The sequence below is a fragment of the Actinomadura decatromicini genome (genome assembly GCF_008121305.1).
Lineage (GTDB): Bacteria > Actinomycetota > Actinomycetes > Streptosporangiales > Streptosporangiaceae > Spirillospora > Spirillospora syzygii.
The window spans coordinates 1-112721 of record NZ_VSRQ01000007.1 but is presented as its reverse complement, the minus strand read 5'-3'; the positions used below and the strand labels follow the sequence as shown (position 1 = coordinate 112721).

Here is a 112721-nt window from a genome sequence, read left to right as displayed (position 1 = left end):
CGCGGGCGCTGCGGCGCTGCGGACGGTCCTCGGGCATCTGGCGGAGTGGACGCGGTGGCAGGCGGCGGCGGCCCGCGCGGCGGCGACCGGCGAGGACCCGGTGCTGGCGGGGCGGCGCCCGGAGTTCCCGCCGGTGTTCGACCGGGAGCTGCCCTACGACGCGCGGGAGCGGATGATCCAGGACGCGATGGCGCTGCGGTCGCTGGGCGACCTCGTCCGCGACCTGGAGGAGGTCCTGGCGTCGCTGGCGCACTGGGCGGCCGACTGCGACGACGCGCTGTGGGAGGAGGAGCTCCCCGACCCGCGCCCCTACGGGCCGCCGGGCCCGCCGCGCCCGCTGGCGGACCTCCTGGCGGGCTGGCGCGGCCCCCTCGCGCACATCGAATGGCACCTGGAGCGCCTCACCGACGAGCCGCCCGAGCCTTTCACGGACGACGAAGGCGAGGTGTGGCTGATAGACCGCTGCCCCCTCCAGGCATGAGTGGGCGTGGCCGGGCGGGTTGGAGCGGGTTAGGCGGGGTTGTGCGGGGCGGGCGCGAGGAGACGGGTGAACCAGACGGTCTTGCCCGTTTTGCCGGTCTGGTCGGCGGGGTCGGGGCGGGTGCCGTGGGCGGTGGCGAGTGCGGCGACGAGGAGGAGTCCGCGTCCGGCCTCGGACCAGTCGGGGGGCTGCGCGCCGGTCGGCGGGGCGGGCGCCTCGGCGGGGGTGCGGACGCCGTCGTCGTGGACGTCGCCGCTGAGGCGGCGTCGGACGGGCGGACCGTCGAGTGGGCCGTCGGTCGGGCCGTCCAGGCGCAGGGTGAGGCGAACGGGCCCGTCACCGTGGACGACGGCGTTGGTCACGAGCTCGTCGACGATGAGGACGATGTCGTCGGCGTCGGCGGGCCCGGTGACGTGCCATTCGCGCAGGGCGTGGCGGGTGAGGGCGCGGGCCCGTGACGCGGCGTCGGCGCCGGGGCTCAGCTCCCACGTCCGCACGCCCGCCGCCCGCTCACTCGCCCCTCGGCCGTCCCCGCCCGCCTCACTGCCCTCCCCGTAGCCACCGACGGGCCCTCCGAGCAGCTCACCGCGCACCCCGCCACCGGTTCCGGCATCGCCGTAGCCGCTCCCCGCCGCGTGCGGCTCGCCGCGCGTCCCGCCGCCGGTGCGGGGACCGCCGTAGCCGCCGCCCGCCTCGCTGTGCGCGCCGGTGCCGCCGGCGGGGGCCGCGTGCGGCTCGCAGCGCATCCCGGCGATGCCGCCGCCCGCGTCGCGACCGATGGGGCGGGTGGGGCGGCTTCGCTGGGCGCCGCTGAGGTCGCTGTCCAGGTCGTCGCCGAGGTCGCTGTCGAAGGTGTCGTCGTTGGTGTCGTCGAGGGTGTTCTCGCCGTTGGTGTGCGTGTCGGTGGTGGGTGGTCTGGTCCCGGTCCCCGTGGTGTTCACGTGCCCGTCTCCTCGTCCCCGTCTGCCTGGTGCCGTGCCGGGTCGCGGCACGGCAGCAGGCGGGCGGCCCCCGCCGCCCCTTTGCCGCGTTCGGTCGTATTCAGGGTCATATGCAGGGACGCGCCGTCGGCCGGGACGGTGCGCAGGCGTAGGGGAAGCGTCACCCGCGGGTGAGGTGATCGGTGCTCGGGGGGACGCGGTGGAGGAGGCAGTGCCGTGGAGCCGTTACAGTGGGTGGGTCGGTGTGGCATGTGTCCCCCGGGCTCTACCTGACGCCTTCGGGGAATACCGCCGGTCCCATGCGGTCCGGGCTGGAGCTTCGTTGTGCCTTTCGCCGTGAGGCGACCACCACACCGGCTTGAACGCCGATGCCCCGGCGAGGCTGTCCTCGCCGGGGCGTCGGCGTTCGCATGTCCGCTCGGGGCGGGCGCCATGGCCCGCCCCGAGGTCACGGAGGTCGGGGAGCGGGGTCGCTGCGGCGCCCGCGACGGCGGGGCGGCGGTGTCACAGCACGGCCGCGATGACCGGCGCGGCGATCGCGGCGAGGACGACGACGATGACGGCGGCGGCGATGACGACGGTGCGGGCGCGGCGGCGGCGCGTGCCGAGCCGGGCGAGCCGGTGGGCCAGCCGCGGGTCGTCCTCGCTCAGGCGGACCTCGATCTGGGAGAGGATCCGCTGCTCCTCCATCGACAGCGACATGCTCGTACCTCCGGGGGTCAGGTGTCTGGTTCCTCCCCCTCGAACATGATCATTATCCCTGGGGTGCGGTGGCGGTTGCGCCGCGTGCGGGGCCGCTCTGGTGGCCGAGCCGGTCGAGGGCGGTGACGTAGTAGGTGTAGGTGCGGCCCGGTTTCGCGGACGGGTCGACGATCCCGCCGCCGCGGACGTCGGCGATGAGGTCGGCGGGGCGGACGGCCGCGCAGGCGGGGCCCTTGCCGTCGACCCGGTAGACGGCGTAGGACGCGGCGCCCTCTGAGGCCCGCCAGGTGACCTTCAGGCCCTTCACGGCTTTCACGTCCTTCACTCCGTCACCGCCCTGGCCGCCGTCGGCGGGGGCGGCGGAGGTGTTCTGGACGGCGGGCGGCGCGGCGCCGCCGCGGCCTTCGACGACGGGCCGGAGCGCGGGCCGGGCGTAGTGGTCGGCGCGGATCCGGGCGGCGAACCCGCGCCGGTTGGCGGCGATGTCGGACGCGCTGAAGAACACGTCCCCCCTGACCTGCGGGTACTTGGCGTTGAGGGTGAGGTGGCGCGACAGTTCGGCGGGGTTGCGCCAGGTGGCGTTCTCGCCGACGCGGTAGGCGGCCTGCCCGATGGTCAGCTGCACGCGGGTGCCCTTGACCTGCGCGGCCCACCAGGCGACGAGCTTGGCGTAGTCGGCGCGGGGGTCGCCGATCGGCCAGTACAGCTGGGGGGTGACGTAGTCGAGCCAGCCCTTCTTGATCCAGGTGCGGGTGTCGGCGTAGATGTCGTCGTGGCTCTGCAGGGCGCTGGTGGGCGACCCGGCGGGGTCGGTGCTCTTGTTGCGCCACACGCCGAACGGGCTGATCCCGAACCGGACCCAGGGCTTGGCGTCGTGGATCCGCTTCGACAGCGACTGGACGAGGGTGTTGACGTTGGCGCGCCGCCAGTCGCCCTTGCTCATGCCCGCGCCGTAGGTCTTGTGGGTGGCGGCGTCGGGGAACTCGCCGCCCTCGGGGTAGGGATAGAAGTAGTCGTCGAAGTGGACGGCGTCGATGTCGTACTTGCGGACGACGTCCAGGACGGCGTTGGTGACCAGGTCGCGGACCTGCGGCAGGCCCGGGTCGTACCACAGTCCACCGCCGTATTTGCGGGTCCAGTCGGGGTGCTGGCGGGCGGGGCTCTTGGGCGACAGCTTCTTCAGGTCGTCCTGGCGGGACACGCGGTAGGGGTTGAACCAGGCGTGGAACTCCAGGTTGCGGGCGTGGGCCTCCTTGAGCATGAACGCCAGGACGTCGTAGCCGGGGTCCTTGCCCTGCGTCCCGGTGATCCACTGCGACCAGGGCTCGTAGGGGGACGGGTAGAACGCGTCGGAGTTGGGGCGGATCTGCACGAACACGGCGTTCATGTGCATCGCGGCGGCCGTGTCGAGGAGGCGGACGTACTGCTTCTTCTGCTCGTCGGCGGACGCGCGGGGGTTCTTCGGCCAGTCGATGTTGCCGACGGTGGCGATCCACATGGCGCGCAGGTCGCGTCCGCTGGACGCGGGAGGCGGGCCGACGCGGGGGCATTCGGCGGCGGCACCGGACGGGACGGGCGCTCCGGTCCCGGTGTCGGACTCGCCCGAGCCGCCGAACGCGGGGATGCCGCATCCGGCGACCGCGCCCGCCGCGAGCCCGGCCGCGAGCCCCGCGGCGCCCCGCGCGCGGAGCGCGCCGAGGAGCCCCGCCGGGACCTGGACCCGGGCCGCGCCGCCATCGCGTGACCGGCCGCCTGACCGGCCGCCCGCGCCGCGCCCGGCCGAGGGCTCGGCCAGGGACTCGGTTGGGGGCTCGCCTGCCGTCGTCGTGATCGTGGATCGCGATGCCATAGCGGCCCATTGTTACGCACGGGTCGCGATGCTTCGGCCCAAACCGAGATGCCCGTGTTATCCCGCAACGTGCGTGTTTGTGCCGCCCGCGGATTGCGATCATCGAACACGTGTTCCATACTGGTGGCGCGCGGATTCGCTCACACGTTCGAGAGGGGTGGGGTGTGCGCTGGGACCATCTGCGGCTGGACGGCGAGGCGGGCGACGCCGACGTGGGCGCGGGCGTGCCGCTGATCGAGCGGGGCGCGGTGGCCCGGACGTTCGACACGCCGGAGTTCCGCGGCATGACCTTCTACGAGGTCCGCGCGCGGACGGTGGTGAACCGGGTGCCGGACGCGTCCCGGATGCCGTTCCGGTGGACGGTCAACCCCTACCGGGGCTGCTCGCACGCCTGCGTCTACTGCTTCGCCCGCAAGACCCACGAGTACCTCGACCTCGGGTCGGGCGCCGACTTCGACTCGCGGATCGTGGTGAAGGTGAACGCGGCCGAGCGGGTCCGGGCGGAGCTGGCGTCGCCGCGGTGGCGGGGCGAGCACATCGCGCTGGGCGCCAACGTCGACTGCTACCAGCGCGCGGAGGGCCACTACCGGCTGATGCCTGGGATCCTCGCGGCGTTGCGGGACGCCGCCAACCCGTTCTCTGTCCTGACGAAGGGGGCGCTGATCCTGCGGGACCTGCCGCTGCTGCAGGAGGCGGCCGAGCGCACCACGGTCGGCGCGGCGGTGTCGGTGGGTTCGGTCGACCCCGACCTGTGGCGGCTGGCGGAGCCGGGCACCCCGCCGCCGCGCCGCCGCCTGGCGGTGTGCGCGGCGCTGAACGAGGCGGGGATCGGCTGCGGGGTGCTGATGGGCCCGGTGATCCCCTACCTGTCGGACTCCCCCGCCCAGTTGGACGCGGCGGTCCGGGCGATCGCCGAGGCGGGTGCGACGTCGGTGTCGGCGATCACGCTGCATCTGCGCCCGGGGGCGCGGGAGCATTTCCTGGCGTGGCTGCGCGAGCACCATCCGGAGCTGGTCGTCCCGTACGCGCGGCTGTACCGGGGCGGCTCCTACGCGCCGCGCGAGTACCAGGAGCGGGTGTCCCGGCGCGTCCGCGACCTGGCCGACCGCTACGGCATCACCGGCCGCCGCGCACCCCCACCCGTCGCCCGGCCGACCCCGCCCTCCACGCCACCACGGCAGCTGACACTGCTCTGACCGAAGTCACGCACGACAGGCGCGCGGTCAGCGCGACGGCGGGCATGGCGGGAGTGGCGTCAGGCATGGCCGGGAAGGCGAAGTCAGGCGTGATAGACGCTCGGGCGCGAGGCCGGGCGTGACGGCGGGCCCGCGCCCCTGACGCCCGGTGTTCGGCCTGGTCGGGTGTGTTCGGCCTGGTCGGCCAGGTTGATTGAGCCGGTCGACGGGTGGAGCCGGTCGGGCGCTGTTGGGCCGGGGTCGGGGTTGTTCGGTCTGAGGCGGGTGTGTTCGGTCCCGGGTCAGGCGTGTTCGGCGTCGAGTTCGACGGGGGCGGCGATGACGTCGACCATGGCGCCGTTGCGCAGGACGGTGATGGGGAGGGGCCGTCCGATCGCTTCGGCGAACATCAGCCGCTGCAGCGACTGGGCATGTGAGACGGGCGTGCCGCCAGCGGTCAGGACCAGGTCGCCGCGGCGTAGCCCGGCCTGGTCGGCGGGGCTGCCGGGGACGACCTCGGCGACGCGCAGCGCCTCGTCCTGGCCGATGCGGGGCCGCATGGCGGCGGGGACGGGGACGGGCGCGGCGACTAGTCCGAGGAACGCGCGGCGGACCCGTCCGTCGCGGATGAGCGCGCCGATGATGCGGCGGGTGGTGGCGTTGATCGGGACGGCGAGGCCGACGCCGATCCCCGCGACGGCGGTGTTGACCCCGACGACGCGGCCGCGGGAGTCGGCGAGGGCGCCGCCGGAGTTGCCGGGGTTGAGGGCGGCGTCGGTCTGGATGACGTCCTCGATGACGCGGGCGACGGTCCCGGTGCGGGTGGGCTGCCGTGTGGGCAGGGACCGGCCGAGCGCGGACACGACGCCCGCGGTGACCGTCCCGGCGAGGCCGAGGGGGTTGCCGACGGCGACGACGAGCTGCCCGACGACCAGGTCGTCGCTGTCACCGAGGGTGACCGGATCGGGGACGGGGCCGTCCGCGCGGACGACGGCGAGATCGGAGAGGGGGTCGGTGCCGACGACGCTGAACGGGGCAGTGGCGCCGTCGGCGAACGCGACCTGCCCGCCGGTGGCGTCCCCGACGACGTGGGCGTTGGTGAGCAGGAACCCATCGCCGGTGAACGCCACGGCCGACCCGGCACCCTCACCGCGCCGATGCCGGACACGCAACGCCGCGACCCGGGGCGTCAGCTCCCGCGCGACAGCGGACACGACACGCGAGTAGGCGTCCATAGCCTCCTCGCCCGCCGCTCCCTCGCCCGGGGAACGGCCGTCGACCGAGCGGCCATCGCCTGAACGTTGCTGCGGGCGCTCCTGTGAACGGTCCTGCAGGCGGTCCCGGGCACGTTCTTGCGGGTGGTCGGTTGCGTCGTCATGGGGGTCGGAGATCATCACACCTCCCAGATGATTACATCGTTACACGGTAACTCCGGAACGGGAAGAGGTGTTCCCGTCACCACTGATCGGGGTTCGATCGGCCCGAACGACCACTCCGGACTCACCCCCCAGGATCATCGCGCCCACAGGCCAGGGGGCCGCGTGACCCGGAAGCCGGGTCGGCTCGTTGCCCCGCGCCTCCCCAAGCAGCGCGTCCTCCTCGATGGGTCGTCCTCCTCGATCGGTTGGTTGGCCTCGGCGGGTTGGTTGGCCTTGGCCGGGGAGTTCCTCGGTGGTCAGCGCGGGAGCTGGCGAAGGCGTCCCGCCGCACCGGCGCTGGAGGACGGACCCCGGGGCCAGGCTGATCGACCGGTTCCTTCACCCCGCTCGTGCTCGTGCCGGGGAGGTCAACCGGCACCTGGGACTCCGCCGCGACCCGCTGCGACTCGCCGTAGGTCTCCGCAACCCGCCGCAGGTCTTCGTGGACGGTGGGTCCCTGTGGGCAGTGGGTACGGCTCGGTTGATAGCCGATCACGGCTACGGCCGTAGGACCTTGGATGGTGTTGTCACGGTGGGTGACTTGGTCCACGGGCCGTTGGGAGTCGTGGGGTGCGGCATCCCACCGGATCGGAGATCTCCGGCCGTTCTGATCATGGAGTTATGCTTGGCGGTGGCGGGGTGCTGCGTCGGAACGCCCTGTCGGCCGATCCGGGTCTCCGTGGCGCGTAGGGACTACGCGCATTGGAGCCGGTCATGGCACGTTCTGATCTCAAGCCCACCCTGGTCATGGGAGCTCGCGGGAGCGTCGGCAGATTCGTTCTCCAGCGGCTTCTGGCTGAGGGCGTCCCGGTCCGCGCGTCCGCGCGGCGGCCGGAGCCCGGTCGGTTTCCGGACGGCGTCGAGGTCTTCGCCGCGGACCTGACCGACCCGGCGAGTCTTCTCCCCGCGTTCGAGGGCGCCGGGCAGGTGTTCCTTTATGCCAACCATGAGGGCGTCAACGGTGTCGTCGAGGCGGCTCGCGCAGCCGGGGTGGGGCGCATCGTGCTGTTGTCCTCGGGGAGCGTGGTCCATCCCACCTCGGCGGGCAACGCGATCACCGAGAGGCACCGCCAGGTTGAAGCCGCGTTCGCCGCCAACTCGGATGTGAGGGTTGTGCCGATCCGTCCGCTCGTCCTCGCGACCAACGCTCTGGGCTGGGCACACCAGATCCGCGCGGCCGGGAGCGTGGCGCTGTATCGGCCGGATGCGCTGACCGCGCCGATCCACGAGCGGGACGTCGCCGCCGTCGCCTGCGCCGCGCTCACCGGTGCCCCTGAGCCGGTGGTGAGCGGACTGCTCACCGGTCCGGCTCGGATCTCCCAGCGTGGCCAGGTCGCCGCGATCGGCCGTGCCGTGGGCCGACGGATCCGGGTGAAGGAACTGTCTCGCGAGGCGGCGATGCGGCGGTTCTCGCGGTTCTTCCGGGGGTGGGAAGCCGAGGCGGTGCTGCGGTTCCTGGACGACGCGGCCGCCGGGAACTCACCGGCCACGTCCACCGTCGCGGAGATCCTGGGCCGCCCAGCGATCGGCTTCGACGCATGGGCGCTCGACCACGCCGACGACTTCCGGTAGCCGATCCGCAGGCCCGCTGCCGTCTCGGGCCCGTCACAGTCCGTCACAGTCCGTCACGGCGGAACAGTGGCGCGGAGTCAGGATGGGGGGACTTCGGTGCGCAGGATGCTGTAGACGACCTTGTCGTGGTAGCGGCCGCCGAGGAAGGAGCAGGCGCGGACGACGCCCTCGCGGGTGAATCCGATCCTTTCCAGCGCGCGTTGCTCGGCGATGTTGTCGACGTCGGTCTCGGCCTGGATCCGGTGGGCGAGGGTGTGGTGGAACAGGTAGTCCACGAGGAGGCGCTGGGCGCGGCTACCGAGGCCCTGGCCGCGGGCTTCGGGCGCCAGCAGGGCTCCGATGCTCCAGCACCACACCGGTCCGGTCAGTTCGACGCGCCGGTAGGAGACCATGCCGAGGGCGTCGGCGCCGCGCGCGACGATCAGGAGGGCGCTGTCGTCGCCGAGCCATCCGTCGTCCTGCCAGCGGCGGCGGAAGCGGTGCGGGTCGCGCCATCCCTCCCACAGGAACGGTCCACACAGGTCGGGGTCGGTGCGCAGCGCTTCGACGAAGGGGAGGTCCTCCTCGGCCACGGGCCGCAACCGCACATGATCGTCCACGATCCCTCACCGTAGGCCGCCGCGCGTCCCGGACACCACCCCTCGCCCGAGCCCAGGCAGGCGGAGGGGCCTTGCCGGGCGGGCGGGATGGCGTCGGCGGGCGCGGCCGGTGCGAGGGGGACGGGCGGGTCGGCCGTGGCGGTCCGGGTACGGCGTAGGGTGCGGGCATGGGAGTGGTTCCGGGGACGTCCGGCGGGCCGGTCGTGGTCGAGCGCGCCGAGGGGGTCGGCGGGGAGCTCGTGCTGCGCCGCGCAGGCGCCGACTACGAGATCATCAGCAATGGCGTGTTCCTGATGGACACCCGGGACGGGACGTCGGAGCGGCTGCTGGTCCGCGCCGCCGTCGAAGGGCTGGACGGGCCGGTGCGGCTGCTGATCGGCGGGCTCGGCGTCGGGTTCTCCCTCGCCGAGGCCCTCGACCTGCCCGAGGTCGCGCACGTCACCGTCGTCGAGCGCGAACCGGCCGTGGTCGACTGGCACCACGGCGTGCTGCGGCCCTGGTCGCGCGGCGCGGTGGACGACCCGCGCGTCACCGTCCGCTGCGCCGATCTCCTCGACGTCCTCACCGAGCCCGCCGCCACCGAGCCCGCCGTCGCCGAGCTCGTTGCGGCCGAGCCCGGCGCGCCAGGCGGTGGGCGGTTCGACGCGTTGTGCCTGGACATCGACAACGGGCCCGGCTGGACCGTCACCCCCGGCAACGCCCGCCTGTACTCCCCCGCCGGGCTGGCCCTCCTCGCCGCCCGCCTCACCCGGCGCGGGACGCTCGCCGTGTGGAGCGCCGCCGCCGACCCCGCGTTCGAGGCGCTCCTGGGGGACCGGTTCGCCGCCGTGGAGGCCCGGCCGGTGCCGGTGCCGCGCGGCGAGCCCGACGTCGTCTACCTCGCCCGCCGCCCCCGCCACACCGCCTGACCCCACGGCACCCGGCACCGCGAGGGACGACCGGCCCGGCCGGTGTCAAGGGGCGGGCGCGGCAAAGCGCGGGCGTCCGTTTCCGTACCCCGCGTGATCCACCCCCGTGTCCGCGTTCGCTAGGTTCGCCCTGACGAACACACGTTTGGGAGGATCTGTGGCTACTGCCCACGCAGCCGCCGGCGCCGCGGCCCGGCGGCGTCCCGCCGTCCTGGGCGACCTGCTGCCCGGCGCCCTGGCCCGCGACGCCGCGCTCGTCGCCGCCGCGGCCGCGCTCACCGGCCTCGCCGCCCAGGTCGCGGTCCCGCTGCCCGGCACGCCGGTGCCGGTCACCGGGCAGACCTTCGCGGTCCTGCTGGCCGGCGCCGCGCTCGGCTTCGGCCGCGCCGCCCTGGGCATGCTGGTCTACCTGCTCGCCGGGATTGCGGGCGTCCCGTGGTTCACCGACGGCGACTCCGGCACCGGCTCGCCCACGCTCGGCTACGTCATCGGGTTCGTCGTGGCCGCCGCCGTCGTCGGACGGCTCGCCCAGCGCGGCGGGGACCGCACGCCCGCCCGCACCGTCGCGACCATGCTCGCCGGCACCGCGATCATGTACGCGGCGGGCGTCCCGTACCTGATGGCGTCGCTGCACGTCGGGCTCGGCAAGGCGATCGACCTCGGGACGACGCCGTTCCTGGCCGGGGACGCGCTGAAGGTGCTGCTCGCGGCCGGGCTGCTCCCGGCGGCGTGGAAGCTGACCGGCGCCGCCCGCCGCCGCTGACCCCCGGCCCGCCCGCCCCGTAGAGCACCCGTCCGCCCGGTTCGCGTCCCGCGTCTCGCGCGCGGCGCGCATAGGCGCCGGGCGGACGGGAATCCAAGCCCGCACCGGACACCGCCCTCCCGCACGAAGGGACGGGCGGCCGGGCGGGCCGTCCCGTACGACCTGTCGTGCGGCGTCGCGGGGCCGTTCGGCGCCCCGGATGTGGCGCACACCTCACCGCGCGCCCCGCCCCCACCCGTTTGAACAGGTTCAAATCTGTCGTACAGTGGGTCGCGTGAAGCTCGCCGTGACCGCACCGGACCGCCTGTCCGTCCGCACCGTCCCGGTCCCCGACCCGGGCGACCTCGTCGCGCGGCTTCCGCACCCGACCGCGCTCGCCTGGATCCGCAACGGGCAGGGCATCGTCGGCTGGGGCGAGGCCGCCCGCCTCACCCTCCCCGGCGGCGACGGCGACGACCGGTTCACCGACGCCGCACGGCTCCTCACCCGCCTGTTCGGCGCCGCCGACGTCGACGACCCCGTCGCCCTCCCCGGCACCGGCCCCGTCGCGTTCGGATCGTTCGGGTTCGACCCCAAGTCGCCCGACTCCGTCCTCATCGTCCCGCGCCGCGTCCTCGGCCGCCGCAACGGCGTCGCCTGGCTCACCACCATCGGCGACGACGCCGAGCCCCTCACCCACACCACGCCTCCCGCCGCCCCGACCGGCCTCGCCTGGAGCCAGGGCGCCCTCCCCGAGCACGCCTGGAAGGACGCCGTCGCCGCCGCCGTCGCCCGCATCAGGGACGGACGCCTCGGCAAGGTCGTCCTCGCCCGCGACGTCACCGCCCGCGCCGCCGCGCCCATCGACGCCCGCGTCCTCCTGCGCCGCCTCGCCGACCGGTTCCCCGCCTGCTACGCCTTCTCCTGCGCCGGACTCGTCGGCGCCACCCCCGAACTCCTCATCCGCCGCACCGGCGGCGACATCGAATCCCTCGTCCTCGCCGGAACCACCGCCCGCGGCGCCGGACCCGCCGACGACCGCGCCCGCGCCGCCCGCCTGTTCGCCTCCGCCAAGGACCGCGAGGAACACCGCTACGCCGCCGACATGGTCCGCGACGCCCTCGCCCCCCTCTGCGCCGAACTCACCGTCCCCGACGAGCCTGAACTCCTCACGCTCCCCAACCTCACCCATCTCGCCTCGCCCGTCCGGGGACGCCTGGCCGCCGACCGGTCCGTCCTCGACGTCGTCGCCGCGCTCCACCCCACCCCCGCCGTCGCCGGCACGCCCACCGGCACCGCCCTCGACCTCATCCGCGAACTCGAGGGCATGGACCGCGGCCGCTACGCCGGGCCCGTCGGCTGGGTCGACGCCCGCGGCGACGGCGAATGGGGCATCGCCCTGCGCTGCGCCGAGATCGACGGCACCCGCGCCCGCCTGTTCGCCGGCTGCGGCATCGTCGCCGACTCCGACCCCGACGCCGAACTCGCCGAAGCCCGCACCAAACTCCGCCCCATGCAATACGCCCTCAACGGCTGACCACCCGGGAATCCCGCCGCCCGCCGACACCGGACGCCCCGCCTCCCGGCCGCGCAGGAGCGAGGCCCCGCCACCGGCGACGATGACGAGGCCCGCCCACGCCTGCTAGGAGCCGACTCGCGGGGCGCGGTCGGCGACCGACACCTTCAGCTGCGCCGTGGACGTCAGGACGCTCCCCACCGGAGCCCCGGCCAGGGCCGCGTCCGTGACGACCTCACGCTGCCCCAGGTACCGATACGTGCGCCGGTCGAAGATGTACTCCCGCCGCACACCGCCGACGATCTTCGCCGCCGCGATGCCCGCCCGGCCCGCCGCGTCCACCGCCTCATCGACCGTCGTGACGCCCGGGATCGCCGCGGCGGCACGGTACAGCGCGACCCGCTGCGCCGACGGAAGATACGCCTCCGTCAGCAGGCCCCCGACCCGCATCCACGCCTCCACATCCGCCTGGGCACCCGTCCCGAGACGGGTGTAAAGGTGCTCGTACATCTTCCGCGGCTCGGTCGGCAGACGGCTGACATAGGCGAAGTCGTTGCGCAGGAACTCCGCCCTGTCGTCGAAGTCAGCGAGCCTCTCCGGCCCGCCGCCCGGACCGGCCCGGCCCGCGGACGCCGGGATCGGCCACCCCGGATACGGCCTGGGCGCCAGCATCCGCACCTCGACGACACCCCGCGTCGAGTCGCCCTCCACGGGCAGCCACACCTTCCGGACGCTGCGCGCCAGATACCGCGCATGCCCCTGCGCGGAGTTCGACTCCACCGGATCCATCGTCTGCGACTCGAACACCAGGAACTGCCCCGCCTTGGGATCCAGCTCGGGGAACCCCGTGGAGGCGTCGGCGGCGCGCGTGAGCACCCGGGACGCGGCGACCGGCATGACATGCGTGACCGCGTCCCGCTCCGGCCCCCGCGCCGTGACCACCACGACCCCGGCCGCCGCCGCGGCCGCCAGCCCCCCGGCCACACCGATCGTCAACCGCCCCCGACGAGCCGGACGCACCCGCCGGACAGGCGCGGACTCCACCCCCGCGTCCGCCCCGGCGATCGCGGCCATCAGCCGGGCCTCCTCGGCGCGCAGCTCGTCCACGCCCGGACGCGGAACCTCCGCCCGGAACCGCTCCAGCACGGTCATCTCATCCATGAACCGTCTCCTCCTTGACGAACACCGTGGGATCGATCGCACCGAGCTCCCGCCGCAACCGCTTGCGCGCCCTGCTGACACGCGACCGCACCGTCCCGACACGCACCTCCAGCGCGACCGCGGCCTCCGGATACGTCAAACCACCCCACACGACCAGCAGCAGCGCGTCACGATGCCCCTCCGGCAAGGACGCCAGCGCCCCCGCCAGCCGCCGCCCGTGCGCCTGCGCGCTCACCCGCTCATCACTGCGATCCGTGAACGGCTCAGAAACCACATCACGACCGCCGCGCTGCACCGCACGCAGCTGACGCACCTCGTCCCGCACATACCGGCCGACCAGATTCGTCGCGATCCCGTACAACCACGGCCGCGCGTCACGCCGCGCCAGGTCATACCGGTCACGCTGCCGGAACGCCGCCAGGAACGTCTCCGCCACCACGTCCTCGGCCGCGTCCCGCCCCACCTCCGGGTGACATACCGCTTCACATCGGGGGCGTGCCGCCTGAACACCTCGGCGAACGCCTCCGGACACCGCCGCGACCACTCGATCACGGCGGCGTCGTCGGCCTCCGACGGGCTCGATTCACTCATGTGTCTGGGCCTCTCGGGCTTCCGATCAGGTCACCCCCTATTGCCGAACCGCACCCGAACGGTTCCCACCACCCCCACCGGCGGTGAAGGGCGACACGGCGCACCCGGTACGGTCGACCACGACCCACCAGCACCAACGGAGGACCCGAGCACCGTGGACGTCGAACGGACAGCCCTGCCCGGCATCGGCCTGCAGCACGTCATCACCACCGGACGAGGCCGCCAGATCGGCGTCATCTCCCACCGCACCGGACGCCGCGACCTCGTCATCTACGACCGCGAAGACCCCGACAGCTGCATCGCCACCGTCGCCCTCACCGCCGAAGAGGCCAACGCCATCGCCGAACTCCTCGGCACCGGCCGCGTCCTGGAACACCTCGCCGAACTCCACCGGCAGGTCGAAGGACTCGTCACCGAACAGATCCCCATCGCCGCCGGATCCCCCTACGACGGACGACCCCTCGCCGACACCCGCTCCCGCACCCGCACCGGCGCCTCCATCGTCGCCGTCGTCCGCGGCGGACAGGTCGCCGCCAGCCCCCGCCCCGACTTCGTCTTCACCGCGGGCGACATCGTCGTGGTCGTCGGCACCGGCGAAGGCACCACCGCCGTCGCCGACATCCTCGCCCACGGCTGACCCCGCATGGAATCAGCCGTCCAACTCATCGAACTCGGCGCCATCATCCTCGCCCTCGGCCTCCTCGGCGCCGTGTCCGTCCGCTTCTCCATCTCCCCCATCCCCCTCTACCTCATCGCCGGCCTCGCCTTCGGCTCCGGCGGCATCCTCCCCCTCACCACCAGCGAAGACTTCGTCTCCATCGGCGCCGAGGTCGGCGTCATCCTGCTCCTGTTCACCCTCGGCCTCGAATACACCGCCGACGAACTCGTCGGCACCCTCCGCACCTCCGCCCCCGTCGGCCTCGCCGACCTCGCCCTCAACGCCGCACCCGGCGCCATCGCCGCGCTCCTCCTCGGCTGGGGACCCGTCGCCGCCGTCGCCATGGCCGGCGTCACCTACGTCACCTCCTCCGGCATCACCGCCAAAGTCATCGGCGACCTCGGCTGGCTCGGCAACCGCGAAACACCCGCCGTCCTGTCGATCCTCGTGTTCGAAGACCTCACCATGGCCGCCTACCTGCCCATCCTCACCGCACTCCTCGCCGGAGCCGGACTCCTCGGCGGCGCCGCCGCACTCGCCATCGCCGCCGCCACCATCACCGCCATCCTCTACATCGCCCTCCGCCACGGCGCCCTCGTCGAACGCTTCGTCGCCTCACCCAGCGAAGAAGTCCTCCTCCTCAAAGTCCTCGGCCTCACACTCCTCGTCGCCGGCATCGCCCAACAACTCCAGGTGTCCGCCGCGGTCGGCGCGTTCCTCGTCGGCATCGCCCTGTCCGGCAGCCTCGCCCACACCGCCCAGAAACTCCTCACCCCGCTCCGCGACCTGTTCGCCGCCGTCTTCTTCGTCTTCTTCGGACTCCACACCGACCCCGGCGACCTCCCACCCGTCCTCGCCGTCGCCGCGCTCCTCGCCGCCACCGGAATCCTCACCAAACTCGCCACCGGCTGGATCGCCGCCCGCCGCGCCGGAATCGCCCCCACCGGACGCCTCCGCGCCGGGACCGCCCTCGTCCCCCGCGGCGAATTCAACATCGTCATCGCCGGACTCGCCGTCAGCGCGGGCACCAACCCCCGCCTCGGCCCCCTCGCCGCCGCCTACGTCCTCATCCTCGCCGTCGCCGGACCCGTCCTCGCCCGCGGCGCCGAACCCCTCGCCACCCGCCTCCGCACCCGCCGCGCCGCACGACTACGCACCAGACGACCCGCCCCGCAAACCGACGACGACGTCCCACTCCCCGCCGCCCGGCCCGCACCCGACACCACCACCGGGCACCACGACGCCGCCGAACCCGCCTGACCCCCACACCGCCCAGCCGCTAAACCTCCGGGCCGCTAAACCTCCGGGCCGCTAAACCTCCGGGCCGCTAAACCTCCGGGCCGCTAAACCTCCGGGCCGCTAAACCTCCGGAGCCTGGCAGCCCGGACACCAGAACAGGTTCCGGCCCGCCAACTCCACCGTCGCCACCACCGACCCGCACACCAGACACGGCGACCCCGCACGCCGGTACACGTACACCTCACCGCCGTGACCGTCCACCCGAGGCGGACGCCCCATCGCCTCCGGCATGTGCTTAGGACGCACCGTGTCGATCCGCCCCGCCCGCACACCCGCCGCCATCAACACCGCAAGATCGTCCCAGATCCCCTGCCACTGCCCCCGCGACAACCCACGACCCGGCAACCGCGGATCGATCCCCTGCCGGAACAGCACCTCGGCCCGGTAGATGTTCCCCGGACCCGCCACCACCGACTGATCCATCAACAACACCGCGACCGGCGTCCGCGACCGCCCCACCCGCCGCCACGCCACCTCCGGATCACCGTCCGCCCGCAACGGATCAGGACCCAACCGGTCACGCAACACCTTCACATCACCCGGCTCCAGCAGCTCGCACGCGTTCGGACCCCGCAGATCCGCCCACCCCGACCCGCCCACCAAACGCAACCGCACCGCACCCACCGGAACCGGCGCCGCACCCTCACCGAACACCCACTTGCCGTAGATCCCCAGATGGACGTGCAACGTCCGATCATCATCGAACCCCAGCAACAGATGCTTCCCGTGCGCGTCCGCGTCCACCACAACCCGCCCGTCCAGCCGCGCCGCACCCTCCGCGAAACGACCCTGCGGACTCGACGCCTCGACACGACGGCCGCCGAACATTCGCTGATGCTCGGCGGCCAGACGATGAACGGTATGTCCCTCCGGCATGGCCGGAGCATAACCCCCGGCCGCACCCCCGCGGGCCCCTACCGCAACGGCTCACCGACCTCACGCATGTGCCCCAGCGCCAACCGGTACGACGCCACCAACCCCGTCTCCGCATACGGGACGCCCACCGCCGCGCAATGCTCCCGCACCAGCGGACGCAACCGCCGCAGACTGCACCGCGGCACCCCCGGGAACAGATGGTGCTCGATCTGGTAGTTCAACCCGCCCATCAACCAGTCCACCACCACGCCGCCCCGCACGTTCCGCGACGTCAGCACCTGCCGCCGCAGATGATCCCACTTCTCCCCCGGCGCCGGCATCGCCATCCCCTTGTGGTTCGGCGCGAACACCGCACCCAGATGCACACCGAACAGCGCATGCTGCACCACCATCAACGCCACCGCCTGCGCCGCCGGCAGCAACGTGAACGCCAACGCCAGATACCCGGCCGCGTGAGCGAGCAGCAACCCGCCCTCCACCAACTGATCACGCCGCGACCGCCCCCGCAGGAACAGCAGGCTCCCCACCTTCAGGTTCAGCCCCTCCAGCGTCAGCAGCGGGAAGAACAGCGCCGCCTGATGCCGCGCCACCCACCGCAACACCCCGCGCTGCCGCCCGGCCTGCTCCTGCGTCCACGCCAGGATCCCCTCCCCCACGTCCGGGTCCTTCCCGACATGGTTCGGATTGGCGTGATGCCGGTTGTGCTTGTCGCTCCACCAGCCGTGCCCCATCCCCAACAGCAGATTCCCCAGCACCAGACCCAGCACCCGGTTCGCGCGGGCGCTCCGCGCGATCTGCCGGTGCCCCGCGTCATGCCCGAGGAACCCCGTCCGCGCCGCCAGCACCGCCAGCGGAACCCCCAGCAGGACCGTCCACCACCCGTCCCCCGCCCACGCGATCGCCGCCCACACCGCCGCCGTCGCCGCCAGGTTCAGCCCGATCGCCCGCGCGTAGTAGCCGCGCCGCCGATCCAGCAGGCCGCTCTCGCGGACCCGCCGCGCCAGCGGAGCGAAATCGCTCCCCGGCCTCCCCGCCGCTACGGACGGGACGGGCGGGGCGGGCGGAGCGTGCAGGGTCGCGGGCATGAAGCCTCCATCTCACGGAACAGGGAAAGCGACTGCCCGAAAAACTACGGAGCGTAAGACCGGGACGTCTCCACGCTGCGGAGCCATCCCCGGACTGGCTCCCAGGTCCCGGTCGGGCCCACAACCCCTCGCTCCCCCGGACCACCGCCCGTGCCACGCCGTACCACCACGCCACCTCCCACGCCGCCCGGACGCACGCCCCCGGGAACCGGACCCTGAGCGAAAGACCTCGCACGACGGCCATATAGGGTCACAATTCATGGACGACACCCGGTGGATCGACCTGCACGGCGCCGCCAACGCCCGCGACCTGGGCGGCCTCCCCACCACCGACGGACACCTCACACGCCGCGCCCGGGTGCTCCGCGCCGACAACCTCCAAGACCTCACCGTCGCCGACGTCCGCGTCCTCCTCGACGACTACGAGGTCAAGAACGTCATCGACTTGCGGAGCGACGCCGAGGTCCGGCTCGAAGGACCCGGGCCCATGACCCGGGTACCGTCCGTGACCGTCCACCAGTTGTCGCTGTTCCCCGAACGCGGACGCCACACCGACGCCGCCGCCACCGCGCCCGAGACCACAGCGCAGGTCGACGTCGACAAGGCGCTCCCCTGGCAGGACCGGCCCGGCGGCCCGGCAGACGCCGCCGAACAGGACCGCACCATCGACCTCTACCTCGGCTACCTCGCCGACCGCGGCGACTCCATCGTCGCCGCCCTCCGCGTGATGACCCGCACCGACGGCGCCGCGCTCGTCCACTGCGCCGCGGGCAAGGACCGCACCGGCGTCGTCTGCGCCGTCGCCCTCGACGTCGCGGGCGTCACCCGCGAGGCGATCGTCACCGACTACGCCCTGAGCGGCGAGCGCATCGACGCGGTCGTGGAGCGGCTGCGCGCCAGCGCCACCTACGCCGACGACCTGAGCTCCCGTCCCCCGGACGCGCACCGGCTCGACCCGGCCGTCATGGACAAGCTCCTGACCCGCGTGGACGAGGAGTTCGGCGGCACGACCGGCTGGCTGTCCGGCCACGGCTGGACGCCCGACGACACCGACGCCCTCCGCGCCCGGCTGCTGAACTAGTTGGTTGGTTTTTGATTTTTCGGATGTGGGAGGGGCACAACGCCCAGGGCCTTTACATTGTAAGTTGAAGGTTGAAATACCGAGGACGTCCCTCGGTGAGGGCTCAGGACAGGACGGCTCGGACGGCGGCGTGGGCCGCCTTGCGCATCTCGGCGTGCAGGGCCGCGTTCGCTTCCCTGTCGGTGCGGGCCTCCACGATCCGCAGGCCCTCCCCCGCGATCGCCTTCGGCAGGTCGACCGGCGCGTCCAGCCGCCGATACGGGACGCCGTGCGCCGCCGCCACCCCCGCGAGGTCCACCTGGTGCGGCGTGCCGAAGACCCGCTCGAACGGGCCCGCCAGCGCCGCCTGCGGCAGCAGCGAGAAGATCCCGCCGCCCTGGTTGTTCACCACCACGATCGCGAGGTCGGGACGCTCGTCGCGCGGCCCGATGACCAGGCCGTTCTGGTCGTGCAGGAACGCCAGGTCGCCCAGCAGCGCGTACGACCGGCCGCTGTGCGCCAGCGCCGCGCCGATCGCCGTGGACACCAGCCCGTCGATCCCGCTCGCGCCCCGGTTCGCCATGACCCGGATCCCGCGCCGCGGCCGCATCACCTGGTCCAGGTCGCGGATCGGCATGCTCGCCGCCGTGAACAGCAGCGACCCGCCCGGCAGCCCCGCCACCAGGTCGCGGGCCAGCCGCGGCTCGCTCACCCCGGGCGCCGCGTCCAGCACCTCGTCCACGGCCGCCGCGGCGGCCAGGTCGGCGGTCCGCCACGACTTCAGCCACGCGTCGTCCCCGGACACCACCGGGATCTCGACCTCCTGCGCGACCTGCGTCGCCGACCGCACCGGGTCCGGCCAGCGCGCCAGGTCAGGCGACAGGACGATGTGCTCCTCCGCCCGCCGCAGCAGCGACAGCAGCGGACGCGACAGCCCCGGCTTGCCGAGCGTCACCACCACCTCCGGGCGGTGCCGCTCCACGAACTCCCCCACCCCCAGCAGGAAATGGTGCGACGACAGCGCGTGGTCGCCGTAGCGGGCGTTGCCGTTCGGCTCCGCCAGCACCGGCCAGCCCGCCATCGACGCCGCCGCCACGTACCGCTTGACGTTGGACGCCCCGTCCCCCACCACCAGCACACCCCGGCGGGTCGGCGGGACGTGCAGCACCGACCCCGGCGTCGCCGCGCGCACCTTCGTCCACGCGCCGGTCGCGTCGCCGTCGAGGGGCTCGCACCACGACTCGTCGCCGTCCGGGATCAGCGGCTCCCGGAACGCCGCGTTCAGATGCACCGGGCCCGCCGCCGGCGCCTGCGCCAGCCCCCACGCCCGGCTCACCAGCGACCGCCAGTACGCCACCATCCCCGGACGGTTCTCCGGCACGCCCACCTCGGTGGACCACCGCACCGCCGTCCCGTACAGCTTCACCTGGTCGATCGTCTGGTTCGCGCCCGTGTCCCGCAGCTCGGGCGGACGGTCCGCGGTGACCACCACCAGCGGGACGCACGACTCGTGCGCCTCCACCACGGCCGGGTGGAAGTTCGCCGCCGCCGTCCCCGACGTGCACACCAGCGCCACCGGCCGCCCCGACCGCTTCGCCAGCCCGAGACCGAGGAACGACGCCGACCGCTCGTCGATCCGGACGTGCAGCCGCAGCCGCCCCGCCTCCTCGGCCGCGTGCAGCGCCAGCGCCAGCGGCGCCGACCGCGAGCCCGGCGCCAGCACCGCGTCGGTCATCCCGCACCGCAGCAGCTCGTCCACCAGGACGGTGGCCAGCGCGGTCGCCGGGTTCACGACGCCCCGCCTTTCCCGCCCCTGGGAACAGGGCCCGGAGATCCTCGCCTCGCCGCGGTCATCGGGCCGCCTCGATCACGTCCGGGCCGTCCAGACGCTCCTGCGCCGCCAGCGCCCTGGCCCGCCAGCCGGCCGCGTCGGGCGCCTCCCACCGGGCGAGGGACGCCTCGTCCACCTCGGGACGCCGCACCGCGATCTCGCCCGCCACCGGCCACAGCGGATCGGCGACCACGTCGCCCGCCAGCAGCGACAGCGTCCCCAGCCCGCACGCGTACGGCAGCTCCGGCAGGGCGGCGGCCAGCGCCACCCCGGCCGCGAGGCCCACCGACGTCTCCACCGCGCTCGACACCACCACCGGCAGCCCGCACGCCTCGGCCACCCGCAGCGCCGCCGCGACCCCGCCGAGCGGCTGCACCTTCAGCACCGCGATGTCGGCCGCCTCCGCCGCCCGCACCTTCAGCGGGTCCTCGGCGCGGCGGATCGACTCGTCCGCGGCGACCGGCACGTCCACCCGCCGCCGCACCGCCGCGAGCTCCGCGAGCGTCGCGCACGGCTGCTCCACGTACTCTAGGCCCCACCGGTCCAGCGACCGGACCATCCGGGCCGCGTGGTCGACGTCCCACGCCCCGTTCACGTCGACGCGGACCAGGCCCTCCGGGCCGAGCGCGTCGCGGACCGCCTCCACCCGCGCCAGGTCGTCGGCGTCGGACTGGCCCCGCTCGGCCACCTTCACCTTCGCCGTCCGGCACCCCGACTCCTTGGCCAGCTCGAACGCCCGCTCCGGACCGACCGCCGGGATCGTCGCGTTCACCGGCACCCGGTCGCGGACCGGCGCCGGCCACCCCTCGAACGCCGCCTCCCGCGCCGCCGCCAGCCACCGCGCGCACTCCGCCGGGCCGTACTCGGCGAACGGCGAGAACTCCCCCCACCCGGCCGGGCCGCGCACGAGGAGACCGTCCCGCCGCGTCACACCGCGGAACCGCGTCCGCATCGGGATGGAGTACACCCGCACCCGCCAGACCCCCAGACCTCGCCCGCCGAATCAGCGGACCATCACGCCACTATCACGGCATTCCAGATCACACCGTGCGTTAGATGCCTAGTAATACCACGGGTAACGCGACCAATCGGGGGCGCGCTTCTCCAGGAACGAGTCCCGGCCCTCGGCCGCCTCGTCGGTGCCGTAGGCGAGCCGTGTCGCCTCCCCCGCGAACACCTGCTGCCCGACGAGCCCGTCGTCGATCAGGTTGAACGCGTACTTCAGCATCCGCTGCGCCGTCGGGCTCTTCCCGTTGACCTTCCGCGCCCACTCCAGCGCCGTCGCCTCCAGCTCGGCGTGCGGGACGACCGCGTTCACCATCCCCATCCGGTGCGCCGCCTCCGCGTCGTAGGCGTCGCCCAGGAAGAAGATCTCCCGGGCGAACTTCTGGCCGACCTGCCGCGCCAGGTACGCCGACCCGAACCCGCCGTCGAAGCTCGCCACGTCCGCGTCGGTCTGCTTGAACCGCGCGTGCTCCCGGCTCGCCAGGGTCAGGTCGCACACCACGTGCAGGCTGTGCCCGCCGCCCGCCGCCCAGCCCGGCACCACGCAGATCACGACCTTGCCCATGAACCGGATCAGCCGCTGCACCTCCAGGATGTGCAGCCGCCCCGCCCGCGCCGGGTCGATCGTGTCGGAGGTGTCGCCGTCGGCGTACTTGTAGCCGTCCTTGCCGCGGATGCGCTGGTCGCCGCCCGAGCAGAACGCCCAGCCGCCGTCGCGCGGCGACGGGCCGTTGCCCGTCAGCAGGACGCAGCCGACGTCGCTGGACATCCGCGCGTGGTCCAGCGCCCGGTACAGCTCGTCGACGGTGTGCGGGCGGAACGCGTTGCGCACCTCGGGACGGTCGAACGCCACCCGGACCGTCCCGTGGTCCACCGCGCGGTGATAGGTGATGTCGGTGAACCCGAACCCCTCGACCTCTTTCCAGGCGTCCGCGTCGAACAGCTCCGAGACCATGGCTTCCTCTCCGTCGGCGATCCGGCCGGGCGGCCCGCGCCCGCCCCGGGGGCGGCGGCGCTCGCGTCCATTCAACCGCCTCCCCGTTTGAACGCGTTCAGCGGGGTCGTCTACGCTGATGGCGCCATGGATCGTCCACTGCACGCCGTCGTCCTGCCGCCGGGCCCGCGGCTGCTGCGCGCCCTCGCGGCCGCGCTCGACGGCGGTCCCGCGATCTGCCCGATCTCCCCCGCGACGCCCGAGCCCGCCCTCCGCGCCCTGCTGGACGCCCTCGCTCCGGACGCCGTCGAGACCTCCGACGGGCTGCGGCCCCGCGCGTCCTCGGCCGGGCGCGTCCCCGTCGCGCCCGGCACCGCCGTGCTGATCGCCACGTCCGGCTCCACCGGCACCCCCAAGATCGCCGAGCTGTCCGCCGCCGCGCTGCGGCACTCCGCCGCGGGCACCCTCGACCGCATCGGCGCCGCCCCGGGCGACCGGTGGCTGTGCTGCGTCCCGACCAGCCACATCTCCGGCGTCCAGGTCCTCGTCCGCGCCCTCGCCGCCGGAACCGAACCGATCATCACGCCCCGCTTCGACCCCGCCGCCATCGAGGCCGCGCCGCCCGGCACGCACGTGTCCCTCGTCCCCACCCAGCTGCGCCGCCTCCTGGACGCCGGCGCCGACCTCGCCCGGCTCGGCGCCATCGTCCTCGGCGGCGCCGCCGCCCCGCCCGCCCTGCTCGCCGAGGCCCGCGACCGCGGCGCCCGCGTCCACACCACCTACGGCATGAGCGAGACCTGCGGCGGCTGCGTCTACGACGGGACGCCCCTGCCCGGCATGCGCGCCGATCTCACCCCGGACGGCCGCATCCGCCTCGCCGGGCCGTCCCTGTTCACCGGCTACCGGCTGCGCCCCGACCTGACCGCCGCCGCCCGCGACGGCGACTGGTTCGTCACCCAGGACCTCGGCGCCCTGGAGGACGGCCTGCTCCGCGTCCGCGGCCGCGTCGACGACGTGATCAACACCGGCGGCGAGAAGGTCGTCGCGGGCGAGGTCGCCGCCGCGCTCGCCCGGCATCCCGGCGTCCGCGACGTCGTCGTCGTCGGACGCCCCGACCCCGACTGGGGCGAGCGCGTGACCGCCGTCGTCGTGCCCGGCTCGGCCGACCGCCCCGACCTGCCCGAACTGCGCGCCCTCGTCCGCGAGACCATGCCCGCCCACGCCGCGCCCCGCGAGCTGGAACTCGTCGACGCCATCCCGCTGCTCGCCTCCGGCAAGCCCGACCGCGCCCGGCTGCGAGCCCCCCGCTCCTGATCCGAGCGCATGGCGGGCCCGTCTCCCGGGGAGATGCACGAGCATGCCTCCGGACGAGACCGACCACGAAACCGGCGACGAGAGCACCCTCACCGTCGCGCTCGCCCTCGCCGCCAACCTGGGTATCGCCATCGCGAAGATCGTCGCCGCGCTGATCACCGGGTCGGCGTCCCTGGCCGCCGAGGCCGCGCACTCGGTCGCCGACACCTTCAACGAGGTCCTGCTCATGGTCGGGCTGCGGCGCAGCGGGCGCCCCGCCGACCGCCGCCACCCCCTCGGCTACGGCAAGGAGCGCTACATCTGGACGCTCCTCGTCGCCGTCGCCATCTTCGGAATGGGCGCCCTGTTCTCCTACTACCAGGGCGTCCAGACCCTCCTCGGGCACCGGACGGGCGACGAGGGCGGCCCGGTCGTCGGCTTCGCCGTCCTCGGCATCGCGTTCGTCCTGGAGGCGGTGTCGTGGCAGCAGGCGATCCGGCAGGTCCGCGACGCCGCCCGCGCCGCGGACCTGCCGCTCGGCGCCTACATCCGCCGCACCGACGAGCCCGCGTCCGTCAGCGTCCTGCTGGAGGACTCCGCCGCCCTGATCGGCCTCCTCCTCGCCTTCGGCGGCCTCGGCCTGCACCAGCTCACCGGCTCCGCCGTCTGGGACGCCGTCGGGTCGCTCCTCATCGGCGTGCTGCTCACCGCCGTCGCGCTCATCCTCGGCCGGATCAATCTCAGCCTGCTGATCGGCACGCAGGCCGACCCGCGGCTCGTCGCCGACGTCCGCGCCCGCCTCGGCGACGAGCCCGAGATCGACTGGGTCGTCGACATCGTCACCGTGACGTTCGGCGCCGACCGCGTCCTCGTCTGCGCCCGGCTGGACTTCCGCGACTCCCTCACCGCCGGGGACGTCGAGCGCGCCTGCGTCCGGATGGCGCACGAGCTGCGCGGCGCGCACGAGGAGATCGACGAGGTCTTCCTCGAACCCGTCCCCCGCGACGACCCTGAGCTGCGCGAACGTGTCATCGCCCGGTACGGCGGGACGCTGCGTCCCAAGCGCTCGGAATCGTAGGTTCTCTTGGGGGAATCGCCAACGCTCAGGGCCTTTACGCAGTAAGGTAGGTCCTGTCCGGGACGGCGGTGCGAAACGGCGTGTGAAACGCCCCGCCTCGGGCACCACGATCCACTGGATCGCTCCTCCGACGATCCCCATCGGGACGCCGATCCCCCGGCGCCGGGAACAACGGACCGGCTCCGCGACGTTCCGTTAAGTGCGTGCGCCACGAGCGAACACAATCCGCGCCGCACTCACACCACCGAAGGGAGGGGGGTGTCCCCATGCCGCGAAGCGCCGTAGAGACCCCGCTCACGGAGTCGGCGAGCCCCGCGCTCGACGACCTCCTGAAGCGTGGCCGCGCCCAAGGGCGCCTCTCGCTCGACGAGGTGCGGGGGGCCTTCGAATCGGCCGGCCTCAGCCCGGCGCAGGGCCGCTCCATCCTACGCGAGCTGTCCGAGGCCGGGATCAGCCTGGCCGGGGAGGCCGACACCGTCCGCAAGATGGCCGCGGCCGCCGAGCACGACGGCGGCGACACCGCCCAGGCGACGCCCGGCACCGCCCGGCGCCCGGCCAAGAGCGCCAAGACCCGCAAGAGCGCCGGCAGGACGGCGGGCAGGTCCGCCGAGAAGGCCCCGGCGCGGAGCCGCGACGAGGACGCCGCGTCCCCCGACGACGGGTTCGAGGTCACCGAGGTCGAGGCCGCCGACACCGGAGCCGACCTGGACGACCAGTCCACCGCCATGGGCGACTCCGTCCACACCTACCTCAAGGCCATCGGACGCCGCCAGCTCCTCACCGCCGAGCAGGAGGTCGACCTCGCCAAGCGCATCGAGGCCGGCCTGTACGCCGAGCACAAGCTGGAGAACGACGACCTCTCCCCCGCCGTGCGCGCCGACCTGGAATGGGTCGCCGCCGACGGCCGCCGCGCCAAGGCGCACATGCTGGAGGCCAACCTCCGGCTCGTGGTCTCGGTCGCCAAGAAGTACTCCGACCGGGGCCTGTCGCTGCTGGACGTCGTCCAGGAGGGCAACCTCGGCCTGATCCGCGCCGTGGAGAAGTTCGACTACTCCAAGGGCTACAAGTTCTCCACCTACGCCATGTGGTGGATCCGGCAGGCGATCCAGCGCGGGTTCGCCGACTCGGCCAGGACGATCCGGCTGCCCGTCCACGTCCTGGAGATGCTGAGCAAGCTCAGCCGCGTCGAGCGCGACATGCACCAGCGCCTCGGCCGTGAGCCCACCCCCGAGGAGCTGGCCGCCGAGCTCGACAAGAGCCCCGAGCAGGTCCGCGAGCTGCTGCGCACCAGCCGCCAGCCGATCAGCCTGGACTCCACCATCGGCGAGGACGGCGAGACCCGCATCGGCGACCTCATCGAGGACACCGACTGCCCCGAGGCGTCCGAGCTGGTCGACCGGCAGCTCATGGCCGACCAGCTGCGCCGCACCCTCGACATCCTGTCGCCGCGCGAGGCCAAGATCATGGCGATGCGGTTCGGGCTGTACGACGGGACGCCCCGCACCCTCGACGAGATCGGCAAGGCGCTCGGGCTGACCCGCGAGCGGATCCGGCAGCTGGAGAAGGAGTCGCTGTCCAAACTGCGGCACCCGAGCAACGCGAGCCCGCTGCTCGACTTCGCCGTCTGACACGCGCCCGACCCGTGGAAAGGCCCGCTGGACCGGTACCGGTCCAGCGGGCCTTCCCATCCGCGGTTTTGGCCGGTTCAGCGGGGCACGGAGCGGCAGCCGTCCACGGCGAACGCCAGGAACTGCGTGACCTCCCGCGAGTCGAAGTTGTCGTCCGACCCGACCACCAGCGTGCACTCGCCCGAGCGCAGCCGCGGCCCCCAGCTCATCGACTCCAGGTTCTGGGTCGTCCCGCCGAAGCGGCCGAGGTCGGCGACGAGCCGCTTGGAGACCGCCCGGTACCCGGCGCCGCGGGCCAGCGAGTCGTGGCCGAGGACGTCGGACGCGCCGCGCGTGTCGAACTCGTACAGCTTCGCCTTGTACCCGACGCCCTCGATCCACGACCGCTCCAGCGCCAGGAACCGGTGGCGCCCCACCGCGAGGATCTCCGAGACGCCGCTGTCGGCGCCGCCGTCCGCCGGGACGGGCGCCGCCGCGAGCCGGTCGACCGGGTAGGCGTACTGCGCCCGCGCCCGCCCCGACCGGTCCCACAGCGTGAGCCGGGCGAGCGCGCCGTGCCGGGTGGACGGCGGGTCGCCGTCCTCGTAGCGGGGCCCCTCGACCATCGCGGCGACGCCGTCCCGGGTGAGTGTCACGCCCTCGAACCCGAAGTTGCGGCGCGGCCCGCGATGCCCGTCGGTCTGCTTCAGGTTCGGCGGGACGGTCACCTCACCGCCGTAGGCGCCGTCGCGGCGCGCCCACCGCACCGACAGGTCGGACACCGGGATGCCCGCGTGGGCCTCGTCCGGACGGTCGCCCTCGTCGCCCCACAGGACCCGTCCCGACTCCGGGTCGTAGCGGATGCTCTCCGGATCGGCGGACTCGGGCCGCCCGAACGCCGGATAGGGGGTGCCGTCCGCCCGCCGCAGCGTCGAGACCCCGCTGATCCGGACGCCGGAGAACGCGCCGGTGCGCGGGTCGATGTCGACGCTCCCGGTGTAGAAGCGGGCCGGGTCGTAGCGCCAGCGGTCGTCGGAGATCATGTACCACGTCCCCGTGCGGGGGTCGCGGTCGATGCCCGACAGGCCGCCGACGGTCGTGCCCTCGAACCTCATCATGTGCGGGAGGGTCCGCTCCCCCAGGAACCGCGTGATCCGCAGCCCCGGCCCCGCGTCCGCCGCCCGCGCCGCGGGGACGGCGTGGGCCGGCCGCCCGTCCGCCGTCGCGGGGACCGCCGTCGCCGCGACGACCGCCGCCACGGCCGCCGTCCCACGCCACATCGCCCGATACCCGTTCACCTGGATACCATCACCCTTCGAATCCGAGCAGACGCCGAAAGTAGCGAGCCCAGTATTCAGCATCACGAGCGGTGACGGGCGGATCTCGCAGAGTCAGTCGGCGTGGCGGAACTCGACGATGGCGACGCCCATCAGCCCGAAGCCCATGCACAGCACGATGACGATCTCCAGCCACACCGGGACGACCCAGCCGTTCCACGTCACGCCCGGGTTGAACGTCCGCTCAAGCGCGGGCGTCAGGTCCAGGTGGCGGAACACCGCCTGGCGCAGCGGGTCGACCGCGTAGGTGAGCGGATTGAACCGGGTCAGGACGGTCAGCCACGTCGGCAGCCCGTTCAGCGGGTACAGCGCCCCGGACAGGAACATCATCGGCATCATGGCCATCTGCATCAGGCCGAAGAACGACTGCATCTGCTTGATCCGCGCGGCCATCATCACGCCGAACCCGGTCAGCGCGAACGCGCCGATGAACATCAGCCCGAGCAGCTCCGCCAGCAGCGCCGGGTCGTAGGGGACGCCCGCCAGCCCCGCCAGCGCCACGATCACCGCGCCCTGCAGCGTCGCGACGAGCGCGCCGCCGATGCACTTCCCGATGACGATCGCGCTGCGGCTGACCGGCGCGACGAGCATCTCGCGCAGGAACCCGAACTCGCGGTCCCACACGATCGACCCGGCGGAGAACATCGCGGTGAACATCACCGACATCGCGCACACGCCCGGGAAGATGAACGTCTTCAAATCGATGTCGCCGTGCGCTCCGCCGCCGCTCGCCATCAGGTTCGACAGCCCGGTGCCCATGACCAGCAGCCACAGCACCGGCTGGACCAGCCCCGACACCATCCGCAGCTTGTCGCGCCAGAACCGGATCAGCTCCCGGTGCAGGACGATCCGCACCGCGCGCACGTCCTGCCGCAGGCCCGGCTCCGGCACCCGGACGCGGACCACGTCGGCGACCGGAGCGGCGGCCTTGACCGAACTCGCCATCGTCTCTCCTCTCCTCGCCCGTCCCCGCCTAGCGCCGCATCGCGCGCATCGCGCTGCGCATGCGGTCGCCCGCACCGGCCTCGGCGTCGCGGATCGTCGAACCGGTGAAGGACATGAACACGTCGTCCAGGGAGGGCCGGGACACGCTCACCGACCGGATCGGCACGCCGAGCTCGGCGAACAGCCGCGGCACGAACGCCTCCCCCGACGCCACCGAGAAGGCGACCGCGCCCTCGGACAGGACCGCCTCCAGGTCGAACCGCTCCTTGAGCGCGGCGATCGCGGCCTCGTCGTCGGCGGTCTGGATGCGGACCCGGTCCTCGCCGACGCCCGCCTTGAGCGCCTCGGGGGTGTCCAGCGCGACGATCCGCCCCGAATCCATGATCGCGATGCGGTCGCAGAACTCGGCCTCGTCCATGTAGTGGGTCGTCATGAAGATCGTGATCTCTTCGGCGTCCTTGAGCTGGCGGATGTAGTCCCAGATGGACGCGCGGGTCTGCGGGTCGAGGCCGACGGTCGGCTCGTCCAGGAACAGCACCCGCGGGGAGTGCAGCAGGCCGCGCGCGATCTCCAGCCGCCGCTTCATCCCGCCGGAGTAGGTCTGCACCAGGTCGGAACGCCGCTCCCACAGGCCGACCATCTCCAGCACCTGCCGGATCCGGTCGGCGGTGACCGCCCTCGGCACGCCGTACAGCTCGGCGTGGAAGCGCAGGTTCTGCTCGCCGGACAGGTAGCCGTCGAGCGTCGTGTCCTGGAACACCAGGCCGATGTTGCGGCGCACCGCGTCGCGCTCGGACACCACGTCGTACCCGCCGACCAGCGCCCGCCCGCCGGACGGCTTCAGCAGCGTGCACAGCATGTTGATCGTGGTGGACTTGCCGGCGCCGTTCGGCCCGAGGAACCCGAAGATCTCCCCGGGACGGACGGCGAAGCCGATGCCGCGCACGGCCTCCACGTCCCCGAAGCGCTTGATCAGGCCGTCGACCTCGACGGCCGGTCCCCCGTCCGGCATCCGGTCTCCCTCCGGGTCGCACCGGCCCACATTTGTGGACCAACCAACGGTAGGGATAGCCTATCTCTCAGGTCAAGAGAAAAAGGACATGCCAACCGAATCCCGAGGGAGGGGGACGTGGACGACCGGCCCGACCCGATGCGCGACTCGGCCACCTATCTGATGTTCGAGCTGATGCGGCTCGCGCGGCGCACCTCGGTCCGCATGTTCCCCGGTGGGCTGCGGCTGCCGCACATGCTCGTCCTCGCGTGCGTCGCCCGGCTCGGGCCGATGTCGCAGCGCGAGGTCGCCGCCGAGCTGCGGATGGACCCCGGCGACCTGGTCGGCATCGTCGACGCGCTGGAGGAGGCCGGGCACGTCTCGCGCCGCCGCGATCCCGAGGACCGCCGCCGCTACGCCCTGGACGCCACCGAGGACGGCAGGCTCGCCCTCGGCGAGGCCCTCGCCGACCGCGCCCGGCTGAACGAGGTGCTGTTCGAGCCGCTGTCCGCGGACGAGGTCCGCCTGTTCAAAGACCTGATCCTGCGGGTCCTCGCCCACCACGACACGCGGTTCGGCGAGCCCGGACCGTGCCGACAGCCGGGCGAGGACGCCCGCGCCGAGACCGGCGGACGCGGCTCGCACGCCGGGCGGTAGCGCTCACGGCCCGCCACGGCACTCCCGGACCTGGCCTTTCGCGGCCTCTCCGATGAGGCCCGAAGGTAACGCATGTTTTGTTCGGTCCGCATTGACGATCGCGTGTCAAGCGTTGTCGATCTGCGTTAGGGACCTTTCGTCACCATTGCCCGGATCTCCGAACGGATTCGCGGCGCCTTGTCGATCTCTTGGAAGGATGCGGCCCACACCCCCACCCCGCCCGGCTCGCGCGGCCATGATCGCGCCTAACCTCGGTACATGCCCGACCTTGCTTACTACGCCTCACTGCCGCGCTCCCGCGGCGCCGCGGCGGCCCTGCTGCTGGACGACCTCGGGCGGGTCCTGCTGGTCAAGCCCACCTACAGCGAGGGCTGGTACCTGCCCGGCGGGGTCATCGAGACCGACGAGTCCCCGCTGGCGGCGTGCGTGCGCGAGTGCGCGGAGGAGCTCGGCCTCGTCCCCCGCCTGGACGGCCTCGCCTGCGTCGACTGGGGCCCGCCGCGCGACGACGGCGTCGACGCCGTCAACGTCTTCGTGTTCGGCGGGACGATCACCGGCGAGGAGATCGCCGCGATCCGGCTGCCGCCCGACGAGCTGTCCGACCACATTCTCGTCGCGCCGGAGAAGATCCCCGAGCTGGCGCCGCCGCACGTCTCCCGGCGGATGGGGCCGAGCCTGCACGCCATGGCCACCGGCCGCGCCGTCTACCTGGAGGACGGCGCGGCGCAGCCCTTCGGCGCCGGCCTGTCCGCCGCGCTCGCGGGCCGCGACGTCCCCTGACCCGCGCCGACCCTGCGTCGACGGCCGGGCCGACGGCACGGCCGGGTCGCTCGACGACCAGACCCGCTCGCGGGCCCGTCACAGCGCTCAGGCCGTCCAGCGATCAGGCCCGTCTGGAGGGTCAGGCGAGGACGGCGTCCCTGGCCTGCCGCCCCCGCTCGGGATCGACCATCCGGGCGCAGTGCGCGCAGCAGTACCAGTGCCCGTTCACGTCCACGCCGTGCCCCATGATGCGGCAGCCGCAGTTCTCGCACACCGGCGCCATCCGCGTGACCGCGCACTCGAACGAGTCGAACGTGTGCACTTGACCCTGCGCGTGCACCTCGAAGGTCATGTCGTAGTCGTTGCCGCAGACCTCGCAGGTCGCCATCGGTCCGATCTCCGTTCCCCCGCCGCGTCGCGAACACTCCCCTACCCCGTCCGCCGCGTCCCACCACCCTCATCTGACCGGCTTGCCCGCGGAACCGCCCGGAATGGTCGCCGGGCCCCTGACCCCGCCGCGACCGGCGCGCCGTCCCCGCGTCCGGCCCGCGCCCTCGCCCGGGTCGGGCCAGCGCGGCGAGCGGCCCGAGGACCGCAGCACCGCCTCCCACGAGTCCCCCGACTCCAGCGGCAGGTGCGGGACGCCCCAGTGCCACGCCGACACCAGCAGGTCGGGGTCGCGCGGGCGGTACCGCGTCCCGATCGCGCGGGCCATGTCCCAGGCGTGCAGGTGCCACTCCACGCACGCCGCGCCCGCGTGGTCGCCGACCGTGTACTTCGTGCCCTTGTAGATCAGGTGCGTCCGGTCCCACATGTCCGCCATCAGGTCGGCGTACGCGCCCGCCGACACCCCGAACGCCATGATCCGGGCGGGGCCCGGCTCCGCCGGCAGCACCGCGAGCTCCGCCGCGTTCTGCCTGGCCTGCTGCCTGATCAGCACCGCGGACGCGGCGTCCTGCGCGAACAGCTTCGCCAGCCGGCTGTCGGGCGCGTCCTGCAGGTACTCCAGGAAGTTCTCCGCGACGCACCGCAGATGCCCGGCGAGGTCGATGAGCCGCCAGTCCGCGCAGGGCGTCGGCGCGTCCCAGTCGCCGGCCTGCTCCGCCAGCGCCCGGATCGCCCCCACCCCGTCCTGGTAGGACTCGATCACCCGGCCACGATCCGGCGGCGTGCGCTCCACGTGACTTCCCCCCGCGTCCAGAGCACGATGTGCCCCCTCCGCCGGGACGCGGCCGCGCGCGGCGCGCTCCTGCGGCACGCGGCGCGGCGCCCCCCGACGCTCCCCCGAGAGGGCAGACTCTCAAAGTTCCGTGCCCGGTGCCACCCGGCGACACTGTGTCGGCACAGGTCGGCGGGCCGGGCCGGGGTCAGAGGACGACGGTCGGCTGCGTGCGGAAGCTGAGCCGGTGCGCCTCGCGCGCGGTGCGCAGGCGGTCGACCTCGTCCGTCCACGGGCGGACGGCCGGGCGCGCCCTGGCCTTGCGGGCGGCGATCTCCGCGGCGCGGCGGGCCTTCGCGTCCTGCTCGTCCGTCGCGTACGCCTTCGGGCCCATCTCGACCCGCTCGGCCGCCTCGGCGGCGGCGAGCACGGCGGTCAGCGCCTGGTCGAACGCCGCGGTCAGCTCCCGCAGCCGCGGCTCGGGCGTCGGCGCGCCCTGCGCGTCCCGCAGCTCCCGCTCGGCCGCCCCCGCCGCCGCGAGCCGCTCGTCGTACTCGGCGGCGAGCCGCCGGTCGGCCTCGTACGGCTCGGCGACGTCCTTGCTCACCCGGCGGCCCAGCGGCATGGCGGTACTCCTTCGGCGGTCGGCCTCGTGGTCGGTCGATGTGTGGTCGGTCGATGTCGTGGTCGGTCGGCGCCGTGGTCGGCGAAATCGTCCGGACGAGGAAAGGGTACGCGGCGGCGCGGCGTGTCGTGACGGTGGACACCCCGCCCCGGCCCTTTACGTAGTAAGGTCCATGCTCACTATGGTCAGGCAACCGAGCATCAACGCCCAGCACCGCGCGCCGCTGTCCACCGAGCGGATCATCGACGCGGCGCTGCGCATCGTCGACGGCCAGGGCCTCGCCCGGCTCACCATGCGCCGCCTCGGCGACGCCCTGGAGGTCGAGGCGATGGCGATCTACCACCACCTCCCCCGCGGCAAGGAGCAGCTCCTCGACGGGCTCGTCGCGCACGTCGCGTCCGCGCCCGCCGACACCGGCACCGTCGCGCTGCAGGCCGGCTGGCAGGACGTCCTGCGCGGCTGGGCCCGCGGCTACCGGGCGCGCCTGCTCGCGCACGCGGGCGTCCTCCCCCTCGTCGTCACCCGCCGCAACCCCGCCGCGCTCGTCACCACCGTCACGTCGCTGCGCGAGGTGCTGCGCCGCGGCGGCGTCCGCGAGGAGACCGCCGCCGTCGCCGCGCACACCCTCCTCGGCTACGTCATCGGGCACGCCGCGCTGGAGGTCCGCGGCACCGCCGAGGACGGCGCCGACCGGGCCGTGAACTGGGACGACCGCTTCGACGCCGGGCTCGACCTCGTCCTCAGGAGCGTCCAGTAGCCCGCCGGCTCAGTCCTCGACGACGAGGATCTCCAGGTGCAAGGGGCCGTGCGCGCCCTCCACCCGGACCATCTCGATCGCGTGCGTCGCCGACGGGCCGCTGATCCACGTCAGCGGCCGGGACGGGTCGAGCCGCCGCACCGCCTCCGGCACCGTCCCGACGATCTGGTCGGCGTGCACCACGCACAGGTGGTAGCCGGGCACGGCCGTCAGCGCCCGCCTGCCCTGCGCGCGGCCGCCGTCGAGGACCACGGTGCCGGTCCGCGCGACGGCCGCCGCGCAGCCGGTGACCACGCCGTCCACCGCGCCGAGCGCCTCGGCATCCAGAGCCGGGGCATCGGCCAGCGCGCGGACGCCCTCCAGCTCCGCCAGCCACCCGTACGGCAGGTCGGCGGGGACGACGATCTGCTTGGCCTCGCGCCCCCACAGCGCGGCGGCGACGGCGGTGCCGAGCTCGTCCGCGCTGACGTGCCGCACCGCCGCCCGGTTGGCGGCGACCCGCTCGGTGAACAGCGCGACGACGTCCGCCCTGGTCGCGGCCTCGGCCTCGGGCAGCGTCCGGTCGTAGCCGCGCGGGACGGGCGGGCTCGTGCCGCGCGACCCGCCGAGCGCCTCCCGCACCCGGCGCAGCACCTCGGCGCGCGAACCGCCGCCGGTCATGACCGCCCCACCGGCACGCTCGCCGTCACGGCCGCCTCCGGGCCCACCAGGCGCGGAAGCTCTCGGCGGGCGGCGCGGGCAGGTCGCGGGCCTCCGTCCACTTGCCGAGCAGGCCGGGCAGCCGGCGGATCCGGCCGCCGCGCGACAGCAGCCGCGCCCACCGGGTGCTCCGGCGCAGCGCGGTCTCGTAGCGGCGGGCGTCGCCCATCGTCCAGGCGAGCCCGCGCATCAGCGCCAGTTCCGGCGTCGGGACGGGGCGCCGCCGCCGCGACTCCACCACCGCGCCCCGCAGGTGCACCAGCACCCCCGGAATGTCGATCTTCACCGGGCAGACGTCGGCGCACGCGCCGCACAGCGTCGACGCGTACGGCAGCGAGGCGTCGGCCGCGCTCTCCACGCCGCGCAGCTGCGGGGTGAGGATCGCGCCGATCGGCCCCGGGTACACCGGCCCGTACGCGCGGCCGCCCGTCCGCTCGTAGACGGGGCACACGTTCACGCAGGCCGAGCAGCGGACGCAGCGCAGCGCGGCGCGCCCGACCTCGTCGGCGAGGACCCGCGTGCGCCCGTTGTCGACCAGGACGAGATGGAACGCCCGCGGCCCGTCGCCCGGCGTCACGCCCGGCCACGACGCGGCGTAGGGGGTCATCGGGCCCGCGCCCGCCGCGCGCGGCAGCAGCTGAAGGAACACCTCCAGGTCGGCCCACGACGGGACGACCTTGTCGATGCCCGCGACGGTGATCAGCGTGTCGGGCAGGGACAGGCACATCCGCGCGTTGCCCTCGGACTCCAGCACCACCGGCGTCCCGGTCTCGGCGACGAGGAAGTTCGCGCCGGTCACCGCGACGCGGGCGCGCAGCAGCCGGTCGCGCAGGTGGGCGCGGGCGGCGGCGGCCAGCCCGGCCGGGTCGTCGCCGAGGCCGGCGGCGGGCAACGTCCGCCGGAACAGCTCGGCGATCTCCGCGCGGTCGCGGTGCAGCGCGGGCGACAGCAGGTGGGACGGCTCGTCCCCGCCGAGCCCGACGACCAAATCCGCGATCGCCGTCTCGTAGGCGATCACCCCGGCGCGGGCCAGCGCGGCGTCCAGCCCGATCTCCCGGAGCGTCGCCGACGACGCCTTCACGACCTCCTTCGCGCCGGACGCGCGCACCAGGCCGGTGACGACCTCGCGCGCCTCGGCCGCGTCGACCGCCCAGTGGACGACGCCGCCCGTTTCGGTCACCCGCCGCTCCAGCTCCTCCAGGTGGACGTCGAGGTTGAGGAGCGCCGCGTCCCCGATCGCGCGGCCCGCCTCCCGGAGGGCGTCCCAGTCGGCGGCCCCGGCGGTGGCGGCGGACGTCCGCGCCCGCGCCTCGGCGGTCGCGCCGCGCAGGTTGCGGCGCAGACCGGTATCGGCCAGCGCGGACCGCGCGGCGCTCGCGAACTTCGGCGCCGGCAGCGGCACCGGACCGCCGCCGGGCCTCGTCCGGGTGGAGGACGGGGTCGTCCGCCGGGAGGGGGCCGTCACGCCGGCCCCGTCGCGGCGAGGATCTCGGCCAGGTGCATCGTCCGGACGCCGCTGCGCAGCCGCGACAGCGCGCCCCCGATGTGCGCCAGGCACGAGTTGTCGACCGCGCACACCACGTCGGCGCCCGTGTCGCGGACGTGCCGGACCTTGTCGGCCACCATCGCGACCGACACGTCGGAGTTCTTCATCGCGAACGCGCCGCCGAACCCGCAGCACTCCCCCGCCGCGGGCAGCTCGACCAGGTCGAGGCCGCGGACCGCGCGCAGCAGCCGCAGCGGGCGGTCGCCGACGCCGAGCACCCGCGCGGCCTGGCAGGACGGGTGGTAGGTCACCCGGTGCGGGAAGTACGCGCCGACGTCAGTGAGGCCCAGGACGTCCACCAGGAACTCGGTCAGCTCGTAGACGGCGAGGCCCTCGGCGGCGCGGGCGAGGGCCGGGTCGCGGGCGGCGCGGGCCAGCCGCGGGTAGGAGTCGCGGACGGCCGCCGCGCACGACGCGGACGGCGCGACCACCGCCGCCGCGCCCTCGAACAGCGCCGCGTACGCGCGGGCCAGCGCGGCGGCCTCGCGGTGGTAGCCGGTCGTCCAGTGGACCTGCCCGCAGCACGTCTGGCCCGGCGGGTACTCGACCTCGTGCCCGAGCCGCTCCAGTAACGCGGTCACGGCCTTCCCGGTGTCCGGGAACAGCGCGTCGTCGAAGCAGGCGACGGACAGGGCGACCCGCACCGGCCTCACTCCCCCCACGCCTCGCAAAGCCGTTCCCACGGAACATCGTAGGGGTTTCACCCGGCGACGGCGTGTCGTTCTCCGTCCGTTGTCGCGCGGCGGGGACGCTGAGGGTACCGGCACTTCGGGGTGAGGAGGGTCACAGCCTCCGGTACTCCGGTACCAACGGACAACCGTCCCAACGGGCTATAGCCGACGGGTACGAACCGTTCCACACTGGGGTGCGTCAGACAAGGAAGTACGCGACCGACCAGTTGCACGAGACCGGAGGCACACGATGTGCCCGCACCAGCCGCCCTGTCCCTCGCACGACGCGCCCGACCGCGACGCCGCACGGACGCTGGCCTCCCACCCCGAGCAGGGGTGGAGCCTGCTGTGCAACGGCGTCGTGCTCTTCGAGGACACCGGTGAGCTGCTGCCCGACGGGGAAGTCATCGCACCGCACCGGCCGACGGATCCACTGACTCCGTCCGCCGCTTGAACACGTCCACGGGGGACTAGTTCAAACGGGTGATCATCCTCGGGGGCAACGCCCACCTGTCCCGCCCATCCGTCCCAGGACTCCGGGCCCGCACCGGGCCCGGACCGAAGACCCTCAACGGCCGCCCGTCCGCACCGGACGGGCCGCCCGCAACCCCGCCGCGGGCCCCGCCCATCGCCGCAGCCACGGCTCCGCCGCCCGTCCGACGGCGGCGGCGTCGCGGTTCAGGTCGTGCCGCTCCCCCGCCAGCACGACGACCTCGGCGGCGTCCGCCGCGTCCGGCACCCCGAACGGGTCCCGGTCGCCGTTGACGACGAGCACCTCCACGCCCGCGCCGCGCAACTCGTCCACCCGCGTCTTCTCGGGACGGCCCGGCGGGTGCAGCGGGAACGCCAGCGCGACCACGCCGGCGGCGCCGGCGGCCGCCGCCGTCCGGCACGCGACCCGCGCCCCGTTGCTCCGCCCGCCCTGGACGAGCGGGACGTCCCGGAACCTCCGCCGCAGCTTCGCGACGACCTGCAGCCACGCCTCGTCCTGTTTCACCGCCGGGCCCGGCGCGCGCCGCCCGGTGAGCCGGAACGGCTGGGTCACCCGCGCGACCGCGCCGCCGAGGCCGAGCGCCGCCTCCCGGACGGCGAGCAGGTCGGCCGCCTCCACGCCGCCGTTCGAGCCGTGCGTGAGGACCAGCAGGAACGCCGGGTCGTCCACGGCGTCCACGGTCGCCTCGGCCGGGCCGTGCGCCGTCACCAGCTTCGTCCGCCTGCCCATCCGCCCACGGTAGCGGGCCGTCCAGATGATCTTTGCGGCAGACTGGGCGGATGGAGCGAATGACAGACGCCGAATGGCGCGCGTTCGTCATGGCGGGCACCCGCACCGGCAAGGCGGCCGTCACCGCCGCGGACGGGACGCCGCACGTCACGCCGGTCTGGTTCGTCCTCGACGGCGACGACGTGCTGTTCAACACGGCCCGCGCGACCGTCAAGGGCCGCGCGCTGGCCCGCGACCCGCGCGTGTCCATCTGCGTGGACGACCAGACCCCGCCCTACTCGTACGTGATGATGCGGGCCGAGGCGTCCCTCGTCGAAGACCTGGACGAGATGCGCCGCTGGGCCACCGTCATCGGCGGCCGCTACATGGGCGCCGACCGCGCCGAGGAGTTCGGGGCGCGCAACGCCGTCCCGACCGAGTACCTGGTCCGCGCCCGCATCACGAAGGTCGTCGCCGAACGCGGCATCACCGACTAGCCCCTCGACCCCGCGCGGGTCAGGTGTCGGTGCGGTCGGGGGCGTCCATGGCGAGGCGGAGGCGTTCGGCGAAGCTCTCCTGCAGCAGGGGCCCCCAGGCGTAGCCGCCCGGGACGCGCACCGCCCTGCCGAGCGCCTCGTCCGCGTCGCCCCTCGGCCGCTCCCCGGCGTCGGCGCCGCCCGCGTCCCGGACGGCGAGCAGCGCGTACATGTGGTCGAGCGCGCCGAACGCGTCGCCCGCGAGGGCGGGCAGCGTCCCGTCCGCGACGGCCTGCTCGACGACGGGCTCCCACCACAGGTCGGCGGGATCGGCGTCGTCCTCGTCGCCGCCGAAGTCGCGGCGGAGCCGGGCGCGGACCTGCGCGGCCGTCCCCGGGTCGGCGAGGCCGCGCCGCCACACCTCGGACGCCTCGCCGCCGCGCCCGCGCAGCGGCAGCGTCCGGGCGAGCAGCTCGGTGGCGAGCGGCCCGACCTCCGGGTCGGACGGGTCCTGCCCGAGGGCCGCGTCGAACGCGCCGATCGCCTGGTCGAGGCAGGCGATGCCGAGCGCGACCGCGAGCCGCGCGTACGCGTACGGCGCGGCGGCGCGGTCGACCAGCCGGAGCCCGGCGGTCAGGACGCGCTGCGCCCGCGCGGGCTCGCCGCGCTCCAGCAGCCGCTCGGCGAGGTCGTGCGCGGCGGGCGGGCCGTACTCGGCGTCGCCCGTGCCGAGCACGGCCTCCCAGTGGCCGCGCGCCTCGTCGAAGTCGCCGGCGTCGTCGGCGATCCGGGCGAGGGCGAGGTGGGCGGGCGGCAGGTAGGCCGGGTTGCCGAAGTCGACCACGACCCGCCACGCGGGCGCCGCCTGCGCCTGCTCGCCGGCCCGCTCGTGCGTGAGCGCCAGGTGGTAGGCGGCGCGCGGCCCGTACTCGGGGTCGCCGGTGGCGATCGCCGCCCGGTCGGCCTCGCGGGCCCCGGCCACGTCCCCGGCGTCGTCGAGGACGACCGCGAGCCCGAGCGCCGCCCGCGCCCGGCACGGCGTGTCGCCGAGCGCGAGCACCGTCCCGAACAACGCCGCCGCCCGGTCGGCCTCGCCGTTCTCGGCCAGCTTCCGGGCCTCCTCGCACACCTGCGCCGGGTCGAGGTCCGGCTCCGGGGACTCGCTCATCGATCTGCCCTCTGGGGTCGGGGACGCGCTGCCCTCACGGGGGTCGGGTCGCGCCCGAGCCTAGCGGGTGCGCCGCCCCCGAGGGGCGACCCTCAGCGCCCGATCCTCGGTCCTCGGTCTCAGTCCTCGAACGCCTCGGGGGGCGGGCAGGAGCAGATCAGGTTGCGGTCGCCGTGGGCCTGGTCGACGCGGCGGACGGGCGGCCAGTACTTGTCCTCGCGGAGGGCGGGCAGCGGGTAGGCGGCCTCCTCGCGGGTGTAGGCGTGCTTCCAGTCGTCGGAGAGCAGGCAGGCGGCGGTGTGCGGGGCGTTCTTGAGGGGGTTGTCCGCGCGGTCGTAGGCGCCGTCGGCGACCCGCTGGATCTCGCGGCGGATCTCGATCATCGCGTCGCAGAACCGGTCGAGCTCGATGAGGTCCTCGGACTCGGTCGGCTCGATCATCAGCGTCCCGGCGACCGGGAACGACAGGGTCGGGGCGTGGAAGCCGTAGTCGATGAGGCGCTTCGCGACGTCCTCGGCGGTGATCCCGGTCTCCTTGGTGATCTTGCGGAGGTCGGCGATGCACTCGTGCGCGACGAGCCCGTTCCGCCCGGTGTAGAGGATCGGGTAGTGCGGGCCGAGCCGGGCGGCGAGGTAGTTGGCCGCGACGATCGCGCCCTCGGTGGCGGCGCGGAGGCCGTCCGGTCCCATCATGGCGATGTAGGCCCAGGAGATCGGCAGGATGCCCGCCGAGCCCCAGGGCGCGGCGGAGATCGGGCCGACCCCGGTGTCCGGGCCCGCCTCGGCGCGCAGCGGGTGGTTCGGCAGGAACGGGGCGAGGTGCTCGCGGACGCCGATCGGCCCGACGCCCGGCCCGCCGCCGCCGTGCGGGATGCAGAACGTCTTGTGCAGGTTGAGGTGCGACACGTCCGACCCGAACTCGCCGGGACGGGCCAGCCCGACGAGCGCGTTGAGGTTGGCGCCGTCGACGTAGACCTGGCCGCCCGCGTCGTGCACGGCCGCGCACACGTCGGTGATCGTCTCCTCGAACACGCCGTGCGTGGACGGGTAGGTCACCATAATCGCGGCGAGCCGGTCGCCGTGCTGCCCGATCTTGGCGTGCAGGTCGTCGAGGTCGACGTTGCCGCCGTCGTCGCACTTCACGACGACGACGCGCATCCCGGCCATGACGGCGCTGGCGGCGTTGGTGCCGTGCGCGGACGACGGGATCAGGCACACGTCCCGGCGGTCGTCGCCGCGCGAGGCGTGGTAGCCGCGGATGGCGAGCAGCCCGGCCAGCTCGCCCTGCGACCCGGCGTTCGGCTGGACGGACACCTTCGCGTACCCGGTGATCTCGGCGAGCGCGTCCTCCAGCTCGCCGATCAGCTCGACGTACCCGGCGGCCTGGTCGACCGGCGCGAACGGGTGGATGTTCGCGAACTCCGGCCAGGTGATCGGCTCCATCTCGGCGGTGGCGTTCAGCTTCATCGTGCAGGAGCCGAGCGGGATCATCGACCGGTCGAGCGCGACGTCGCGGTCCTGGAGGCGGCGCAGGTAGCGCAGCATCGCGGTCTCGGAGCGGTGCGCGTGGAACACCGGGTGGGTCAGGTAGGGGCTCTCGCGGCGCAGGTCGTCCGGGATCGCCTCGGCGGGGGACTCGGCGGCGGGCGCGGCGCCGAACGCCTCCAGCACGGCGGTGACGTGCACGGGCAGCGTCGTCTCGTCGCAGGCGACGGCGACGTGGTCGGCGTCCACCGGGCGGAGGTTGACGCGGCGCTCGCGGGCGGCCGCGACGACCTCCGCCGCGCGGCCGGGCACGCGGGCGAGGACGGTGTCGAAGAACGCGCCGTGCACGACGTCGACGCCCGCGGCGCGGAGCCCGGCGGCGATCTCGGCGGCGCGGCGGTGCGTGCGCTGCGCGATCGCGGCGAGCCCGTCCGGGCCGTGGTAGACGGCGTACATGCTCGCCATCACCGCGAGCAGGACCTGCGCGGTGCAGATGTTGCTGGTGGCCTTCTCCCGCCGGATGTGCTGCTCGCGGGTCTGCAGCGCGAGCCGGTGCGCGGGCGCGCCGTCCGCGTCGACGGACACGCCGACGAGCCGGCCGGGGAGCTGCCGCTGGATGCCGTCGCGGACCGCCATGTATCCGGCGTGCGGGCCGCCGAACCCGTACGGGACGCCGAACCGCTGCGCCGAGCCCACCGCGATGTCGGCGCCCGACTCCCCCGGCGGGCGCAGCAGCGTCAGCGCGAGCAGGTCGGCGGCGACGACCGCCTGCGCGCCGCGCTCGTGCGCCTGCGCGATCACCGGCTCCAGGTCGCGGACGGCCCCGGACGCGCCCGGGTACTGCAGCAGCACGCCGAAGAAGTCGCCGTCCGGCAGCCCGCCGGACAGGTCGGCGATGACGACCTCGATGCCGAGCGGGACGGCCCGCGTCCGCACGACCTCGATCGTCTGCGGCAGCGCGTCGGCGTCCACCAGGAACGTGCCAGGCTCCTTGCGCTTGGAAGCCCGGTGCGCGAGGGCCATGCCCTCGGCGGCGGCGGTGGCCTCGTCCAGCATGGACGCGTTCGCCACCGGCAGGCCGGTCAGGTCGCTGACGACGGTCTGGAAGTTCAGCAGCGCCTCAAGCCGCCCCTGCGAGATCTCCGGCTGGTAGGGGGTGTAGGCGGTGTACCAGCCCGGGTTCTCCAGGACGTTCCGCATGATCACGCCCGGCGTGGTCGTGCCGTGGTAGCCGAGCCCGATCATCGAGGTGAGGACGGTGTTGCGGGCGGCGAGCTCGCGGAGCCGGTCCAGCGCGGCGCTCTCGCTCAGCGCGGGCGGCAGGTCCAGCGGCCGGGCGGTGCGGATCGCGGCGGGCACGGCGTCGGCGATCAGGGCGTCGACGCCCGAGTAGCCGACGGCCGCCAGCATCCTCGCCTGGTCGTCCGGGGACGGGCCGATGTGCCGGTCGGCGAACGCGGCGCGCGGGTGCTGCGGCGCGGCGACGGGCGCGAAGAACTGGGCCGTCATGGAGAGCCTCCTGGCTGCTGCGGGTCGCTCAGGTGAACCGCCGGGACTGACCGGCGGCCGGTTCTCCCCCTCTGTCATCGGCACCTGAGAGCTTCACCCGCGCGGCGGGGTTTCCCCTTCGGTGAGCCGCCCGTCCCCTCCCGCGGGGACCGGCGCCTGCTTTCCAGAGGTGCCTCGCCCGAGCGGTCCTTTTGCCTGAGAGGTTCCGGGGAGGTTGCCCCTTCGGCGCCCCACGCTGGCGGCGTGGGGTCTCTCCCGCACAGGGTCGACGGCATGTCCTGGACAAACCCTACCCAAAGATCGGTCGCGACGATCGTCCCGCCCCTCCGACGTGCGCCGCAGCGCTTCTACCCGTGAGTACGATGTGCACGTCCACCAGGGGGACCGGGCCTGGGACACTGATCACGCGATGGACGATCAGGGCGGCGGTACGGCGTGACGCACACGGGCGACGGCGCGGCGCGCGCACGGGCGCACGGGCGGGCGCGCGGGCGGGCGCGGCCGTGACCCCGGCAGCCGTGCCCGTCGACGAGCCCGCCCAGCCGGACCGGATCCGCCGCTCGTCCGACGCCATCCGGTTCGCCGCGTCCGTGGTCGGGCTGGCCGCGGTGATGCTGCTCGTGTCGATCGCGCAGCAGACGACGCACGGCCTGCAGACCGACATCGCGCAGGGCACCGCGCACGCACCGCGGCTGCTGCTGTCCCTCGCGACGCTCGTGTCCAGCTTCGGCGTGCTGGCCGTGCCGGTCGCGTTCGCGATCGAGCGGCTGCTCCGCAAGGACGGGACGCGCGTCGCGATCGCCCTGCTCGCCGCCGTGATCGCGTTCGGGATCACGGTGGGCCTCGACGACCTCGTCGTGCGGGCCGCGCCGGGCGGCGTCCTCGACTCGCTGATCTGGGGCGGCAGCGCCACCGCGCCCGTGCACACCGACATCGCGCCCGTGATCGCGTTCGTCAGCGCGGTCGGGATGGCGGGCCGCGTCCGCTGGCAGGCCGCGACCTGGACGCTGATCGGGCTCGCCGCGCTGACCGGGCTCACCGCGTCCTACGCCTCGGTCGCCGCGCTCGCCGCCACCTACTTCCTCGGCACCGCCATCGGCCACGGGACGCTCTACGCCGTCGGCACCCCGAACCCGCGCCCGTCCGGCGCCGCCGTCATGGCGGCGCTCGACCGGCTCGGGCTCCGCGCGGCGAAGGCGGCCCGGCTGGACGAGCCCGCCGAGGGCGCCGAGGAGGCCCGCCGGTACGGCGTCGTCCTCGGCGCCGGCCCCGCGGCCGGGCACGGCGTCCGCCCCCCGGCGCGGCACGGCGGCTGGGACGTGGAGGTCCACGTCCTGGACCGCGACCAGCAGACCGCCGGGCTGCTCTACCGGGTGTGGCGGCTGCTGCGGCTGCGCTCGGCGACGACCGGCCGGGCGCTGCGGTCGCTGCGCCGCTCCCTGGAGCAGGAGTCGCTGATGGCGTACGCGGTGGACGCGGCGGGCGTCCGCACCCCGCGCCTGCTCGGCACCTCGGAGGTCGGCACCGAGGCGGCCCTGCTCGCCTACGAGCACGTGCCGGGACGGCGGCTCGCGGACGTCCCCGACAAGGAGGTCACCGACGCCCTCCTCGCCGACGTGTGGCGGCAGTTCCGCGCCCTCCAGGCGGCGCGGCTCGCGCACCGGCGGCTGCAGGACGGCGCCGTCCTCGTCGGCGACGACGGCCGCGCCTACGTCACCGGCCTGCGCGCCGGGGAGATCGCGGCGGGCGACCTCGCGCTGCGCCTCGACCTGGCCCAGTTCCTCACCACCCTCGCGCTCCGGACGGGCGCCGAGCGCGCCGTCCGCACCGCCGCCGAGGTGCTCGGCGAGGAGGCCCTCGCCGCCGCCGTGCCGCTGCTGCAGCGGGTCGCGCTGTCGCGGGAGACCCGGGCGGCGCTGCGGCACGACCGGGAGCTGCTGACCCGGATCAGGGAGCAGATCGTCCGGCTGAAGCCGGAGACGGAGGTCGCGCCGGTCCGGCTGGAGCGGTTCCGGCCCCGGACGGTCTTCAGCATCGTCGCGCTGTCGATCGCGGCGTACATCGTCATCCCGCAGGTCGCGAGCCTCGACCTGCGCACCATGGCGGCCACGGCGAGCTGGCACTGGGTGGTCGCCGCGCTGGGCGGGGCCGCGCTCACCTACCTGGCGGCGGCGCTCATGCTGATGGGGTTCGTGCCCGAGCGGCTGCCGCTGGGCCGGACCGTCCTCGCCCAGCTCGCCGCGTCGTTCGTGAAGCTCGTCGCCCCGGCGGCGGTCGGCGGCGTCGCGGTCAACACCCGCTACCTGCAGCGGTCCGGGGTGCGGCCGGGGCCCGCGGTGGCGAGCGTCGGCGCGTCCCAGCTCGTCGGGCTGGTCACGCACCTGCTGCTGCTCGTCCTGTTCGGGTTCCTCACCGGGTCGAGCGGCAAGGCCACGCAGGACCTCGCGCCGTCCCGGGCGATCGTCATCGCCGTCCTGGCGACGGGACTGCTCGCCGGGCTCGCGCTGACCGTGCCGCGGGTCAGGCGGGAGGCGACGTCGCGGCTGCGGAGCATGTTCTCCGGCGTGGTGCCGCGGCTCGTGGACGTCCTGCAGTCGCCGAAGAAGCTCACCACCGGGATGGGCGGGACGCTGCTTCTGACGGTCGGGTTCGTCCTGTGCCTGGACGCCTCGATCCGCGCGTTCGGCGGTTCGCTGCCGGTCACGTCAGTGGTCGTGGTGTTCCTCACCGCGAACGCGCTGGGCTCGGCCGCGCCGACGCCGGGCGGGCTCGGGGCCGTGGAGGGCGCGCTGACGCTGGCGCTGACGATCTCCGGCCTGTCCGCGGAGACCGCGACGTCGGCGGTGCTGCTGTACCGGCTGCTGACCCTGTGGCTGCCGGTGCTCCCCGGCTGGGCGGCCTTCGCCTACCTCCAACGCAAGGAGGCCCTCTGAGCGGCACCTCAGCCGCGGATCGGCGAGGCCGGAACCCGACGCGAGAGCCATGAGGCGGGCGTGGACCAGCCTGTGGCGGAGGGTTGAGCGGGTGCTGGAGGGGCGAACGGGGTGCGGCGGGCCGTACGGCGGGGTTCGACCGGTGCGCGGGTTTCGGCGGAGTGCGTGTCAGCCGGTGCGGCGGGGCTTCGGTCGGTGCCCGGGGGGCTCAGCCGGTGCGGGGGGGGAGCCGGGAGGTGAGACAGGCGGTGGAGGGTCAGCCGGTGCGGCGGGCGCGGCGGCGGTTCGCGAGCTCGTCGTGGGGGTGCTCGGAGGGGTCGTCCCCGACGGCCTCGGCGCGTTCGCCGGGCAGTTCGGCGAGGCTGCCCTCGACCTCCTGCCAGACGCGGCCGAGCGCTATGCCGAACACGCCCTGCCCGCCCTGCAGCAGATCGACGACCTCGTCGGCCGAGGTGCACTCGTAGACGCTGACGCCGTCGCTCATCAGGGTGATCTGCGCCAGGTCGCGGACGCCGCGGTCGCGCAGGTGCGACACCGCCGTCCGGATCTGCTGCAGCGACACCCCGGTGTCGAGGAGCCGCTTCACGACCTTCAGGACGAGGATGTCGCGGAAGCTGTAGAGCCGCTGGCTGCCCGATCCGTGCGCCGACCGGACGCTGGGCTCGACCAGTTTCGTCCGGGCCCAGTAGTCGAGCTGCCGGTAGGTGATCCCCGCCGCGGCGCACGCCGTCGGGCCGCGGTAGCCGACATCCTCCGGTGGCACGGACACCTGCGTGTCGAAGAGCAGCCCCTGCTCCCCGGCGCGCTGGGACGCCATCCGCCTCTCGGGGGTCGCCTTGCCCTCGCCGCTGCTCACCGCCACGCGGACCTCCGGCTTCTATCATCCCGTGCCGCTTCGTCAAGGGGGTTTGACGACTTACACCACGGGTGTTCCACCAGCACGGTAGGTGCCGGTCAGGGTGTGGTCAACGTTCATCGTCGGCGCGTCGCATGCCCGGATGAACCGGCTTCACGTGGGCAAACCTCGCACCTTCCGAGCCAACCCCACTCCTACCCGTGTTTATCGCCCCGCACTCGTGTTCGTCGCGGCGCACTCCTCTTTCGGGCCTCGGCGGCCCTCCATCGTCGTGCACCGCTGTGCGGTCGCCGCATCGCTCCGGCTCGCCTCGCGGCTCGCCTCGCGATCAGGTCCCCGCTTCGCTCGAACCTGGCTTCGCCCGCGATCGCGACGGTCCGGGTGCGTGCGTGGCCGGGGTGGTGGCTGAGGTTGCTGAAACGAGAGTACCTCTTGGTGATCCCCTCGCGCCCGCGGCTCGCCAAGGGCGCTCACCGCGCTCCGGCGGTCAGCCCGCGCGGCCGAAGTCCTCCGGGGAGATGGTGTCGAGGAACTCGCGGAACTTCTCGACCTCGTCCTCCTGCTCGTCCGGGATGGCGACCCCGGCCTCTTCGAGGACGTCCTCGCTGGCGAAGATCGTGGCGCCGGTGCGCAGGGCGAGGGCGATGGAGTCGGACGGGCGGGCGCTCACCTCGACGCCGTTGGAGAACACGAGGTCGGCGAAGAAGATGCCCTCGCGCAGCGCCGTGATGTTGACGGTGCGGAGCTGGACGCTGAGGGCGTCCAGGACGTCGCGGAACAGGTCGTGGGTGAGCGGGCGGGCGGGCAGCACACCCTGCTGGGCGAAGGCGATCGCGGTCGCTTCGACCGCCCCGATCCAGATGGGCAGGTAGCGGTCGCCCTCCGTCTCCTTCAACAGGACGATGGGCTGATTGGAGGGCATCTCGACCCGGACGCCGACGACCTCCATCTGCTTCACTGCGGCTCCCTGCTGGTTCTCGCCGTCTCGATCACCACGTGCAGCGGATCAGTTCGTGACCGAACCCTGTAGCCAACGTACACCCCGCTCCGGACAGCTCGTGTTGCCGCGGGTCCGGCAAAAACCTCCGCGGCGCACATGATCAGCGGTCGAGGCTTTCGCGGAGTCCGGCGTCGACCAGCGCGGCGTGCAGCCGCACCGACAGCGCGGCGATCTCCCGCGCCGTCTCGGCCGCCTGCTCGTGGGCGCCCTGGCCGCGGCGGCGCAGCTGCGGCGCGACCATCTGCTCGATCAGCCCGACCTGCCGGTCGGCGGCGGCCTTCACGGCGCGCAGGTGGCGGACCTCGAAGCCGAACTCGCCGAGCGCCGCGGCGGCGCGGGCGACGCTCAGCGCGTCGCCCTCGTAGTGGGTCCCGGCGCGGCGGACGAGGCCGTACTCCTCCAGCCGGGCGAGCAGCCCCTCGTCGATCCCGGCGCCGTCGAGGAGCTGGCGCCGGGTCAGCCGGACGGGCGGGTCGGCGGCGGTGGTGTCGGCCGCGACGAGCGTGCGGGGGCGGCGCGGCTCCGGCGCGCCGGGACGGCGGGGCCCGAGCGGCGGCGGGTTCTCGCCGCGGTCGCGCGCCTCCAGGTGCTGGCGGATGACGCGGAGCGGGAGGTAGTGGTCGCGCTGCGCGGCGAGGACGAACCGCAGCCGCTCCACGTCGGCCGCGCCGAACTTGCGGTACCCGGACGGGCTGCGCTGCGGCTCGACGAGGCCCTCGGACTCCAGGAACCGGATCTTGGAGATGGTGATGTCGGGGAAGTCGGGCCTGAGCAGTCCGAGGACGTCCCCGATCGTCATCAGGGACCGGGCGGATTGCGCGTTCATGGCCCCTCCCATCGTCGCCGCGGCCTCGTGCTCCGCCGGTGCAGGCCGCGCGTCAGCCGTGCGCCGGATTGGTCAGGAACACCAGCCGGAACTTGCCGATCTGCACCTCGTCGCCGCCGGACAGCCCGGCCTGGTCGATCCGCTGCCGGTTGACGTAGGTGCCGTTGAGGCTGCCCACGTCGCGGACGGAGAACACCGCCCCCTGCCGGGCGAACTCGGCGTGGCGGCGGGACACGGTGACGTCGTCCAGGAAGATGTCGCTCTCGGGGTGCCGTCCGGCGGAGGTGCGGTCCTTGTCGAGCAGGAACCGGCTCCCCGCGTTCGGGCCCCGCTTGACCACGAGCAGCGCCGTCCCCGGCGGGAGCGCCTCCATGGCCATCTGGTCGGGACCGAGCGAGGGCTCCTCGGTTCCGGCGTCGGTGTCGAGGGCCTCGAACCCGCCGATGGAGATGGTGGACGTGGACTCGCCGGGCGACTCCCGGGGAGGGAGCGGACTCCGGGTGAGCGGAGTACCGCAGTTCGAGCAGAAGCGGGCATCATCCGGGTTGGCGTGACCGCACTGCGTGCAGTAGACGCTCGGCATCGATCGGCTCGGCCTCCTACCATCGGCGCGGCACGGGGACCCCGCCGCAACGGGAGCCGCCTGCGCCATGCGCATCCATCAACCAACCCACGCCGGGGGCCCGCCCCCGGCCACGGTCGACCCACCGCCCGCTCAGACGACGGTCGCCGCAACTTACGCGGGTATTACCCGAGGGGTCAACTGGAACGGTGAGCCGGCCGGACCAAACTACATTCGTCGATGATCGCAGGTCTACGCCGCCGCGCGGACCGCCCCGATGACGACGTTCGAGCGGGCCGTCCGGTTTACCGCTCCCCCCGTCTCCCTCTACGGAGACCGTACCGCGTCGACGACGACTTTCGCGCGCGGGGTGATCGAGACCTCGGCGCCGGCCGCCTGGAGCGTCCGCACCAGCCCGCCGGGGATGTTCAGCGCGGTCGTCATCGTGTGGGGGTCGCCGATGGCGCGGAACCGGTACGGCGGGGCGAGCGCGCGGCCGTCGGCCCGGACGCCGCCGCGGTCGTCCAGGAAGTAGGTGTCGACCCCGGCGCGCACGTCGTTGACCTGCACGACCTCGGCGCCCGCGTCGCGCAGCTCCTCCAGCGCGTCGAGCAGGTTGACGGCCCGCACGCCGCGCCGGGGGTCGCCGACCGTCAGCTCGATGCCGGGGCCCTCGGCCGGGACGGTGCCCGCGAGGAGGCCGTAGGTGGCCGCCCGCTTGCGGGCCTCCTCCAGGGCGGTTCCACCCTGCGCGTCCCGTTCGAGCCGGGCCTTGGTGTCCTCCAGGTCGCGCAGGTCGCCGCGCAGCCGCTCGGAGCGCTGGCCCAGATCGGACAGGACGCCGACGAGCTCGTCCTGCCGCGCGGTCGCGAACGTGGTGTCCCGCTCGTTCGAGCGGATCTGCGCGACCACCGCGAACCCGAGCACGAGGCAGAGGAGGCCGCCGATCAGCTGGCCCATGCTGACTCGCGGTCTCAACAGGTCGGCGACCGCGCGGAGGCCCTCCGGGCGCGGCCCGGCGTCGCGCGGCCCGGCGTCGCGTTCGCGGCCCGTCATGCGCCGAACAGCCTGCGCCGGATGCCCGCCGCGTTGGAGAAGATCCGGATGCCGAGGACGACCACCACGCCGGTCGAGAGCTGCGACCCCACGCCGAGCTTGTCGCCGAGGAACACGATCAGCGCGGCGATGACGGTGTTGCTGAGGAAGGAGACGACGAACACCTTCTCGTCGAAGATGCCCTCCAGCCGCGCCCGGATCCCGCCGAACATGGCGTCGAGCGCCGCGACGACCGCGATGGGCAGGTACGGCTCCGCCCAGAGCGGCACGTCCGGCTGGAGGACGAGCCCGAGCGTCACGCCGATCACGAGCCCGATCAGCGCGATCACGTCCGGGTCACCCCTCCCCCGCTCACCGGTCCCCCGCTCACAGGTCCCCCGCTCACCGGCCGTCCCCCTCGTGCGGGACGGCGTACCGCAGCCGGACGGCTCCGGCGGCGGGCAGCCGGACGTCCGAGGCGCGGCGCGTCCCGTACCCGATCCGGTAGCGCTCGCTCAGCGCCCGCAGCCGCCGGTCGGCGGCCGAGCCGGCGAAGGCGGCGCGGAGCCGGTCCGGGTCGCCGACCGCCGTCACCGCGTAGGGCGCGCCGAGCGGGCGGTAGTCGACGAGGATCGCCTCGCCCGCGGCGCGGATCGCGGTGGTCGGGGTGAGCCGCTGCCCGTTGATCCCGATCGCCTCGGCCCCGGCCGCCCAGAGCCCGTTGACCAGGACCTGGAGGTCCTGATCATAGACCCGGCCGTCGGTCGCGGCGGGCCCGCGGCCGGGCCGGGCGCCCGGGTCGTCGGCGGGCGCGTCGTCGAGCGTGACGACGAGCCCGCCGCCGGACGCGGGCGTCGCGGCCGCGGCGGCGCTCGCGCGGGCGAGCGCCTGCCGGGCGCGGCGGCCCTCCGCGCTGCGGGCGAGGGCGGCGGCGCGGCGGCGCTCGGTCTCGTCCCGGAGGCGGCCGAGGCGGCGCTGGAGGTCGTCGGTCTCTGCGGTGCGGGCGTGGATCTCGTCGACCAGCCGGGAGCGGCGCTCGGCGGCGACGGGCTCGCCGCGCCGCACCTCGGCCCCGGCGACCGCGATCAGCGTCCCGGCGAGCGCGAGGACGAGCAGGACGCCGCCGCCGCGCAGCCGCCCCCGCCGGGGGCCGGGCGCCTCGACGCCGCCGCCCGCCGCGGCGCGCCGGGCCGCCGCCTCGGCGTAGCCGTGGTCGAGGAGCTTCCCGGCGAACAGGTCGGCGAGCAGCGACATGGAGGCGTCGGGCCGCCGCCGCCAGCCGTCCGGGCCGTCGTCCCGTCGTGTGATCACGGCCCCATCATGGCAAGGACGTCCAAATTAACGGGGGAACCCCGTCCGTAACGCGGCCGGCGGCCGCGCCCCGCGACGCCACGGTGGCCTGACCTTCCTGGACGGGCGAGGTCCGATCGTCCATCGTTTTCACACGGGCGTTTCCACCTGGGCGTTTCCACACGGGGCGCGGTGCCGGGCGCCCGGACGGGAGGCGATGCCGATGATCGAGGTCCGGGACGTGGGCCAGTGCGTGGACGGGGGCCGCCGCACGCTGCGCGACGTGTCGCTGACGATCGGGACCGGGGAGCTGGTCGCGATCGTCGGCGGCAGCGGCGCGGGCAAGACCACGCTGCTGGACGCGCTCGCGGGCGTCCGCCCGCCCGCCGAGGGCCACGTCCGCCGCGCGGGCGGCGACGGGTCGCTCGGGTATGTCCCGCAGGACGACATCGTCCACCGGGACCTGCCGCTGCGCCGCACCCTCCGCTACGCCGCGGGCCTGCGGCTGCCCGCCGGGACGCCGCCGCAGGACGCGGAGCGCGCGGTCGACGGCGCGCTCGCCGCGCTCGGGCTCGCCGGCCGCGCCGGGCAGCGGGTCGGGTCGCTGAGCGGCGGCGAGCGCAAGCGCGCCAGCATCGCGGTCGAGCTGCTGACCCGGCCGTGCGTGTTCTTCCTGGACGAGCCGACGTCCGGCCTCGACCCGGCGACGGCGGCCGACCTGATGCGGACCCTGCGCGGCCTCGCCGCCACCGGGACGACGGTCGTCCTCACGACGCACCACCCGCCGGACGCGGCCGTGTGCGACAAGGTCGCCGTCCTCGCCATGGACGGGACGCTCGCGTTCTACGGCCCGCCCCGCGAGGCGCTCGCGCACTTCCAGGCCGACGGGTTCGACGACGTCTACCTCCGCCTGTCCGGCGATCGAGCGGAGGCCGGGCGGGCTCCCGCGCCGGAGCCCGTGCCGGGTCCCGCCGACCGGCCCCCGCCGGGCGGGCGGCCGGTCGGGGCGTGGCGGCAGTGGGCCCTGCTCAGCCGCCGCAACGCCGACCTGCTGACCCGGAACCGCCTGACGCTCGCCGTCCTCGCGGGCTCGCCGGTGATGGTGCTGGCGATGTTCGCCGTCCTGTTCCGTCCGGGGGCGTTCTCCCCCGCCGCGCCCAGCCCGAGCGCGACGGTGATGATCCTGTTCTGGATCGCGTTCGGCGGGTTCTTCTTCGGCCTTACCTACGGCCTGCTTCAGGTGTGCACGGAACTGCCGGTGGTGCGGCGGGAGCGGCTCACCGGGCTGCGCGCCGGGCCGTACGTGCTGGCGAAGGTCGCCGTGCTGCTGCCGCTGCTGGCCGTCGTGGACGCGCTGACGCTCGGCGTCCTGCGCGCCCTGGACCGGCTGCCCGCGGCGGGCTGGGGCACCTACGGGGAGCTGTTCACGACGCTGCTGCTGTGCTCGCTCGCGGCGCTGGCGCTGGGCCTCCTCGTGTCCGCGGCCGTGACCGATCCGGCGCAGGCGACGATGGCGCTGCCGATGCTGTGCTTCCCGCAGGTGCTGTTCGTGGGGGCGATCCTGCCCGTCCCTGTGATGGCGGCGCCGGGACGGTGGCTGAGCTACGCCATGTCCAACCGGTGGGCGTTCGAGGCGCTCGGCCACAGCCTCGGCGTCGAGCGGCTCTGGGCCGGCGGGCGCTCCCCGCTCGGCCCGCCGCTGCTCGATTCCTACGGGGACACGTTCTCCCGCGCCGCCGCCGCCGACTGGGCCGTGCTCGGCGGGTTCGCGGCGCTGTTCCTCGCCGGGACGTGGCTGGTGATCGTCCGGCGCACCTGACATCCGGCCTACCTGACAAACGTTCCCGGCCGGACCAAAAAAGGTCAGGACACCCCCTTGCGTGTCACACCCGAATTTCGGACCGTTTTCATAAGGGTGTGGCTTACATGCACGCGGGGGTGCACCATGGGCCCTTCATCCGGCTCCGACGACCCGTCCGGCTGCGGCGGGGGCTTCGCGGGAACGCGGCGGCTCGACGAGCTGCGCGCCACCGAGTACCGCTACCTGGACGAGCGCGGCCAGACCTACCTCGACTACACCGGCTCCGGCGTCGCCGCGGACGCGCAGATCCGCGCCCACTGCGAGCGGCTCGCGGGCCACTGCTACGGCAACCCGCACTCGGAGAACCCGACGTCCAGCGCGTCCACCGCGCTGGTCGAGCGGACGCGGGAGGCGATCCTGGGGTTCTTCAACGCCTCCCCGGACGAGTACGCGGTCGTGTTCACGCCGAACGCGAGCGGCGCGTGCCGCCTCGTCGGCGAGGCGTACCCGTTCGAGCCGGGCGACCGGCTCGTCCTCACCGGCGACAACCACAACTCGGTGAACGGGCTGCGCGAGTTCGCGCGGGCGCGCGGCGCGGCGACGGTGCACGTCCCCGTCCGCGGGCCCGAGCTGCGCGTCCCGGACGAGGAGGTCGCCGCCGCGCTTACCGGCCGCCGCGGCCTGTTCGTCTTCCCGGCGCAGAGCAACTTCAGCGGCGTGCAGCACCCGCTGAGCTGGATCGAGCTGGCACGGGCGCACGGCTACGACGTCCTGCTGGACGCGGCGGCGTTCGTCCCCGCCAACCGCCTGGACCTCTCCCTCGTGCGGCCCGACTTCATCCCGGTGAGCTGGTACAAGGTGTTCGGGTACCCGACCGGCGTGGGCGCGCTGGTCGCGCGGCGCGAGGCCCTGTCGCGGCTACGCCGCCCGTGGTTCGCGGGCGGGACGATCCAGGCCGTCAGCGCGCTCGGCGGCTGGCACGTCCTCGCCCCGGACGAGACGGCCTTCGAGGACGGCACCCTCAACTTCCTGTCCATCCCGGACGTGGAGTTCGGCATCCGCTGGGTCGAGGACATCGGCATGGACCTCATCCACCGCCGGGTCATGGCCCTGACGGCCCGCCTGCTGCGCCGCCTCGCCGCCCTCCGCCACCCGGACGGCTCCCCGCTGGTGAGGATCTACGGCCCGGAAGGCATCGACCGGCGCGGCGGCACCGTCGCGTTCAACGTCCTCGACGCGCACGGCGGGGTCGTCGACGAGCGGATCGTGGCCCGCGACACCGCCGCCGCGGGGATCTCCGTCCGCACCGGCTGCTTCTGCAACCCCGGCGCCGGGGAGGGCGCGTTCGAGATCCCGGAGCGGGCGCTGCGGCTCACCGCGCACCGGCGGATGCGGACGCTCGACGACTACCTCGGCGTCCTCGGCCTGCCGAGCGGCGGAGCGGTGCGCGCGTCGCTCGGCCTCGTGTCGAACGCGGCCGACGTCGACCGCCTCACCGGGTTCCTCGACGCCGCCTACGGGAGCCGCGAGCCGGACGCGACCGGCCTGAAGCCCCGCGAGCGCTGCTGAGCGCGGCTCAGGACCCGGCGCGCTCGACCACGGCGGCCCAGTCCTCCAGCAGCGCCTGCGCGGCGTCGGCGTCCGGGCCCTCGGCCCACAGGTGCGTCACCGCCTCCGCCGGGTCGGGCAGGACGAGGACCCAGCGGCCGTCGTCCTCGACCACCCGGACGCCGTCGGTCGTGTCGACCGTCCGGCTCCCGGCGGCCTCCACGACGCGCCGCATCACGCCGCCCTTCGCCGCCCACGGCGTCGGGACGGACCGGCGCAGCAGGTGCGCGGCGGGGATCCGGCGGTCGATCTGCGACAGCGTGAGGCGCGTCCGCGCGACGAGCCCGACCAGCCGGGCGAACGCCGCGATCCCGTCGACGGTGCCGCCGAACTCGGGCATCAGGAACCCGCCCCGGCCGTCCCCGGCGAAGATCACGCCGGGCTGCGCGGCGGCCTTGGTCAGCACGTCCTGCGACGTCGACGTCCACTCGACCCGGACGCCGTGGAACCGGCACACCTGCTCGGCGACCCGGGTCGTCGTCACCGGCAGCGCCACCCGCCCGTCGCGGCGCTCCGCGGCGACGAGGTCGAGCATGACGAGCAGGGCGCGGTCGTCCCCGACCAGCTCGCCGTTCTCGTCGACCAGGGAGATCCGCTCCCCCACCGGGTCGAACCGGACGCCGAACGCGGCCCGCGACGACGACACCAGCTCGCCGAGCCGCTCCAGGTCGCGCATCCGCTCGGCGAGCGTCTCGGTCGGGTTCGCCTCGTCCAGCCCGGCGTTGCGGGTGAGGACCTCCACCCCGATCTTGCCGAGCAGGCTCGGCAGGACGAGCGCGGCGACCCCGCCCGCGCAGTCCAGGACGATCTTGAGCCCGGCCTCCCGGACCCCGCCGATGTCGACCCGGCGCAGCAGGTCGCGGGTGTAGGTCTCGACGACGCGCGGCGGGTAGGTCAGCTCCGCGATCTCGCCGGGGAACGCGCGCCGGTACTCCTGCCGCCCGAACACCCGCTCCAGCTTGCGCTGGGCCGCCTGGGACAGGTCGGCGCCGTCCGGGTCGAAGAACAGGATGTCGACGCCCTGCGGGTCGCCGAGCGTGGTGCGCAGGTAGATGCCGCCGACGGCGTCCTGCCGGCCGGTCTCGAACCGGGCGACGGTCAGCGGAGTCGCCTCCAGGTCGCGGACGTCGATCGCGCTCGCGGTCAGCGCGCTGTTCACCGCGCGCTTCAGCGTCCGGGCGGCGCGGGAGACGTCCCGTCCGGTGACGACCGTCGAGCCCTTCTTCAGCGTGGTCGCGTAGGCGCTCGCGAGCCGCACCGCCAGCTCCGGCGTGATCTCGACGTTGACCAGCCCGGACACGCCGCGCGGCCCGAACAGGTTGCGCTGCCCCCGCGACTCCCAGATGACGCTCGTGTTGACGACCGCGCCCGCCTCGATCGTCTTGAACGGGTAGACCTTCACGCCGGACGAGACGTACGCCTCCGCCTCGATGACGCACTCGTCCCCGATGACGGCGCCCTCCTCGACGCGGGCGCCCGTCATGATGTCGGTGTTCTTGCCGACGACGCAGCCGCGCAGGTTCGTGGACGGCGCGACGAACACGTTGTCGTGGACGATCGCCCGGTGCAGGAACGCGCCCTCCTTCACGACGACGTTGCTGCCGAGGACGGTGTACTCCCGCAGTTCCACGCCCGCCTCGACCTTGGCGTAGTCGCCGATGTAGAGCGGGCCCTTGAGGACGGCCTCGGCGTCCACCTCCGCGCCCTCGGCGACCCACACGCCCGGCGACACCTCGAAGCCGTCCAGGTCGACGCCGACCTGGCCGGACAGCATGTCGGCCTGCGCCTTGAGGTAGCTCTCGTGGGTGCCGACGTCCTCCCAGTAGCAGTCGGCGACGTACCCGTAGAGCGGGGCGCCCGCCGCCAGCAGCGCGGGGAACACGTCCCCGGACCAGTCGACCGGCTCCCCCGCCGCGACGTGCTCCAGGACCTCCGGCTCCATGACGTAGATGCCGGTGTTGACGGTGTCGGAGAACACCTGGCCCCAGGTCGGCTTCTCCAGGAAGCGACGCACGCGGCCCTCGTCGTCGACGATGATGATCCCGAACTCCAGCGGGTTCGGGACGCGCTTCAACCCGATCGTGACGAGCGCGCCCTTCTCCTGGTGGAACCGCACCATGTCGGTCAGGTCGATGTCGGTGAGGGCGTCCCCGGAGATCACCAGGAAGCGGTCGTCGCGCAGCGCCTCCTCGGCGTTCTTCACGCTGCCCGCGGTGCCGAGCGGGACCTCCTCGGTCGCGTAGCTCAGCGCCATGCCGAGCTCCTCGCCGTCCCCGAAGTAGTTGCGGACCAGCGCCGCGAGGAACTGGACGGTGACGACGGTCTCCCCGAACCCGTGCCGCTTCAGCAGCCGCAGCACGTGCTCCATGATCGGCCGGTTGACGAGCGGGAGCAGCGGCTTCGGCTGGTTGGCGGTCATCGGACGCAGCCGCGTCCCCTCGCCTCCCGCCATCACGACGGCCTTCATCGGGGGGTCTCCGCTCCCTCCTGCTCACCCTCGGGGTCCGGGTCGGGCACGGGCGGCGGCGGCGCGCCGCGGGCGGCCACCACGAGCTGCCGCGTCTGCTCCCAGTACAGGACGGCGGCCCACCAGTACAGGCCCGCGCCCCAGATCGCGAACGACCAGCCGATCACCTTCGCGACGGTCGCGGCCGTCCCGTCGTGGTCGCCGAGCAGCAGCAGCGGGAAGGCGTACAGCAGGCAGAGCGTGCCCGCCTTCCCGATGAAGTGGACGGGCAGCGTGCCGCTGTACCCGAGCCGCCGGACGATCGGCGCGATCGGCACGATCGCCAGCTCGCGGGCGACGAGCAGCACCACCAGCCACAGCGGGATGATGTCGCGGATCGTCAGCCCGACCAGCGTCGCGAGGATGTAGAGCCGGTCGGCGGCCGGGTCGAGCATCGCGCCGAGCTTGCTGGTCTGGTTCAGCACCCGCGCGAGCTTGCCGTCCAGCCAGTCGGACAGGCCCGCGAACACCAGCAGGCCGAGCGCCCACCAGTCCGCCTCGACCAGGACCAGCCACAGGAACAGCGGGACGCCGACGAGCCTGGCGAGGCTCAGGCTGTTCGGCACCGTGAAGATCCGGTCCTGCTGGGCTTCCCGCTGCGTGCTCTGCGTGCTCACCGACGCGTTCGCCTCCCCTGGTCCCCCTTGATCCTGACCCTACCGGTAAGGGTTTGAAAGCCCCCGCGCGCAGATCGCCGCCGCGCCGCGCCGCGGACCGCCCGGCGCGCGGTCACCGGGGCGCCGCGACGTCCGGGGCGGGGAACGCGGCGGGGAACACGGCGGTGACGGCGAACCCGCCGCCGTCGCGCGGACCCGCGTCGAGGGTCCCGCCGACGCTGCGCGCCCGCTCGATCATGCCGAGGACGCCGAAGCCGCCGGGCGTCCCGCCGGACGCCCCGCGACCGTCGTCCGCCACGCGCACGACGAGCCCGCCGTCCGCGCGTGTGAGGCTCACCACGACACGTGTCGCCGCCGCGTGCTTGACAACGTTGGTCAGGGCCTCCTGGACGATCCGGTACGCCGCGACGCCGACCTCCGGCGGCGGCGTCCCGGCGTCCGCGTCGTCGAGGTCGACCTCGATCCCGGCGGACCGCGCCGCCTGGACGAGGTCGGCGATGCCGCCCGCGCCGGGCAGCGTCCCGGACGGCGCCGCGTCCGTGCCGCGCAGCACCTGCAGCGTGCCGCGCAACTCGGTGCGGGCGTCCCGGCAGGTCTCGGCGATCACGGCGAGCGCGTCGGCCAGCTCGTCCCGGTCGAGGGGCCGGTCGCCGCGGACGAGGTGCGCCGCCGCGCCCGCCTGGACGCCGATCAGCGTGATGCTGTGGGCCAGCAGGTCGTGCAGGTCGCGGGCGATCCGCAGACGCTCCTCGGCGACCCGCCGCCGCGCCTCCTCCTCCCGCGTGCGCTCCGCGCGCTCGGCCCGCTCGGTGATCGTCGCGACCCGGGCCCGGTGCGTCCGCCACACCTGGACGGCGATCACGACCGACACCACGGCCTCGATCACCGCGATCTGCTCGAGGACGGAGCCGCCGCCCGCCCGCATCGCCATCCCGACCACGCACACGGCCAGCAGGAACCCGGCGACGGTGAGGACGACCCTGACCCGCCGTCCGAGCACCGCGTACGCGAACAGCGCGATCACCTCGGCGGGCACCAGCGCGTGGTGCTGGTACTGCGCCAGGTGGTACGGCAGCACCAGGACGACCAGCGCGACGAGCCCCGGCGTCGGCCACCGCCTGATCAGCGCGAGCGGGGAGTGCGCCGCGACGATCAGCAGCGCTCCGGCGGCGTCCAGCTCGCGGACGCCGGGCCACGCCGCCGCCACCGCCACCGCGACGGCCGCCAGCACCGCCGCGAGCAGGGCGTCCTTCACCGTCACACCGGCCCGACGCACGATCACCACCCGTCCATTCTCACCGACGCCCCCGGCCGCGCCGCACCGCCCCGTCCCCAACCCCGCTCCCGACCCGGCCCCGCGGCGGTCGTTCCCTTCGGCGGGCCGGACGGGCAGGATGATCGCTGTCGTGCGCTTTCCGGTGGAACGGGGGTTCCGCCCCTATAGTTCTGCGGACTCGATCACGAAGGGCTGACAGTGTCCGTGCCCCCGCCGTCCGTCCCCCCGCAGGAGCTCCGGGTCGCGCCGGGCCGGAGAGCCTACCGGTGGCCGCTCAGGATCGGCCTCGCGGCGCTCGCCCTCGCGGCGCTCGCCGCGCTGGCAGCGCAGATCGGCCTCTGGGACGCGGACGACGCGCTTCAGGTCGTGATCCTCCTCGGGATCGGCGCGTCGGCCGCCGCCGCGTGGGCCGCCGTGATCTTCCGGACCCGGCTGGTCGTGACGATCGACGCGAAGGGGCTCGTCCTGCGCCGGGGCGGGGCGCGGGCGTCCGTGCCGGTGAGCGCGCTGGACGCGGTCGGCATCGCCTGGCCCGTCGCCGACCCCGTCTGGACGGTCTGGTTCGACCCGGCGGCGGCCCCCGGCGTCGCCGCCGTCACGAAAACCGAGGGCGGCTCCGCGCCCCTGCTGCGCGGCCGCCTGCTGCCACCGGGCCGACTCGACGCCGTCCGGGACGCCGCGACCGGGACGCTCGGGGTGCCGTGGCGCGTCGTCGACGACGCGGGCGAGGAGGTCGAGCCGCCGCCCCCGAACGCGCTGACCAGGGCCGACCGCGTCACCGTGGACGACCGGGGCCGCTACCGGAGCGAGCGCGGCGGCGCCCTGCTCGCCGTCGCCTGCGGACGCCGCCGGACGGTCGTCCTCCGCGACCCATACGCGGCGCCGCTGCTCGTGTTCAAGCGGCCGCCGCTCGGCGGCGACCGGATGCGCGTCCTCGACGCGGACGGCCGCCTCATCGGCCGGGTCAGGGGCTCGCGGGAGCCGTCCTTCCACGCGGCCGACGGGATGCTCCTCGGCACCACCCGCGGCGACGGCGGGCGCTACGTCGTCACCGGCGTGGACGGCCGCGAGTCCGCCTCCCTCCGCCGGGCGCGGGCCGAGGGCGGCGACGATGGCCGGTGGCGGCTGCACCGGTCGCCGTCCGCGCCCGCCGCGCTCCGCGCGCTCACCCTGGCGCTGCCCATGCTGGTCGGGGCCGCCTCCCGGCCTTCCTGACGCGCGCGTCTATCCCATGACCGGCGGTTGCGGCAAGCGGGGTGGGCCGGGTTAGCGTCGGTGGCGACAGATCGCGGGGGTCCGGCGAACCGGGCTGAGATAGCGGCTGATACGGCCGCTGACCGCATGAACCTGACCGGGTAATGCCGGCGTAGGGAGAGATCGAGTCGTCATGACCGAACCTGTGGTTCCAGTTCCAGCCGCGCGCAAGACCTACCTCCAGGGCTCGCGCCCGGACCTGCGCGTCCCGATGCGCGAGGTGCCGCTGACCGGCGGCGGGGCCGTCGTCCTGTACGACACGTCCGGGCCGTACACCGACCCCGAGCACCGCACGGACGTCCGCGCCGGGCTGCCGCCGGTGCGCGAGGCGTGGATCGCCGAGCGCGGCGACACCGAGCTGTACGAGGGGCGGGCCGTCCGTCCCGAGGACGACGGCCGCAAGCCGGACGGGCGCCCCGGACCCGTCCGGGAGGGCCTGCCGCGCAGGCCGCGCCGCGCCGCCGGCGGCGCGGTGACGCAGCGGGCGTACGCGCGGCGCGGGGAGATCACCCCGGAGATGGAGTTCGCGGCGCTGCGCGAGGGCGTCGCGCCGGAGTTCGTCCGGGACGAGTTGGCCGCGGGCCGCGCCGTGCTGCCCGCGAACGTCAACCACCCCGAGATCGAGCCGATGGTCATCGGCCGGAACTTCCTCGTGAAGGTGAACGCCAACATCGGCAACTCGGCGGTCGCGTCGTCCGTCGAGGACGAGGTCGAGAAGATGACCTGGGCGACCCGCTGGGGCGCCGACACGATCATGGACCTGTCGACCGGGCGGGACATCCACACGACGCGGGAGTGGATCCTGCGGAACTCGCCGGTGCCGGTGGGGACCGTCCCGCTGTACCAGGCGGTGGAGAAGGTCGGCGGCGACCCGGCCGAGCTGACCTACGAGGTCTTCCGCGACACGGTGATCGAGCAGGCCGAGCAGGGCGTGGACTACATGACCGTCCACGCCGGGGTGCTGCTCAGGTACGTGCCGCTGACGGCCGGGCGCAAGACGGGGATCGTGTCCCGGGGCGGCTCGATCATGGCGGCGTGGTGCCTGGCGCACCACGAGGAGAACTTCCTCTACACGAACTTCCGCGACCTGTGCGAGATCTTCGCCGCGTACGACGTCACCTGGTCGCTCGGGGACGGGCTGCGCCCCGGCTCCATCGCGGACGCCAACGACGAGGCGCAGTTCGCCGAGCTGCGCACCCAGGGCGAGCTGACGAGGATCGCCGCGGAGTTCGGCAACCAGGTGATGAACGAGGGGCCCGGCCACGTCCCGATGCACAAGATCAAGGAGAACGTCGACCTGCAGCAGGAGTGGTGCGACGGCGCCCCGTTCTACACGCTCGGCCCGCTGACCACCGACATCGCGCCCGGCTACGACCACATCACCTCGGCGATCGGCGCGGCGATGATCGGCTGGTACGGCACCGCCATGCTCTGCTACGTCACCCCGAAGGAGCACCTCGGGCTGCCGGACCGGGACGACGTCAAGGCGGGCGTGATCGCCTACAAGATCGCGGCGCACGCGGCGGACCTCGCGAAGGGGCATCCGGGCGCGCAGGCGTGGGACGACGCCCTGTCCGACGCACGGTTCGACTTCCGCTGGGAGGACCAGTTCAACCTGTCCCTCGACCCGGACACGGCGCGCGCGTTCCATGACGCGACGCTGCCCGCCGCCCCGGCGAAGACGGCGCACTTCTGCTCGATGTGCGGGCCGCACTTCTGCTCGATGAAGATCACCCGGGACGTCCGCCGGTACGCGGACGAGCACGGTCTCGCGGCGGACGAGGCGCTCGCGGCCGGGATGCGGGCGAAGGCCGGTGAGTTCCGGGACGGCGGAGGCCGCGTCTACCTGCCGGTCTCCCCCGGTGGGCCGCCGCCCCGATAGCTCGGGCTACTATCGAGGGACCGTTCCAAACGCCGCGGAGCCCTCCGGATCGCCGCCGGCCCGTCCACTCGCCGGAAGGACCGACGACCACGTGACCAGCGACGACATGCCACCGGCGGTGGCGGTGAGGGCGGTGCGCGCGGACGTGCGCCGCAACCGGGCCCGGCTCCTCGCCGCGGCGCGGGAGACCTTCGGCCGGGACGGGGCGGACGCCTCGCTGGAGGGCATCGCGCGGCTCGCGGGCGTCGGCATCGGAACGCTCTACCGCCACTTCCCGACCCGGCAGGACCTCCTGGAGGCCGTGCTCGCCGACGCCTACGACGGGCTGGCGGCGACCGCGCGCGAGCTGCTCGCCGCCCCCGATCCGGGGGCGGCGCTGGCGGCGTGGCTGCGCGCGTACGTGTCCGCGGTGACGGCGTTCCCCGGGCTGGCGGCGTCGGCGGCGGTGGCGCTGCGCGACGATCCGCCGGAGCCGTCCGCGGCGTGCCGCGCGATGCGCGAGGCGGGCGCGGCCCTGTTCGCCCGCGCGCGGGACGCCGGGGACGTCCCCCCGGACGCCGCGTTCACCGACGCGCTCCGCCTCGCGGCCGGGATCGCGACCGTCACCGAGCGGGAGCCGGACGCCGCCGGGCGGCTCCTCGCCCTCGCCTCACGCGGCGTGCTCTCCGGCAAGGCGAACTGACGCGGTGGGTCAGGCCGTCTCCGGGGCGGGCGGCAGGACGCGGCGCGGCCCGCGGGGCGCGTCGCCGCGCTTGCGCCATTCGCGCGGGTAGCCGACCGACACCTCGACGTGCGGGACGCCGTCCGTCCGGATCGTCCGGGGGATGTGCAGGTGGCCGTACACGACCGAGACCGCCCCGAACCGGCGGTGCCAGTCGGCGGTGCGCTCCGTCCCGCACCACTGCGCGAACTCCGGGTACCAGAGGACGCGGGTCGGTTCGCGGACGAGCGGCCAGTGGTTGACCAGCACGGTGCGCGTCCCCGGCTCCAGGGCGGCGAGGCGCTTCTCGCTGTAGGCGACGCGGGCGTCGCACCAGGCGTCGCGCGTCGGGTACGGGTCGGGGTGAAGGTAGACCTCGTCGGTGCACACGACGCCCGCCTCGTGCGCGACGGCGAGCGCCTCCTCCTTCGTGGACGTCCCCTCCGGCCGGAACGTGTAGTCGTACAGGAGGAACAGGGGCGCGATGGTGACGGGACCGCCCTCGCCGTCCCACACGGGGTACGGGTCCTCGGGGGTCAGGACGCCGAGGGACCGGCACATCTCGACGAGCGCCTGGTAGCGCGCCTCGCCGCGTAGCCGGACCGGGTCGTCCTTGATGGTCCACAGCTCGTGGTTGCCGGGCGTCCAGATGACGGTCGCGAACCGTTCGCGCAGGGTGCGGAGGGTCCACTCGACGTCGGAGAACCGCTCGGCGACGTCGCCGGCCACGATCAGCCAGTCGCCGGCGGACCCGGGGCGCAGCCCCTCGACGAAGGCCCGGTTCTCGGGGAATCCCACGTGCAGGTCGCTGATCGCGTGCACACCGCTCATCCCATAGATCGTAAGGCCCGAAAGCCGCTTTCAGTCCTCGTCGGCCGGGAGGGTGAAGAGCCGGACGTGCACGGGGCGCGCGCCGGGCGGCGCGTCCTCGCGGCGGTGCGAGTGCTCGTGCAGCAGGCGGATGTACGCCTCGAAGAACTCCGCGAGGCCCTCCTCGGTCATGTGGGCGAAGCCGCGCGACAGCAGCGCCCAGGCCCGGTCGCGCGCGTACTCGGCGGGCAGCCTGCGGAAGAGCTCCAGGTCCTCGGCGTGCGCGACGCGCACCAGCTCGTCGAGGACGGCCCGGTCCTCGGGGGCGACGCCGTCCGGGGCGGGGAGCCTCAGGTCGCGCGGGGTGTCGGCGGGCCGCCACCAGCGCTCCCGCCCGGCGGACCGCTCGGGGATCTCCTCGATGAACCCGTACTTCTCCAGTTGCCGCAGGTGGTAGCTCGTCGTGCCGGTGTTGGCGCCGAGCACCTCCCCGATCGTCGTGGACGTCGCGGGGCCGTGCGCGCGCAGCCGGTGCAGGATCCGGCGGCGGAGCGGATGGCTCAGCGCCTTGATCCGTCCCGGGTCGTCCAGGATCACGGGCTCCAGGTCGTCCTTCATGAGGAGCAGTCTAATACTACAGAGGTATCTTTGCAGAGAATCCTTTGCAGAGGTTTCTCTGTGGTCTAGCGTCGCCGCCATGAAGACAGTGCTCATCGCCGTGGCGGCGCTCCTCGCCGCCGCGTTGCTCGGTGTCGCGGGCTCTCCCCCGGCGCGGGCCGCGCGCACCCCTGCCCCCGCACGGGTTCCCGTGCCGTCCGAGCTGACCTCCGACGACGTGAGCTTCACCGGGTACGGCGGGCTCACCCTGCACGGCTCCGTCGTGGCGCCGCGGAAGGCGTCCGGGCCGCTGCCGGGCGTCGTGCTCGTCACCGGCTCGGGCGCCGGCGTGCCCCGCGACCACCTCCGCACCGAGGCCGTCGAGTTCGCGCGGCGGGGGCTCGCCGTGCTGATCTACGACAAGCGGACCGCCGGGTACACCGACTTCCGCCGCTCCTACTCCGAACTGGCCGACGACGCGCTCGGCGGCGTGCGGGCCCTGCGCGCCCGGCCCGGCGTCGACCCGGCGAAGGTGGGGCTGTGGGGGCTGAGCGAGGGCGGCTGGGTCGCGCCGCTCGCCGCGTCCCGGTCGGCGGACGTCGCGTTCGTGATCGTGGTCGGCGGCAACGCCATGCCCCCGATCCGGCAGCAGCTCTGGAACGAGACGTCCGCGCTGGGCCGGGCGGGCGCGTCCGGCTCGCTGCTCGACCACGGCAAGCGGAACTTCGCCCGGCTCGGCGCGGACGCGGGCCTGTTCGCCGAGGCGTTCTTCCCCGCGGAGGACGTCCTCGGCCGGGTCCGGCAGCCGCTGCTCGGGGTGTGGGGCGAGCACGACCTGCAGACGCCGCCCGGAGACAACCCGCCCCTGTTCGCGCGGGCGCTGCGGCGCGGCGGCAACGTCCACTACACGTTCCGCTTCTTCGCGGGCGCGGACCACGGCGCGCACACGACCCCGGACGGCGGCGTCACCCGGGGCGAGGCGCTGGCCCCCGGCTACGCCGACCTGGTGGGCTCCTGGGTCCGCGACGCGACGAGCGGGAAGGCGCCCGTCGCCGACGCCCCGAAGCCGCCCCGCCAGGAGTACCGCAGCGTCGAGGTCTCGCCGTCGCCGTGGTGGACGTCGGCGTGGGCGCAGCTCGCCGCCTTCGTGCTGTTCGTCGTCGCGTTCGCCGCGTATCCGCTGGTCGCGCTGGTCCGGCGGGTGCGCGGGCGGACGGTCCGGCCGGTGAGCCGGTGGGCCCCCCGGCTGCTCTCCGGCGCCGGGCTCGCCGCCGCGCCCGGCCTGCTCTTCTACCTCTTCTACCTGATGGCCGCCGGACGGACGCCGGACCCTGGGCCCGTCCTCGCGGGCCGGCCGCTGCCCTGGCTGGCGCTCCAGGGGCTCGCGGTGGCGGCCGTCGCGGCGGTCGCGGGCACGGCGGTGGCGTGGCGGCGGGCCGCCGGGGCGGTGCCGGCCGGCGAGCGCGTCCGGCTCGGGCTGCTGGTGACGGCGGGCGCGGTGTTCGTCCCGTGGGCGGTCTACTGGGGGCTGCTCCTCCCGTGACCCGGCGCCAAGCGGACGCGGCCCGCGCTCCCCGAGGGAGGGCGGGCCGCGTCCGCGCGTCCGGTCAGTCGTTCTTGCCCCGGACGTATCAGTTGTTCTTGCCCCAGACGTAGAGGCCGAGGGACATCGCGAGGACGCTCGCCCAGCTGGACACGGCGCGGACGTTGTTCCAGGCCGTCCAGCGGCCGGAGTAGTCCGACCAGATCTTCGCCGCCTCGGACGCGCCGTCCGGGATCTTCACGGCGTCCAGGTCGTTGTTCATCGGGATGTTCACCGCGAAGCTCGGGAAGAGCGCGCCCAGCAGGTACACGCCCGCCGCGACGAAGAACAGGACGGCCGCCGCCTTCTGGTCCAGCGTCAGCAGCAGGACGCCCGCGGCGGCCGCCACCACCGGGACCAGCATGAACATCGCGACGAACAGCGGGTTCTGGATCTTCTGGTTGATGCCCTGCATGGCGTCGATCGCCGAGCCGGGCCGCGCCGCGTTCAGCCCCGGCATGACGCCGGTGGAGAAGCCGAAGAACGTCCCGGCCATGCCGGCCGCCATGATGATCGACAGCGTCGCCGAGACGCCCGCGAGCGAGAACTTCATCGTCGTTCCTATCCGTGGTCGGTGGTGGAGGGTCTCAGGCGTTCCAGATGCCGCTGGCGGCGGTGGCCCGCGCGTAGTCGGCGAAGTCCCGCGGCGCGCGGCCGAGGGCGCGCCGGACGCCGTCGGCGGGCCTGGCGTTGCGGCCGTCCAGGACGGTGCCGAACAGGTACGTCAGCAGACCGGTGACCTCGTCGGGGAGGCCGTGGTGCGCGAGGGCGGCGGCGTAGTCGGCCACGGCGACCGGGACGAACGCGATCTCCCGTCCGGTCGCGCGGCCGATCTCGGCGACGGCCTCGGCGAAGGTCAGCGCGCGGGGCCCGGTCACCTCGTACACCTCGCCCGCGTGCGCGGGGTCGGTGAGCGCGGCGACGGCCACGTCGGCGATGTCGTCGGCGTCCACGAACGGCTCGGGCACGTCGCCCGCCGGGAGGACGACCTCGCCGTCGCGGACCGGGTCGAGCAGGTAGTCCTCGCTGAAGTTCTGCGCGAACCAGCTCGCCCGGACGACCGTCCAGGCGAGGCCCGAGTCCCGGACGATCCGCTCGCACTCGCGCGCCTCCTCCTCGCCGCGCCCGGACAGGAGGACCACGTGCCGGACGCCCGCGTCCCGCGCCATCGCCGTGAACGCCTGGATCGCCTCGGGCGCGCCGGGCACGCACAGGTCGGGGTAGTAGGAGAGGTAGACCTTCGCCACGTCCCGCAGGACGGGCGCCCAGGTGGCCTCGTCCTGCCAGTCGAAGGCCGGGGACGCCGACCGCGAGCCCATCCGGACCGGGACGTCCAGGGCCTCCAGCCGCTCGACCACGCGGCGGCCGGTCTTGCCCGTCCCGCCGAGGACGAGGGTGAGGGTGTTGCCGTCTTCGCTGTTCAGCGCCTTGTTCGTCATGCCCTCAAGTCAACCGGCGGCCCGTCCCGGCCACCATCGTCGAGAAGCTCGCCCGCATACGCGAGCGTCTACGCTGGCCGCATGGACGCCCTCACCGATCTCCTGGACGGGCCGCGCGCGCGGGGCGCGTTCCTGCTCCGCGCGTCCCTCTCCCCGCCGTGGTCGATGCGGATCCAGGACGAGGCGCCCCTCACGCTGCTGTCGATGGTGCGCGACGACGCCTGGCTCGTCCCGGACGGCGCCGAGCCGGTCCGCGTCTCCCCCGGCGACATGGTGATCTTCCGGGGGCCCGAGCCGTACACCGTCGCCGACGACCCGGCGTCCGCGCCGCAGATCGTCATCCACCCCGGCCAGGTCTGCACCACCCCGGACGGGACGAGCCTGTCCGAGGCGATGGACCTCGGCGTCCGCGCCTGGGGCAACGATCCCGACGGCACCACCGTCATGCTGGTCGGCACCTACCAGATGCGCGGGGCGGTGACGCAGCGGCTGCTGTCCGCGCTGCCGCCGATCGCGGTCGTCCGCGGCGACACGTGGCGGTCACCGCTGGTCGACGTGCTCGCCGACGAGATCGGCAAGGACGAGCCGGGGCAGGACGTCGTCCTCGACCGGCTGCTGGACCTGCTGCTCATCGCCACGCTGCGGGCCTGGTTCTCCCGGCCGGAGGCGGCCGCGCCCGGCTGGTACCGCGCGCACGGCGACCCGGTCGTCGGCCCGGCGCTGCGCCTGCTGCACGCCGACCTGTCCCACCCCTGGACGATCGCCGCCCTCGCCGCCGAGGTCGGCGCGTCCCGCGCGGCCCTCGCGCAGCGGTTCACGAAGCTGATCGGCGAGCCGCCCATGTCGTACCTGACGGGCGCCCGGCTGGCGCAGGCCGCCGACCTGCTCCGGGAGAGCGACGCCACGCTGGACGCGGTGGCCCGCCAGGTCGGCTACGGCAACGCGTTCGCGCTGAGCACCGCCTTCAAACGCGAACACGGCGTGAGCCCCCAGGAGTACCGCACCACCGCCTAGCCGCTCACCCGCGCAGGGTCGGCTCGGCCCGGACGACCTCGTCGTCGGCGGCGTCGGGGATGAAGGGGATCACGAACGCGTAGTCGGCGAGGACCCGCTCGGGCACCTCGCCGGACTCGCCGAACGCGGCGATCTCGCCCCAGCAGGGCGAGCCGAGCGAGCCGCTGCGGTGCCGGACGGACAGCCCGGCGCACAGGTTGGCGAACCGCAGCCGCTCGGTGAGCGGCAGCCCGGCGAGGGTGGCGAACACGAACCCGGCGGCGAACACGTCGCCCGCGCCTGTCGGGTCGAGCGCCTCCACCGGCAGCGCGCTGACCTCGGCCCGCTCCCCGGTCGCGGAGTCGATCGCGATCGCGCCGTCGCCGCCGCGCTTGACGACGACGACCGGGACGCGCCCGGCCAGCGTCTCGGCGGCCTCCTCGGGCGTGCGGGTGCGGGTGTAGGCCATCGCCTCGGCGGCGTTCGGGAGGAACGCGTCCACGTGCTCCAGCCGGTCGAGGACCTCGGCGGACCAGGCGCCGGTCTGGTCCCAGCCGAGGTCGCCGAAGACCAGCGCGCCGCGCCGCCGCGCCGCCGCCGCCCACGCCGGGACCGGACGGTCGACGTCGACGAAGCAGGCCCGCGCGGGCGGCGGCTCCGCGCCCCCGAGGTCGTCGACCGGGTCCGGCGCGGGACGCGCGTAGGTGACCATGCTGCGGTCGGAGTCGTAGGCCATCGACACCGTCACCGGCGTCGGCCAGCCGGGGACCCGGCGGGACGCCCCGAGGTCGACGCCCTCCTGCTCGGCGAGCGTCCGCCACAGGTAGGCGCCGAACATGTCGTCGCCGAACGCCGCCGCCAGCCCGACCCGCAGGCCGAGCCGGCTCATCGCGACGGCGATGTTGGCGACGCCGCCGGGCGCGGAGCCGAGCCCGTCGGTGACGATCTCGGTGCCGGGCGGCGGCAGCCCGGGCAGCCCGGTGAAGATCATGTCCATGAAGACGCGGCCGGACAGGAACACGTCGAGGGCGGGGGACGGGCCCGTCCAGTCGCCGCGCAGCCGCTCCCCCGCCGGCCGCCGCTCGGCGCAGGGGTCGGCGAGGGACGGCTCCGGCGGCCGGCCCGGGACGGTCTGCTCGGTCACGAGGCGGCCCTGCCTTTCTGGGGCCCCCGGACCCCGGGTGGAGGCTCGGGAACGTTCGTTGGCACGTTCTAACGGACACTAGACCGCGCCAGCGACATCTACTCCGGAACGTACATGCGGATGTCGTCCACCCGCGCGCTCCCTTCATAGAAGTTCATGTGCGGGTCACCGATCATGAACCTGTCGGGGTAGGCGGACCCGGCGGGCCACGTGTCGCGGTCGACGACCGTGCCGCCCGGGCCCGTCCAGGTCCAGTCGGCGTTGAAGCGGCCGTCGTACTCGTCCGGGCGCTGGTTGTAGTGCCAGATGGGCTCGCCGTCCTGGACGAACGACCGCGTGTACCGGAACGTGGCGCGTCCCGCGTGCGCGAACACGCCGGACATCTCCATCGTGTAGGCGCCGCCGCGCCGCTCCACCGCGAACGTGTAGGGCTCGTCCGGCAGGAGCTCGGGCTTGAGGTCGACGGTCGAGACGATCGCGCCGCCCTTGCGGTACCCGCACTCGCTCTGCATCAGGTACTCGGTGCCTGGCATCGCCGCGTACCTTCGGTCGTCGGTCATGAAGATCGCGTTGACGCCGTTGCCCGTCCCGGCGGAGTACGGCTCGTACTGCTTGGTGACCGGGTTGCAGTAGAGCAGGCCCGAACCGGCGTACTTGTACCGGTTGTAACCGTCCATGGCCACCTTCCTGTGACCGTGGACGAAGACGTTGTTGTGGGGCGCGACCTGCCGGTAGTCCATGATCGACATGTAGTAGAAGCCGTTGGAGTCGGTGCGGACGTCCGCCCACTCGCACTCCGGGCGCGCGAAGTCGCCGCCGGACGCCCACGGGAAGTTCGTCTTGCAGCCCTTCGGCGAGTAGCCGTTGATCCGGCCGTCCGGGTAGTCCCAGGAGCCGTCGCGCTGCCCGCCGAAGTCGAGGCCCCGCAGCGTCATCTCGACCCGGTACTCGGCGGGCAGGTCGCGGGTCGAGCGGATCACGACGCCCGCCTGGTGGGCGGGCTCGTCCAGGCGCGCGACGCCGTTCCGGGACGTCAGCGCGGGCGGCGCGTCCGGTTCGCCGTCGCCGTCCGCGTCGCGGGCGGCCAGCTCGGCGGTCAGCCAGCCGTGTTCGCCGAAAGCGAACGACTTGCGGTAGGTCCGCATCGTGGCGAGCTGCGCGCGGAACGCCGGGCCGCCGACGGTGTCGAAGTAGGCGCCGTCGTTGTCGTACATGTCCACGTCGTAGGGACTGGACGGGCCGTCGCCGTCCGGCCGCCACGGGTGCTTCGCGTCGTCGATCCGGCGGTCGAAGGGCTCGGCGGCGACCAGCCGCCAGCCTTCCCGCGCGCCCGGTGGGGCGGCGCGCGCGGGGACCGCGCACAGGGCCGCGGGAAGTACCAAGGGGAGCGTCAGCGCGATGGCGCGCCGTGCGAGATGCCTCATTCGGCGACGGTAGGTCGGCCCTCCGCGCCACGACCACGGCAAACATCGCCAAAGTGGTATTGACCAGTCGCCATAATGGGACATACGGTGTGCAACAGCAGGAAGAGCATCGAAGGGGGTGAGCGGCATGACATCCACCGGTGAGACCCGGTCCGGGAGCACGAAACGGCAGGCGGTCCGCCGCGAGCTCCTCACGATGCTGGACGGGCTCGACGTCGGGGACGCCCTGCCGTCCGAGCGGAAGCTGGCCGAAGAGCTCGGCGTGTCCCGGCCCACCCTGCGCCAGGCCATCGACGGCCTCGTCGCCGAGGGCCTGCTCGACCGGCGGCACGGGAGCGGCACCTACGTGGCCGAACCCCGGATCGCCGTGTCGCTGACCATGACCTCGTTCACCGAGGACATGATCAAGCGCGGGATGAGGCCGGGCGGCCGGGTCCTGTCGTTCCGCACCGAGACCGCGGGGGCGCGGATCGGCAGGCGGCTGGCCCTCTCGCCCGTCGAAGAGGTATTTACCATTCGCCGGCTCCGGCTCGCGGACGGCGCCTCCATGGCCATCGAGACGCTGTACCTGCCGCGCTCGCTGATGCCCGGGCTCCGCCGGCACGACCTGGAGGGGCGCTCCTTCTACGACCTGCTGCGCGGCAGCGGCGTCGAGATCGCCTCGGGCACCGAGACGATCGAGCCGACCGTGACCACCGCCGAGGAGGCGGCCGAGCTGGGCGTCCCGGTGCACACGCCGGCGTTCCTGTTCGAGCGGGTCACGCGGGACGAGGGCGGCCGTCCCCTGGAATACGTCCGCTCCCTGTACCGGGGCGACCGGTACCGGCTGGAACTGGACCTGCGACCACCCACCCACTGAACGACCGGCCACCCACTGAACGACCGGCCACCGAAGAGGAACCGGCCACTCACCACCCGACGGACCGGCGGCCCGGCAGGCTCCGGACGCGCCGCCCGGACGCACGACCGTCCATCCGCGCTGACGGGGGCGACAGCGCACGACCCACCCCCGAGAAGTGAGGCTTTTCACCCATGGACGTCATCAAGGACATCCTCACCTTCCTGGCGGACAACGTGTTCGGCCAGGTGCCCATCCTCATCGGGCTCATCACCCTCATCGGCCTGGTGCTGCAGCGCAAACGGTTCGAGGACGTCTTCGCCGGCGCGCTGCGCGCCACGATCGGCGTCGTCATCCTGTTCATCGGCGTCGAGGTGTTCACGGGCGGGCTGACGAGCTTCCAGACCGTCCTCGCGAGCGCGATGGGCACGACGCCGCCGAAGGCGGACCGGAGCCTCGCCGGCTTCCTCACCGACCAGGGCGGGACGATCGCGCTCGTCATCACCGTCGCGTTCCTCGTCCACGTGCTGGTCGTGCGGCTGTTCCCGGCCGCCCGGTACCTGTACCTGACCGGGCACCTGATGTTCTGGGTCAGCACGGTAACGGTCGCGTCGCTGGTGACGATCGCGCCGGGCGCCGACCAGTTCACGCTGGTGCTGTGCGGCGCCGGGTTCGTCGCCGCGTACTGGACGCTCCAGCCGCTGTGGATGCGCCCGCTGATGCGCCGCGTCATGCCGGACGACCGGTTCGGCTACGCGCACACCAGCTCGCTCGCCTGCCTGATCACCGGCTACGCGGCCCGGCCGCTCGGCAGCCGGGAGAAGCACGACACCGAGAAGCTGAAGCTGCCCCGCCAGCTGTCGTTCTTCAAGGACGTCAACGTCAGCACCGCGCTGATCGTCTCGGTGATCATGCTGATCGGGGTGGCGCTCGCCGACCACGCGGTGGTGACCAAGTCCGCAGCCGAGATGGACGCCAAGCTTTCCCCCTGGGTGTGGGCGCTGCTGGTCGGCCTGCGGTTCGCGGGCGGCATCGCGATCCTGCTGTTCGGCGTGCGGATGTTCCTCGGCGAGATCGTCCCCGCGTTCAAGGGGTTCAGCGACCGGGTGATCCCCGGGACCCGTCCCGCGCTGGACGCGCCGACCGTGTTCCCCGTCGCGCCCACCGCCGTCATGGTCGGGTTCGTGGCGTCCACCGGCGTGTTCCTGGTCTGCCTCGGGGTGTTCGCCGCGGCGGGCTGGTTCACCCTCGCCCCGCCCATGATCATGCTGTTCTTCGTCGGCGGCGCCGCCGCGCTGTTCGGCAACGTGGTGGCGGGCTGGCGCGGCGCCGTCCTCGGCGGCGTGATCACCGGCCTCGTCCTCGCCGTCGGACAGGCCGTCACCTGGGACCTGTTCGACAGGACCGCGCCCGAGCTGGCGACCCTCGCCGACCCGGACTGGTACGCGATCGCGTGGCTGCTGAAGGCGGCCGACCCGGTCGTCGGCGGCAACTCGATCTGGCTCGTGCCCGCCGTCGCGCTCGCCGCCATGGTGGCGACGCTGGTGCTGCTCGGCCGCGCCGACAAGCGCCGGGCGGACGAGCCCGGCGACACGGCGGCGCCCGAGAGCGCGCCCGCCGAGGCATGACGCATCCATCACGAGAGAGGGGCGAAATGGCACTGGACCGGCGACTGGAGGTCCTCGCCGTCTGCGGCGTCGGGATGGGCTCCAGCCTGATGCTGAAGATGACCGCCGAGGACGCGCTCCGCTCGCTCGGCGTGGACGCCCGGGTGGAGAACACCGACGTGTCCACGGCGCGCGGGATGACGCCCGACGTGGTGATCGGCCAGGGCATGCACACCAGCGAGATCTCCGAGCTGGCGCCCGTCGTGATCACGGTCAGCGACTTCCTGGACAAGGACGGCCTGGAGGCGCAGCTCCGCGACCGCCTCACCGACCAGGGCTGGCTGTCATGACGGACCGTTCCGAGGGGACGACCCCCCGGGTCCCCCGGCGAGCGCCGGTGGTCGCGGCGACGGACGCGGTGGCGGCGGACGACTGGCGGGAGGCCGTCCGGGCGGCGGCGGACGCGCTGGTCGCCGCCGGCGCGGCGGGCGAGGGCTACCCGGAGGCGTGCGTCCGGGTGGTGGAGGAGAACGGCCCCTACATCGTGCTGACGAAGGGGCTCGCGCTCGTCCACGCCCGTCCGGAGGAGGGCGGGCTCGCGGTCGGCGTCGGCGTGACCCGGCTGGCGTCGCCCGTCGAGTTCGGGCACCCTGACAACGACCCCGTCGACCTGCTGCTCGCGTTCTGCACGCCCGACCCGGACGTCCACGTCGGGACGCTGTCCGCGCTGGCCCGCGCGCTGTCCGGCGGGCTGGCCGACCGGCTCCGCGGCGCCTCGGACGAGCAGGACCTGGCCCGCGTCCTGAAGGAGGCCGTCCCCGATGCTTGAGGGCACCCGGTCCGAGTTCTCCAGCCGGGTGCGGACGCTGCTGGACGATCTCGACGCCGCCTCCGGCGAGGCGATCGGCGCCGCCGCCGCGCTCTTGCTCGCGTCGGTCGAGGCGGACGGGATCGTCCACGTCGCCGGGGCGGGGCACTCCCTGGCCATGGTGTTCGAGACGTTCTACCGGGCGGGCGGGCTCGCCGCCGTCCGTCCGATCTGGGACCCCGGCGTGTTCCCGCTGGACCACGCCGTCCGCAGCACCCGCGTCGAGCGCCGCGCCGGGGTCGGGCGCGCCGTGGTGGAGGCCGCTGCGCCCGCCCCGCCGGACGTGGCGGTCGTGTTCTCCACCAGCGGGCGCAACCCGTACCCGGTCGAGGTCGCCGCCGAGTGCGCGGCGCGCGGGGTGCCGGTCATCGCGGTGACGTCGGCGCGGGCGGCGGAGGGCGCGGCCGCGCGGACCGCGACGACGCTCGCCGACCACGCCGCGATCGTGCTGGACACGCGCGTCCCGCCGGGCGACGTCGTCCACCCGGCGGCGGCGCCGCGCACGGCGGCGGCGTCCACGATCCTCGCCGCATACGCCTGGTCGCGGGTGCTGGCCGCGCTCGACGACCTCGCCGCGGCGGGCGGCGTGGAGCTGCCCAGGTGGACGAGCGCGAACGTCCCCGGCGGCGACGAGGTGAACATCGCGCTGCTGGAGCGCTACCGGCACCGCATCCCCGAGCTGACCGGCGACGCTTAGCGCGGAACGGCCCCCGCTGTGGCAGGATGCGGCTCATCGGACCAGAACGGGGAGCGAGATGACGACAAGACCGACCGGGGACGACCTTCCCACCGTGTTCAGGCGCGCGGACCTCGGCGGAGACGAGAAGCTCGACCTGATGGAGTTCACGCTCGCCCTGGAGGAGCTCGGCCTCTCCTGGACGCGCTCCGAGACCCAGGACAGGTTCGAGAAGGCCGACAGCAACCTCGACGGGTTCATCTCGTACGAGGAGTTCCGCGCCATCATGGAGACCCGGGGCTGGGCCGGCGGCCCCGTCGCCGACGGTCCCGTGGCACACGCCTGACCGATCCGCACGCGAAGGGCCCGCCGGTTCCGACCGGCGGGCCCGTTGTCTTCGCGGGGTCGTCTTCGCGGGGTCGTCGTCTTCGCGGGGGTGGGCGCGGGTCAGACGCGGCGGCCGCGCAGCTCGCGGTACCGGCGGACGAGCGCGGCGGTCGACGGGTCCGGCGCCTGCGACGGCGGCTCCGCCGAGGTCAGCGCGGGCGCGAGGTCCATCGCCATGACCTTTCCCAGCTCGACGCCCCACTGGTCGAAGGAGTCGATGCCCCAGATCGTCCCCTCGACGAACACGATGTGCTCGTAGAGGGCGACGAGCGAGCCGAGCGTCTTCGGCGTGAGCTTCGGCACGAGGATCGTGCTGGTCGGACGGTTGCCCGGCATCACCTTGTGCGGGACGACCGCCGCCGGCGTCCCCTCCGCCGCGATCTCCTCGGCGGTCTTGCCGAACGCGAGCGCGGACGTCTGCGCGAGCAGGTTCGCGGTGAGCAGGTCGTGCATCCCGGCGCCACCGTCGGCCGCGCCGTCGAGGGCGGGCTCGGCGAACGGCTCGGCGAAGCCGATGAAGTCGGCCGGGACGAGCCGCGTCCCCTGGTGCAGCAACTGGTAGAAGGCGTGCTGCCCGTTGGTGCCGGGCTCGCCCCAGAAGATCTCGCCGGTCTGCGCGACGACGGGCGCGCCGTCCGCCCGCACCGACTTGCCGTTCGACTCCATCGTGAGCTGCTGGAGGTAGGCGGGGAAGCGCGCGAGGCGCTGGCTGTAGGGCAGCACGGCCCGGGTCTGCGCGCCGAAGAAGTCGGTGTACCAGACGCCGAGCAGGCCCATCAGCACCGGCATGTTCGCCTCGAACGGCGCGCTCCGGAAGTGCTCGTCGATCTCGCGGAACCCGGCGAGCATCTCGCGGAACGCCTCGCCGCCGATCGCGATCATCAGGGACAGGCCGATGGCGCCGTCGAAGGAGTAGCGTCCGCCGACCCAGTCCCAGAAGCCGAACATGTTGGCGGTGTCGATGCCGAAGTCGGCGACCCGCTCCGCGTTGGTCGACACCGCGACGAAGTGCCGGGACACGGCCTCGTCGGCGCCGAGCCTGTCGACCAGCCACCGCCGGGCGGCCTTGGCGTTGGTGAGGGTCTCCAGCGTCCCGAACGTCTTGGAGGCGACGACGAACAGGGTCCGCTCGGGGTCGAGGTCGGCGAGCTTCCCGACGATGTCGGCCGGGTCGATGTTCGACACGAACCGGCACGAGATGCCCGCGTCGGCGTAGTCGCGCAGCGCCTCGTAGGCCATGGCCGGGCCGAGGTCGGAGCCGCCGATGCCGATGTTCACGACGGTCGTGATCGTCTTGCCGGTGTAGCCCGTCCACTCCCCCGCGCGGACGCGCCCGGCGAAGTCGGCCATCTTGTCGAGGACGGCGTGCACGTCGCCCGCCACGTCCTGGCCGTCGACGGCGAGCGCCTCGCTGGGCGGCAGCCGCAGCGCCGTGTGCAGGACGGCCCGGTCCTCGCTGACGTTGATGTGCTCCCCGGCGAACATCGCGTCGATCCGGCCGCGCAGCCCGGCCCGCTCGGCGAGCGCGACGAGCAGCCGCACCGTGTCGGCGGTGGCGCGGTGCTTGGAGTAGTCCAGGTACAGGTCCCCCGCGGTCACCGTCATGCGGTCGGCGCGGCCCGGGTCGTCCGCGAACAGCTCGCGCAGGTGCCGCCCGGCGAGCGCCGCCTGGTGGTCGGCCAGCGCGGACCACTCCGGCGACTCGGTGATATCAGCCATTGCCTTCTCTCATCTCCTCGCGCGGCGGGGCCCGTCCCCTCACGGAGCGAGGACGGGCGCCGCGTCCCCCGGGCGCCCGCCGTCCCCTGCCGGCGATCATAGGTCGACCGCGCGTGACCGTATCAGGGCGCCGCCCGGACGCGCAGGCGTCCCACCCGATGCGGGGCCCGCCGCGGGCGCGCCGGTAGGGTCGCGCCACGGGCGGGCACGACCGGGCACGAGCGGGCACGAGCGGGCACGGCGGCAGGCGCAGGAGGTTCCCGATGAGCGACGTCCCTTCCGAGGCCCCCTCCGGGCTCGCGCGGCTGTTCGACCTCGCGCCGCTCGGCGAGGACGTGTTCCTCACCACGTCCCGGTCGGTGGGGCGGCCCCGGCTGTTCGGCGGGCAGGTCGCCGGGCAGAGCCTGCGCGCCGCGTGCCTGACGGCGGACGGGCGGCCCCCGCACTCGCTGCACGCCTACTTCATCCGCCCCGGCGCGCCGGACGAGCCGCTGACGTTCGAGGTCGCCCGCACGAGGGACGGCCGGTCCTTCTCCACCCGGCACGTCACGGCGAGCCAGGGCGGCAAGCCGATCCTGGAGCTGATCGCCTCGTTCCACGACCCGGAGGACGGGTTCGACTGGCAGGAGGAGCCGCCGTCCGGCGCGCCCGGCCCGGAGGGCCTGACCGCCCTGGACCCGCCGGAGTTCTTCGGACGCCCGTTCGGGTTCGACGTCCGCCTGGTGAATCCGCCGAACGAGGGCGAGTTCCCGCTCAGCCACCCGTTCTGGATCCGCGCGGCGGACCCGGTCGGCGACGACCCCGGCCTGCACGCCTGCCTGATCGCCTACCTGTCGGACATGGCGGTGGTCAGCGGCGCCCGCGCGCCGGGCTCGCCGCGCGAGCTGGCCACGGCGGTGTCGTTGGACCACGCGGTGTGGTTCCACCGTCCGCCGCGCGTCGACCGGTGGCTGCTCTACACGGTGGACCCGGTGACGAACCACGGCGCCCGCGGCCTCGCCCGCGGCGCCCTCCACACCGAGGACGGGACGCTTCTCGCGTCCGTCCAGCAGGAGGCGCTCCTCCGTCCCGCGACGCCGAGCCGTCAAGCCGGGTCAACGGAGTAAGCCTCCGCTCGCGCTAGGCTCGCCCTCTGTCTCGGCGTGATGGGAGTTCTGGTGGGCGAACGGGCTTTCTGGGTGGGCACCTACACCGGTGCGGCCGGTCGCGGCGCCGGGATCTACCGGGTGACGCGGCGGGACGACGGCGTCCTGACCCCTCCCCTGCCGGCCGCCGAGGCGGTGAATCCGTCGTATCTGGCGGTGCATCCCGGCGGGGACGTCCTCTACGCGGTGCGGGAGGAGGACGAGGGTGGCGTCGTCGCATTCGATGCGTCCGGCGGGCGGCTGCGCGAGATCGGTAGCCGCACTGCGGGCGCACTGCCGTGCCACCTGCACCTGCCGCCCGGCGCGCGGCGCCTGGTCGTGGCGGACTACGGGTCGGGGACGGTCCGGGCCGTCCCGCTGGGCCCGGACGGCGCGTTCGCGGGCGAGCCCGCCGTCGCGGATGGGCACGGGAGCGGGCCCCGCGCGGACCGGCAGGAGGGGCCGCACGCCCACGCGACCGCGTCCGCGCCGGACGGGACCGTCCTCACCACCGACCTCGGCGCCGACCTCGTCCGGTCATTCCGGATCGAGGACGGCGCGCTGCGCCTTACCGGGGAGACGCCGGTCCCGCCGGGATCCGGGCCGCGGCACCTGGTCGTCCATCCGGGCGGGTACGTGCACGTCGTGACCGAGCTGGCCGCGACCGTCCTCGTGCTGCGGCCGGTCGATGGGTACGCGCGGCTGGAGGTCGTCGCGGAGACGCCCGTGACGGCCGGTCCGGTGAGCGGCACGCCGCTGCCCGCGGCGATCAAGCTCGGCGGCGGCGGGCGGTTCGTGTACACGTCGACGCGCGGCGCGGACGTGGTGACCGCCCACCAGGTGCTGGACGGCGGCGCCGCGCTCGCGGCGGTCGCGGACGTCCCGTCCGGCGGGCGCGGCCCCCGCGACCTGCACGTCGACCCGCACGCCGACCCGCATGTCAATGACGCCTGGATGCACGTGGCCAACGAGCACGACGACACGGTCGCGACGTTCCGGATCGGCGCGGACGGCGTGCCCGTCCCCGCCGGTCCGCCGCTGGCGGTGCCATCGCCCGTCTGCGTCATCCCCGCCTGACCGCGTTTCCCGCCCGGCGTTTCCGCGCGGCGTTTCCTGCCCGGTGCCACGGGCACCTCCCCGTCATGACGACGATCGCGACGACCAACCCCGCGACGGGCGAGGTGGAGAAGACCTTCGACGCGCTGACCGGTGAGGAGGTCGACCGGCGCATCGCCCGGGCCGCGCAGACGTTCGCCTCCTACCGGACGACCCCGCTCGACCGGCGCGCAGGGTGGATGAACGCGGCGGCGGACATCCTCGACCGGGAGGCCGAGCAGATCGCCGCGACCATGACCACCGAGATGGGCAAGACGCTGAAGGCCGCCGAGGCGGAGGCGCGCAAGTGCGCGAAGGCGTGCCGGTACTACGCGGAGCACGCGGCGGAGCTCCTCGCCGACCGGCGGCCCGCCGACCCCCGCGACGTGGACGCGCGGGACGCCTACGTCCGCTACGAGCCGCTCGGGCCGGTCCTCGCGGTCATGCCGTGGAACTTCCCGCTCTGGCAGGTGATCAGGTTCGCCGCGCCGGGGCTGATGGCGGGGAACGTCGGGCTGCTGAAGCACGCCTCGAACGTCCCGCAGACGGCGCTCTTCCTGGAGGACCTGTTCCGCCGCGCCGGGTTCCCCGAGGGCGCGTTCCAGACGCTGCTGATCGGGTCGTCGCAGGTCGAGCGGGTGCTGCGGGACCCGCGGGTGAAGGCGGCGACGCTCACCGGCAGCGAGCCCGCCGGGCGGTCCGTCGCGTCGATCGCCGGGAGCGAGGTCAAGACGACGGTGCTGGAGCTCGGCGGCAGCGACCCGTTCGTGGTGATGCCGTCCGCCGACATCGAGGCCGCGGCGTGGACGGCGGCGGAGTCCCGGTGCCTCAACAACGGGCAGAGCTGCATCTCCGCGAAGCGGTTCATCGTCGACATCGGCTGCGCGGACGAGTTCGAGCGGCGGTTCGTCGCGAACATGCGGGCGAAGAAGGTCGGCGACCCGCTGGACGAGGCCACCGACATCGGCCCGCTCGTCAGCGAGCGGGCCCGCGCCGAGACCGAGGAGCTGGTCGCGGACGCGGTCTCGAAAGGCGCGGAGGTCCTGTGCGGCGGCGAGCGGCCGGACGGCCCCGGCTGGTTCTACCCGCCGACCGTCGTGTCCGGGGTGACGCCGGAGATGCGGATGTACCAGGAGGAGGTGTTCGCGCCGGTCGCGTCGCTGTTCCGCGTGCGCGGGGTGTCGGAGGCGGTCGAGGTCGCGAACGCGACGGGCTTCGGGCTCGGCTCCAACGCCTGGACGCGCGACGACGACGAGCGGGAGCGGTTCGTCCGGGAACTGGACGCCGGGCAGGTGTTCGTCAACGGGATGACGACGTCCTACCCGGAACTGCCGTTCGGCGGGACGAAGCGCTCCGGCTACGGGCGCGAGCTGTCCGCGGAGGGCATGCACTCCTTCTGCAACGCCAAGACGGTCTGGGTCGGCTGACCCCTTCCCCTATCGGACGTCCTGCGGGACGTTCCACGGGTTGTCGTCGCGGAGCGGCGGCGGCAGGAGTTCCCGCGGCCAGCCCTGGAACGCGACGGGACGCAGGAACCGGTCGATCGCGGCCGTCCCGACCGAGGTGGTGGACGGCGCGGTCGTCGCCGGGTACGGGCCGCCGTGCTGCATCGCGTGGGTGACGGACACGCCGGTCGGCCACTGGTTCCACAGGACACGTCCGGCGCGTCCCGCGAGCACGGCCGCCAGCGGGGCCAGGCCGGCGGCCTCGTCGGGTTCGGCGTGCAGCGACGCGGTGAGCTGGCCCGGCAGCGCGGCGAGCACGCCGGGCAGGTCGGACGGCCGCTCGTAGGCGACGACCAGCCCGAGCGGGCCGAAGCACTCCTCGGCGGCGGCGGCGTCGAAGGCGTCCAGGTCGGTGGCGAGGAGGCGCGGGGCGGTGGACGACGGGTCGTCCGGCCAGACCAGCCGCCGGACGCCGGGACGGGCCGCCAGCGCGTCCGCCCCGGCCAGGAACGCGGAGCCGATGCGGTCGTTCAGCATCGGCGCGTCCGGGACGTCCCGGACGCGCAGCGCGAGCCGGTCCACCAGCCCGGCGGGCGCGAACAGCAGGCCGGGGTTGGTGCAGAACTGTCCCGCGCCCAGGGTGAGCGACGCCGCGTACCCCTGGGCGATCTCGTCGCCGCGCGTCCGCGCGGCGCGGGGCGTCACCACGGACGGGTTGACGCTGCCCATCTCCGCGTAGAACGGGATCGGCACGGGACGTTCGGCGGCGATCCTCGCGAGCGCCAGCCCGCCGCGCTGCGAGCCGGTGAACGCGGCGGCCGCGACGCCGGGGTGCCGCAGGGCGGCGACGCCCGCGTCCTCGCCCTCGACGAGGACGAACACGCCGTCCGGGAGCCCGGCGGCGCGGATCGCCTCGGCCGTCCGGCGGGACAGCCGCGGATGCCCGGGATGGGCCTTGACCACGACCGGGCAGCCCGCCGCCCACGCCGACGCGGTGTCGCCGCCCGCGACGCTGAACGCGAACGGGAAGTTGCTCGCCGCGAACACCAGCACCGGCCCGACCGCCGTCCGGCAGCGGCGCAGGTCGGGGCGCGGGCCGGTGGGCCAGTCCGGGTCGGGGCGGTCGATGCGCGCGTCGTGGAAGGCGCCCGCGCGCACCACGTCGGCGAACATCGCGAGCTGGAACGTCGTGCGCGTCAGCTCGCCGTTCAGCCGGGCCTCGCCGAGGCGCGTCTCTTCGTCGGCCAAGGCGACGAGGTCGGCCCTGGCGTCCTCCAGGGCGGCGGCGACCGAGGTCAGGGCGGCGGCGCGCGTCTCGGGCGGTGCGGCGGCCCAGCCGGGCGCGGCCGACACGGCCGAGTCGACGGCTGTCATGGGAGTAGGAGTCATCAGAAGGTGAAGCCCTCGGGGAACGGGTCGGCGGGGTCGAGGAGGTAGTTCGCGGTGCCGGTGATCCAGGCGCGGCCGGAGATCTCCGGGACGACGGCGGGGAGCCCGCCGACCTCGGTCGTCCCGACGAGCCTGCCGTGGAAGCGGGTGCCGATGAACGACTCGTTCACGAACTCGGTGTCCAGGGGCAGGTCGCCGCGGGCGTGCAGCTGCGCCATGCGGGCGCAGGTCCCGGTGCCGCACGGCGACCGGTCGAACCAGCCGGGGTGGATCGCCATCGCGTTGCGGGAGTGCTCGGCGTCCGAGCCCGGCGCGAGGAACTGGACGTGCTTGGTCCCGCCGACGCCCGGGTCCTCGGGGTGCCCCGGCGGGTTCCGCTCGTTGATCGCGGCCATGATCGCGAGCCCGGCCCGGACGATGTCGTCCTTGCGGGACCGGTCGAACGGCAGGCCGAGGGCGTCCAGCTCGGTGATCGCGTAGAAGTTGCCGCCGTAGGCCATGTCGTAGCGGACCTCGCCGAGCCCGGGGACGTCCACGACGGCGTCGCGTTCGAGCAGGAAGGACGGCACCATGCGCACCGTGGCGCTCTCCGCCCGCCCGCCGCGGACCGCGACCCGCGCCTCGACGAGCCCGGCGGGCGCGTCCAGCCGGACGACCGTCTCCGGCTCGGTGACCTCGACCATCCCCGTCTCGACCAGGACGGTCGCCAGCGCGATCGTGCCGTGCCCGCACATCGGCAGGAAGCCGGACGCCTCGATGTAGACGACGCCCCAGTCGGCGTCGGGGCGGGTGGGCTCCTGGAGGATCGCGCCGCTCATCGCGGCGTGGCCGCGCGGCTCGTCCATGAGGAAGCGGCGCAGGCCGTCCAGGTGCTCGATCGCGTGCAGCCGCTTCGCGGCCATCGTGCCGCCGGGGATCGGCGCGACGCCGCCGGTGACGATCCGGGCCGGGTTGCCCTCGGTGTGGGAGTCGACGGCGCTGATCGTGCGGACCGAGCGCATCAGGCGGCCCGCCGCCGGTCGAGGGCCGCGACGGCGCGGGCCATGTCGTCGGCGACGGCGGCGCGGTGCTCGGCGGTGAGCGGCCCGCGCGGCGGGCGGCACGGCCCGCCGTACCGGCCGACGAGGTCCATCGCGAGCTTGATCGCCTGGACGAACTCGGTGCGCGAGTCCCAGCGGAACGCGGCGACGAGCGGCTCGTACAGGGCGCGGGCCTCCTCCAGCCGGCCGCCGGTCGCGAGGTCGTAGAGCAGCGCCGACTCGGCGGGGAACACGTTGGGGAAGCCCGCGAACCATCCGGTCGCGCCCATCAGCAGCGATTCCAGGACGACGTCGTCCGCGCCCGCGACCACCTCCAGCCCCGGGGCCTTCTCCCCTATCTCCAGGACGCGGCGGACGTCCCCGGAGAACTCCTTGACCGCCACGACCCCGTCGATCTGCGCGATCTCCGCGAGCAGGCCGGGGGTGAGGTCGACCTTGGTGTCGATCGGGTTGTTGTAGACCATGACCGGCAGCCCCACGGACGCGACGGCCTCGAAGTGCGCGACGATCTCGCCCCGGTTGGCCCGGTACATGGTCGGGGGGAGGCAGAGGACGCCGTCCGCGCCGTCCTCGGCGGCGGTCTCGGCCCAGTGCCGGGCCTGGTGGGAACCGGGGGCGTGCACCCCGGCGACGACCACGCCGTCCCCGCCGACCGCCTCCATGGCGGTGCGGGCGACGCGGCGGCGCTCGGCGTCGGTCAGCGACGAGTACTCGCCGAGGGACCCGTTCGGGCCGACGCCGCGGCAGCCGTTGCCGACCACCCAGCGGCAGTGCTCGGCGTAGGCGTCGTAGTCGACGGCGAGCCCGGCGGGCGCGGCGGCGTCCGCGCGGTAGGGCAGGGCCGTGGCCACGATGACGCCGCCGAGGCCGGTGGGCTGCGTGTCGCTCATCGGGCGCTCTCTTTCCTGTCGGTGTTCCCGGTCGGGTTCTCGACCGGCGGCCGGATCGGCGGCTGGATCGGCGGCTGGATCGGCGGCCGGGCCAGCTCGCCGAGCCGGATCGGCTGGGCGACCGGGCGGTGGTGCGGGTTCCCGCCCGCGTCCGGCAGCAGCTCGGCGACCGTGGGGCCGCAGATACGCCCCTGGCAGGGGCCGAGTCCCGCGCGGGTGCCGAGCCTGACCGCGTGCGCCGAGTTGCGGGACGGGTCGCCGCCCGCGCTCAGCAGCGCGCCGTACGTCGTCTCCTCGCAGCGGCACACGACGGTCTCCGGGCGCAGCCAGCCGGGCCACGCCGCGCCGATCGGGTGCGCGGCGGCGAGCCGCGCGGCGAACGCGCGGGCCCGGTCGCGGCGGCGGCGCGTCCGGACCGCCTCGGGGGCGTCCGGGGCCCCTCCCCCGGCAATCCACCCGGCGAGGAGGCCCTCGGTGCGGGCGGCCTGCGCCCCGGCGACGCCGGTGATCTCCCCGGCGGCGTGGACGCCGGGGACGGTGGTCCGCTGGTCGGCGTCCACCTCGGTGAACGCGCCGTCGCGGAGCGCGCACCCGGCGGCGACGGGGAGTTCGAGGCGCGGGCTGAAGCCGTGGGTGACGCAGAGGGCGTCGACGGCGACGGTCCGCTCGGTGCCGGGCACGACGGACCAGTCGGGACGCAGCCGCGCCGTGACCGCCTCCTCGACGCGCCCGTCGCCGCGCGCCTCGACGACGCCGCGGCCCGTCCGGTACGGGACGCGGCGGCGGGCGAGCATCCTCAGGTATCCGGCCAGTTCAGCGGCCTTGCCGGACTCGGCGGCGAGTTCCCACGGGCGGCGTCCCCAGCCGCGCGCCACGGTCGCGGCCGTGTTGGCCTCCAGCACGCCGTGGACGGCGGCGCCCGCGTCCAGCAGCGACGCGGCGACCGGGAGCAGGAACGGCCCGGACCCGGCGACCAGCACGCTGTCGCCGATGACGAGCCGCTCGCCCTTGACGAGGGCCTGCGCCGCCCCGGCGGTGTGGACGCCGGGCAGCACCCAGCCGGGGAACGGCAGCACGCGGTCGTGCGCGCCGGGCGCGAGGACGAGCGCGTCGGGCACGAGCACGTGCCGCGCCCGCCCGGCTCCGTCGGCCCGGCCGCGCAGCACGTGGACCTGCGGGACGCCCCGGTCGGGACGCTCGACCGCCCACACCGCGCTCTCCGGCCACCAGTCGCACCGCGCGTGCCCGAGCACGTGGTCGCGGAGGCGCTCGAAGCCGCGCCACCCGTGGTGGAGGCGTCCGGGGTCGGCGGCGGCGAAGGCGCCGGGAAGCATCCGGTGGTACTGGCCGCCCGGGTTCTCGGCGGCGTCGAGCAGCGTCACGGCCGCCCCGGCCCGCAGCGCCCCCGCCGCCGCCCCGAGCCCCGCGGGCCCGGCGCCGACCACCACGACATGCCTCGTCATCGAGGGTTTCCTTGAGCGCGGGACTGGGTGGTCACGGTGTCGCCGTCGTGGGCGCGGCGGGCGCAGGCGCGGACGTCACGGACGCCGTTCACGGTCACCAGGCAGTCGAAGCACACGCCGATGCCGCAGAACACCCCGCGCGGGGCGCCGGACGGGCCCGTCCGCCAGGCGCGGCGGCCGGACGCGAGCAGCACGCCCGCGATGGTCTGGCCCGCGATCCCGGCGACCGGCTCGCCGTCCACGGTGATCCGCAGCGGGACGTCGCGCCGCCCCACCGGGTCGTCGTCCACGAGCCTCATGCGGCGCGTCCCTCCGGGCGGACGGCGGGCCGGTCGACGCGGAACGGCGCGGCGTCGATCTCCGGTTCGCGGCCGAGCATCAGGTCGCGCAGGACGGCGGCGGTCCCGGCGGAGAGCCCGATCCCGGCGCCCTCGTGGCCGGTGGCGTGCCAGAGGCCGTCCAGCTCCGGGTCGGGGCCGATCACGGGAAGGTGGTCGGCGACGTACGGGCGGAACCCGCCGTAGGCGCGCATCACCGGGACGTCTGCCATGGACGGGAACAGCCGCAGCGCCCTCGCCGCGAGCACCGACAGCACGCCGGGGCGGATCCGGTCGTCGAACCCCGCGCGGCGGCGCGTCGAGCCGATCAGGACCGTCCCGGCGCGGGTCGACTCGACCACGGCGGACGCCTGGAGGCCCGCCTCGCCGCTGCCGACCGCGCCCACGTAGTCGGCGTCGTAGACCTTGTGGAAGACGGTCGGCGGCAGCGGCGCCGTGACGAGCACCTCGCCGCGCCGGGGCCGGACGTCCAGGCGGACGCCGAGCCGCGCCGCGACCTCGCCCGACCACGGACCGGCGGCGTTGACGACGGCGTCGGCGCCGACCGTCCCGCCGGTGGTGCGGACGCCGGTGATCCGACCGTTGGCGGCGACGGCGCCGGTCACCTCGCATCCGGTGCGCAGCACGGCTCCGGCCCGGACGGCGGCGCCGAGCAGCGCGGTGGCCGCGGCGGCGGGCTGGACCTGCGCGTCCTCGGGATAGTGGACGGCGGCGGCGACGTCCTTCACCGCGTGCGGCTCGGCCTCGGCGAAGGCGGCGGCGTCCAGCTCGGCGGCGGTGATCCCGGCGGCGCGCTGGCCCGCGGCGAAGTCGCGCAGGGCCGCGGCGCCCTCCGCCGTGGTCGCGACGACGATCCCGCCCTTGGCCTCCCATTCGACCGCTCCGGGATCGGGAAGCGCTTCCAGGAGGCGCGGCCAGAGCCGCAGCGACAGCCGGGCCAGCTCCAGTTCGGGACCGGGGCCCTTGTCGGAGACAAGGATGTTGCCCTCGCCGTGCGCCGTGGTCGCGGCGGCGGGACGCGCCCGCTCGACGACGGTCACCGCGCATCCGGCGGCGGCCAGCTCGCGGGCGCAGGCGGCGCCGACGATCCCGGCGCCCAGCACCACGACCCGCGTCATCACCCCTCCGATCGTTCGTTAAACCGAACGCCTTGAGACTAGGATCGCCGCCCGCTCCCTGTCAACGCCCCTCGTCCTCCGGTTGGAGCAGATGCGGCGGCGTCTCGGAGGCGGCGTGAAGGCGCTGGTCGGAGCGGTATTCCAGGAGCAGCACCGACCGGACGGGGCCCTCCGGCGCGGTGTAGGCGTGCGGGAGGCGGGCGTCGAAGCCCACGTAGTCGCCGGGCCCGAGTTCGACGTCCGTGCCGTCCACCCGCACGCCGAGGCGCCCGGCCTGGACGATCGTGTGCTCCGTTCCGACGTGGCCGAGCGAGTCCTGCCGGCATCCGGCCCTGACCTGCTGGTCGTACACCTCGAAGATCGCGCCGCCGGACTCGATGCCGCGCAGCGGGCGCAGGTCGACGCCCGCGCCGCGCAGCACCTCGACGTCCGCCGCGCGGACCACGGTGGGCCCGGTCGGCTCCCGGTGGTCGAGCAGGTCGGAGATCGGCACTTCGAGGGCCCGCGACAGGCTGAACACCGTCTCGATCGTGGGGTTCCCGGCCCCGGCCTCCAACTGCGACAGCGTCGCCTTGCCGATCTTCGACCGGCGGGACAACTCGGACAGCGACAGGCCGCGCGCCAGCCGGGCCCGCCGCAGGTTTCCGGCCAGCACGTCCCGCACCGATTCCCCTGACGCGCCCACGGTCCCGCCCTCTCGTCCAGCGTTCGGTATACCGAACCATCCTAGCGGGCGGCGGGACGGGTGGCGGACCGGTCAGAGGTCCGCGTGCCGCCCCGCGCCGAGATCGCGGGCGCGCTCGACGATGACGGACGCCGCCGCCGTGTCCTGCACGCCGACGCCGACGCTGTTGTAGAACACGACGTCCTCGTCCGAGTCGCGCCCGTCGGCGAGGCCCGCGACGATGGGGCCGAGGGGCCGCACCCGCTCGGGGCTGAGCCGTCCCGCGCGGATCGCCGCCACGACCGGACCGGCGTGGTCCAGCGCGGACGGCACGTCGTCCACCACGATCGACGCGGCCCGGGTGAGGACGTCGTCCTCCACCTCCGCCCGGTCCGGGGCGAACGAGCCGACGCTCAGGACCGTGCAGCCGGGGTCGAGCCACGCCCCGCTGACGACCGGCTCCGCGCTCGTCGTCGCCGTGACGACGATCTGCGCGCCCTCCACGGCGTCCCGGACGGACGACGCCGTCTCGACCGGCAGGCCCAGCTCGTCCGCGAGCCCGGCGGCGATGTCGCAGGTCTCCGGGTGGCGGCAGGCCAGCGCGACCCGCTCGACCGGTCTGACCTCCGCCATCGCCCGGACGTGCGCGCGCCCCTGGGGGCCGCAGCCGATCACGGCGAGGCGGGACGCGTCCGGCACCGCGAGGTGGTCGGCGGCGACGGCGCTCGCCGCCGACGTGCGCAGCGTCGTCACCGACTCCCCCTCGATGATCGCGATGGGCCGCCCGTCCGCCGGGTCCTGGACGATCACGAGCGCCGACACGGTCGGCAGGCCGCGCGCCGCGTTGCCCGGGTGCACGCTGCCGAACTTGGACACCGCGCCCGTGCCGGGCATGCGGGAGACGTAGCAGAACGCGACGTCGCCGTCCGGGCCGTCCAGCAGGAGCCGCGGCGCGAGCCGCGCCTCCCGGCGGCCGAGCGCGCGGAACGCGGCGCGCTGCGAGGCGATCGCCGAAGGCAGGTCGAACACCGCGCGCACGTCGGCGGCGGAGAGCAGCAGCACCTCGGGCATCCGACGATCCTCCCGAGAGCGCTCCCGCGCCGTCCAGCGCGGAAGGGCAAGCGGTTCTTATCGATCACTACATGAGATCGCATGCTTGGTCGTCTCGACGCAGGTGCGCCGACGTTTCACGCTTTCACCATCCCGCCCGCGAGCGACGGAGGCCCGATGACCGCAGCGAAGCGAGGATCTTCGGGCCTCCGGCCCCGGGGGTCTGGGGGTGGCCCCCCAGAAAGGCAGGGCCCGATGACCGCAGCGAAGCGAGGATCTTCGGGCCCCCGGCCCCGGGGTCCCAGGGGTGGCTCCAGCACCCCCGAGGCGGAGGCGCGATCGGTTCCTCGACGCCCTCCCCGGCGACTTGGACGCCGGTTTCGCGTTGTTGCCATGGTCGGGGTCGGTCTGCTGGTGGTGCCGCTCGGCGCGGGGTGTGGGGACTCTGGCGGGTCGGACGGGTCGGGGCCGATCAAGATCGGTGTTCCGGCGCCGCTGAGCGGCGACTCGGCCTCGGCGGGGCAGGACATCCTCGCCGCCGCGAAGGTCGCCGCCGCCGAGATCAACAAGGCCGGCGGGGTGAAGGGGCGCAAGGTCGACATCGTCGAGGCCGACGACCAGTGCAGCGCCCAGCAGGGCGCGCAGGCCGCGCAGAAGCTGCTGAACAGCAAGGTCGTGGCGGTCGCGGGCGGCTACTGCTCGGGCGCGGCGGTGCCCGCGATCCCGATCTACGGGCGGCGGAGCGTCCCGTTCGTGATGGACGCCTCCACCAACCCGTCGCTCACCGACACCGGCAAGGGCAAGGTGTTCCGCACCTGCGGGCGCGACGACAACCAGGGCCTCGTCGCCGCGAAGTTCATGACCGGCCCGCTCGGCGCGAAGCGCGTCGCGCTCCTGCACGACAACACCACCTACGCCAAGGGCCTCGCGGACGCGGCGGCGAACTCGGTCAAGCAGGCGGGCGGGCAGGTCGTCTACGAGGACGCGCTACAGCCCGGCCAGTCCGACTACAGCCCCGTCCTTACGAAGGTGGCGTCGACGAAGCCGGACGTCCTGTACTTCACCGGGTACTTCGCCGAGGCGGGCCTGCTGATGAAGCAGCGCAAGCAGCTCGGGCTGAAGTTCACGCTGATGGGCGGGGACGCGACGACCGACTCGACCGTCCTGAAGACGGCGGGCCCGGCGGCGGACGGCTACATCGCGACCACCGCCCCGCTGGCCAAGGACCTGCCCGCCGCGGCCGGGTTCGTGTCGGCGTACAAGGCGGCGAACAACGCCGATCCGGGGCCGTTCTCGGTGTACGAGTACGACGCGGTGAAGGTCATCGCGAAGGCGATCGGCGACGCCGGGTCGACGGACGGCAAGGACCTCATCGCCGCCCTCCACAAGATCAAGGACTTCCCGGGCATCACCGGGCCGATCACCTTCGACCAGAAGGGCGACCGGACCGACCCGCTGTACATCACCGTCCAGGTCCAGTCCGGCGCGTTCACCGCCTACAAGAAGCTGGACAAGACCGGCGGCACCTGGGTGGACGCCAAGACCTCATGAGCGGGGACCCATGAGCGAGTTCGTCCAGTACCTGGTGAACGGCCTGACGATCGGGGCGTTCCTCGCGCTGATCGCGCTCGGCTACTCGATGATCTACGGCGTGGTCCGGCTGATCAACTTCGCGCACGGGGACGTGTTCATGATCGGCGCGTTCGCCGGGTTCGGGACGCTGACCACGCTCGGCGTCACCGGCGGGACGGCGCTGCCCGCGATCATCGCGGCGGTCGTCGTCGGCGCCCTGACCACCGGCGTCGTCGGCACCGGGATCGCGAAGGTCGCCTACGTGCCGCTGCTGTCGTCGCCGCGCCTCGCGATCCTGATCGCGGCGATCGGGGTGTCGCTGGCGCTGGAGGAGGGCGTCAAGGTGCTGACCGACGCGCGGTTCAAGTCGTACCCGCACGCGCTGGACGGCGGCCGGATCTTCAGCGGCGCCGTCCACGTCACGTGGGGGCAGCTCACGCTCGTCCTCCTCTCGGTCGCGCTGATGGCGGGCCTGTGGCTGTTCGTGACGCGGACCGTGACGGGCACCGCGATGCGCGCCCTCGCCATGGACCGCGACGCCGCCCGCCTCCAGGGGATCAACGTCGAGCGGCTCATCCTCACGACGTTCTTCGTCGGCTCGATGCTGGCGGGCGCGGCGGGCGTCATGTACGGGCTGTACTACGTGCAGATCAGCTTCGGGATGGGGTTCCTCATCGGGCTGCGCGCGTTCACCGCCGCCGTGCTCGGCGGCATCGGGAACCTGCCGGGGACGATGGTCGCGGGCGTCGCGATCGGGCTCGTCCAGTCGTTCTCGGCCGGGTACGTCTCGTCCCGCTGGACGGACGTGATCATTTTCGGGCTGCTGATCGCGGTGCTGGCGCTGAGACCCACCGGCCTGTTCGGCGAGCGCGTCGTGGAGCGGGCATGAGGGGCCCGGCGATCCCCGCGCGGGCGGAGGCGGCGGCCCGGTTCGGCGGCTGGCCGCTGCTCGTCGTGGTCGCGCTGATCGCGGGCGCGACGATGGACGACTACGCGCTGACCGTCGCCGGGACGATCCTCATCTACGCGATCCTCGGCCTCGGGATCAACATCGTCGTCGGCTACGCCGGGCTGCTCGACCTCGGCTTCGCCGCGTTCTTCGCGATCGGCGCGTACACGTCCGGGCTGCTGATGGTGAAGCAGGAGTGGAACTTCTGGCTGACGCTGCCGGTCGCGGTGGCCGCCGCGGCGGCGGCCGGGGTGGTGATCGGGTATCCGACGCTGCGGCTGCGCAGCGACTACCTCGCCATCGTCACGCTCGGCTTCGGGGAGATCATCCGGATCACGGTGATCAACCTGGAGACGACCGGCGGGCCGAACGGGCTGACCGGCATCCCGCCGGTGACGGTCGGCGGCCGGGAGATCGTCACGCCCCGGGACTTCTTCTACCTGGCGCTCGCGTTCTTCGTCGTCGTGCTGGCCGCGACGGCGCTGCTCGCCCGGTCCCGGCTCGCCTACGCCTGGCGCGCCATCCGGTCGGACGACACGGCCGCCGAGGCGGTCGGGGTGCCCGCCCGGCGGGTGAAGCTGCTCGCCTACGTGCTCGGCGCGACGGCGGGCGCGACCGCCGGTCCGCTGAACGCGGCGCAGCTCGGCACCGTGGACCCGTCCAGCTTCACGTTCCTGACCTCGCTGATGATCCTCCTCGTCGTGATCATCGGCGGGATGGGCAGCCGGCCCGGGGTGATGGTCGGCGCGATCCTGATCGTCGCGCTGCCGGAGGTGCTGCGGACCGTCCAGGAGTACCGGGGACTGTTCTTCGCGCTGCTGCTGATCCTGATCGTGCTGCTGCGCCCGCAGGGCGTGTGGCCCTACCGGCCGCGAAGGCTGCGGCTGCCCGCGGCCGCCGGGCCCGCACCCGAGCTCCCGGCGGCGGCGGGCACGCAGCTGGAGGTGACGGGCCTGTCCCGGTCGTTCGGCGGCGTCACCGCCGTGGACGGCCTCGACCTGCGCGCCGCCGCCGGCCAGGTGGTCAGCGTGATCGGCCCGAACGGCGCGGGCAAGACGACGGCGTTCAACTGCGTCACCGGGATGATCGCGCCGTCCGCCGGGACGGTCGTGCTCGCGGGCCGGGACGTGGGCGGCCGGGCTCCGCACCGGGTCGCCGCCGCCGGGCTCGCCCGCACGTTCCAAAGCATCCGGCTGTTCGACGACATGACCGTCTCCGAGAACGTGCTGATCGGCCGGTTCGCGCGGGACCGGGGGCTGCTGCGCCCGCTGTCGCGCGCCGACCTCGACACCGTCCGCCGCTGCCTGGAGTTCACCGGGCTGCTGGACGCCGCCGACCGCCCGGCGGGCGGGCTGTCCTACGGCGACCGCCGCCGCCTGGAGATCGCACGGGCGCTCGCCGGGGACCCGCGCGTCCTGCTGCTGGACGAGCCCGCCGCGGGCGCGAACCCGACCGAGAAGCGCGCCCTGATGGAGCTGATCGCCCGGATCAGCGCGCTCGGCGCCGCCGTCGTGCTGATCGAGCACGACGTCGCGCTGGTGATGTCGATCTCCGACCGGGTCACCGTGCTGGAGTACGGCCGGACGATCGCCGAGGGCCCGCCCGCCGAGATCCAGGAGGACCAGCGGGTCATCGCCGCCTACCTCGGCGTCCCGGACGACCCGGAGACCGACCTCGTCACGGAGGTGCTGCGGTGACGCTGCTGCGGGTGAGCGGGCTGCACAGCCGGTACGGGCAGGTGGAGGCGCTGTCCGGGATCTCGTTCGAGGTGGCGGAGGGCGAGATCGTCGCGCTGCTCGGCAGCAACGGCGCGGGCAAGACGACCACGCTGCGGACGGTCACCGGCCTGCACCGGGCCCGGTCGGGCCGCGTCGAGTTCGACGGCCGCGACATCACCCGTCTTCCCGCGCACAAGATCGTCGCGGCGGGGCTGGGGCACGTCCCGGAGGGGCGGCGCGTGTTCCCGGCGCTGAACGTCGCGGAGAACCTGCTGCTCGGCGGGTACCTCGACCGCCGCGACCGGGCCGGGGTCGCGGCCCGCCGCGAGGAGGTGTACGAGATGTTCCCGCGGCTCGGCGAGCGGCGCGGGCAGCTCGCGGGTCTGCTGTCGGGCGGCGAGCAGCAGATGCTCGCGATCGGGCGGGCGCTGATGCTGCGGCCCCGCCTGCTGGCGCTGGACGAGCCGACGATGGGCCTCGCCCCGCGCGCGGCGCAGCAGGTGCTCCGGGTCGTCCGGGAGATCCGGGACGGCGGCGCGACCGTCCTGATCGTCGAGCAGAACGCGCACCAGACGCTGCGCCTCGCCGACCGCGCGTACGTGCTGGAGACGGGCCGGATCGTGCTGGACGGCCCCGCGTCCGACCTCGCGAGCGACGACCGGGTGCGGGCCGCCTACCTCGGCGGCGACCCCGCGATCGACCCGTCATCTCCCGCGTAGCAGCCCGTTCTGGACGAGCCACGCCTTGGCCACGTCCTCGACCTCGTCCTTCTCGACCGCGACCCGCGCGTTCATGTAGCGGAGGTCCTCGGTGGTCAGCTCGGCCGAGACGGCGTCGAGCGCGGCGCGGGCCGCCGCGTCCACCCGGCGGTCCGCGACGAGGGGCGTCACGTTCTGGGCGCCGAACAGGTGCTCCGGGTCGCTCAGCACGGTGAAGCCGTGCGAGCGGAGCAGCGGGTCAGTGGTGAACATCTGCGCGGCCTGGAGGGACCCCCGGTCGAGGAGGTCGGCCATCGTGCCGAAGTCCTCCTGCCGGAACGGCTGGAAGCCCTTGAACCCGGCCCCGTAGACGGCCCGGAGGCCGATCACTCCCTGGCGGCGGGTCTGGGCCTCGGGGGTGCCGCCGAGGACGAACTCGTCCGCCGCGCCCGCGAGGTCGGCGAGGGAGGTCAGCCCGTACCGGCGCGCCGTCCGGCGGGTCACGACGACGGCGTCCTTGTCCTCGGCCTTGGACGAGCCGAGCATCCGCAGGCCCGCGGGCAGTTTGCGGCGCAGCGCCGCGTTCACCGACCTCGTCGTCGCGGGCGTGCGCGCGCCGAGGTCGACCGCGCCCAGGTAGGAGGCGAGCGCCCCGTTGTACTCGGGGACGACGTCGACCTCGCCGCTCCGCACCAGCGGGAAGTACGCCTCGCGGGAGCCGATGGCGCGCCTGCGGACGACCTTCCGGCCCCGGGCCTCCAGCGCCTGCGCGTAGATCTCGCCGAGCAGGACGCTCTCCGGGAAGTTCGCGGACCCGACGATCAGCGGCCGCGCGGGGGCCGTGGCGGGCGCGGTCGGGCGCTTCCGCTCGGGCCACGCCGCGGCGGCGACGGCGGCGACCGCCAGCGCGCCCGACAGCGCCAGCGCCGTCCCGACGATCAGCACGCGGCGGCGGCGCCAGGCCGAGATCACGGTGCGTCCCGAGGCCGGGCCGGGGTGCCGCTCCGCGCGGTCGGAGGGCTCCGCGTCCCCGCGTCCGATGGTCGGCGAGCGCGGGTGCGCGCCCTCCGGCGCGGGGCCCCGGTCCCGGCGGGTCGTCCCGCCCTCCGGGGGTTCGGCGGCCCGTTCGCCGTAGCCGAGCAGCCTGACCAGCACGTCGCGGGCCGCCGGACGGCTCGCGGGGTCCTCGGCGAGGCACGGCGCGACGATCTCCGCCAGCCATCGCGGCAGGTCGGCGAGGCACCGCTCGAGCCGCAGCAGGCGGCCGAACGCGCTGTCCGGACCGTCCTCGCCCAACACGGCCGGGCCGAGCGCGGCGTAGGTCATCGTGACCGCCCAGGCGAACACGTCCGCCGCCGCGCCGACCTCGCCGCCCGCCGCCTGCTCCGGCGCCATGAACGCGGGCGTCCCGGACGGGCCGGGCGCGCCCCGGCCGGACGGTCCGAGCGCCCGCGCGACGCCGAAGTCCACGACGCGGGGGCCGTCCGGGGCGAGGAGCACGTTGCCGGGGGTGAAGTCGCGGTGGACGACGTCCGCCGCGTGCGTCGCGGCGAGCGCGACCATCGTCCCGACCGCGAGGCGCTCCAGCTCGACGCCGGACAGCGGGCCGCCGTCCTCGACGGCGGCCTTCAGCGACGGCCCGTCGACGTACTCGCTGACGATGTAGGGGCGGTCGCCGTCCGTCCCGGCGTCGAGGACGCGGGCCGTGCAGAACCGCGCGACCTGCCGGACGAGGGTGATCTCCGACAGGTCGGCCCGCCCGCCGTGCGGCGTCTTGAGGGCGACGGGCCCGCCGGACGCGCCCGGCCAGCGCGCCAAGTAGACGACGCCCTGGCCGCCCTGGCCCAGCCGTCCCAGGAGTTCGTATCCGCCGATCGCGGCCGGGTCGTCCGGCCGGAGGGGGTCGATGGCCACCGCGGGCCGCCTTTCGCTCGGACGTGTCCACGATTCGACACGAAACAGGACGAAGCGGTTCCGCGGAAGGTCGCGCGACGCCGCGGAGTTCAGTCCCCGCCAGCCTCCCCGCGGACGAGCCGCAGCGCTGCGTCCTCGATCGTGGACTCCGAGAGCAGGACGTGGTAGGCGGCGTCGCCCAGCGGCACGAAGCTGTCCGCGCTCGCGACGCGGGCGGCCCGCCCGCGAAACCCAGCGTCGGCGAGGGCGGTCAGGACGGCCTCGGACACGCCGCCCGTCCGGCGCGTCTCGTCCGCGACCAGGACGGCGCCGGTCGCGCGCGCCTCGCGCAGCAGGTCGTCGACGGGCAGCGGCGCGAGCCAGCGCAGATCGAGGACGCGGCAGCGGACGCCCGCCCGCGCCAGCCGCCGCGCGGCGCGCAGGCTCATCCGCAGCCCGTTCGCGAACGTGGCGATGGTGAGGTCCCGGCCGTCCCCGTGGGTGCGCGCCCGGCCGATCGGGACCGTGCCCCCGGCGGGCGCCAGCCAGCCGCCGTCGCCCTCTTCATGCAGGTCCCGGACGTGGTACAGCGCGATCGGCTCCAAGAACACGCACACCCGCCCGGCGTCGGCGGCGGCGTCGAGGCAGGCGCGCAGCATCCCGGCCGCGTCGTCCGGACGGGCCGGGGAGGCGATCACGAGGCCCGGGATGTCGCGCAGCGCGGCCACGGCGTTGTCGTTGTGGAAGTGCCCGCCAAACCCCTTCTGGTAGGCGTAGCCGGGGACGCGGACGACCATCGGGTTGCGGTACAGCCCGCGCGAGAAGAACGGCAGCGTGGCCGCCTCCCCGCGGATCTGGTCGGCGGCGTTGTGCAGGTAGGCGAGGTACTGGATCTCCGGGACGGGCAGCATCCCGGCGAGCCCGAACCCGAGCGCCAGGCCGAGCACGGACTGCTCGTCCAGGATCGTGTCGAACACCCGCGCCGCGCCCGCCCGCCTCAGCAGCCCGCGCGTGACGCCGTAGACGCCGCCCTTGCGGGCGACGTCCTCGCCGAAGACGAGCAGGCCGGGGCGCTCGTCCAGGAGGTCGCCGAGCGTCCGGTTGACCGCCTGCGCGACCGTGACCGGCTCCCCGCTCCCCCGCGTCTCGTCCGGAGCCGCCGACGAGACGGCGAGCGGCGCCATCACCTCGGCGGCGGACGCGAGGCGCGGCGCGTCCGCGACCTTCGCGGCGAGCGCCGTCACCTCGGCGCGCTTCGCCTCGTACCGGTCGACGACCTCGCCGGGCGTCGCGGCGCCGCGCGCGACGAGCAGCCGCGCCGTCCGGACGAGCGGGTCGCGCTCCAGGTCGGCCGCCAGCTCGGCGGGCGTCCGGTAGGACGACTCGACGTCCGACCCCGCGTGCCCCATCAGCCGGACGGTCCGCAGGTGCAGGAACGCGGGACGCCGCCGCTCCCGGACCCACGCGACCGCCGCCGCCGACACGGCGCAGGCGTCGGCGAGATCGCAGCCGTCCGCGTGGAAGTAGGCGAGCCCCGGACGCGACCCGTACGCGGCCTGGATCCAGCCGGGCGGCGTCCGGACGCTGATCCCGATCCCGTTGTCCTCGCAGACCAGCAGCAGCGGCAGCGGAAGTCCCTGGTAGCCGCAGTTCACGGCCGCGTTGATCGCGCCCGCGGCGGTGGAGTGGTTGGCGGACGCGTCCCCGAACCCGCACACGGCGACCGCGTCGCTCGGCCACGGCGTGCCGAGACCGAGCCGGGCGGCACGCTCGATCGCGAACGCCACGCCCAGCGCGCGCGGCAGGTGCGAGGCGATCGTGGACGTCTGCGGGATCACGTGCAGCCGGCGGCTCCCGAACACCTTGTGGCGTCCGCCCGCGATGGGCTCCTCGGCGGCGGCGACCAGGCCCAGCAGCACATCGCGCAGCGGGTCGCCGCCGGGCGCCTGGCGGGCCCGCTCCAGGAAGAACGCGCCGGACCGGTAGTGCAGCAGCGCCGGGTCGTCCGGCCGCAGCGCGGCGGCGACGGCCGCGTTCCCCTCGTGCCCCGCCGACCCGATCGTGTAGTAGCCGCGCCCCCGCGCCCTCAGCCGGCGGGCGGCGAGGTCGAGGTGGCGGCTGCCGATCTGGGCGTCGAACAGCTCCAGCAGGCGCGCGTCGTCCACCGGGCCGGGCGGCGCGGGCTCGGCCGGCGGCGTCAGGGACGCGACCGTCTCAAGGAAGTGGACGTCGGCGGGCTCGGACATGCGGTCTCCTGCGTGGACGGGGACGCCGTTCGAGCATCGGACGCCGCCGTGCCCCGGGTCGACATAGCCGAGCCCGCGAACCGGTTGGCGCTTCACCAAGAAACGCTTAACCACCTCCCGGAACGGCCTGCGGGAGGGAGCGTCAGGTGGGCTTGGGCTCGCGGTAAGGAAGCCGCGCTCTGCCCGATCTTGGCGCGGGCGGCCGGGCCTGTTCACCCTGAGACCGTGCTCTCCTCCGTCATCGGCGGCGCCCGCGTCCCGGCGGGGCCGCGCCCGTACCGCTCCACCGACCCGTCCCGGACGTCCGAGGTCGTCGCCGAGGTGTCCCTCGCGGAAGCGGACGACCTCGTCCGCGCCTGCGAGGCCGCCCGAGCGGCGCAGGACGCGTGGCGGGACGTCCCGCCGCCCGTCCGCGGCCAGGCCGTCGCCGCGCTCGGCCGCCTCGTCGAGGCCAACAAGGAGGCCCTCGCCAGCGTCGTGACCCGCGAGGTCGGCAAGCCGTACGCGGAGGCGCTCGGCGAGGTGCAGGAGATCGCGGACACCTGCGCGTTCTTCCTCGGCGAGGGACGTCGCCTCTACGGCCAGACCGTCCCGTCGGAGATGCCGGACAAGCAGCTCTTCACCTTCCGCGACCCGGTCGGCGTCGTCGCCGTGATCACGGCGGGGAACTTCCCGGTGGCGGTGCCGTCCTGGTACATCGTCCCGGCCCTGCTGTGCGGGAACGCGGTCGTGTGGAAGCCCGCCGAGTACGCGGCGGCCTGCGCCGACGCGTTCTACGAGCTGTGCGCGCACGCGGGGCTGCCGGGCGGCGTCCTCAACATCGTCTACGCGGACGGCCCCGAGACGTTCCGCGGCTTGGAGCAGGCGCTCGGGCGGGGCCTGGTCGACAAGGTCGGGTTCACCGGCTCCACCGAGGTCGGGTCGCGGATCGGGGAGCTGTGCGGGCGGCACCTCCAGTCGCCGTGCCTGGAGCTCGGCGGCAAGAACCCGATGGTCGTCACCGAGGACGCCGACCTCCCGCTCGCCGTCGAGGGCGCCCTGTTCTCCGGGTTCGGGACGGCCGGGCAGCGCTGCACGTCGCTCGGGACGGCGATCGTCCACGAGTCGGTCCACGGCGAGTTCGTCCGGCTCCTGGACGAGGCCGTCGGCGCCGCCGTGGTCGGCGACCCGTCCGGCCACGTCCTGTACGGCCCGATGATCGACGAGCGGTTCGCGGACGGGTTCGAGAAGGTCCTCGGCTGGATCGGGCCCCACCACTCCGTCCACGGCTCGACCGGCCGGATCACGGCCGCCGCGCCGCGCGCCGGGTTCACCGGCGACGCCGGCGCCGGGCTGTACTACCACCCGGTGGTCGTGGACGGCGTCGGCCCCGCCGACGAGCTGTTCATGAACGAGACGTTCGGCCCGATCATCGGCGTCGCCCCCTACCGTACGCTGGACGAGGCGATCGAGCTGGCGAACGCGCCGGGCTACGGCCTGTCCGCGTCGATCTACACGACGGACCCGGCGAAGGTCTTCGCGTTCCGCCGCCGGATCTCGGCGGGGATGGTGAGCGTCAACAACTCCACGTCCGGCGCGGAGGCGCACCTGCCGTTCGGCGGCAACGGGCGCTCCGGCAACGGCAGCCGCCAGTCGGGAATGTGGGTGCTGGACCAGTTCACCCGCTGGCAGTCGATGAACTGGGACTACTCCGGACGGCTGCAGAAGGCGCAGATGGACGTCCTGGAGATCGTCCCCGATCCCGGCTTCCGGCTCTAGGCGGCCACGGTGGAGACGGCCGGAGTGGAGGCGGAGGTCGTCGTCGTCGGCGGCGGGGTGATGGGCACGAGCATCGCGTTCCACCTCGCGGAGGCCGGGGTGCGCGGCGTCGTCCTCGTGGAGCGCGACGAGCTGGGCTCCGGTTCGACGTGCAAGGCCGCGGGCGGGGTGCGGGCGCAGTTCTCCGACGAGGTCAACATCCGGCTCGGCGCCCGCAGCCTGGAGGCGTTCGGACGGTTCGGGGAACGTCCCGGGCAGGAGATCGACCTGCGCCGGGTCGGGTACCTGTTCCTGCTGTCGCGCCCCGAGGACGTCGCGTCGTTCGAGGCGGGCGTCGCGCTGCAGAACGAGCTGGGCGTGCCGAGCCGGATGGTCTCCGCGGCGGAGGCGCGGCGGCTGTCCCCGCTGGTCGACGCGGGCGGGCTGCTCGGCGCCGCGTTCTCCCCCGACGACGGGCACTGCACGCCCGAGTCGGTCGTCCTCGGGTACGCGACGGGCGCGCGGCGGCACGGCGCGACGATCCGCACGCACTGCGAGGTGCTCGGCATCGAGACGGACGGCGGCGAGGTCACGGCCGTCGAGACGTCGCGCGGCCGCATCGCGACGTCCGCCGTGGTGTGCGCGGCGGGGCCGTGGTCGGCGGCGGTCGGCCGGATGGCCGGGGTCGACCTGCCGGTCGAGCCGCTGCGCCGCCAGATCGTGTTCACCGAGCCGATCCCGGGGCTGCCGCGTCCCGTCCCGATGACGATCGACTTCACGACGACGTTCTACTTCCACGGCGAGGGCGAGGGGCTGATGCTCGGCATGTCCGACCCGGACGAGGAGCCCGGCTTCGCGCTGGACCGCTCGGACGCCTGGCTCCCCCGCCTCACCGCGGCGATCGCGTCCCGCGCGCCGTCCCTCCTCGACGTCGGGCTCACCGGCGGATGGGCGGGCCTGTACGAGGTGACGCCCGACCACAACGCGCTCATCGGAGAGGACGCCTCGGTGTCCCGGTTCCTGTACGCGACGGGCTTCTCCGGGCACGGGTTCCTGCAGGGCCCGGCGGTGGGCGAGGTCGTCCGCGACCTGTACCTGGGCCGCGAGCCGTTCGCCGACGTCGGCCCGCTGCACGCCGCGCGGTTCACCGGCGACGGGCTCCGTCCGGAGCTGAACCGTGTCTGACGTGCTGGCCTTGATGGACGAGTGGGGCCCCGAGCGGGTCGTCTGCGTGTCCGACGCGCGGACGGGCATGCGCGGCGTCCTCGTCATCGACAACACCGCGCGCGGCATGGGCAAGGGCGGCATGCGGATGAGCCCGTCCGTGACGGTCGCGGAGGTGGCGCGGCTCGCGCGGGTCATGACCTACAAGTGGGCGGGCGTCGACCTGTTCTTCGGCGGGGCGAAGGCCGGGATCGTGGCCGACCCGGCCGCGCCGGACCGGGAGGCGGTGCTGCGGTCGTTCGTCCGGGCGCTGTCGCGGGAGATCCCGAGCCAGTACGTCGCCGGGCTCGACATGGGGCTGACGGAGCGGGACGCGGCGATCGTCCAGGACGAGCTGGCCGACCGGGGCGCGGCCGTCGGCACCCCGCACGCGCTCGGCGGGATGCCGTACGACGAGCTGGGCGTCACCGGTTTCGGCGTCGCGGAGGCCGCCGACGCCGCCGCGCGGCACGCCGGGACGTCCCTGCGCGGGGCGCGGGTCGCGGTGCAGGGGTTCGGCGCGGTCGGGCACGCGGCGGCGCGGCGGCTCGCCGAGCTGGGCGCGGCCGTCGTCGCGGTGTCCACCGCGCGCGGCGCGCTGCACGACCCGGACGGCCTGGACGTCGCCCGCCTGCTCGACCTGCGCGCCGAGGTCGGGGACGCCGCGGTCGAGGAGTACGGCGGGCGGCTGCTGGACGTGGGCGCCGAGCTGCTCGTCCCTGCGGACGTGCTCGTCCCGGCCGCGACGCAGGACGTCATCGACGAGCGCGTCGCCGCAGGGATCCGCGCGCGCATCGTCGTCGAGGGCGCGAACCTGCCCACCGGCCCGGCCGCGCAGGACGTGCTCGCCGCGCGCGGGATCATGGTCGTGCCCGACTTCGTCGCCAACGCGGGCGGGGTCGTCGCGGCCGGGTTCGCGATGGACGCCCGCTACTCGCCGTTCCGTCCCGACCCGGACGCGGTGTTCGCCGCCGTCTCGGCGAAGATGCGGGAGAACACCCGGACGGTCCTCGCCGCCGCCCGCTCCCAGGGCACGACCACGCACCGGGCGGCCGTCGCGCTGGCGCAGCGGCGGGTGCGGGCGGCGATGGAGCTCAAGGGCCGCCTTCCGCGCGCGGACCGGTCGCCCCGCTGATCTCCGCCTCGACCGTCCGCGCGACCTCGGTGAGCCCGCGCATCGCGTCCTTGACCAGCGGGTTCGTGTTCGTCGTCCGGCGCAGGACGGTGACGTGCCGCTGCGGGCTGCGGCGGCTCAGCTTCAGCATCCGCAGCCCCGGCGCGGGCACGCAGCCGAGCGCGGGGACGAGCGCGATCCCGAGCCCGCACCCTACGAGCCCGCACACCACCGCGTAGTCGTTGCTGCGGAACGCGATGTTCGGCGTGAACCCGGCCGTGCTGCACAGCCGTAACAGGGCCTGCGCGCCAGAGCTCTCCGGACGGCTCGCGATCCACGTCTCCGAGGTGAGGTCGCGCAGCCGCACGGTGCGTCCACCGGCTAAGGGATGCTCCTCCGGCACGCACAGGACGAGGTTCTCGTCCATCACCGGCGTCTCCACGATCTGGGCGGGCCAGGTGCGCGGGAACAGGTCGTACCGGTAGACGAGCTGGAGGTCGAGGTCGCCGTCGAGAAGTTCGGGGAGAAGCTCGTCAGGCTCCCCCTCCGACAACTTGATCTCGATGCCGGGCCGGACGCGGGACAGCTCCGCCAGCACGCGCGGCAGGATGCGGGCGCTGGCGGTCGGGAAGCTGCCGAGTTGCAGCGCGCCGCGCTCGCCGACGGCGACCGTCCGCAGCTCCCGTTCGAGGGTGTCGAGGGCGGACAGCACGTCGTTGCCCTTGCTGACCACGAGGAACGCCGCGCTGGTCGGCCGGACGCTGCGGGCCCGGCGCTCGAACAGCACCAGGCCGCAGGCCCGCTCCAGCGCGGCGATCTGCTGGGAGACCGCGGACGCCGTGTACCCGAGGTTGCGGGCGGCGTCCGCGAAGGAGCCGGTGCGGACGACCTCGCGCACCGTCTGGATGTGCAGGGGACTGATCATTGGGCGCACCCCGTTCTGGCAGACGTCTCCCCCGCTAGACGTCCCTTCTAGTTTCAGTCGTGCTTGGGCCTCTTCGCCACCAGGGTGAGGACGTCGTATTTGGCGACCGAGGCGCCCTCCTGGTTGGTGACGTCGGTGTCCCAGCGGACCTCGCCGTAGTCGGCGCCGTCCCGCGGCGTGATCTGCTTGGCGGTCAGCGTGACGGTCAGCTCGTCGCCCGGCTTGACCGGGGTGAGGAACCGCAGGTTCTCCAGGCCGTAGTTGGCGAGGACGGGCCCCGGCGACGGCTCGACGAACAGCCCCGCCGCGAACGACACGACCAGGTAGCCGTGCGCGACCCGGCCGCCGAAGAACGGGTTGGCGCGGGCGGCCTCCTCGTCCGTGTGGGCGTAGAAGGTGTCGCCGGTGAACTCGGCGAAGTGCTCGACGTCGTCGAGCGTGACGACGCGCGGGCCGCCGACGGCGGTGTCGCCGACGCGCAGGTCCTCCAGGTGCTTGCGGAACGGGTGCTCGTCGGTGACCGTCCGGTCGGTGCCGGGCACCCAGCGGCCGGTGATCGAGGTGAGCATCGCGGGCCCCGCCTGGACGGCGGTGCGCCGCATGTGGTGCACGACCCCGCGGATCCCGCCCATCTCCTCCCCGCCGCCCGCGCGCCCCGGCCCGCCGTGGACGAGCTGGGGCAGCGGCGACCCGTGCCCGGTGGACTCCTTCGCGTCCTCGGCGTTCAGCACGAGCAGCCGCCCGTGCCAGGGCGCGGCGCCGAGCACCACCCGCCGCGCGAAGTCGTGGTCGCCGGTCACGATCGACCCGGCGAGGCTGCCGCGCCCCCGGGCGGCGAGCTCCACCGCCTGCTCGGCGCCCTCGTACGGGAGCAGCGTGCTGACCGGCCCGAACGCCTCCACCTCGTGCGGCTCGGCGCGGCCGGGGTCGTCCGCGCGGAGCAGGACGGGCGACATGAACGCGCCGCGCTCGGCGTCCGCGCCGACGACCTCGACGCGGTCGGGGTCGCCCGCGACGACGCGGCCCGCGTCCAGCAGCGCCTTCAGCGAGCGGCGGACCTCCTCGCGCTGGTCGAGGGTGGCGAGCGCGCCCATCCGGACGTCGGGGTCGGCCGGGTCGCCGATGGTGATCCGCGCCAGCCGCTCGCGGGCCGCCTCGGCGACCTCGCCGACCAGCCCGGCCGGGACGAGCGCGCGGCGGATCGCCGTGCACTTCTGCCCCGCCTTCACCGTCATCTCGCTGACGAGCTGCTTGACGAAGAGGTCGAACTCGAGGCTGCCGGGCGTCGCGTCCGGGCCGAGGATGGAGCAGTTCAGCGAGTCGGCCTCCGCGTTGAACCGGACCGCGTTCGCCACGATCACCGGGTGCGTGCGGAGCAGCCGCGCGGTGGACGCCGACCCGGTGAACGCCACGATGTCCTGCTCGGTGAGGTGGTCGAGCAGGTCGCGCGGCTCGCCGCAGACCATCTGGACCGTCCCCTCCGGCAGGATCCCGGACTCGACGATCAGCTCGACCAGCCGGGCCGTCAGGTACGCGGTCTGGCTCGCCGGCTTGATCAGGCTCGGCACGCCCGCGAGGAACGCCGGGGCGAGCTTCTCCAGCGGCCCCCACACCGGGAAGTTGAACGCGTTGATCTGCACCGCCACGCCGCGCGACGGGGTGCACAGGTGCTGGCCGACGAACGTCCCGCCCTTGCCGAGCGGCTCCACGTTCCCCTCCACGAGGACCGTGTCGTTCGGCAGCTCCCGCTTGCCCTTGCTCGCGAAGCCGAACAGGACGCCGATGCCGCCGTCGACGTCGAACTTCGAGTCGCCCAGGGTCGCGCCCGTCCTGGCCGACAGCGCGTACAACTCCTCGCGGTGCTCCCGCAGGTGGGAGGCCAGTGCCTTGAGCAGCGACGCGCGCTGGTGGAAGGTCAGCTCGCGCAGCACCGGGCCGCCCGCCCGGCGGCCGTGTTCAAGCGCGGCGCCGAGGTCGATCCCCGCCGAGGAGATCCTGGCCACCTCCTCGCCCGTGACGGCGTCGTGCAGCGGCGCCCCCTCGTCCTCCGGAGCATGCCAGGAACCCGACACGTAACTGCGCAGCGCGACCACAGGGACCTCCTCGTCCATATCTCTGAGTAACCTTGCCACTTCCGCGCCCCGTTCACGCATGGCAGAGATGACAGCCGCCGACCGGATCCTTTGTGTACTCGCGCCGCCCCGCCGCCCGCGCGGCGCCGTGCCCGGCCCGCCCTGGAATACTCCCGGCCATGACCTACGCGGCGGACGGCGGACGATACGAGCGGACGACCTACCGGCGGTGCGGGCGCAGCGGGCTGCGGCTCCCGGCGATCTCGCTCGGCCTGTGGCACAACTTCGGCGACGACCGGCCGCTGGAGGTCCAGCGGGCGATCCTGCGGCGCGCGTTCGACCTCGGCGTCACGCATTTCGACCTGGCCAACAACTACGGCCCGCCGTACGGCTCCGCCGAGACCAACTTCGGCCGGATCTTCCGGGAGGATTTCACGCCCTACCGGGACGAGATCGTTCTCTCGACGAAGGCCGGGTACGACATGTGGCCGGGCCCGTACGGCGAGTGGGGGTCGCGCAAGTACCTGCTCGCCAGCCTCGACCAGTCGCTGCGGCGGATGGGCGTCGACTACGTCGACATCTTCTACAGCCACCGGTTCGACCCGGACACGCCGCTTGAGGAGACGATGGGGGCGCTCGACCGGGCCGTCCGGTCAGGGAAGGCGCTGTACGCGGGGATCTCGTCGTACTCGCCGGAGCGCACCGCCGAGGCCGCCGCCATCCTGCGGGACATGGGGACGCCGCTGCTGATCCACCAGCCGTCCTACTCGATGCTGAACCGCTGGATCGAGGGCGGCCTGCTCGACACGCTCGAACGGGAGGGCGTGGGCTGCATCGCGTTCTCGCCGCTGGCGCAGGGGATGCTGACCGACAAGTACCTCCACGGCGTCCCGGCCGGGTCGCGGGCCAGCAAGGGGACGTCGTTCTCCGCCGACCTGCTCAGCGAGGAGAACGTCCGGCACGTCCGCACGCTGAACGAGATCGCCAAGGGGCGGGGCCAGTCTCTCGCGCAGCTCGCGCTCGCGTGGGCGCTGCGGGACGGCCGGGTCACCTCGGCGCTGATCGGCGCGAGCAGCGTCGCGCAACTGGAGGAGAACCTCGGCGCGCTCGACGCGCCCGAGCTCGGCGCGGACGAGCTCGCCGCGATCGACCGGGACGCGGTCGAGGCGGGGATCAACATCTGGGCGGCGTCCAGCGCGGGGTGACCTGCGGTTTCGGACGCGGCTCCGGACGCATCGTCCGGGCCTGACCGGGCACGAGCAGCCCATGGACGAGCCCGAGCGCGAGGAGCCCGAGCGGCCGCGGCCCGGCCGGGACGAGCCGGGTCGCGGCGAACCCGGGCCCGAGTACTCCGAGTGGCGCGACCCGGACTGGCACGGACCCGGCTCGCACGGCCCCTACCGGCACGCGCAGCCGAGCGGCCGCGAGCCGCTGACCGCCCGGAGCCCGCTGCGGCTGCGCGCGATCCTGTCCGGGATCGCGCTGGTCGGGGCGGCCGCGGCCGCCGTCCTGTTCGCCGTGCGGGCGCAGTCCGGCGGCGGCGACGGCGCCTGGGCGGCGGCGGCGATCTGCGCGGCCGTCGCCCTGATCGCCGCGCTCGACCTGGTCGTGATCGCGCGCCGGTCCCGCACCTGACCGCGCGGCGGGGGCGGCGGGCTCAGTGGGAGTGGTCGACGGCGGCGGCGTCCGGGTTTTCGATCAGCCACGCGATCCGCTCGCGGCTCTCCTCGTCGGTCGGCGTGTACACGACGAGCCGCGCGTCCGGGGACGCCGTGATCTCCATGTTCGTGGTGCGGGTCCGGATGACGCCGACGGCGTGGTGCCGGAACACCTTGTCGCTCTGCCCCGGCAGCGCCACGTCGTGCGACGCCCACAGGCGGGCGAACTGGGGGCTGACCGCCTGGAGCCGCCGGACCAGCTCCTTCCAGCCCGGCTCGCCGAGGTGCCGGCTGTAGCGGTGCCGGAACACCGCGACGTGGCCGGGCGCCGCCTCGTCCAGGTTCACGACCGGGTTGCAGCACGGCGGCAGGGTGAACACCATCCACAGCGAGTTCCGCTCGCACGGCCGCGCCGAAACGATGTGCGGGAAGATCGCCGCGTAGGCCGCGTTCCAGGCGAGGATGTCGGACCGGCCGTTCGCCACCGCGGCGGGCATCGGGACGAGCGCGTCCAGGATGCCCTGCACCTCGGCGGGCAGGGTCTCGGCCTCCTCGTCCACGGTCGCCTCGGGGACGTCGGCGAGCCGGTACAGGTGCTCGCGCTCGGCGCCGTCGAGCCGGAGGGTGCGGGCCACCGCGTCCAGCACCTGGGTGCTCGCGTTGATCGGACGGCCCTGCTCCAGCCACGTGTACCAGGTGACGCCGACCCCGGCGAGCTGCGCGACCTCCTCGCGGCGCAGACCGGGGGTGCGGCGCCGCGGGCCCGGCGGCATCCCGACGTCCTCGGGCGTGATCCGCTCGCGCCTGCTCCGCAGGAACGCCGCCAGCTCCGTCCTGCGACGCGGCGCGGTGGTGGTCTGCGCGGTCGTCATCGTCACGCCCCCAGGATGCATCCGGTCCGCCGCCGTTGCCAGGTGCTGTCAGTACCAGTATCACCAGGCTCTCGTTACCGGTACCCGTCGCCCGCCAAGATCGTACCCATGACACAAGCAACCGATCTGCGCGGGATTGTTCCCGAACGGGAGTCGCGGAACGGACCCGGCCGCCTCGCGCTGGCCGTCATCCTGCTCGGCCAGTTCATGGCCATCCTGGACGTGAGCATCGTCAACGTCGCGCTCCCGACCATGCGCGCCGACCTGCACGCGTCCGGTTCCGGGCTGCAGCTCGTCGTCGCGGGCTACATCATCTCCTACGCCGTCCTGCTGATCACCGGCGCCCGGCTCGGCGACATCGCCGGGCACCGCCGGATGTACCGCGTCGGGCTCGCCGGGTTCACGGTCGCGTCCCTGGCCTGCGGCCTGGCGCCGTCCACGGGCGCCCTGGTGGTGTTCCGGTTCCTCCAGGGCGTCGGCGCGGCGCTGCTGACGCCCCAGGTCATGTCGATGATCCAGCGGAACTTCACCGGCGCGGCACGGGCGCGCGCGCTCGGCGTGTACTCCGCCGTCATCGCGGGCGGCGTCGTCGTCGGCCAGGCGGCGGGCGGCCTGCTGGTCAGCGCCGACCTGTTCGGCACCGGCTGGCGGACGGTGTTCCTCGTGAACGTCCCGATCGGCGTCGCGCTGCTGCTCGCGTCGCCGCGCACGCTGCCCGCCGACGACGTCCCGCCCCGGACCACGGGCCTGCGGGCCGAGCTGGACCTGCCCGGCCTGCTCACCCTCGCGCCTGCGGTGCTGCTGTTCGTCGTCCCGCTGATCATGGGGCACGAGCTCGGCTGGCCGCTGTGGGGGTGGATCTCGCTCGCCGCGAGCGCCGTGTTCCTCGCCGCCTTCGTCGCCGTCGAGCGCCGCGTCGCCGCGACCGGCGGACGACCGCTGATCTCCCCGCGCGTGCTCCGCGCTCCGCTGCTCGTGCCCGCGTGCGTCGCCATGCTGTTCGGGCCGGGGAGCTGGGGCTCGTTCCTGTTCACCACCACGCTGCACCTCCAGGGCGACCTGCGGCTGTCGCCGGTCGAGTCGGGCCTCGCGTTCGTACCGTGCGTCGCAGCGTTCGCGCTGGTCGGGCTGAACTGGCAGCGGCTGCCCGCGCGCTGGCACCGGCCCGCCGTCCCGGCCGGGTTCGCCGTCGCGGCCGTGGGCTACCTGTGCATCGGCCCGCTCGCAGGCGGCGGGCTCCCCTACGAGCTGCTCACCATGGTGATCGGGTTCGGCCTCGGCGTGATGCCGATCATCATGACGGTCGCGCTGCGGCACGTCGCCCCCGAGGACGCGGCGGACGCCAGCGGCCTGCTGCTCACGCTCATGCAGATCGCCCAGGTCGTCGGCATCGCCACCATCGGGACGCTGTTCCTCACGCTGGCGGAGTCGGGCGCCTCGACCCGGCACGCCGAGTACGGCACGGGCTGGGCCCTCGCCGGGGCGGCGTTCCTCGGCGCGGTGTGCGCGCTGCGGCTGGCGCGCGGCCGGACGGCCGCCCCCGCCGCTTGACGCCGACGCGCACGCCGCCTGACACGCCGTCCACCTGCGGGCTTTCGGAAATCCGGCGTTTAGGACGATCGACACGGGCAATGTCGAATCCGCTTCATCCCCCCGGCTTCCTGTGCGAATGGCGGTGAGATCTCCAGGAGGTAGTGCGATGAGGATCGCGATGGTCTCCGAACACGCCAGCCCGCTCGCCGCCGGGGGCGGCCCGGCGGGGAGGGGGCGCCCCGGAGCCGAGGGCGCGCAGAGCGTGTTCGTCGCCGAGCTGGCCGCCGAGCTCGGACGGCAGGGCCACTACGTCACCGTGTACACGCGGCGCGACGCGCCGGCGCGGCCCGAGCGGGTACGGCTCGCGCCCGGCGTGACCGTGGAGCACGTCCCCGCGGGCCCGGCGGAGCGCATCGCGAAGGACGCGCTGCTCCCCTGGATGCACGACTTCGGGCGGCACCTGGAGCGCCGGTGGGCCGCCGACCCGCCGGACGTCGTGCACGCCCACCACTGGATGAGCGGACTCGCCGCGATCCAGGCCGCGCAGGCGGCCGGGTCGCGGCGCGTGCCGGTCGTGCAGTCCTACCACGCGCTCGGCACCGTGATGCGCCGCCACCGGGGCGCGGCCGACACCAGCCCGGCGTCCCGGGTGCGGCTGGAGCGGGCGATCGGCCGCGCCGCCGACAGGGTGATCGCCACCTGCTCGGACGAGGTCTCCGAGCTGGCCGCGATCGGCGTGCCGCCGCGCCGCGTCCGCGTGGTGCCGTGCGGCGTCGACGTCGGCCTCTTCACCCCGGGCGGCGACGAGCGCCGCGAGCCCGGCGGCGGGCGGCATCGGCTGGTCATGCTGTCGCGGCTGGTCGAGCGGAAGGGCGTCGACACCGCCGTCCGGGCGCTGGCCCACGTGCCGGACGCCGAGCTGGTCGTCGCGGGCGGCCCGTCCCCGACCCGTCTCGACGGCGACCCCGGAGTCCACCGGCTGCGGCGGATCGCGCGGGACGCGGGGGTCGCGGGCCGGGTCCGCCTCCTCGGCCGGGTCGGGCACACCGAGGTGCCGCCGCTGCTCCGCTCGGCGAGCCTCGTCGTCGCCCTGCCCTGGTACGAGCCGTTCGGCATGGTGCCGCTGGAGGCCATGGCCTGCGGCGCGCCCGTCGTCGCGAGCGCCGTCGGCGGCCACCTCGACACGGTCGTGGACGGCGTCACCGGCGTCCTCGTCCCGCCGCGCGAGCCGGAGGCCGCCGCCGTCGCGATCCGCGCGCTGCTCACCGACCCGGCGCGGCGCGCCCGGATGGGGCTCGCCGGGGCGGAGCGGGCGCGCGTCCACTACGCCTGGTCCCGCGTCGCCGCCGACACCGTCGCCGTCTACCGGGACGCCGCCGCGCTCAACGACGTCGCGGCCTGACCCACCCGCCGGACGGCTGCGAGGCGCGGGAGACGGTGGCCTGCCCGTCCCGGGAACCGTCCTGGCCGTGAGCCTTGAGCGCCGGGGGGTGTCAGCCGGTGTGGCCGGCCGTCACCAGGCTCCTGATGTCGGCGGGGAGGCTGTCGCGGACCTTCCGCGTGATGCCTCCCTGCGTGGCCTCGTCGGTCACCTCCAGCACGACCCGCGCCAGGTACGCCGAGCGCGGCTCGTCCGCCCCGGAGCGGGCGGCGACCCGCTCGATGAAGTCGTGCCGGTCGAACCGCTCGCCCGACCCGGCCCCGCCGTAGACCTCGGTGCGGCGCAGATGCTCGCCGATCTCGTGCGGCAGCTGCGCCGCGAGGTTGTCGGCGAGCCCCTCCGGGATCCGCTCGCCGAGCGTCTCCAGCACCGCGCGGGTGGCCCGTTCCGCCTCGCCGTGCCCGGAGAGGCGGGCACGGTCCTGCACCTGGCCGATGAACGCTTCGTGCCGCATGGTGGACACTCCTTCCTATCCCGCCTGTCCAGCCTGAACTGCTGGAGCTTCCCGAAATGCCCGGTTATTAACGTATTGCCGGGAACGTCCGGATCCCCGGAGCGCCCTGGCCCGTCCGGTCAGGTCGCCTTGCCGGGGCGCGACACTTCAGACACCTATCGGTTTACCGAGAGTGCGGGGTGGGCAGAGTCATCTCGCGGCCCACTCGTCGGCTCGGTGCCATGTGCTCCCAGCTGCGAGCCTGGGCCGCGCCACGTTTCCCCACCTCTTCCCGCCCCGCCGCGCCCTGCCCCGGCGGGGCGTCCGTGTGACGGGCCGATCGGAGGGTAGAGGGACGGGACCGAGCGATCGCCCCCCGGCTCGCCCGGTCCCGTCCGAAGGGAGACGACCCCGAATGACGTCGGCGCAGTCCACCGGACGGTTCGACGACGGCCAGACCGAGACGCTCCTCGCTGAGATGAACGCGCTGCACGACGGCGACCCCGCACGCGAGCGCCTCCGAGCCCGGATCGTCGACATCCACGCCCCGCTCGTCAGGGGCGTCGCGCGCCGGTACGCCGACCGAGGGGAGCCTCTCGACGACCTCCAGCAGGTCGCCTACCTGGGGCTCGTCAAGGCCATCAACCGGTTCGACCCCGGCATCGGCGACCGCTTCGTGACCTACGCCTACCCGGTGGTGACCGGCGAGGTGAAGCGGCACTTCCGCGACAAGACCTGGGGCGTCCGGGTGACGCGCCGCATCCAGGAGCTGCGGCCGGTGCTGCAGCACACCGTCCAGGAGTTCACCCGCGAGCACAGCCGCTCCCCCACGACCTCGGAGATCTCCGCGCGGATGGGCCTCACCGAGGAGGAGACCGCCGAGGTCATCGCCGCGTGCGACGCCTACCGCCCGCTGTCGCTCGAGGCCCCGGCGGACGGGTCGCCGAGCGGCGACTCCGGCACGGTCGGCGAGCACCTCGGCAGGGACGACCCGGCGCTCGACGCCCTCATCGACGGCCACGCCCTCACCCCCCTCATCGACGAGCTGCCCGAGCGCGAGCGGACGATCCTGCTGCTGCGGTTCTTCGGCAACAAGACCCAGACGCAGATCGCCGAGCAGATCGGACTGTCCCAGATGCACGTGTCGCGCCTGCTCCGCGCCACGCTGGAGCGGCTCCGCGCCGGGCTCCTCGCGGAGCGCTGACCCCGTCCCGGGGCCCCGTTCTACGGGGTGGGGAGCGCGCAGTCCCTGCTCAGGACGACGTCGCTGTCCGCCCCGAGGCAGCGGGCGAGCAGGTACGTCTGCTGGCCGTAGTGGGCGCCGCGCCGGACGGTCACCCTGCCGCTCCGGTCCACCTCGCACGGGTTGTTGAGGGTGCAGCGCTCGCCGTCGTCGTTGCCGGTGTTGTTGATCCCGGCGACCCGCCCGGTCCGGACGTCGACGATCGGCGAGCCGGACGTGCCGTGGGTCGTCTCGCACTCGGGCCGGTAGCGGATGGAGTCCTTCCAGGTCCAGCCGGCCTCGCGCAGGCGGTGGACGGTCGCGTCGGTGCGGCAGCCGTAGATCGTCCGCCAGTAGCCGGAGACCACCCGGATCTCCATGCCGTCCTGCGGCCGGGCCGTCGACAGCCGCAGCGCCGGGACGCCGTACCTGCGCTGGATGGCGGCGTAGGTGGCGTCCAGCCGGTAGACGGTGACGTCGGTGTCGGTCATGGTGGCGTACTCGACCCTCGTGGCGCGGAGGGTGCCGAGGTCGTTCCGGCCCGTCCGGTCGAGGAGCGTGAACGTCCTGGACGAGTCCTGGTCGACGATGACCTGCCCGCCCTTCGGCATGCCCGTCTCCAGGCAGTGGCCGTTCGTCAGGACGAGCGCCGCGTCGGTGTCGCGCGACCGCGGCCCCCGGACGAGCGCCCCCGAGCAGTTGCTGAGCGCGACGATCCCGGTGAAGTCGACCCCGGCGGAGTCGGCCCCGGCGAACTCGGCCCCGGTGAAGTCGACCTCCGCCGGTGCGGGCGCCTTCCGCGCGGGCGCCGTCCGGGAGGGCGCGGCCCGCGCCGGTCCGACGACGGCGAGCGTCCCGGCCCCGATGGCGGCGAGGGCGACGGCTGCGGCGAAGCGCCTGGTCATGGGAATCCTCTCGGCGGGCCGGTCGGGAGCGGCCGGGGCGACGCTGTCCAGGCGGATTCTAGACGACCGCCTACGCTCAGTGAAGGATCGCCACGCTCAGTCGACCTCCACCCAGCCGTAGGTACGCTCCACGGCCTTCTTCCATCCGGCGTAGCCGTTGTGGCGCTGCTCCTCGTCCCAAGTGGGTTCCCAGCGTTTGTCTTCGTTCCAGTTTTGGCGGAGTTCGTCGGTGGTGGTCCAGAAGCCGGTGGCGAGTCCGGCGGCGTAGGCGGCGCCGAGGGCGGTGGTTTCGGCGACGAGGGGGCGGGAGACGGGG

Annotated in this window: 102 protein-coding genes, 1 pseudogene and 3 riboswitches (1 of these 106 running past the window's edge); of the genes and pseudogenes, 46 read left to right on the top strand and 57 right to left on the bottom strand. The window is 74.3% G+C overall.

What is annotated here, in order from left to right; all coding sequences use genetic code 11:
- On the top strand, window positions 1–481 hold the final stretch of the coding sequence (locus tag FXF68_RS42625; protein ID WP_187438170.1) for a helix-turn-helix transcriptional regulator. 641 nt of this gene lie to the left of the window's left edge; only the last 481 of its 1122 coding nucleotides appear in the window; the start codon falls outside the window, past its left edge; the stop codon is at window positions 479–481.
- A gap of 29 nt (window positions 482–510) precedes the next feature.
- Here the strand turns inward: FXF68_RS42625 and FXF68_RS30110 are convergent, their stop codons facing one another.
- From FXF68_RS30110 to FXF68_RS30100, 3 genes are all read right to left on the bottom strand, one after another.
- The gene (locus tag FXF68_RS30110; RefSeq protein WP_148765136.1) at window positions 511–1422 is read right to left on the bottom strand and encodes an ATP-binding protein; all 912 of its coding nucleotides are present in this window, start codon (window positions 1420–1422) and stop codon (window positions 511–513) included.
- Between the two features lie 504 nt (window positions 1423–1926).
- Window positions 1927–2124 (bottom strand): DUF3040 domain-containing protein, encoded by a 198-nt coding sequence (locus FXF68_RS30105; RefSeq protein ID WP_067886258.1) that lies wholly within the window; start codon window positions 2122–2124, stop codon window positions 1927–1929.
- Between the two features lie 52 nt (window positions 2125–2176).
- The gene (locus tag FXF68_RS30100; protein ID WP_148765134.1) at window positions 2177–3973 is read right to left on the bottom strand and encodes a glycoside hydrolase family 10-like protein; all 1797 of its coding nucleotides are present in this window, start codon (window positions 3971–3973) and stop codon (window positions 2177–2179) included.
- 164 nt (window positions 3974–4137) lie between these two features.
- On the opposite strand from FXF68_RS30100, the gene FXF68_RS30095 reads away from it, so the two are divergent.
- Window positions 4138–5169, top strand: a complete 1032-nt coding sequence (locus tag FXF68_RS30095; protein WP_187438169.1) for an Rv2578c family radical SAM protein — start codon at window positions 4138–4140, stop codon at window positions 5167–5169.
- Between the two features lie 281 nt (window positions 5170–5450).
- Here the strand turns inward: FXF68_RS30095 and FXF68_RS30090 are convergent, their stop codons facing one another.
- Window positions 5451–6383 carry a S1C family serine protease gene (locus FXF68_RS30090; RefSeq protein WP_148765132.1) on the bottom strand — a complete coding sequence of 311 codons (933 nt, stop codon included), beginning with the start codon at window positions 6381–6383 and terminating at the stop codon, window positions 5451–5453.
- 897 nt (window positions 6384–7280) lie between these two features.
- Here FXF68_RS30090 and FXF68_RS30085 point away from each other — a divergent pair.
- The gene (locus tag FXF68_RS30085; RefSeq protein WP_148765130.1) at window positions 7281–8138 is read left to right on the top strand and encodes an SDR family oxidoreductase; all 858 of its coding nucleotides are present in this window, start codon (window positions 7281–7283) and stop codon (window positions 8136–8138) included.
- A 77-nt stretch (window positions 8139–8215) separates the two neighbouring features.
- Here the strand turns inward: FXF68_RS30085 and FXF68_RS30080 are convergent, their stop codons facing one another.
- On the bottom strand, window positions 8216–8737 hold the full coding sequence (locus FXF68_RS30080) for a GNAT family N-acetyltransferase (RefSeq protein ID WP_222870149.1): 522 nt from the start codon (window positions 8735–8737) through the stop codon (window positions 8216–8218).
- 167 nt (window positions 8738–8904) lie between these two features.
- On the opposite strand from FXF68_RS30080, the gene FXF68_RS30075 reads away from it, so the two are divergent.
- The 3 genes from FXF68_RS30075 to FXF68_RS30065 all read left to right on the top strand — a co-directional run bounded on the left by FXF68_RS30075 (window position 8905) and on the right by FXF68_RS30065 (window position 11924).
- Entirely contained in the window at window positions 8905–9645 is a 741-nt protein-coding gene (locus tag FXF68_RS30075; RefSeq protein WP_148765126.1) for a spermidine synthase family protein, read from the top strand.
- Window positions 9646–9802: 157 nt separating this feature from the next.
- Window positions 9803–10408: a biotin transporter BioY gene (locus tag FXF68_RS30070; RefSeq protein ID WP_148765124.1), complete on the top strand. Its 606-nt coding sequence runs from the start codon at window positions 9803–9805 to the stop codon at window positions 10406–10408.
- A 274-nt stretch (window positions 10409–10682) separates the two neighbouring features.
- Entirely contained in the window at window positions 10683–11924 is a 1242-nt protein-coding gene (locus FXF68_RS30065) for an isochorismate synthase (protein WP_148765122.1), read from the top strand.
- A 105-nt stretch (window positions 11925–12029) separates the two neighbouring features.
- Here FXF68_RS30065 and FXF68_RS30060 read toward each other — a convergent pair whose 3' ends face one another.
- Together FXF68_RS30060 and FXF68_RS30055 are read right to left on the bottom strand one after the other, a co-directional pair.
- Entirely contained in the window at window positions 12030–13064 is a 1035-nt protein-coding gene (locus FXF68_RS30060; protein WP_246179024.1) for a CU044_5270 family protein, read from the bottom strand.
- Window positions 13057–13500 carry an RNA polymerase sigma factor gene (locus tag FXF68_RS30055; RefSeq protein WP_342787194.1) on the bottom strand — a complete coding sequence of 148 codons (444 nt, stop codon included), beginning with the start codon at window positions 13498–13500 and terminating at the stop codon, window positions 13057–13059. Before FXF68_RS30055 ends, FXF68_RS30060 begins: the two co-directional genes overlap by 8 nt.
- Before the next feature lie 309 nt (window positions 13501–13809).
- On the opposite strand from FXF68_RS30055, the gene FXF68_RS30050 reads away from it, so the two are divergent.
- Both FXF68_RS30050 and FXF68_RS30045 read left to right on the top strand, forming a co-directional pair.
- Window positions 13810–14292, top strand: coding sequence for a cation:proton antiporter regulatory subunit (locus tag FXF68_RS30050; protein WP_187438168.1), 483 nt, complete (start codon window positions 13810–13812; stop codon window positions 14290–14292).
- A gap of 6 nt (window positions 14293–14298) precedes the next feature.
- Entirely contained in the window at window positions 14299–15573 is a 1275-nt protein-coding gene (locus tag FXF68_RS30045; protein WP_148765118.1) for a cation:proton antiporter, read from the top strand.
- A 99-nt stretch (window positions 15574–15672) separates the two neighbouring features.
- Here the strand turns inward: FXF68_RS30045 and FXF68_RS30040 are convergent, their stop codons facing one another.
- Entirely contained in the window at window positions 15673–16488 is an 816-nt protein-coding gene (locus FXF68_RS30040; RefSeq protein ID WP_148765116.1) for an Fpg/Nei family DNA glycosylase, read from the bottom strand.
- Between the two features lie 38 nt (window positions 16489–16526).
- Window positions 16527–17573 carry a fatty acid desaturase family protein gene (locus tag FXF68_RS30035; RefSeq protein ID WP_148765114.1) on the bottom strand — a complete coding sequence of 349 codons (1047 nt, stop codon included), beginning with the start codon at window positions 17571–17573 and terminating at the stop codon, window positions 16527–16529.
- 259 nt (window positions 17574–17832) lie between these two features.
- On the opposite strand from FXF68_RS30035, the gene FXF68_RS30030 reads away from it, so the two are divergent.
- Window positions 17833–18654 (top strand): tyrosine-protein phosphatase, encoded by an 822-nt coding sequence (locus tag FXF68_RS30030; protein ID WP_148765112.1) that lies wholly within the window; start codon window positions 17833–17835, stop codon window positions 18652–18654.
- Between the two features lie 103 nt (window positions 18655–18757).
- Here FXF68_RS30030 and menD read toward each other — a convergent pair whose 3' ends face one another.
- The 3 genes from menD to FXF68_RS30015 form a co-directional block, all read right to left on the bottom strand.
- Window positions 18758–20425: a 2-succinyl-5-enolpyruvyl-6-hydroxy-3-cyclohexene-1-carboxylic-acid synthase gene (gene menD, locus FXF68_RS30025; RefSeq protein ID WP_148765110.1), complete on the bottom strand. Its 1668-nt coding sequence runs from the start codon at window positions 20423–20425 to the stop codon at window positions 18758–18760.
- 58 nt (window positions 20426–20483) lie between these two features.
- On the bottom strand, window positions 20484–21437 hold the full coding sequence (locus FXF68_RS30020) for an o-succinylbenzoate synthase (protein ID WP_148765108.1): 954 nt from the start codon (window positions 21435–21437) through the stop codon (window positions 20484–20486).
- A gap of 87 nt (window positions 21438–21524) precedes the next feature.
- Window positions 21525–22424, bottom strand: a complete 900-nt coding sequence (locus FXF68_RS30015; protein ID WP_148765106.1) for a 1,4-dihydroxy-2-naphthoyl-CoA synthase — start codon at window positions 22422–22424, stop codon at window positions 21525–21527.
- Between the two features lie 126 nt (window positions 22425–22550).
- Between FXF68_RS30015 and FXF68_RS30010 the strand changes: the two genes are divergently transcribed.
- The 3 genes from FXF68_RS30010 (at window position 22551) to FXF68_RS30000 (ending at window position 26402) form a co-directional block, all read left to right on the top strand.
- Window positions 22551–23717, top strand: coding sequence for an AMP-binding protein (locus FXF68_RS30010; RefSeq protein ID WP_148765104.1), 1167 nt, complete (start codon window positions 22551–22553; stop codon window positions 23715–23717).
- A gap of 43 nt (window positions 23718–23760) precedes the next feature.
- Window positions 23761–24774 (top strand): cation diffusion facilitator family transporter, encoded by a 1014-nt coding sequence (locus FXF68_RS30005; protein WP_148765102.1) that lies wholly within the window; start codon window positions 23761–23763, stop codon window positions 24772–24774.
- Between the two features lie 266 nt (window positions 24775–25040).
- On the top strand, window positions 25041–26402 hold the full coding sequence (locus tag FXF68_RS30000; RefSeq protein ID WP_148765100.1) for an RNA polymerase sigma factor: 1362 nt from the start codon (window positions 25041–25043) through the stop codon (window positions 26400–26402).
- A gap of 77 nt (window positions 26403–26479) precedes the next feature.
- Here FXF68_RS30000 and FXF68_RS29995 read toward each other — a convergent pair whose 3' ends face one another.
- The 3 genes from FXF68_RS29995 to FXF68_RS29985 all read right to left on the bottom strand — a co-directional run bounded on the left by FXF68_RS29995 (window position 26480) and on the right by FXF68_RS29985 (window position 29675).
- Entirely contained in the window at window positions 26480–27679 is a 1200-nt protein-coding gene (locus tag FXF68_RS29995) for an esterase-like activity of phytase family protein (RefSeq protein ID WP_246179022.1), read from the bottom strand.
- Between the two features lie 93 nt (window positions 27680–27772).
- Entirely contained in the window at window positions 27773–28663 is an 891-nt protein-coding gene (locus FXF68_RS29990; RefSeq protein WP_148765098.1) for an ABC transporter permease, read from the bottom strand.
- 28 nt (window positions 28664–28691) lie between these two features.
- Window positions 28692–29675: an ATP-binding cassette domain-containing protein gene (locus tag FXF68_RS29985; protein WP_148765096.1), complete on the bottom strand. Its 984-nt coding sequence runs from the start codon at window positions 29673–29675 to the stop codon at window positions 28692–28694.
- Window positions 29676–29792: 117 nt separating this feature from the next.
- Between FXF68_RS29985 and FXF68_RS29980 the strand changes: the two genes are divergently transcribed.
- A complete protein-coding gene (locus FXF68_RS29980; protein WP_148765094.1) occupies window positions 29793–30311 on the top strand; it encodes a MarR family winged helix-turn-helix transcriptional regulator in 519 nt (172 codons plus the stop codon).
- 258 nt (window positions 30312–30569) lie between these two features.
- On the top strand, window positions 30570–31091 hold the full coding sequence (locus tag FXF68_RS29975; protein ID WP_148765092.1) for an NUDIX domain-containing protein: 522 nt from the start codon (window positions 30570–30572) through the stop codon (window positions 31089–31091).
- A gap of 121 nt (window positions 31092–31212) precedes the next feature.
- Here the strand turns inward: FXF68_RS29975 and FXF68_RS29970 are convergent, their stop codons facing one another.
- From FXF68_RS29970 to FXF68_RS29960, 3 genes are all read right to left on the bottom strand, one after another.
- On the bottom strand, window positions 31213–31461 hold the full coding sequence (locus tag FXF68_RS29970; RefSeq protein WP_148765090.1) for a hypothetical protein: 249 nt from the start codon (window positions 31459–31461) through the stop codon (window positions 31213–31215).
- A gap of 69 nt (window positions 31462–31530) precedes the next feature.
- Complete coding sequence (locus FXF68_RS29965; protein WP_148765088.1) at window positions 31531–32253, bottom strand: maleylpyruvate isomerase N-terminal domain-containing protein; 723 nt, start codon at window positions 32251–32253, stop codon at window positions 31531–31533.
- 187 nt (window positions 32254–32440) lie between these two features.
- Window positions 32441–32857: a plectin gene (locus FXF68_RS29960; protein WP_148765086.1), complete on the bottom strand. Its 417-nt coding sequence runs from the start codon at window positions 32855–32857 to the stop codon at window positions 32441–32443.
- Window positions 32858–33038: 181 nt separating this feature from the next.
- Here FXF68_RS29960 and FXF68_RS29955 point away from each other — a divergent pair, with 181 nt between their 5' ends.
- On the top strand, window positions 33039–33614 hold the full coding sequence (locus FXF68_RS29955; protein WP_148765084.1) for a TetR/AcrR family transcriptional regulator C-terminal domain-containing protein: 576 nt from the start codon (window positions 33039–33041) through the stop codon (window positions 33612–33614).
- 9 nt (window positions 33615–33623) lie between these two features.
- Here FXF68_RS29955 and FXF68_RS29950 read toward each other — a convergent pair whose 3' ends face one another.
- From FXF68_RS29950 to FXF68_RS29940, 3 genes are read right to left on the bottom strand one after another with little or no spacing between them, the layout of a single operon-like run.
- Window positions 33624–34274, bottom strand: a complete 651-nt coding sequence (locus FXF68_RS29950; RefSeq protein ID WP_148765082.1) for a LutC/YkgG family protein — start codon at window positions 34272–34274, stop codon at window positions 33624–33626.
- Between the two features lie 25 nt (window positions 34275–34299).
- On the bottom strand, window positions 34300–35778 hold the full coding sequence (locus FXF68_RS29945; protein WP_246179021.1) for a lactate utilization protein B: 1479 nt from the start codon (window positions 35776–35778) through the stop codon (window positions 34300–34302).
- Window positions 35775–36503: a (Fe-S)-binding protein gene (locus FXF68_RS29940; protein ID WP_148765080.1), complete on the bottom strand. Its 729-nt coding sequence runs from the start codon at window positions 36501–36503 to the stop codon at window positions 35775–35777. Before FXF68_RS29940 ends, FXF68_RS29945 begins: the two co-directional genes overlap by 4 nt.
- Window positions 36504–36780: 277 nt before the next feature.
- On the opposite strand from FXF68_RS29940, the gene FXF68_RS29935 reads away from it, so the two are divergent.
- Entirely contained in the window at window positions 36781–36984 is a 204-nt protein-coding gene (locus tag FXF68_RS29935) for a DUF5999 family protein (RefSeq protein ID WP_067886204.1), read from the top strand.
- A gap of 114 nt (window positions 36985–37098) precedes the next feature.
- Here the strand turns inward: FXF68_RS29935 and FXF68_RS29930 are convergent, their stop codons facing one another.
- Complete coding sequence (locus tag FXF68_RS29930) at window positions 37099–37752, bottom strand: alpha/beta hydrolase family protein (protein WP_148765078.1); 654 nt, start codon at window positions 37750–37752, stop codon at window positions 37099–37101.
- 50 nt (window positions 37753–37802) lie between these two features.
- Between FXF68_RS29930 and FXF68_RS29925 the strand changes: the two genes are divergently transcribed.
- Window positions 37803–38228 (top strand): PPOX class F420-dependent oxidoreductase, encoded by a 426-nt coding sequence (locus FXF68_RS29925; RefSeq protein ID WP_148765076.1) that lies wholly within the window; start codon window positions 37803–37805, stop codon window positions 38226–38228.
- A 19-nt stretch (window positions 38229–38247) separates the two neighbouring features.
- Here FXF68_RS29925 and FXF68_RS29920 read toward each other — a convergent pair whose 3' ends face one another.
- Together FXF68_RS29920 and gcvP are read right to left on the bottom strand one after the other, a co-directional pair.
- The gene (locus tag FXF68_RS29920) at window positions 38248–39375 is read right to left on the bottom strand and encodes a tetratricopeptide repeat protein (protein ID WP_148765074.1); all 1128 of its coding nucleotides are present in this window, start codon (window positions 39373–39375) and stop codon (window positions 38248–38250) included.
- Window positions 39376–39494: 119 nt separating this feature from the next.
- Window positions 39495–42368 (bottom strand): aminomethyl-transferring glycine dehydrogenase, encoded by a 2874-nt coding sequence (gene gcvP, locus FXF68_RS29915; protein WP_148765072.1) that lies wholly within the window; start codon window positions 42366–42368, stop codon window positions 39495–39497.
- A gap of 61 nt (window positions 42369–42429) precedes the next feature.
- Window positions 42430–42541, bottom strand: a riboswitch (glycine riboswitch).
- Window positions 42542–42636: riboswitch (glycine riboswitch) on the bottom strand. It lies immediately after the preceding riboswitch.
- 235 nt (window positions 42637–42871) lie between these two features.
- On the opposite strand from gcvP, the gene FXF68_RS29910 reads away from it, so the two are divergent.
- Complete coding sequence (locus FXF68_RS29910; RefSeq protein ID WP_246179020.1) at window positions 42872–45301, top strand: lysylphosphatidylglycerol synthase transmembrane domain-containing protein; 2430 nt, start codon at window positions 42872–42874, stop codon at window positions 45299–45301.
- A gap of 256 nt (window positions 45302–45557) precedes the next feature.
- Here the strand turns inward: FXF68_RS29910 and FXF68_RS29905 are convergent, their stop codons facing one another.
- The 7 genes from FXF68_RS29905 to FXF68_RS29875 form a co-directional block, all read right to left on the bottom strand.
- Complete coding sequence (locus tag FXF68_RS29905; RefSeq protein WP_148765068.1) at window positions 45558–46163, bottom strand: MerR family transcriptional regulator; 606 nt, start codon at window positions 46161–46163, stop codon at window positions 45558–45560.
- 481 nt (window positions 46164–46644) lie between these two features.
- Window positions 46645–47115: a bifunctional nuclease family protein gene (locus FXF68_RS29900; protein WP_067886188.1), complete on the bottom strand. Its 471-nt coding sequence runs from the start codon at window positions 47113–47115 to the stop codon at window positions 46645–46647.
- A gap of 142 nt (window positions 47116–47257) precedes the next feature.
- Complete coding sequence (ftsR, locus tag FXF68_RS29895) at window positions 47258–47983, bottom strand: transcriptional regulator FtsR (protein ID WP_148765066.1); 726 nt, start codon at window positions 47981–47983, stop codon at window positions 47258–47260.
- A 52-nt stretch (window positions 47984–48035) separates the two neighbouring features.
- Window positions 48036–48566 (bottom strand): FHA domain-containing protein, encoded by a 531-nt coding sequence (locus tag FXF68_RS29890; RefSeq protein WP_148349080.1) that lies wholly within the window; start codon window positions 48564–48566, stop codon window positions 48036–48038.
- Between the two features lie 306 nt (window positions 48567–48872).
- Entirely contained in the window at window positions 48873–49601 is a 729-nt protein-coding gene (locus tag FXF68_RS29885) for a DUF881 domain-containing protein (protein ID WP_148765064.1), read from the bottom strand.
- On the bottom strand, window positions 49598–49930 hold the full coding sequence (locus FXF68_RS29880) for a small basic family protein (RefSeq protein WP_148349078.1): 333 nt from the start codon (window positions 49928–49930) through the stop codon (window positions 49598–49600). Before FXF68_RS29880 ends, FXF68_RS29885 begins: the two co-directional genes overlap by 4 nt.
- A 52-nt stretch (window positions 49931–49982) precedes the next feature.
- Window positions 49983–50891, bottom strand: a complete 909-nt coding sequence (locus tag FXF68_RS29875; protein ID WP_148765062.1) for a DUF881 domain-containing protein — start codon at window positions 50889–50891, stop codon at window positions 49983–49985.
- A 196-nt stretch (window positions 50892–51087) separates the two neighbouring features.
- Between FXF68_RS29875 and FXF68_RS29870 the strand changes: the two genes are divergently transcribed.
- Together FXF68_RS29870 and FXF68_RS29865 are read left to right on the top strand one after the other, a co-directional pair.
- On the top strand, window positions 51088–52689 hold the full coding sequence (locus FXF68_RS29870; RefSeq protein WP_148765060.1) for an ABC transporter ATP-binding protein/permease: 1602 nt from the start codon (window positions 51088–51090) through the stop codon (window positions 52687–52689).
- A 126-nt stretch (window positions 52690–52815) separates the two neighbouring features.
- The gene (locus FXF68_RS29865) at window positions 52816–54240 is read left to right on the top strand and encodes an aminotransferase class V-fold PLP-dependent enzyme (RefSeq protein WP_148765057.1); all 1425 of its coding nucleotides are present in this window, start codon (window positions 52816–52818) and stop codon (window positions 54238–54240) included.
- A 7-nt stretch (window positions 54241–54247) separates the two neighbouring features.
- Here the strand turns inward: FXF68_RS29865 and FXF68_RS29860 are convergent, their stop codons facing one another.
- The 3 genes from FXF68_RS29860 to FXF68_RS29850 all read right to left on the bottom strand — a co-directional run bounded on the left by FXF68_RS29860 (window position 54248) and on the right by FXF68_RS29850 (window position 58687).
- Window positions 54248–56746 (bottom strand): mannose-1-phosphate guanyltransferase, encoded by a 2499-nt coding sequence (locus FXF68_RS29860; RefSeq protein ID WP_148765055.1) that lies wholly within the window; start codon window positions 56744–56746, stop codon window positions 54248–54250.
- Window positions 56743–57402: a cardiolipin synthase ClsA gene (gene clsA / locus FXF68_RS29855; protein ID WP_148765053.1), complete on the bottom strand. Its 660-nt coding sequence runs from the start codon at window positions 57400–57402 to the stop codon at window positions 56743–56745. The genes FXF68_RS29860 and clsA overlap by 4 nt, the downstream gene beginning before the upstream one ends.
- 112 nt (window positions 57403–57514) lie before the next feature.
- Window positions 57515–58687, bottom strand: a complete 1173-nt coding sequence (locus tag FXF68_RS29850) for a sensor histidine kinase (protein ID WP_148765051.1) — start codon at window positions 58685–58687, stop codon at window positions 57515–57517.
- Window positions 58688–58876: 189 nt separating this feature from the next.
- Here FXF68_RS29850 and FXF68_RS29845 point away from each other — a divergent pair, with 189 nt between their 5' ends.
- From FXF68_RS29845 to FXF68_RS29835, 3 genes are all read left to right on the top strand, one after another.
- The gene (locus tag FXF68_RS29845) at window positions 58877–59893 is read left to right on the top strand and encodes a hypothetical protein (RefSeq protein WP_148765049.1); all 1017 of its coding nucleotides are present in this window, start codon (window positions 58877–58879) and stop codon (window positions 59891–59893) included.
- Between the two features lie 63 nt (window positions 59894–59956).
- Window positions 59957–60070, top strand: a riboswitch (TPP riboswitch).
- Entirely contained in the window at window positions 60066–61814 is a 1749-nt protein-coding gene (gene thiC / locus FXF68_RS29840) for a phosphomethylpyrimidine synthase ThiC (RefSeq protein ID WP_148765046.1), read from the top strand. (Overlaps the previous riboswitch by 5 nt.)
- Window positions 61815–61905: 91 nt before the next feature.
- Complete coding sequence (locus tag FXF68_RS29835; RefSeq protein ID WP_246179019.1) at window positions 61906–62496, top strand: TetR/AcrR family transcriptional regulator; 591 nt, start codon at window positions 61906–61908, stop codon at window positions 62494–62496.
- Between the two features lie 9 nt (window positions 62497–62505).
- Here the strand turns inward: FXF68_RS29835 and FXF68_RS29830 are convergent, their stop codons facing one another.
- Both FXF68_RS29830 and FXF68_RS29825 read right to left on the bottom strand, forming a co-directional pair.
- Window positions 62506–63345 carry a metallophosphoesterase family protein gene (locus tag FXF68_RS29830; RefSeq protein ID WP_148765044.1) on the bottom strand — a complete coding sequence of 280 codons (840 nt, stop codon included), beginning with the start codon at window positions 63343–63345 and terminating at the stop codon, window positions 62506–62508.
- Window positions 63346–63375: 30 nt separating this feature from the next.
- Complete coding sequence (locus FXF68_RS29825; RefSeq protein WP_148765042.1) at window positions 63376–63942, bottom strand: winged helix-turn-helix domain-containing protein; 567 nt, start codon at window positions 63940–63942, stop codon at window positions 63376–63378.
- 79 nt (window positions 63943–64021) lie between these two features.
- Between FXF68_RS29825 and FXF68_RS29820 the strand changes: the two genes are divergently transcribed.
- Complete coding sequence (locus tag FXF68_RS29820) at window positions 64022–65464, top strand: alpha/beta hydrolase family protein (protein WP_148765040.1); 1443 nt, start codon at window positions 64022–64024, stop codon at window positions 65462–65464.
- An 88-nt stretch (window positions 65465–65552) separates the two neighbouring features.
- On the opposite strand, the gene FXF68_RS29815 is transcribed toward FXF68_RS29820, so the two are convergent.
- Together FXF68_RS29815 and FXF68_RS29810 are read right to left on the bottom strand one after the other, a co-directional pair.
- Window positions 65553–66056 (bottom strand): anthrone oxygenase family protein, encoded by a 504-nt coding sequence (locus FXF68_RS29815; protein ID WP_148765038.1) that lies wholly within the window; start codon window positions 66054–66056, stop codon window positions 65553–65555.
- Between the two features lie 34 nt (window positions 66057–66090).
- A complete protein-coding gene (locus FXF68_RS29810) occupies window positions 66091–66942 on the bottom strand; it encodes an NAD(P)H-binding protein (protein WP_148765036.1) in 852 nt (283 codons plus the stop codon).
- A gap of 81 nt (window positions 66943–67023) precedes the next feature.
- On the opposite strand from FXF68_RS29810, the gene FXF68_RS29805 reads away from it, so the two are divergent.
- Window positions 67024–67956, top strand: a complete 933-nt coding sequence (locus FXF68_RS29805; RefSeq protein WP_148765034.1) for an AraC family transcriptional regulator — start codon at window positions 67024–67026, stop codon at window positions 67954–67956.
- 4 nt (window positions 67957–67960) lie between these two features.
- On the opposite strand, the gene FXF68_RS29800 is transcribed toward FXF68_RS29805, so the two are convergent.
- Both FXF68_RS29800 and FXF68_RS29795 read right to left on the bottom strand, forming a co-directional pair.
- On the bottom strand, window positions 67961–69079 hold the full coding sequence (locus FXF68_RS29800; RefSeq protein WP_246179018.1) for a carbohydrate kinase family protein: 1119 nt from the start codon (window positions 69077–69079) through the stop codon (window positions 67961–67963).
- A gap of 98 nt (window positions 69080–69177) precedes the next feature.
- Entirely contained in the window at window positions 69178–70503 is a 1326-nt protein-coding gene (locus FXF68_RS29795) for a hypothetical protein (RefSeq protein WP_148765028.1), read from the bottom strand.
- Window positions 70504–70630: 127 nt separating this feature from the next.
- On the opposite strand from FXF68_RS29795, the gene FXF68_RS29790 reads away from it, so the two are divergent.
- The 6 genes from FXF68_RS29790 to FXF68_RS29765 all read left to right on the top strand — a co-directional run bounded on the left by FXF68_RS29790 (window position 70631) and on the right by FXF68_RS29765 (window position 74838).
- Complete coding sequence (locus FXF68_RS29790; protein ID WP_148765026.1) at window positions 70631–71362, top strand: GntR family transcriptional regulator; 732 nt, start codon at window positions 70631–70633, stop codon at window positions 71360–71362.
- A 173-nt stretch (window positions 71363–71535) separates the two neighbouring features.
- Complete coding sequence (locus FXF68_RS29785; protein ID WP_148765024.1) at window positions 71536–72969, top strand: PTS ascorbate transporter subunit IIC; 1434 nt, start codon at window positions 71536–71538, stop codon at window positions 72967–72969.
- Between the two features lie 26 nt (window positions 72970–72995).
- On the top strand, window positions 72996–73298 hold the full coding sequence (locus FXF68_RS29780; RefSeq protein ID WP_148349060.1) for a PTS sugar transporter subunit IIB: 303 nt from the start codon (window positions 72996–72998) through the stop codon (window positions 73296–73298).
- Window positions 73295–73777 carry a PTS sugar transporter subunit IIA gene (locus FXF68_RS29775; protein ID WP_148765022.1) on the top strand — a complete coding sequence of 161 codons (483 nt, stop codon included), beginning with the start codon at window positions 73295–73297 and terminating at the stop codon, window positions 73775–73777. The genes FXF68_RS29780 and FXF68_RS29775 overlap by 4 nt, the downstream gene beginning before the upstream one ends.
- A complete protein-coding gene (locus FXF68_RS29770) occupies window positions 73770–74513 on the top strand; it encodes a sugar isomerase domain-containing protein (RefSeq protein WP_148765020.1) in 744 nt (247 codons plus the stop codon). The genes FXF68_RS29775 and FXF68_RS29770 overlap by 8 nt, the downstream gene beginning before the upstream one ends.
- Window positions 74514–74571: 58 nt before the next feature.
- Window positions 74572–74838 carry an EF-hand domain-containing protein gene (locus FXF68_RS29765; RefSeq protein WP_148765018.1) on the top strand — a complete coding sequence of 89 codons (267 nt, stop codon included), beginning with the start codon at window positions 74572–74574 and terminating at the stop codon, window positions 74836–74838.
- A 101-nt stretch (window positions 74839–74939) separates the two neighbouring features.
- On the opposite strand, the gene pgi is transcribed toward FXF68_RS29765, so the two are convergent.
- Window positions 74940–76598 carry a glucose-6-phosphate isomerase gene (gene pgi, locus FXF68_RS29760; RefSeq protein WP_148765016.1) on the bottom strand — a complete coding sequence of 553 codons (1659 nt, stop codon included), beginning with the start codon at window positions 76596–76598 and terminating at the stop codon, window positions 74940–74942.
- Between the two features lie 263 nt (window positions 76599–76861).
- Here pgi and FXF68_RS29755 point away from each other — a divergent pair, with 263 nt between their 5' ends.
- The 3 genes from FXF68_RS29755 to FXF68_RS29745 all read left to right on the top strand — a co-directional run bounded on the left by FXF68_RS29755 (window position 76862) and on the right by FXF68_RS29745 (window position 80244).
- Window positions 76862–77704: an acyl-CoA thioesterase gene (locus tag FXF68_RS29755; protein ID WP_148765014.1), complete on the top strand. Its 843-nt coding sequence runs from the start codon at window positions 76862–76864 to the stop codon at window positions 77702–77704.
- Window positions 77705–77755: 51 nt separating this feature from the next.
- Entirely contained in the window at window positions 77756–78799 is a 1044-nt protein-coding gene (locus FXF68_RS29750; RefSeq protein WP_148765012.1) for a lactonase family protein, read from the top strand.
- 65 nt (window positions 78800–78864) lie between these two features.
- Window positions 78865–80244, top strand: coding sequence for an NADP-dependent succinic semialdehyde dehydrogenase (locus tag FXF68_RS29745; RefSeq protein ID WP_148765010.1), 1380 nt, complete (start codon window positions 78865–78867; stop codon window positions 80242–80244).
- A gap of 9 nt (window positions 80245–80253) precedes the next feature.
- Here the strand turns inward: FXF68_RS29745 and FXF68_RS29740 are convergent, their stop codons facing one another.
- From FXF68_RS29740 to FXF68_RS29705, 8 genes are all read right to left on the bottom strand, one after another.
- Window positions 80254–81636, bottom strand: coding sequence for an aldehyde dehydrogenase (NADP(+)) (locus FXF68_RS29740; protein ID WP_246179017.1), 1383 nt, complete (start codon window positions 81634–81636; stop codon window positions 80254–80256).
- Between the two features lie 14 nt (window positions 81637–81650).
- On the bottom strand, window positions 81651–82652 hold the full coding sequence (locus FXF68_RS29735) for a proline racemase family protein (RefSeq protein WP_148765006.1): 1002 nt from the start codon (window positions 82650–82652) through the stop codon (window positions 81651–81653).
- Window positions 82652–83581 (bottom strand): dihydrodipicolinate synthase family protein, encoded by a 930-nt coding sequence (locus FXF68_RS29730; protein ID WP_148765004.1) that lies wholly within the window; start codon window positions 83579–83581, stop codon window positions 82652–82654. Before FXF68_RS29730 ends, FXF68_RS29735 begins: the two co-directional genes overlap by 1 nt.
- Window positions 83578–85044, bottom strand: coding sequence for an FAD/NAD(P)-dependent oxidoreductase (locus FXF68_RS29725; protein ID WP_148765002.1), 1467 nt, complete (start codon window positions 85042–85044; stop codon window positions 83578–83580). The genes FXF68_RS29730 and FXF68_RS29725 overlap by 4 nt, the downstream gene beginning before the upstream one ends.
- Window positions 85041–85343, bottom strand: a complete 303-nt coding sequence (locus tag FXF68_RS29720; RefSeq protein WP_148765000.1) for a (2Fe-2S)-binding protein — start codon at window positions 85341–85343, stop codon at window positions 85041–85043. The genes FXF68_RS29725 and FXF68_RS29720 overlap by 4 nt, the downstream gene beginning before the upstream one ends.
- Complete coding sequence (locus FXF68_RS29715) at window positions 85340–86500, bottom strand: NAD(P)/FAD-dependent oxidoreductase (RefSeq protein WP_148764998.1); 1161 nt, start codon at window positions 86498–86500, stop codon at window positions 85340–85342. The genes FXF68_RS29720 and FXF68_RS29715 overlap by 4 nt, the downstream gene beginning before the upstream one ends.
- Before the next feature lie 61 nt (window positions 86501–86561).
- Complete coding sequence (locus FXF68_RS29710; RefSeq protein WP_222870148.1) at window positions 86562–87164, bottom strand: XRE family transcriptional regulator; 603 nt, start codon at window positions 87162–87164, stop codon at window positions 86562–86564.
- Window positions 87165–87257: 93 nt separating this feature from the next.
- Entirely contained in the window at window positions 87258–88235 is a 978-nt protein-coding gene (locus FXF68_RS29705; protein WP_148764994.1) for an ornithine cyclodeaminase family protein, read from the bottom strand.
- 372 nt (window positions 88236–88607) lie between these two features.
- Here FXF68_RS29705 and FXF68_RS29700 point away from each other — a divergent pair, with 372 nt between their 5' ends.
- Genes FXF68_RS29700 through FXF68_RS29685 form a run of 4 tightly spaced genes read left to right on the top strand, consistent with a single transcriptional unit; the run spans window position 88608 to window position 93172 of the window.
- A complete protein-coding gene (locus FXF68_RS29700; RefSeq protein WP_148764992.1) occupies window positions 88608–89765 on the top strand; it encodes a branched-chain amino acid ABC transporter substrate-binding protein in 1158 nt (385 codons plus the stop codon).
- A gap of 10 nt (window positions 89766–89775) precedes the next feature.
- Window positions 89776–90675, top strand: coding sequence for a branched-chain amino acid ABC transporter permease (locus FXF68_RS29695; RefSeq protein ID WP_148764990.1), 900 nt, complete (start codon window positions 89776–89778; stop codon window positions 90673–90675).
- Window positions 90672–92432, top strand: coding sequence for a branched-chain amino acid ABC transporter ATP-binding protein/permease (locus FXF68_RS44155; protein ID WP_148764988.1), 1761 nt, complete (start codon window positions 90672–90674; stop codon window positions 92430–92432). The genes FXF68_RS29695 and FXF68_RS44155 overlap by 4 nt, the downstream gene beginning before the upstream one ends.
- Window positions 92429–93172: an ABC transporter ATP-binding protein gene (locus FXF68_RS29685; RefSeq protein WP_425458627.1), complete on the top strand. Its 744-nt coding sequence runs from the start codon at window positions 92429–92431 to the stop codon at window positions 93170–93172. Before FXF68_RS44155 ends, FXF68_RS29685 begins: the two co-directional genes overlap by 4 nt.
- On the opposite strand, the gene FXF68_RS29680 is transcribed toward FXF68_RS29685, so the two are convergent.
- Window positions 93158–95065 carry a glycine betaine ABC transporter substrate-binding protein gene (locus FXF68_RS29680; RefSeq protein ID WP_148764986.1) on the bottom strand — a complete coding sequence of 636 codons (1908 nt, stop codon included), beginning with the start codon at window positions 95063–95065 and terminating at the stop codon, window positions 93158–93160. The two genes, FXF68_RS29685 and FXF68_RS29680, sit on opposite strands and share 15 nt — an antisense overlap.
- Before the next feature lie 89 nt (window positions 95066–95154).
- A complete protein-coding gene (locus tag FXF68_RS29675; RefSeq protein ID WP_148764984.1) occupies window positions 95155–97290 on the bottom strand; it encodes a thiamine pyrophosphate-dependent enzyme in 2136 nt (711 codons plus the stop codon).
- Between the two features lie 225 nt (window positions 97291–97515).
- Here FXF68_RS29675 and FXF68_RS29670 point away from each other — a divergent pair, with 225 nt between their 5' ends.
- From FXF68_RS29670 to FXF68_RS29660, 3 genes are read left to right on the top strand one after another with little or no spacing between them, the layout of a single operon-like run.
- Window positions 97516–99048 carry an aldehyde dehydrogenase family protein gene (locus tag FXF68_RS29670; RefSeq protein ID WP_148764982.1) on the top strand — a complete coding sequence of 511 codons (1533 nt, stop codon included), beginning with the start codon at window positions 97516–97518 and terminating at the stop codon, window positions 99046–99048.
- A gap of 9 nt (window positions 99049–99057) precedes the next feature.
- Complete coding sequence (locus FXF68_RS29665) at window positions 99058–100212, top strand: NAD(P)/FAD-dependent oxidoreductase (protein ID WP_246179016.1); 1155 nt, start codon at window positions 99058–99060, stop codon at window positions 100210–100212.
- Complete coding sequence (locus FXF68_RS29660) at window positions 100205–101365, top strand: Glu/Leu/Phe/Val family dehydrogenase (protein WP_148764980.1); 1161 nt, start codon at window positions 100205–100207, stop codon at window positions 101363–101365. The genes FXF68_RS29665 and FXF68_RS29660 overlap by 8 nt, the downstream gene beginning before the upstream one ends.
- Here FXF68_RS29660 and FXF68_RS29655 read toward each other — a convergent pair.
- Both FXF68_RS29655 and paaZ read right to left on the bottom strand, forming a co-directional pair.
- Window positions 101325–102269, bottom strand: a complete 945-nt coding sequence (locus FXF68_RS29655) for a LysR family transcriptional regulator (protein WP_148764977.1) — start codon at window positions 102267–102269, stop codon at window positions 101325–101327. The genes FXF68_RS29660 and FXF68_RS29655 overlap by 41 nt on opposite strands.
- 53 nt (window positions 102270–102322) lie before the next feature.
- Complete coding sequence (gene paaZ, locus FXF68_RS29650) at window positions 102323–104380, bottom strand: phenylacetic acid degradation bifunctional protein PaaZ (protein WP_187438167.1); 2058 nt, start codon at window positions 104378–104380, stop codon at window positions 102323–102325.
- Between the two features lie 140 nt (window positions 104381–104520).
- Here paaZ and mgrA point away from each other — a divergent pair, with 140 nt between their 5' ends.
- Both mgrA and FXF68_RS43230 read left to right on the top strand, forming a co-directional pair.
- On the top strand, window positions 104521–105546 hold the full coding sequence (mgrA, locus tag FXF68_RS29645) for an L-glyceraldehyde 3-phosphate reductase (protein WP_148764975.1): 1026 nt from the start codon (window positions 104521–104523) through the stop codon (window positions 105544–105546).
- Between the two features lie 61 nt (window positions 105547–105607).
- The gene (locus FXF68_RS43230) at window positions 105608–105976 is read left to right on the top strand and encodes a DUF6343 family protein (RefSeq protein ID WP_222870147.1); all 369 of its coding nucleotides are present in this window, start codon (window positions 105608–105610) and stop codon (window positions 105974–105976) included.
- Between the two features lie 22 nt (window positions 105977–105998).
- On the opposite strand, the gene FXF68_RS29635 is transcribed toward FXF68_RS43230, so the two are convergent.
- Window positions 105999–106871 carry a helix-turn-helix transcriptional regulator gene (locus FXF68_RS29635; RefSeq protein WP_222870173.1) on the bottom strand — a complete coding sequence of 291 codons (873 nt, stop codon included), beginning with the start codon at window positions 106869–106871 and terminating at the stop codon, window positions 105999–106001.
- Window positions 106872–106979: 108 nt separating this feature from the next.
- On the opposite strand from FXF68_RS29635, the gene FXF68_RS29630 reads away from it, so the two are divergent.
- Together FXF68_RS29630 and FXF68_RS29625 are read left to right on the top strand one after the other, a co-directional pair.
- The gene (locus tag FXF68_RS29630; protein WP_148764971.1) at window positions 106980–108422 is read left to right on the top strand and encodes an MFS transporter; all 1443 of its coding nucleotides are present in this window, start codon (window positions 106980–106982) and stop codon (window positions 108420–108422) included.
- 148 nt (window positions 108423–108570) lie between these two features.
- On the top strand, window positions 108571–109806 hold the full coding sequence (locus tag FXF68_RS29625) for a glycosyltransferase (RefSeq protein ID WP_148764969.1): 1236 nt from the start codon (window positions 108571–108573) through the stop codon (window positions 109804–109806).
- 91 nt (window positions 109807–109897) lie between these two features.
- Here the strand turns inward: FXF68_RS29625 and FXF68_RS29620 are convergent, their stop codons facing one another.
- On the bottom strand, window positions 109898–110299 hold the full coding sequence (locus FXF68_RS29620) for a DUF2267 domain-containing protein (RefSeq protein WP_148764967.1): 402 nt from the start codon (window positions 110297–110299) through the stop codon (window positions 109898–109900).
- A gap of 394 nt (window positions 110300–110693) precedes the next feature.
- On the opposite strand from FXF68_RS29620, the gene FXF68_RS29615 reads away from it, so the two are divergent.
- The gene (locus FXF68_RS29615) at window positions 110694–111482 is read left to right on the top strand and encodes a SigB/SigF/SigG family RNA polymerase sigma factor (protein ID WP_148764965.1); all 789 of its coding nucleotides are present in this window, start codon (window positions 110694–110696) and stop codon (window positions 111480–111482) included.
- Between the two features lie 20 nt (window positions 111483–111502).
- Here the strand turns inward: FXF68_RS29615 and FXF68_RS29610 are convergent, their stop codons facing one another.
- Window positions 111503–112405 (bottom strand): S1 family peptidase, encoded by a 903-nt coding sequence (locus tag FXF68_RS29610; protein WP_148764962.1) that lies wholly within the window; start codon window positions 112403–112405, stop codon window positions 111503–111505.
- A gap of 96 nt (window positions 112406–112501) precedes the next feature.
- Window positions 112502–112721: pseudogene (locus FXF68_RS29605) on the bottom strand (glycerol kinase); the annotation flags it as partial.

Excerpts from the sequence above, each read along its gene's own strand:
- FXF68_RS29785 (WP_148765024.1), top strand. The coding sequence starts at position 71,536 with ATGGACGTCATCAAGGACATCCTCACCTTCCTGGCGGACAACGTGTTC.
- FXF68_RS29805 (WP_148765034.1), top strand. The coding sequence starts at position 67,024 with ATGGACGCCCTCACCGATCTCCTGGACGGGCCGCGCGCGCGGGGCGCG.
- FXF68_RS30060 (WP_246179024.1), bottom strand. The coding sequence starts at position 13,064 with ATGGATGAGATGACCGTGCTGGAGCGGTTCCGGGCGGAGGTTCCGCGT.
- FXF68_RS29970 (WP_148765090.1), bottom strand. The coding sequence starts at position 31,461 with ATGGCGACCTGCGAGGTCTGCGGCAACGACTACGACATGACCTTCGAG.
- FXF68_RS29960 (WP_148765086.1), bottom strand. The coding sequence starts at position 32,857 with ATGCCGCTGGGCCGCCGGGTGAGCAAGGACGTCGCCGAGCCGTACGAG.
- FXF68_RS29625 (WP_148764969.1), top strand. The coding sequence starts at position 108,571 with ATGAGGATCGCGATGGTCTCCGAACACGCCAGCCCGCTCGCCGCCGGG.
- FXF68_RS29935 (WP_067886204.1), top strand. The coding sequence starts at position 36,781 with ATGTGCCCGCACCAGCCGCCCTGTCCCTCGCACGACGCGCCCGACCGC.
- FXF68_RS29820 (WP_148765040.1), top strand. The coding sequence starts at position 64,022 with ATGAAGACAGTGCTCATCGCCGTGGCGGCGCTCCTCGCCGCCGCGTTG.
- FXF68_RS29740 (WP_246179017.1), bottom strand. The coding sequence starts at position 81,636 with ATGACAGCCGTCGACTCGGCCGTGTCGGCCGCGCCCGGCTGGGCCGCC.
- FXF68_RS29830 (WP_148765044.1), bottom strand. The coding sequence starts at position 63,345 with ATGAGCGGTGTGCACGCGATCAGCGACCTGCACGTGGGATTCCCCGAG.
- FXF68_RS29815 (WP_148765038.1), bottom strand. The coding sequence starts at position 66,056 with ATGAAGTTCTCGCTCGCGGGCGTCTCGGCGACGCTGTCGATCATCATG.
- FXF68_RS29930 (WP_148765078.1), bottom strand. The coding sequence starts at position 37,752 with ATGGGCAGGCGGACGAAGCTGGTGACGGCGCACGGCCCGGCCGAGGCG.
- FXF68_RS29675 (WP_148764984.1), bottom strand. The coding sequence starts at position 97,290 with ATGTCCGAGCCCGCCGACGTCCACTTCCTTGAGACGGTCGCGTCCCTG.
- FXF68_RS29865 (WP_148765057.1), top strand. The coding sequence starts at position 52,816 with ATGGGCCCTTCATCCGGCTCCGACGACCCGTCCGGCTGCGGCGGGGGC.
- FXF68_RS30010 (WP_148765104.1), top strand. The coding sequence starts at position 22,551 with ATGGATCGTCCACTGCACGCCGTCGTCCTGCCGCCGGGCCCGCGGCTG.
- FXF68_RS29890 (WP_148349080.1), bottom strand. The coding sequence starts at position 48,566 with ATGCCGAGCGTCTACTGCACGCAGTGCGGTCACGCCAACCCGGATGAT.
- mgrA (WP_148764975.1), top strand. The coding sequence starts at position 104,521 with ATGACCTACGCGGCGGACGGCGGACGATACGAGCGGACGACCTACCGG.
- FXF68_RS30045 (WP_148765118.1), top strand. The coding sequence starts at position 14,299 with ATGGAATCAGCCGTCCAACTCATCGAACTCGGCGCCATCATCCTCGCC.
- FXF68_RS29610 (WP_148764962.1), bottom strand. The coding sequence starts at position 112,405 with ATGACCAGGCGCTTCGCCGCAGCCGTCGCCCTCGCCGCCATCGGGGCC.
- FXF68_RS30030 (WP_148765112.1), top strand. The coding sequence starts at position 17,833 with ATGGACGACACCCGGTGGATCGACCTGCACGGCGCCGCCAACGCCCGC.
- thiC (WP_148765046.1), top strand. The coding sequence starts at position 60,066 with ATGACCGAACCTGTGGTTCCAGTTCCAGCCGCGCGCAAGACCTACCTC.
- FXF68_RS29745 (WP_148765010.1), top strand. The coding sequence starts at position 78,865 with ATGACGACGATCGCGACGACCAACCCCGCGACGGGCGAGGTGGAGAAG.
- FXF68_RS29860 (WP_148765055.1), bottom strand. The coding sequence starts at position 56,746 with ATGAAGGCCGTCGTGATGGCGGGAGGCGAGGGGACGCGGCTGCGTCCG.
- paaZ (WP_187438167.1), bottom strand. The coding sequence starts at position 104,380 with ATGGACGAGGAGGTCCCTGTGGTCGCGCTGCGCAGTTACGTGTCGGGT.
- FXF68_RS29975 (WP_148765092.1), top strand. The coding sequence starts at position 30,570 with ATGCCCGACCTTGCTTACTACGCCTCACTGCCGCGCTCCCGCGGCGCC.
- FXF68_RS29790 (WP_148765026.1), top strand. The coding sequence starts at position 70,631 with ATGACATCCACCGGTGAGACCCGGTCCGGGAGCACGAAACGGCAGGCG.
- FXF68_RS30040 (WP_148765116.1), bottom strand. The coding sequence starts at position 16,488 with ATGCCGGAGGGACATACCGTTCATCGTCTGGCCGCCGAGCATCAGCGA.
- FXF68_RS29695 (WP_148764990.1), top strand. The coding sequence starts at position 89,776 with ATGAGCGAGTTCGTCCAGTACCTGGTGAACGGCCTGACGATCGGGGCG.
- FXF68_RS30015 (WP_148765106.1), bottom strand. The coding sequence starts at position 22,424 with ATGGTCTCGGAGCTGTTCGACGCGGACGCCTGGAAAGAGGTCGAGGGG.
- FXF68_RS29715 (WP_148764998.1), bottom strand. The coding sequence starts at position 86,500 with ATGACGCGGGTCGTGGTGCTGGGCGCCGGGATCGTCGGCGCCGCCTGC.
- ftsR (WP_148765066.1), bottom strand. The coding sequence starts at position 47,983 with ATGAACGCGCAATCCGCCCGGTCCCTGATGACGATCGGGGACGTCCTC.
- FXF68_RS30035 (WP_148765114.1), bottom strand. The coding sequence starts at position 17,573 with ATGCCCGCGACCCTGCACGCTCCGCCCGCCCCGCCCGTCCCGTCCGTA.
- FXF68_RS29770 (WP_148765020.1), top strand. The coding sequence starts at position 73,770 with ATGCTTGAGGGCACCCGGTCCGAGTTCTCCAGCCGGGTGCGGACGCTG.
- FXF68_RS29615 (WP_148764965.1), top strand. The coding sequence starts at position 110,694 with ATGACGTCGGCGCAGTCCACCGGACGGTTCGACGACGGCCAGACCGAG.
- FXF68_RS43230 (WP_222870147.1), top strand. The coding sequence starts at position 105,608 with ATGGACGAGCCCGAGCGCGAGGAGCCCGAGCGGCCGCGGCCCGGCCGG.
- gcvP (WP_148765072.1), bottom strand. The coding sequence starts at position 42,368 with ATGACGGCCCAGTTCTTCGCGCCCGTCGCCGCGCCGCAGCACCCGCGC.
- FXF68_RS29630 (WP_148764971.1), top strand. The coding sequence starts at position 106,980 with ATGACACAAGCAACCGATCTGCGCGGGATTGTTCCCGAACGGGAGTCG.
- FXF68_RS29950 (WP_148765082.1), bottom strand. The coding sequence starts at position 34,274 with ATGACCGGCGGCGGTTCGCGCGCCGAGGTGCTGCGCCGGGTGCGGGAG.
- FXF68_RS29735 (WP_148765006.1), bottom strand. The coding sequence starts at position 82,652 with ATGCGCTCGGTCCGCACGATCAGCGCCGTCGACTCCCACACCGAGGGC.
- FXF68_RS29825 (WP_148765042.1), bottom strand. The coding sequence starts at position 63,942 with ATGAAGGACGACCTGGAGCCCGTGATCCTGGACGACCCGGGACGGATC.
- FXF68_RS29920 (WP_148765074.1), bottom strand. The coding sequence starts at position 39,375 with ATGAGCGAGTCCCCGGAGCCGGACCTCGACCCGGCGCAGGTGTGCGAG.
- FXF68_RS29775 (WP_148765022.1), top strand. The coding sequence starts at position 73,295 with ATGACGGACCGTTCCGAGGGGACGACCCCCCGGGTCCCCCGGCGAGCG.
- FXF68_RS29725 (WP_148765002.1), bottom strand. The coding sequence starts at position 85,044 with ATGACGAGGCATGTCGTGGTGGTCGGCGCCGGGCCCGCGGGGCTCGGG.
- FXF68_RS29705 (WP_148764994.1), bottom strand. The coding sequence starts at position 88,235 with ATGCCCGAGGTGCTGCTGCTCTCCGCCGCCGACGTGCGCGCGGTGTTC.
- FXF68_RS29655 (WP_148764977.1), bottom strand. The coding sequence starts at position 102,269 with ATGATCAGTCCCCTGCACATCCAGACGGTGCGCGAGGTCGTCCGCACC.
- FXF68_RS29780 (WP_148349060.1), top strand. The coding sequence starts at position 72,996 with ATGGCACTGGACCGGCGACTGGAGGTCCTCGCCGTCTGCGGCGTCGGG.
- FXF68_RS30075 (WP_148765126.1), top strand. The coding sequence starts at position 8,905 with ATGGGAGTGGTTCCGGGGACGTCCGGCGGGCCGGTCGTGGTCGAGCGC.
- FXF68_RS44155 (WP_148764988.1), top strand. The coding sequence starts at position 90,672 with ATGAGGGGCCCGGCGATCCCCGCGCGGGCGGAGGCGGCGGCCCGGTTC.
- FXF68_RS29810 (WP_148765036.1), bottom strand. The coding sequence starts at position 66,942 with ATGACGAACAAGGCGCTGAACAGCGAAGACGGCAACACCCTCACCCTC.
- FXF68_RS29700 (WP_148764992.1), top strand. The coding sequence starts at position 88,608 with ATGGTCGGGGTCGGTCTGCTGGTGGTGCCGCTCGGCGCGGGGTGTGGG.
- FXF68_RS30000 (WP_148765100.1), top strand. The coding sequence starts at position 25,041 with ATGCCGCGAAGCGCCGTAGAGACCCCGCTCACGGAGTCGGCGAGCCCC.
- FXF68_RS30085 (WP_148765130.1), top strand. The coding sequence starts at position 7,281 with ATGGCACGTTCTGATCTCAAGCCCACCCTGGTCATGGGAGCTCGCGGG.
- FXF68_RS29730 (WP_148765004.1), bottom strand. The coding sequence starts at position 83,581 with ATGAGCGACACGCAGCCCACCGGCCTCGGCGGCGTCATCGTGGCCACG.
- FXF68_RS29765 (WP_148765018.1), top strand. The coding sequence starts at position 74,572 with ATGACGACAAGACCGACCGGGGACGACCTTCCCACCGTGTTCAGGCGC.
- FXF68_RS29635 (WP_222870173.1), bottom strand. The coding sequence starts at position 106,871 with ATGACGACCGCGCAGACCACCACCGCGCCGCGTCGCAGGACGGAGCTG.
- FXF68_RS30090 (WP_148765132.1), bottom strand. The coding sequence starts at position 6,383 with ATGGACGCCTACTCGCGTGTCGTGTCCGCTGTCGCGCGGGAGCTGACG.
- FXF68_RS29795 (WP_148765028.1), bottom strand. The coding sequence starts at position 70,503 with ATGAGGCATCTCGCACGGCGCGCCATCGCGCTGACGCTCCCCTTGGTA.
- FXF68_RS29985 (WP_148765096.1), bottom strand. The coding sequence starts at position 29,675 with ATGCCGGACGGGGGACCGGCCGTCGAGGTCGACGGCCTGATCAAGCGC.
- FXF68_RS29620 (WP_148764967.1), bottom strand. The coding sequence starts at position 110,299 with ATGCGGCACGAAGCGTTCATCGGCCAGGTGCAGGACCGTGCCCGCCTC.
- pgi (WP_148765016.1), bottom strand. The coding sequence starts at position 76,598 with ATGGCTGATATCACCGAGTCGCCGGAGTGGTCCGCGCTGGCCGACCAC.
- FXF68_RS29885 (WP_148765064.1), bottom strand. The coding sequence starts at position 49,601 with ATGACGGGCCGCGAACGCGACGCCGGGCCGCGCGACGCCGGGCCGCGC.
- FXF68_RS29925 (WP_148765076.1), top strand. The coding sequence starts at position 37,803 with ATGGAGCGAATGACAGACGCCGAATGGCGCGCGTTCGTCATGGCGGGC.
- FXF68_RS30100 (WP_148765134.1), bottom strand. The coding sequence starts at position 3,973 with ATGGCATCGCGATCCACGATCACGACGACGGCAGGCGAGCCCCCAACC.
- FXF68_RS29720 (WP_148765000.1), bottom strand. The coding sequence starts at position 85,343 with ATGAGGCTCGTGGACGACGACCCGGTGGGGCGGCGCGACGTCCCGCTG.
- FXF68_RS30005 (WP_148765102.1), top strand. The coding sequence starts at position 23,761 with ATGCCTCCGGACGAGACCGACCACGAAACCGGCGACGAGAGCACCCTC.
- FXF68_RS29755 (WP_148765014.1), top strand. The coding sequence starts at position 76,862 with ATGAGCGACGTCCCTTCCGAGGCCCCCTCCGGGCTCGCGCGGCTGTTC.
- FXF68_RS30105 (WP_067886258.1), bottom strand. The coding sequence starts at position 2,124 with ATGTCGCTGTCGATGGAGGAGCAGCGGATCCTCTCCCAGATCGAGGTC.
- FXF68_RS29955 (WP_148765084.1), top strand. The coding sequence starts at position 33,039 with ATGGTCAGGCAACCGAGCATCAACGCCCAGCACCGCGCGCCGCTGTCC.
- FXF68_RS29990 (WP_148765098.1), bottom strand. The coding sequence starts at position 28,663 with ATGGCGAGTTCGGTCAAGGCCGCCGCTCCGGTCGCCGACGTGGTCCGC.
- FXF68_RS29870 (WP_148765060.1), top strand. The coding sequence starts at position 51,088 with ATGCCGATGATCGAGGTCCGGGACGTGGGCCAGTGCGTGGACGGGGGC.